Origin of the sequence: Streptacidiphilus sp. EB103A (assembly GCF_041261405.1) — a bacterium.
GTDB lineage: Bacteria > Actinomycetota > Actinomycetes > Streptomycetales > Streptomycetaceae > Streptacidiphilus.
The window spans coordinates 173,014-288,356 of record NZ_JBGCAQ010000002.1; the positions used below are offsets into that span (position 1 = coordinate 173,014).

General features: G+C 71.2%; 52 protein-coding genes (1 of these 52 running past the window's edge). 31 read left to right on the top strand and 21 right to left on the bottom strand.

All coding sequences use genetic code 11. From position 1 onward, the window contains the following. From ABH941_RS03970 to ABH941_RS03985, 4 genes are all read left to right on the top strand, one after another. Nucleotides 1–4,121 carry the end of a type I polyketide synthase gene (locus ABH941_RS03970; protein WP_370127377.1) on the top strand. Its footprint begins 10,522 nt before the window's first position, so 4,121 of the gene's 14,643 nt are visible here — the last part of the coding sequence; its start codon lies beyond the left edge, outside the window; it ends in the stop codon at nt 4,119–4,121. Nucleotides 4,122–4,188: 67 nt separating this feature from the next. After that, on the top strand, nt 4,189–15,114 hold the full coding sequence (locus ABH941_RS03975; protein ID WP_370127140.1) for a type I polyketide synthase: 10,926 nt from the start codon (nt 4,189–4,191) through the stop codon (nt 15,112–15,114). Further along, complete coding sequence (locus ABH941_RS03980) at nt 15,114–16,361, top strand: activator-dependent family glycosyltransferase (RefSeq protein WP_370127141.1); 1,248 nt, start codon at nt 15,114–15,116, stop codon at nt 16,359–16,361. The genes ABH941_RS03975 and ABH941_RS03980 overlap by 1 nt, the downstream gene beginning before the upstream one ends. Nucleotides 16,362–16,453: 92 nt before the next feature. Next, nucleotides 16,454–16,654, top strand: coding sequence for a ferredoxin (locus tag ABH941_RS03985; RefSeq protein WP_370127142.1), 201 nt, complete (start codon nt 16,454–16,456; stop codon nt 16,652–16,654). An 81-nt stretch (nt 16,655–16,735) separates the two neighbouring features. Here the strand turns inward: ABH941_RS03985 and ABH941_RS03990 are convergent, their stop codons facing one another. Continuing rightward, nucleotides 16,736–17,461, bottom strand: a complete 726-nt coding sequence (locus ABH941_RS03990; protein WP_370127143.1) for a VC0807 family protein — start codon at nt 17,459–17,461, stop codon at nt 16,736–16,738. Next, the gene (locus tag ABH941_RS03995; protein ID WP_370127144.1) at nt 17,458–18,078 is read right to left on the bottom strand and encodes a TetR/AcrR family transcriptional regulator; all 621 of its coding nucleotides are present in this window, start codon (nt 18,076–18,078) and stop codon (nt 17,458–17,460) included. The genes ABH941_RS03990 and ABH941_RS03995 overlap by 4 nt, the downstream gene beginning before the upstream one ends. Nucleotides 18,079–18,271: 193 nt before the next feature. Between ABH941_RS03995 and ABH941_RS04000 the strand changes: the two genes are divergently transcribed. Together ABH941_RS04000 and ABH941_RS04005 are read left to right on the top strand one after the other, a co-directional pair. After that, a complete protein-coding gene (locus ABH941_RS04000; RefSeq protein ID WP_370127145.1) occupies nt 18,272–46,291 on the top strand; it encodes an SDR family NAD(P)-dependent oxidoreductase in 28,020 nt (9,339 codons plus the stop codon). Between the two features lie 29 nt (nt 46,292–46,320). Further along, entirely contained in the window at nt 46,321–62,619 is a 16,299-nt protein-coding gene (locus ABH941_RS04005) for a type I polyketide synthase (protein ID WP_370127146.1), read from the top strand. A 101-nt stretch (nt 62,620–62,720) separates the two neighbouring features. On the opposite strand, the gene ABH941_RS04010 is transcribed toward ABH941_RS04005, so the two are convergent. The 3 genes from ABH941_RS04010 to ABH941_RS04020 form a co-directional block, all read right to left on the bottom strand. Beyond that, a complete protein-coding gene (locus ABH941_RS04010; RefSeq protein ID WP_370127147.1) occupies nt 62,721–63,497 on the bottom strand; it encodes an FkbM family methyltransferase in 777 nt (258 codons plus the stop codon). Between the two features lie 55 nt (nt 63,498–63,552). Then, nucleotides 63,553–64,323, bottom strand: coding sequence for a thioesterase II family protein (locus ABH941_RS04015; protein ID WP_370127148.1), 771 nt, complete (start codon nt 64,321–64,323; stop codon nt 63,553–63,555). Between the two features lie 85 nt (nt 64,324–64,408). After that, complete coding sequence (locus tag ABH941_RS04020) at nt 64,409–64,738, bottom strand: hypothetical protein (RefSeq protein WP_370127149.1); 330 nt, start codon at nt 64,736–64,738, stop codon at nt 64,409–64,411. A gap of 281 nt (nt 64,739–65,019) precedes the next feature. Here ABH941_RS04020 and ABH941_RS04025 point away from each other — a divergent pair, with 281 nt between their 5' ends. The 13 genes from ABH941_RS04025 to ABH941_RS04085 all read left to right on the top strand — a co-directional run bounded on the left by ABH941_RS04025 (nt 65,020) and on the right by ABH941_RS04085 (nt 84,831). Beyond that, entirely contained in the window at nt 65,020–66,468 is a 1,449-nt protein-coding gene (locus tag ABH941_RS04025) for an NDP-hexose 2,3-dehydratase family protein (RefSeq protein ID WP_370127150.1), read from the top strand. Continuing rightward, nucleotides 66,452–67,219, top strand: coding sequence for an NAD-dependent epimerase/dehydratase family protein (locus tag ABH941_RS04030; RefSeq protein ID WP_370127151.1), 768 nt, complete (start codon nt 66,452–66,454; stop codon nt 67,217–67,219). Before ABH941_RS04025 ends, ABH941_RS04030 begins: the two co-directional genes overlap by 17 nt. A gap of 226 nt (nt 67,220–67,445) precedes the next feature. Next, nucleotides 67,446–68,207, top strand: coding sequence for a DeoR/GlpR family DNA-binding transcription regulator (locus tag ABH941_RS04035; RefSeq protein ID WP_370127378.1), 762 nt, complete (start codon nt 67,446–67,448; stop codon nt 68,205–68,207). A gap of 134 nt (nt 68,208–68,341) precedes the next feature. Further along, on the top strand, nt 68,342–69,712 hold the full coding sequence (locus ABH941_RS04040; RefSeq protein ID WP_370127152.1) for a sugar ABC transporter substrate-binding protein: 1,371 nt from the start codon (nt 68,342–68,344) through the stop codon (nt 69,710–69,712). A gap of 124 nt (nt 69,713–69,836) precedes the next feature. Then, complete coding sequence (locus ABH941_RS04045; RefSeq protein ID WP_370127153.1) at nt 69,837–70,805, top strand: carbohydrate ABC transporter permease; 969 nt, start codon at nt 69,837–69,839, stop codon at nt 70,803–70,805. 14 nt (nt 70,806–70,819) lie between these two features. Next, nucleotides 70,820–71,695: a carbohydrate ABC transporter permease gene (locus ABH941_RS04050; protein ID WP_370127379.1), complete on the top strand. Its 876-nt coding sequence runs from the start codon at nt 70,820–70,822 to the stop codon at nt 71,693–71,695. Beyond that, nucleotides 71,692–72,681: a zinc-dependent alcohol dehydrogenase family protein gene (locus tag ABH941_RS04055; protein ID WP_370127154.1), complete on the top strand. Its 990-nt coding sequence runs from the start codon at nt 71,692–71,694 to the stop codon at nt 72,679–72,681. Before ABH941_RS04050 ends, ABH941_RS04055 begins: the two co-directional genes overlap by 4 nt. 28 nt (nt 72,682–72,709) lie before the next feature. After that, the gene (locus ABH941_RS04060; RefSeq protein ID WP_370127155.1) at nt 72,710–73,732 is read left to right on the top strand and encodes a carbohydrate kinase; all 1,023 of its coding nucleotides are present in this window, start codon (nt 72,710–72,712) and stop codon (nt 73,730–73,732) included. A 592-nt stretch (nt 73,733–74,324) separates the two neighbouring features. Beyond that, nucleotides 74,325–77,222 (top strand): AAA family ATPase, encoded by a 2,898-nt coding sequence (locus ABH941_RS04065; protein WP_370127156.1) that lies wholly within the window; start codon nt 74,325–74,327, stop codon nt 77,220–77,222. Beyond that, nucleotides 77,209–79,953, top strand: a complete 2,745-nt coding sequence (locus ABH941_RS04070) for an AAA family ATPase (protein ID WP_370127157.1) — start codon at nt 77,209–77,211, stop codon at nt 79,951–79,953. Before ABH941_RS04065 ends, ABH941_RS04070 begins: the two co-directional genes overlap by 14 nt. A 66-nt stretch (nt 79,954–80,019) precedes the next feature. Continuing rightward, complete coding sequence (locus tag ABH941_RS04075) at nt 80,020–82,848, top strand: AAA family ATPase (protein ID WP_370127158.1); 2,829 nt, start codon at nt 80,020–80,022, stop codon at nt 82,846–82,848. Between the two features lie 154 nt (nt 82,849–83,002). Beyond that, nucleotides 83,003–84,604 carry an acyl-CoA carboxylase subunit beta gene (locus tag ABH941_RS04080; protein WP_370127159.1) on the top strand — a complete coding sequence of 534 codons (1,602 nt, stop codon included), beginning with the start codon at nt 83,003–83,005 and terminating at the stop codon, nt 84,602–84,604. A gap of 29 nt (nt 84,605–84,633) precedes the next feature. Next, nucleotides 84,634–84,831 (top strand): acyl-CoA carboxylase subunit epsilon, encoded by a 198-nt coding sequence (locus tag ABH941_RS04085; RefSeq protein ID WP_370127160.1) that lies wholly within the window; start codon nt 84,634–84,636, stop codon nt 84,829–84,831. A gap of 33 nt (nt 84,832–84,864) precedes the next feature. Here ABH941_RS04085 and ABH941_RS04090 read toward each other — a convergent pair whose 3' ends face one another. The 3 genes from ABH941_RS04090 to ABH941_RS04100 form a co-directional block, all read right to left on the bottom strand. Next, nucleotides 84,865–85,320 (bottom strand): group II truncated hemoglobin, encoded by a 456-nt coding sequence (locus tag ABH941_RS04090; RefSeq protein ID WP_370127161.1) that lies wholly within the window; start codon nt 85,318–85,320, stop codon nt 84,865–84,867. A gap of 72 nt (nt 85,321–85,392) precedes the next feature. Beyond that, entirely contained in the window at nt 85,393–85,800 is a 408-nt protein-coding gene (locus tag ABH941_RS04095) for a (2Fe-2S) ferredoxin domain-containing protein (protein WP_370127162.1), read from the bottom strand. Further along, the gene (locus ABH941_RS04100; protein WP_370127163.1) at nt 85,797–87,788 is read right to left on the bottom strand and encodes a heavy metal translocating P-type ATPase; all 1,992 of its coding nucleotides are present in this window, start codon (nt 87,786–87,788) and stop codon (nt 85,797–85,799) included. The genes ABH941_RS04095 and ABH941_RS04100 overlap by 4 nt, the downstream gene beginning before the upstream one ends. Before the next feature lie 100 nt (nt 87,789–87,888). Here ABH941_RS04100 and ABH941_RS04105 point away from each other — a divergent pair, with 100 nt between their 5' ends. Then, on the top strand, nt 87,889–88,269 hold the full coding sequence (locus ABH941_RS04105; RefSeq protein WP_370127164.1) for an ArsR/SmtB family transcription factor: 381 nt from the start codon (nt 87,889–87,891) through the stop codon (nt 88,267–88,269). 45 nt (nt 88,270–88,314) lie between these two features. On the opposite strand, the gene ABH941_RS04110 is transcribed toward ABH941_RS04105, so the two are convergent. Next, the gene (locus ABH941_RS04110; RefSeq protein ID WP_370127165.1) at nt 88,315–89,235 is read right to left on the bottom strand and encodes a hypothetical protein; all 921 of its coding nucleotides are present in this window, start codon (nt 89,233–89,235) and stop codon (nt 88,315–88,317) included. A gap of 99 nt (nt 89,236–89,334) precedes the next feature. After that, the gene (locus tag ABH941_RS04115) at nt 89,335–89,781 is read right to left on the bottom strand and encodes a hypothetical protein (protein WP_370127166.1); all 447 of its coding nucleotides are present in this window, start codon (nt 89,779–89,781) and stop codon (nt 89,335–89,337) included. A 167-nt stretch (nt 89,782–89,948) separates the two neighbouring features. On the opposite strand from ABH941_RS04115, the gene ABH941_RS04120 reads away from it, so the two are divergent. The 3 genes from ABH941_RS04120 to ABH941_RS04130 all read left to right on the top strand — a co-directional run bounded on the left by ABH941_RS04120 (nt 89,949) and on the right by ABH941_RS04130 (nt 92,411). After that, a complete protein-coding gene (locus ABH941_RS04120) occupies nt 89,949–90,824 on the top strand; it encodes a metallophosphoesterase (protein WP_370127167.1) in 876 nt (291 codons plus the stop codon). Beyond that, nucleotides 90,821–91,477 carry a 4'-phosphopantetheinyl transferase gene (locus tag ABH941_RS04125; protein WP_370127168.1) on the top strand — a complete coding sequence of 219 codons (657 nt, stop codon included), beginning with the start codon at nt 90,821–90,823 and terminating at the stop codon, nt 91,475–91,477. Before ABH941_RS04120 ends, ABH941_RS04125 begins: the two co-directional genes overlap by 4 nt. A 115-nt stretch (nt 91,478–91,592) precedes the next feature. Then, nucleotides 91,593–92,411 (top strand): hypothetical protein, encoded by an 819-nt coding sequence (locus tag ABH941_RS04130; RefSeq protein WP_370127169.1) that lies wholly within the window; start codon nt 91,593–91,595, stop codon nt 92,409–92,411. Between the two features lie 49 nt (nt 92,412–92,460). On the opposite strand, the gene ABH941_RS04135 is transcribed toward ABH941_RS04130, so the two are convergent. After that, nucleotides 92,461–93,174, bottom strand: a complete 714-nt coding sequence (locus tag ABH941_RS04135; protein WP_370127170.1) for an MBL fold metallo-hydrolase — start codon at nt 93,172–93,174, stop codon at nt 92,461–92,463. A gap of 95 nt (nt 93,175–93,269) precedes the next feature. Here ABH941_RS04135 and ABH941_RS04140 point away from each other — a divergent pair, with 95 nt between their 5' ends. Further along, nucleotides 93,270–93,815 (top strand): TetR/AcrR family transcriptional regulator, encoded by a 546-nt coding sequence (locus ABH941_RS04140; protein WP_370127171.1) that lies wholly within the window; start codon nt 93,270–93,272, stop codon nt 93,813–93,815. Between the two features lie 43 nt (nt 93,816–93,858). Here ABH941_RS04140 and ABH941_RS04145 read toward each other — a convergent pair whose 3' ends face one another. Next, complete coding sequence (locus ABH941_RS04145) at nt 93,859–94,452, bottom strand: TetR/AcrR family transcriptional regulator (protein WP_370127172.1); 594 nt, start codon at nt 94,450–94,452, stop codon at nt 93,859–93,861. An 84-nt stretch (nt 94,453–94,536) separates the two neighbouring features. Here ABH941_RS04145 and ABH941_RS04150 point away from each other — a divergent pair, with 84 nt between their 5' ends. Continuing rightward, the gene (locus ABH941_RS04150; protein WP_370127173.1) at nt 94,537–95,418 is read left to right on the top strand and encodes an SDR family oxidoreductase; all 882 of its coding nucleotides are present in this window, start codon (nt 94,537–94,539) and stop codon (nt 95,416–95,418) included. A gap of 19 nt (nt 95,419–95,437) precedes the next feature. Here ABH941_RS04150 and ABH941_RS04155 read toward each other — a convergent pair whose 3' ends face one another. Together ABH941_RS04155 and ABH941_RS04160 are read right to left on the bottom strand one after the other, a co-directional pair. After that, nucleotides 95,438–96,775 (bottom strand): RNA polymerase sigma factor, encoded by a 1,338-nt coding sequence (locus ABH941_RS04155; RefSeq protein WP_370127174.1) that lies wholly within the window; start codon nt 96,773–96,775, stop codon nt 95,438–95,440. Next, the gene (locus tag ABH941_RS04160; RefSeq protein WP_370127175.1) at nt 96,748–97,167 is read right to left on the bottom strand and encodes a YciI family protein; all 420 of its coding nucleotides are present in this window, start codon (nt 97,165–97,167) and stop codon (nt 96,748–96,750) included. The genes ABH941_RS04155 and ABH941_RS04160 overlap by 28 nt, the downstream gene beginning before the upstream one ends. Nucleotides 97,168–97,407: 240 nt before the next feature. Here ABH941_RS04160 and ABH941_RS04165 point away from each other — a divergent pair, with 240 nt between their 5' ends. Both ABH941_RS04165 and ABH941_RS04170 read left to right on the top strand, forming a co-directional pair. Further along, nucleotides 97,408–99,438 carry an MFS transporter gene (locus ABH941_RS04165; RefSeq protein ID WP_370127176.1) on the top strand — a complete coding sequence of 677 codons (2,031 nt, stop codon included), beginning with the start codon at nt 97,408–97,410 and terminating at the stop codon, nt 99,436–99,438. Between the two features lie 138 nt (nt 99,439–99,576). Then, entirely contained in the window at nt 99,577–101,898 is a 2,322-nt protein-coding gene (locus tag ABH941_RS04170; RefSeq protein ID WP_370127177.1) for an FUSC family protein, read from the top strand. 174 nt (nt 101,899–102,072) lie between these two features. On the opposite strand, the gene ABH941_RS04175 is transcribed toward ABH941_RS04170, so the two are convergent. After that, nucleotides 102,073–103,308 carry an RNA-guided endonuclease InsQ/TnpB family protein gene (locus tag ABH941_RS04175; RefSeq protein WP_370127178.1) on the bottom strand — a complete coding sequence of 412 codons (1,236 nt, stop codon included), beginning with the start codon at nt 103,306–103,308 and terminating at the stop codon, nt 102,073–102,075. 149 nt (nt 103,309–103,457) lie between these two features. Here ABH941_RS04175 and adhP point away from each other — a divergent pair, with 149 nt between their 5' ends. Next, complete coding sequence (adhP, locus tag ABH941_RS04180; protein ID WP_370127179.1) at nt 103,458–104,471, top strand: alcohol dehydrogenase AdhP; 1,014 nt, start codon at nt 103,458–103,460, stop codon at nt 104,469–104,471. Between the two features lie 77 nt (nt 104,472–104,548). On the opposite strand, the gene ABH941_RS04185 is transcribed toward adhP, so the two are convergent. Beyond that, a complete protein-coding gene (locus ABH941_RS04185; protein WP_370127180.1) occupies nt 104,549–105,424 on the bottom strand; it encodes a universal stress protein in 876 nt (291 codons plus the stop codon). A gap of 306 nt (nt 105,425–105,730) precedes the next feature. Here ABH941_RS04185 and adhE point away from each other — a divergent pair, with 306 nt between their 5' ends. From adhE to pflA, 3 genes are all read left to right on the top strand, one after another. Further along, complete coding sequence (gene adhE, locus ABH941_RS04190) at nt 105,731–108,364, top strand: bifunctional acetaldehyde-CoA/alcohol dehydrogenase (protein ID WP_370127181.1); 2,634 nt, start codon at nt 105,731–105,733, stop codon at nt 108,362–108,364. A 149-nt stretch (nt 108,365–108,513) separates the two neighbouring features. Next, nucleotides 108,514–110,769 carry a formate C-acetyltransferase gene (gene pflB / locus ABH941_RS04195; RefSeq protein WP_370127380.1) on the top strand — a complete coding sequence of 752 codons (2,256 nt, stop codon included), beginning with the start codon at nt 108,514–108,516 and terminating at the stop codon, nt 110,767–110,769. Between the two features lie 14 nt (nt 110,770–110,783). Then, entirely contained in the window at nt 110,784–111,524 is a 741-nt protein-coding gene (pflA, locus tag ABH941_RS04200; RefSeq protein WP_370127182.1) for a pyruvate formate-lyase-activating protein, read from the top strand. An 841-nt stretch (nt 111,525–112,365) separates the two neighbouring features. On the opposite strand, the gene ABH941_RS04205 is transcribed toward pflA, so the two are convergent. From ABH941_RS04205 to ABH941_RS04225, 5 genes are all read right to left on the bottom strand, one after another. Continuing rightward, nucleotides 112,366–112,542: a hypothetical protein gene (locus ABH941_RS04205; protein ID WP_370127183.1), complete on the bottom strand. Its 177-nt coding sequence runs from the start codon at nt 112,540–112,542 to the stop codon at nt 112,366–112,368. A 356-nt stretch (nt 112,543–112,898) separates the two neighbouring features. Next, on the bottom strand, nt 112,899–113,489 hold the full coding sequence (locus ABH941_RS04210; protein WP_370127184.1) for a DUF4240 domain-containing protein: 591 nt from the start codon (nt 113,487–113,489) through the stop codon (nt 112,899–112,901). Between the two features lie 197 nt (nt 113,490–113,686). Then, a complete protein-coding gene (locus ABH941_RS04215; protein ID WP_370127185.1) occupies nt 113,687–114,109 on the bottom strand; it encodes a DUF6193 family natural product biosynthesis protein in 423 nt (140 codons plus the stop codon). A gap of 56 nt (nt 114,110–114,165) precedes the next feature. Next, the gene (locus tag ABH941_RS04220; RefSeq protein ID WP_370127186.1) at nt 114,166–114,333 is read right to left on the bottom strand and encodes a hypothetical protein; all 168 of its coding nucleotides are present in this window, start codon (nt 114,331–114,333) and stop codon (nt 114,166–114,168) included. A 258-nt stretch (nt 114,334–114,591) separates the two neighbouring features. Beyond that, nucleotides 114,592–115,275, bottom strand: a complete 684-nt coding sequence (locus ABH941_RS04225; RefSeq protein WP_370127187.1) for a DUF6193 family natural product biosynthesis protein — start codon at nt 115,273–115,275, stop codon at nt 114,592–114,594. Nucleotides 115,276–115,343 lie beyond the last annotated feature (68 nt).

Consider the following 115,343-nt stretch of genomic DNA (forward strand, 5'->3'; position numbering starts at 1 on the left):
GGTGGGCCGAGGGCGCCGGGATGCTGCTGCTGGAGCGGCTGTCCGACGCCGAGCGGCGCGGACACCCCGTGCTCGCGATCGTGCGTGGCAGCGCGGTCAACTCGGACGGCGCGTCCAACGGCCTGACCGCCCCCAACGGCCCGTCCCAGCAGCGGGTCATCCGCACCGCGCTGGCCAGCGGCCGGCTGTCGGCCGCCGACGTGGACGTCGTCGAGGCACACGGCACCGGAACCAGGCTCGGCGACCCGATCGAGGCGCAGGCGCTGCTTGCCACCTACGGCCAGGACCGTCCCCAGGAGCAGCCGCTGCTGCTCGGCTCGGTGAAGTCGAACATCGGCCACACCCAGTCGGCGGCCGGCGCCGCCGGGGTGATCAAGATGGTGCTGGCGATGCAGCACGGCCTGCTGCCACGCACCCTGCACGTCAGCGAGCCGTCCACGCACGTCGACTGGTCGGCGGGCAACATCCGGCTGCTCACCGAGGCAGTGGACTGGCCGCAGGCCGACCGGCCCCGCCGAGCCGGAATCTCCTCCTTCGGCATCAGCGGGACCAACGCCCACGTCATCATCGAGTCCCCGACCACCATGCCCACCCCGACAAGTGACGAACCATCACACATCGAGGACGCCGCCTGGCCGCTGCACGGCCGCTCCGCCGCCGCGCTCGCCGACCAGGCCAAGCGGCTGCACAGCTACCTGGCCGCCCGCCCCGGGCTGGACCTGCGGGACGTCGGCCACTCGCTGGCCACCACCCGCTCGGTCTTCGAGCACCGCGCCCTGCTGGTGTCCGAGGACCGCGAAGGATTCCTCTCCGCCCTCTACGCGCTGGGACGCGGGGAGGAGTCCCCGTCCCTGGTCACCGGCCGGAGCGGGGCGACCGGCCGGACGGCGTTCCTGTTCAGCGGACAGGGCGCCCAGCGCCCCGGCATGGGGCAGGAACTGCACGCCAGGTTCGACGTCTTCGCCCGCTCCTTCGACCGGACCTGCGCCGAGCTCTCCCGCCACCTGGACCAGCCGCTCCGCGCGGTGGTCTTCGCGGCCGAGGGATCCGACGCCGCCGCCCTCCTCGACCGGACCGCCTACACCCAGGCCGCCCTGTTCGCCTTCGAGGTCGCCCTCTACGACCTGGTCCGTTCCTGGGGGGTCACCCCCGATGTGCTGATCGGCCACTCGATCGGCGAGCTGGTCGCCGCCCACGTCGCCGGGGTGCTGTCGCTGGAGGACGCCTGCGCCCTGGTCGCCGCCCGTGGACGGCTGATGCAGGCCCTGCCGACCGGCGGCGCGATGGTCGCGCTGCAGGCGGCCGAGGACGAGGTCGCCCCGCTGCTGACCGGCCTGGAGCAGCGGATCGGCATCGCCGCCGTCAACGGCCCTTCGGCCGTGGTGGTGTCCGGCGACGACGCCGAGGTGACCCGGATCGCCGAGCACTTCGCCGGACTCGGGCGGAAGACTAGGCGTTTGCGGGTCAGCCATGCGTTTCACTCACCTCATATGGAAGCGATGCTGTCGACGTTCGAAGAGGTCGCGCGAGGCGTGCGGTATGCCGCGCCGACGATCCCGATCGTCTCCGACCTGACCGGGGAGCCGGCCACGGACGAGCAGCTGCGGTCCCCGGAGTACTGGGTCCGCCACGTCCGCGAGGCCGTGCGCTTCTGCGACGGCATACGGCGACTGGAGGCGGACGGGGTGCGCACCTTCGTGGAGCTCGGCCCCGATGCCACCCTGACCGCGATGGCACTCGACAGCCTGCTCGACCCCACGGCCGACGTGGTGGCGGTTCCGGTCCTGCGCCGGGGCCGCCCGGAGGTGCGAACCGCCCTGCTGGCCGCCGGGTCGCTGTATGTGCGGGGGATCGGAGTCGGTCTGTCGACGCTGAACGGCGGCGACGCCCGCACCGTCGACCTGCCCACCTACGCCTTCCAGCGCCGTCCGTTCTGGCTCGAGGCGGCGCAGCCGCTGCCCGCCGCCGACCCGTCCGGCTCGTCGGTCGACGAGCAGTTCTGGGCGGCCGTCGAGCGTGAGGACTTCAGCGAGCTGGCCGCCAGGCTGGACATCGACGGCGACTCGCCGTTGAGCCGGCTGCTGCCCGCGCTGTCCTCCTGGCGCCGCCGAGGGCAGGCGCAGTCCGCGATGGACTCCTGGGAGTACGCCATCAGCTGGCGGCCGGTCGCTGACGACCCGGCGCCCGTACTCTCCGGGACCTGGCTGCTGCCGGTGGCCGCCGAGCGCGTCGGCACCCCGTGGGTGTCCGCGATCGTGGACGGACTGACCGTCCACGGCGCGCAGGTCGGGCTCGTCCCGGTGGACGGCTCGTCCATCGACCGCAAATCCCTTGCCGAGCAGCTGCGTTCGCTGCCCGGCGGGCTGGACCCGGTCGGCGGGGTGCTCTCCCTGCTCGCCCTGGACGAGGAGCCGGCCGCCGCCCGGTCGGCCACCCCCGGCGGCCTGGCCGCCACGCTGGCGCTGACCCAGGCCCTGGGCGACCTGGAGGTCAGCGCACCGCTGTGGTGCGCGACGACCGGCGCGGTCGCGGTGCGCGACGGCGAGGCCGTGGCGTCCCCGGCGCAGGCGGCGGTCTGGGGCCTGGGCCGGGTCGCGGCGCTGGAGCACCCGCAGCGCTGGGGCGGACTGGTGGACCTGCCCACCGAGCTGGACCAGCGGACCGCGACCCGCCTGTGTGCGGTGCTCGCCGGACGCCAGGGCGAGGACCAGCTGGCCGTCCGGGCCTCCGGCGTGCTCGCCCGGCGCATGGTCCGCGCCGAGCAGCCGTCGGCCGAGGCAGGCGCCGGGCTGCCGGACTGGCGACTTGAGGGCACCGTGCTGGTCACCGGCGGCACGGGTGCGCTGGGCGCACGCGTGGCCCGCTGGCTGGCCGACCGGGGCGCGCAGCACCTGGTCCTGGCGAGCCGTCGCGGCGAGACCGCCGCGGGCGCGTCCGAGCTGAAGGCCGAACTCACGGCCCGCGGCGTCGAGGTGACGATCACCGCCTGCGACGTCGCCGACCGCGAGGCGCTGGCGCGGCTGCTCGCCGACCACCCGGTCGACGCCGTGGTGCACACCGCCGGGGTCCTGGACGACGGGCTGCTGGAGACGCTCACCCCCGAGCGGCTGGAGACCGTGCTGCGGCCCAAGCTGGCCGCCGCCGCGCACCTGGACGAGCTCACCCGGGACCGGGAGCTGTCGGCGTTCGTCCTCTTCTCCTCCTTCTCCGGCACGGTCGGCTCCGCAGGCCAGGCCAACTACGCCGCGGCGAACGCGTTCCTGGACGCGCTGGCGCAGCAGCGGCGCGCGCAGGGACGGCCGGCCACCTCGGTGGCCTGGGGCCCCTGGGCCGGCGCCGGCATGGTCGGCGACTCCGAGACCGAGGCGCGGATGCGGCGCGGCGGCGTGGCCCCACTGGAGCCGGGCCTGGCCATCAACGCCCTGGAGCGGGTCATCGCCCGGGGCGAAGCCGCCCTCACCATCGCGGACCTCGACTGGCAGCGCTTCGCACCGGCCTTCACCGGCCTGCGTCCCGGCCCGCTGCTCGCCGACCTCGCGGAGGTACGGGAGCTGCTGGCGGCCCGCGGCGAGGCGGCCGGGGCGGCCACCCGCGGCGGCACCGTGCGCGACGAACTGGCCGCACTCGACCCGCCGGAGCAGGAGCGGGTGCTGGTCCAACTGGTCCGCACCCATGTGGCGGCCGTGCTCGGGCACTCCTCGGCGGAGGCGGTCGAGGCGGACCGGGCGTTCAGCGAGCTCGGCTTCGACTCGCTGATGGCGGTGGAACTGCGCAACCGGCTGGGCGTCGCGGCCGGGCTGCAACTGCCCGCCACGCTGCTCTTCGACCACCCGTCAGCCCGCGTCCTGGCCCGGCACCTGCGCTCGCTGGTGGCCACCGACCAGGACGCCGGCCGGCCGGTGCTGGACGCACTCGACCGGCTGGAGGCCGCACTCGCCGCACTGGGCGAGGACGGCGCGCAGCAGAGCCGGATCGCCTCGCGCTTGCAGGCGCTGACGGCGAAGCTGCACGAGTCCGGGACGGGGTCCGGGGAGGAGGCGCACGGCGTCCGGGACCTGATCGGTTCCGCCAGCGCGGATGATCTCTTCGACTTCATCGACAACGACCTAGGGATTTCCTGACCGGTGAACAGGTGAACAGTCGCGTGACCGATGTCGTCGGCCTGATCTGCAGGGTGGGTGAGCGGGTATGAACGAGCAGGAAAAGCTTCTCAGCTACCTCAAGAAGGTCACCGGCGATCTCCACGAGACCCGGCAGCGACTGCGCGAGGTGGAGGCCGCACGCCAGGAGCCGGTGGCCATCGTCGCGATGGGCTGCCGGTTCGCCGGCGGCGCCGACTCACCCGAGGAGCTGTGGCGGCTGGTCCGATCCGGCGGTGACGCGGTCTTCGACTGGCCGGCCGACCGGGGCTGGGACACTGACGCCCTCTACGACCCGGAGCCCGGAAAGCCCGGCAGGACCTACAGCCGTGCGGGCGGATTCCTGGACCGGGCCGGTGACTTCGACGCCGGGTTCTTCGGCATCTCGCCGCGCGAGGCGCTGGCCACCGACCCGCAGCAGCGGCTGCTGCTGGAGACCTCCTGGGAGGCGTTCGAGCGGGCCGGCATCGACCCGGTGTCGCTGCGCGGCAGCCGCACCGGCGTCTTCGTCGGCACCAACGGCCAGGACTACGTCGGGCTGCTGCTGACCGCCCCCACCGGCATGGAGGGCCATATCGGCGTCGGCAACGCCGCCAGCGTGGTCTCCGGCCGCGTCTCCTACACCCTGGGCCTGGAAGGCCCGGCCGTGACGGTGGACACCGCCTGCTCGTCCTCGCTGGTCGCCCTGCACCTGGCCGTGCAGGCGCTGCGGTCGGGGGAGTGCGACCTCGCCCTCGCCGGCGGCGTGACCGTGATGTCGACTCCGGGGCTGTTCCTGGAGTTCAGCATGCAGCGGGCGCTGTCCTCGGACGGCCGCTGCAAGGCCTTCGCCGACGCCGCCGACGGCACCGGCTGGGGCGAGGGCGCGGGCATGCTGGTCGTGGAGCGGCTCTCCGACGCCCGGCGCAAGGGCCACCCGGTGCTGGCGGTCGTCCGGGGCAGCGCAGTCAACCAGGACGGGGCCTCCAACGGCCTGACCGCGCCCAGCGGGCCCTCGCAGCAGCGGGTGATCTGGCAGGCGCTCGCCGACGCCCGGCTGTCGACCGCCGACGTCGACGCCGTCGAGGCGCACGGCACCGGCACCACCCTGGGCGACCCGATCGAGGCGCAGGCGCTGCTCGCCACCTATGGCCAGGACCGGCCGGAGAACCAGCCGCTGTGGCTGGGGTCGGTCAAGTCCAACATCGGCCACACCCAGGCGGCCGCGGGCGTCGCGGGTGTGATCAAGATGGTGATGGCCATGCAGGAGGGGTTGCTGCCGCAGACCCTGCACGTGGACGCGCCGTCCTCGCACGTCGACTGGACCGCGGGGCAGGTCGAACTGCTCACCGAGGCCCGGCCCTGGCCCGAGAGCGACCGCCCGCGCCGGGCCGGGGTGTCCTCCTTCGGCGTCAGCGGCACCAACGCGCACGTCATCATCGAGCAGCCGACAGCGGTCGAGCCCGCGACCGAGCCCGCGGAGCCCGTCGAGGTCTCGACTCCGCCCGCCACCGCCGTCCTCCCGTTCCTGGTCTCCGGGCGCAGCGCCAACGCCCTGCAGGCCCAGGCCGACCGGCTCCGGACCCGGCTGCGCACCGACCCGGCGCTCCCGCTCGCCGACCTGGCCTGGTCGCTGGCGACGTCCCGCTCCATGTTCGAGCACCGTGGCACCGTCCTCGCCCAGGACCGCGACGGCCTGCTCCGCGGCCTGGAGGCACTGGCCACCGGCGCCCCCGCCGCCGGCGTGGTCCGGGGCACGGCCGACGTCGACGGCCGCAGCGCGTTCGTCTTCCCCGGACAGGGCGCGCAGTGGCTCGGCATGGCCACCGAACTGCTGGACTCCGACCAGGAGTTCCGCGACCGCTTCGCCGAGTGCGCGAGCGCCGTCCAGGAGTTCGTCGACTGGTCGGTGCAGGACGTCCTGCGTGGGGTGGACGGAGCCCCCTCACTGGACCGCCTGGACGTGGTGCAGCCGGCGCTGTTCACGGTCATGGTCTCGCTCGCACGGCTGTGGCAGTCGCGCGGAGTGCAGCCCGCCGCCGTGGTCGGGCACAGCCAGGGCGAGATCGCCGCCGCCTGCGTGGCGGGCGGACTGTCGCTGAGCGACGCGGCCCGGGTGGTGGTGCTCCGCAGCCGCGCGCTGCTCGCGCTCGCCGGGCGCGGCGGGATGGCGTCCGTGCTGCTGCCGCTGGCCGACGTCGAGAGCCGGCTGACGCCCTGGGACGGGCGGCTGTCGGTGGCGGCCGTCAACGGCCCGCAGTCCGTGGTGGTCTCCGGCGAGGCGGACGCCGTACGGGACCTGGTCGCCCAGCTGTCCGCCGAGGGCGTCCAGGCACGGCAGGTCCCGGTCGACTACGCCTCGCACTCGGCCCACGTCGAGGAGATCCGCGAGCAGCTGCTGCTCGACCTCAAGCCCGTCCAACCGCGGTCCGCCGCCGTGCCGTTCTTCTCCACGCTGACCGGCGACTGGCAGGACACCGCGCTGCTGGACGCCGAGTACTGGTACGAGAACCTCCGCCGCACCGTGCGGTTCGAACACGCGATCCGCTCGCTGGCCGCCCAGGACTACCGCGCCTTCGTCGAGGTGAGCCCGCACCCGGTGCTCACCGCCGCGATCCGCGACACCCTGGACGACCTGGACCTGGCCGGCACCGTCGTCGTCGGCTCGCTCCGGCGCGACGACGGCGGCCCGGCGCGCTTCCTGACCTCGCTGGCCGAGCTGTCCGTGCGGGCCGGAGCAGTAGTCGACTGGCCGTCAGTCCTGGGCGGCGGAGCCCGCGTCGACCTGCCGACCTACGCCTTCCAACGGCGGACCTACTGGCCCGAGCCCGCGCCCCCGGCCGCGACCGCCCCCGGTGCGGCGATCGACGCCCGGTTCTGGGAGTCGGTGGAGAACGGCGACCTGGGGAGCCTCACCACCGCCCTGGACCTGGACCAGGAGACGTTGTCCGGCCTGCTGCCCGCGCTCTCCGACTACCGCCGGCGCAGCCGCGAAGGCTCCACCGTGGACGCCTGGCGCTACCGCATCAGCTGGAAACCGCTGGCCGTCCCCGCCGCCTCGACCCTGCGCGGCACCTGGCTGGTCGTCCTGCCCGACACGGGCACCGGCATCGATCCCGGCACCGACACCCGCGCCGAGCCCGAGTGGGCCGACCTGCTGCTCCGCTCGATGGCCGCAGCCGGGGCGCACCCGGTCGCCGTGCCGGTGGACCCGCAGGCCGACCGCGCCCGCATCGCCGAGCTGCTGCGCGCCGCTTCGCCGGATGCCCCGGTCGACGGCGTGCTCTGCCTGCTGGGCACGGACGTTGCGGACCACTCCGACCAGCCCGGCCTCCCCCGTGGCTTCGCCGGAACCGTTGCCCTGGTCCAGGCACTGGACGAGCTCGACCTCCGCGCCCCGCTGTGGCTGGGCACCCGCGGCGCGGTCGCCACCGACCCGTCCCAGGGCGTCGACTCCCCGGCGCAGGCCCTGGTCTGGGGCTTCGGCCGGGTGGTCGCCCTGGAGCAGTACGAGCGCTGGGGCGGTCTGGTCGACCTGCCCGAGACCTTCGACACCGCCGCCGCCGAACGCCTCGTCGCCGTGCTGGCCGGGATCGGCCACGAGGACCAGGTCGCGATCCGATCCACCGGCGTGCTCGCCCGACGCATGGTCCGGGCCGCCACCGGCGAACTGGGCGCGGCCCGCCGCTGGACCCCCACCGGCACCACCCTGGTCACCGGCGGCGCCGGTGGCATCGGCCGCAACGTCGCCCGCTGGCTCGCCCGCAACGGCGCCCCGCGCCTGCTGCTGGTCAGCCGCCGGGGCCCGGACGCGCCCGGCGCCGACGAGCTGGTCGCCGAACTCACCGGACTGGGAACCCAGGTCGAGCTGGCCGCCTGCGACGTCGCCGACCGCGACTCGCTGGCCGCGGTGATCGACGGCATCCCGGCCGAGCAGCCGCTCACCGCGGTCATGCACACCGCCGCCGTCCTCGAGGACGGCGTGATCACCAGCCTGACGCCCGATCAGATCGCCAGAGTCCTGCGGGTCAAGGTCGGCGGCGCCCGCAACCTCGACGCCCTGACCGAGGGGCTGGACCTGTCGGCCTTCGTGCTCTTCTCCTCCACCGCCGGCACCGTCGGCGCGCCTGGCCACGGCAACTACGCGCCGGGCAACGCCGTCCTGGACGCGCTGGCGCAGCAGCGCCGGGCGCGCGGCCTGGCGGCTACGTCCGTTGCCTGGGGCCCGTGGGCCGACGGTGGCATGGCCAAGGGCTGGATCGGCGAACGGCTGGAGCGCCACGGCGTCCGCGTCATGGCACCGGACCTGGCACTGTCCGCGCTGCAACGGGCACTTGATCAGGACGACACCACCGTGGCCGTCACCGACATCGACTGGGAGGTGTTCGCCCACGCCTTCACCTCGGTGCGCGCGCGACCGCTGCTCGACGAGATCCCGGACGCGCAGCGGGCGTTGGCCGTGCGCTCGTCCGAGCACGGCGGCAACGCGTCGCAGTCCGCCGAAGGCCCAAGCCTGATGGAGCAGTTGGCCGCGCTGGGCGAGAGCGAGCAGCGCCGGGGCTTCCTGGAACTGGTCCGGGCCCATGTCGCGATCGTGCTCAACCACGCGAGCCCGGACGACATCGAACCGACGCTCGCGTTCCGGGAGTTGGGCTTCGACTCGCTCACCGCCGTGGAACTGCGCAACGCGCTCAGCGGGGCGGTCGGCAGGCGACTGCCTGCCACCTTGATCTTCGACCACCCGACCCCGGCCGTGCTGGCCGAGCATCTGCGGGCGGGCCTGACCGAGCGTCGTCCGGCCGCCACCGAGGTGGTGCTGCGGTCGACCGACGACGACCCGATCGCGATCGTCGCGATGAGCTGCCGCTTCCCGGGCAATGTGGAGACGCCGGAGGACTTCTGGCAGCTGCTGTCCGGCGGTGTGGACGCGATCGCCGACTGGCCGACCGACCGGGGCTGGGACGTCGAGGCCCTCTACGACCCCGATCCCGGTCAGCCGGGGCGGGTGTCGACGCGCGGCGGCGGCTTCCTGGACCGGGTGTCCTACTTCGACCCGGCGTTCTTCGGTATCTCTCCGCGCGAGGCCCTTGCCATGGACCCGCAGCAGCGGTTGCTGCTGGAGACCTCGTGGGAGGCGTTCGAGCGGGCCGGTATCGACCCGGTGTCCCTGCGCGGCAGCCGGACCGGCGTGTTCGCCGGCACCAACTACCAGGACTACTCCTCCCGTCCGCTGGCAGCCGCCCAGGACGTGGCAGGGCATCTCGGCACCGGCAACTCCGCGAGCGTCATGTCCGGCCGTGTCTCCTACACCTTCGGGTTGGAGGGGCCGGCGGTGACGGTGGACACGGCGTGTTCGTCGGCGCTGGTGGCGTTGCATCTGGCGGTGCAGGCGCTGCGTTCGGGGGAGTGTGATCTGGCGCTGGCGGGTGGTGTGACGGTGATGTCGACGCCGGGTCTGTTCCTGGACTTCAGTCGGCAGCGCGGGTTGGCGGCCGACGGCCGCTGCAAGGCGTTCGCGGATCAGGCGGACGGCGCGGGGTTCTCCGAGGGCGCGGGCATGCTGCTGGTCGAGCGGCTGTCGGACGCACGGCGCAACGGGCACACGGTGCTGGCGGTCGTCGCCGGGTCGGCGGTGAACCAGGACGGCGCGTCGAACGGGTTGACCGCCCCGAACGGTCCTTCGCAGCAGCGGGTGATCCGGCAGGCCCTGGCGGGCGCGGGACTGACCGCGTCCGACGTCGACGTCGTCGAGGCGCACGGTACCGGAACCTCCCTCGGTGACCCGATCGAGGCGCAGGCGCTGCTCGCGACCTACGGTCAGGGACGCCCAGTGGACCGGCCGGTGTGGCTGGGCTCGGTGAAGTCGAACATCGGCCACACCCAGGCGGCTGCCGGTGCGGCCGGTGTGATCAAGATGGTGCTGGCCCTCCAGCACGGCGTGCTGCCGCAGACCCTGCACGTCGACGAGCCGTCCACGCACGTGGACTGGTCGGCGGGCGCGGTCGAGCTGCTGACCGCCCCGCGCGAGTGGCCCGCGGACGAGGGCCGACCCCGCCGAGCGGGCGTGTCCTCGTTCGGCATCAGCGGCACCAACGCGCACACCATCCTGCAGGAGGCCCCGCGCGAGCCGGCCCTGCACGAGGAGGAGCGCACACCGGACGAACCGGTGACACGGCCGAGCGTCGTCCCGTGGGTGCTGAGCGGCAGAACCGCCGAAGCACTGCGCGGCCAGGCAGAGCGGTTGACCGCGTTCGTCGATGACGAGTCGGGATTGCACGACGTCGGTGCCTCGCTGGTGACGACGCGGTCGGTGTTCGAACACCGCGCGGTGGTGCTGGGCGGTGACCGCGCGGAACTGCTGAGCGGGCTCGCCACGGTGGCGGACGGCGGGAGCGCGCTGAACGCGGTGGTGGGATCGGCCCGTTCGGGCGGCCGGACGGCGTTCCTGTTCGCCGGTCAGGGTTCGCAGCGGTTGGGCATGGGCCGGGAGTTGTATGAGGCGTTCCCGGTGTTCGCCGAGGTCTTCGACGCGGTCTGCGCGCTGGTTGACGCTCCGCTGCGTGAGGTGGTGTTCGGCGCGGATGCCGAGGCGCTGAACGACACGGCGTTCGCGCAGCCGGCGCTGTTCGCGGTCGAGGTGGCGTTGTTCCGGCTGGTCGAGTCCTGGGGGATCACCCCGGACTACCTGGTCGGCCACTCGATCGGCGAGCTGGCCGCGGCCCATGTGGCGGGCGTGTTGACGCTGGAGGACGCCTGCCGCCTGGTCGTGGCGCGTGGTCGGTTGATGCAGGCACTGCCGGCCGGCGGCGCGATGGCGGCACTCCAGGCGTCCGAGTCAGAGATTGTGCCGCTCCTGGGTGACGGTGTCGGTATCGCGGCCGTCAACGGCCCGAACGCCGTCGTGGTCTCCGGTGCCGAGGCCGCAGTCGAGGAGCTCGCCGAACACGTCCGGGGCCTGGGCCGCAAGGCGACCCGGCTGCGCGTCAGTCACGCCTTCCACTCCCCGCTGATGGAGCCGATGCTCCAGGAGTTCCGCCAGGTAGCGGACAGCCTCACCTACCAGGATCCCCGCCTCGCCGTGGTCTCCAATGTCACCGGTGAACTGGCCACGGCCGAGCAGCTGATGTCACCCGAGTACTGGGTCGCGCATGTCCGGCAGGCGGTCCGCTTCGCCGACGGGGTGCGCTGGTTGGAGCAGCACAAGGTCACCCGCTTCCTGGAGCTGGGCCCCGACGGCACGCTGACCGCGATGGCCCTGGGCTGCCTGGCCGACGACGACGCCCTGCTGGTCCCGGCCCTGCGCAAGGACCGCCCGGAGGTCACCGCCCTGCTCACCGCCGTCGCCGGGCTGTTCACCCACGGCGTCGACGTCGACTGGGCGGCCCTCTTCCCCGGCGCCGGACGCGTCGAACTGCCCACCTACGCCTTCCAGCGCACCCGCTACTGGCTCGACGGAGCACCCTGGACCGGCGACCTGGGCGCGGCCGGACTCGACGACGCCGGGCATCCCCTGCTCGGCGCCGCCGTCACCCTGGTGGAGTCCGGCAGCGTGGTGTTCACCGGCAGGCTCGCCACCCGGTCCCACCCCTGGCTCGCGGACCACGCGGTGCTGGGCCGGGTGATCCTGCCCGCCACCGCCTACCTGGACCTCGCCATCCACGCCGGCGACCACGTCGGCTGCAGCCGCCTGGCCGAACTGACCCTGGAGACACCGCTCGTGCTGCCCGAGCACGGCGCCGTCCAACTGCAACTGGAGGTGCACGAGGCCGACGACTCCGGGCAGCGACCGTTCACCGTGCACTCGCGGCCGACCGAGGCGGCCCCCGACGAGCCATGGACCCGCCACGCCCAGGGCCTGCTGACCCAGGAGGCCGCGGCGCAGCCCGGGCCGGCCTCGACGGTCTGGCCCCCGACCGGCGCGACCCCGATGCCGACCGAGGACTGGTACCAGCGCTTCGCGCAGTCCGGTTTCTCCTACGGGCCGGCCTTCCAGGGCCTGCAAGCCGTCTGGGAACGCGGCCCGGAGATCTTCGCCGAGGTCGCCATCCCCGAGCAGCACCGCGCCGAGGCCGCCCGCTACGGCCTGCACCCCGCGCTGCTGGACGCGGGGCTGCAGTCGCTCCTCGTGGGCGCCCTGGTCGGCACGGAGGGCGTCTCGTCGGACCCTATGCTGCCGTTCGCCTGGAGCGGGGTGTCGCTGCACGCCGTGGGCGCCACCGCACTGCGCGCCCACCTGGCGCCGACCGGCCGCCACGACGAGTACTCCGTCACCGTGACGGACACCGTCGGCGAACTGGTCGCCACCGCCGAAACCCTGGTGCTGCGCAAGGTCGCAGCGGACCAGTTGCACTCGGGCCCCGGCGCCCGGGACTCGCTGCTGAAGCTGGACTGGCAGGTGTCCACCTCCGAGCTGCTGATCCCGGCGGCCGAGACGCTGCGCTGGGGCCTGCTGGGCCAGGGCGGTCGCGGCGTCGCCGCGGCGCTGGACACCGGAGGCGTCCAGCTGGAGTCCTACGCCGACATCGACTCCCTCGCCGCTGCCTTCGACACCGGCATGACGATGCCCGAGGCCGTCCTGCTGGTCTGCGACAGCGACGTCCATCGCGCCATGGCCGTGCCCGAGGCGGTGCGCGCGCTGCTCACCGACGTCCTCGACGTCTGCCGCCGCTGGGTCACCGACGAACGGTTCGTCACCTCCCGGCTGGTGATCGTCACCGAAGGGGCGATCGCGGCAGAATCCGGCGAGGATGTGACGGACCTGGCGGCGGCATCCGTCTGGGGTCTGGTCCGATCCGCCCAGCTGGAGCACCCCGGCCGACTGCAGCTGATCGACCTGCCCGGCAGCGAGACCTCGCTGCCCGACCTGCTCGCCGCCATCGCCGCCGCGCACCCGCAGGCGGTGCTGCGCGACGACGCCCTGCGGCTGGCCGCGCTGACGCCGGTTCAGAGCGGCGCGGCGGCCGACCGCGCCACCATCGACCCGAACGGCACCGTGCTCGTCACCGGCGCGACCGGCGCCCTGGGCAGCCTGATGGCCCGTCACCTCGTCGCCGCGCACGGAGCCCGCCACCTGCTGCTCACCAGCCGCAGCGGCCCCGACGCGCCGGACGCCGACGCGCTCGTCGCCGAGCTGACCGGCCAGGGCGCGGACGTCCGGCTGGTGTCCTGCGACGCCGCCGACCGAACGGCCGTCATCGAACTGCTGGGAACCGTGCCCGCCGAGCACCCGCTCACCGCCGTCGTGCATGTCGCCGGCGTCGTGGACGACGGGACGCTCACCACCATCAGCGCCGGCCAACTGGACCGGGTGCTCCGGCCCAAGGCCGACGCCGCCTGGCTGCTGCACGAACTCACCGCGGAGCTGGACCTGTCCGCGTTCGTGCTGTTCTCCTCGGCGGCTGGAACCTTCGGCTCGGCGGGCCAGTCCGCCTACGCCGCCGCCAACACCTTCCTGGACGGGCTGAGTCAGCACCGCCGCGCGGTGGGCCTGCCGGCCACCTCGCTGGCCTGGGGGCTGTGGGGCGGCAGCGCCGGGATGACCGCGGGTCTCACCGACACCGACCTGGAGCGGATGGCCCGCAACGGGATGCGCCCGCTGTCCCCGGAGGAGGGCCTGGCGCTGTTCGACGCCGCACTGAGCGTCCCGGACGCCGCGCTCGTCGCGCTGGGGCAGGGCGCGGTGCGGGGCGGCAACGGCGCGGTGCTGCGCCCGGTGGCCAGGCCCGCCGGACGGCGGACCGCCGACGGGACCGCCCCCGTCTCGCTGGCCGCGCAGCTGTCCGGCCGCACCGAGGACGAGCGGCGGCAGATCCTGCTCGACCTGGTGCGCGGTCAGGTGGCCGCCGTCCTCGGCCATGCCTCGGTCGCGGACATCACCCCGGACCGGCACTTCGCCGAGCTGGGCTTCGACTCGCTGACCGCCGTGGAGCTGCGCAACCAGCTCAACGCGGTCACCGGGCTGCGGCTGCCGCCCACGCTGGTGTTCGACTTCGACGCCCCCGACGCGCTGGCCGACCACCTGACCGAGGAGCTCGTCGCTGACGACTCCCCGAGCGCGGGCGGCACCGCGGAGGCCGCGCCCGCCCCGGGCCAGAGCGCCCACAGCGCCCAGTCCGAGGACACTCTGGGCGCCCTGTTCCGCAAGGCCTGCGAGCTCGACCGGATCGACCAGGGCTTCGCCCTGCTGCAGGCGGCCGCCGAGCTGCGCCCGGTCTTCAACGGTCCGGCCGACCTGGACCGCGCCCCCAGGGGCGTCAAACTGGCCGCCGGCGGCGCCGAGGCCGGAGTGAGCCTGATCTGCTTCAGCTCCTACGTCGCCCTGGCCGGGGTCCACCAGTACGCCCGCTTCGCCGCCACCTTCCGCGGCGAACGCGACGTCTGGGCGCTGCCCACCCCCGGCTTCGGCCGCGGTGAGTCGCTCCCGGCCTCGCTCGAAGCCGTCGCCCAGGTGCAGGCGGAGGCAGTGCTGCGGTGCGCGGCCGGCAAGCCCTTCGTGCTGCTCGGATCGTCCTCCGGCGGGATCCTGGCCCTTGCCGCCGCCCACTACCTGGAGCAGGCCGGCACGCCCGCCGCGGCGGTCGTCCTGCTGGACACCTACATGCCCGGCGTGGACTCGCCGTTCATCCGCTTCACCGGCGAGATGATCGGCGGCATGTTCGACCGGGAGTCGATGTTCGCCTATATGGACAGCGACCGCCTGAGCGCCATGAGTTGGTACATCCGCGTCGTGGGCGAGTGGGCCCCCGACGACCTGGCCGCCCCGGTGGTGCTGGTACGCCCCACCGAGGCGCCGGTGACGGTCGAGCAGGCCGGCCCGCTGCGGCCGGAGGAGTGGCAGAGCAGCTGGGACAAGGCGACGAAGGTCGTCGATGTCGCCGGAAACCACTTCACCATGATGGAGTCCCACGCCGGGACCACGGCCGAGGCCGTGCTGACCTGGTTGGGCGACCTGCTGCCGTCCGACCCGGCGACCGGCGACCGATCCGAGGGAGCATGATGCGCGTCCTGTTCGTCACCCTGTCCGAGAAGTCTCACCTGTTCTGCATGACGCCGCTGGCATGGGCGTTGACCACGGCAGGACACGAGGTGCGGGTGGCCAGCTCGCCGCGGCTGACCGCGACGATCACCGGCACCGGGTTGACCGCCGTCCCGGTCGGGGAGGACCACGACATCTACAAGGACATGACCGCCTACCGTGAGTCGCAGGACTTCGCCAGCACGAACTGGAGCCGCTGCGAGCCCGGCCAGGTGGACTGGGCCGAACTGCGCGAGCGCTACGAGCTGAGCGTGCCCTACGCCTTCGCCGTCTACAACGACTCCATGGTCGAGGACCTGGCGGCCTTCGCCGAGAGCTGGAAGCCGGACCTGGTGGTGCGCGACCCGCTCGCCTACGCCGGCGCCATCGCGGCACGGATCAGCGGCGCGGCCCACGCCCGGTTGATGTGGTGCGAGGACGTCTGGGGGCGCACCCGGAACACCTACCTGGAGCTGATGGCAGCCGCCCCGGAGGGAGAGCGGGTGGACCCGCTGGCCGACTGGCTGACCGAGCAGTCCAAGCCCTTCGGCTTCGGCTGCGACGAGGAGATGCTGCACGGCCAGGCCACGATCACCTCGCTGCCGGGAAGCGTGCGGATGTCGACCGCCTCCACCGAACTGTCGATGCGTCATATCCCCTACAACGGCCCGGCCGTGGTGTGGGACTGGCTGCGGGACGCGCCGAAGCGGCCGAGGGTGTGCCTGAGTCTCGGGGCGTCCAACACCGAGGACTACGGCGGCGACTACGTGTCGGTGCCGGACATCCTCGAATCTCTGTCGGGCGAGGACCTCGAAGTCGTGGCAGCGCTGCTGCCGGCTCAGCGCGAGGCCCTCGGCGCGGTGCCCGAGAACGCCCGGGTGGTCGACTCGGTCGCCCTGCACACCCTGCTCCCGAGCTGCTCGGCGGTGATCCACCACGGCGGCTACGGCTCCTACGCGACCGCGCTGGTCTGCGGCGTGCCGCAGTTGATCGTGTCGACGTCCGTCTCCGACCACGTGCTGCGGGCGCAGACCCTGGAGCGGAGCGGGGCCGGCCTCTATCTGCACCACCGCGACGTCACCGCCGACCAGGTACTCGCGAGCATCCGCCGGATGACCACCGAGCCGGGCTTCGCGGACGCCGCCGAGCGGCTGCGCGCGGAGTCCGAGTCCATGCCGAGCCCGCACGACCTGGTGCCCGTCCTGGAGCGGATGGCAGCCTCCCGCTGAGGCCCGAAGCCCCTGAAGCCCCTGAAGTTCTACCCGACCCGGCCCCGGGGCGAGGCCCCGGTTCGCCTGACCATGATGATGAGGAGAGACCGATGAAGATCACGATCGACCGGCAGCGCTGCGTGGGCGCCGGGAACTGTGTGATGGCCGCCGACGCGGTGTTCGAGCAGAACGAGTCGGACGGCCTGGTGGAACTGCTGCTCAGCAACCCGCCCGAGCATCTGCTCGGTCACGTCCGCGAGGCCGAACTGATCTGCCCCTCCGGCGCGATCGGGCTCGACGAGAACGCCTGAACCACGCCTGCCTCGGCCGACAGCCGACAGCCCGACCGCCCTCACGGCGGTCGGGCTGTCGGCTGAGACCGGGCCGAACGGTCAGCGGTTGCTCGACCGGGCGTCCTGGCCGACTGTCGCCTGCTCGGCGGAGTCCGGGGCCGCGTCCGCCCCCGGACCGCCGGCTGCGAGGATCTCCCAGAGGCCGGAGTTGGCGTGGTAGATGTTGGTGATCACCAGCAGGATCAGGGTGAAGACGCCGTACTGGATTCCGTTCCACAGCGGGACCATGTTGACCGGCAGGGCGTAGGCGATGCCCACCCGCAGGCCGGCGTCCAGGATCAGACCCACGCCCCAGAAGACCGTGGAGACCTGCCAGATCCGGCGGAACCGCGGCACCCGGTCCCACAGATCGTCCCAGGTCGCCGACCCGTTGGAGAACCGTCGCTCCAGCAGCGGACGGGAGAAGCTGAAGGCCAGCGGCCGTCGGCCCCACAGCGAGACCAGGAAGCCCACGCCGGCCACGCCGGTCAGCCACCCCTCCTTGAACAGCAGGAACCGGGGGCTGTTGGTGATCAGAGAGGCGATGATGCTCAGCACCATGACGGCCGCGACGAACAGCCCCAGCGAGTCGACCTTCCGCTTCCTGGCGAACTTCACCACCGTGCTCAGCAGCGGCGGTACCGTCCCGGCGGTGAGGGCGAGCACGTTCCCGACGCCGACCGCGTGCAGGCCGTAGTAGAGGGCGATCGGACCGGCCAGGTCGACCACCAGCATGCCGACCACGTGCAGACCGAGGTTGCCCTGGGGCTCTTCGCTGTTGCTCATGTGCACTCCAGTGCATCCTGGCGCGTGGCCAATTCGAACAAGGTCACCAGTTCCCGCGCGTAGTGGCGCAGGTCCAGATCGGGGTCGGACTCCAGCATGAACGGCAGCCCGTCGACGGCTCGCTGAATGGTCGTCGCCATCACGTGTGCGTCGAAGTCGCGGAACTCGCCGTCGGACTGACCCTCGCGCAGGATGCCCTCGACCGTGGAGACGACACTCTGGTCGGTCGCCGCGTCGTAGTGCAGCCCACCGCTGAGGAAGATCGACAGCAGTGCCTTCATCTGCGTGCGATGGCTCGCGACGAACTCGACCTTGGCCTCGATGTAGGCGCGCAGCGCCGCCGCCGCCGTGCCCTGGCCGTCCACCTTGTCGGACATGAAGGCGCCGAGCGCGGACGAGACCTCCCGGACCACCTGCTGGATCAGCTCGTCCTTGCCGGCGAAGTGGTACGAGATCAGCCGCGTGCTGCTCAGCTCCGCCCGTTCCGCGATCCGCGCGAACGAGGCCCGTGGGAAACCGACCTCGGCGATGGTCTCTATCGCGGCTTGCACGATCTGCGCCCGCCGGGCCGTGGTCGTGAACGGTCGCCTGTCCTCGTCCACGCTACTTACATGCATGAGTAAAAAGTACGTCGCCCAGGTAACGCTTGTCGAGGCTGTTCCGCCGGGCTCCCTGGAATTCCCTAGACAACACCGGCGGCACGCGACCGCCCAGGAACGGCGGTGCTAGCGTCCGAGCCCGAGACCGGCCTGCGGACCGTCGCCCGGCCGGACCCGATGGCGCTTCGTTCGGATTCGCAAGGTGGAGGCTGTGCCCGTGTTGCCAGAAGACGGACGTTCCCTGCACGACGCCGTAGCAGTGGTCGGAATCGCCTGCCGCCTTCCGAAGGCCTCCAGTCCGGATGAGTTCTGGCAGCTGCTGCGCGCCGGCGAGAGCGCCGTGGTCCAGGCCCCGGAAGGCCGCTGGGACACGGACGCGCTGTTCGACGCGGACCCCTCCGCGCCCGGCAAGGCGAACAGCCGCTGGGGCGGCTTCCTCGACCAGGTCGACCGGTTCGATCCCGGATTCTTCGGTATCTCGCCGCGCGAGGCCGTGGCGATGGACCCCCAGCAGCGGCTGGTCCTGGAGCTCGGTTGGGAGGCCCTGGAGCAGGGCGGGATCGTCCCGCGCAGGCTGCGCGGCAGCCGCACCGGCGTGTTCGTGGGGGCCACCTGGGACGACTATGCGACGCTCTCGCACCAGCAGGGTCTGGAAGGCATCGGCCCGCACACCTTCACCGGGCTCAACCGCGCCATCATCGCCAACCGGCTCTCCTACATCCTCGGCCTGCGCGGTCCGAGCCTCACCGTGGACACCGGCCAGTCCTCCTCCCTGGTCGCCGTGCACCTGGCGTGCGAGAGCCTGCGGCGGGGCGAGTCCGAGCTCGCCCTCGCGGGTGGCGTCAACCTGACCCTCGCCCCCGACAGCCTGGTCGCCTCGGCCAAGTTCGGCGGTCTGTCCCCGGACGGCCGCTGCCACACCTTCGACGCCCGGGCGAACGGCTACGTCCGGGGCGAGGGCGGCGGGCTCGTCGTGCTCAAGAAGCTGTCGCAGGCCATCGCCGACGGCGACCCGATCCATTGCGTGATCCGCGGCAGCGCGGTCAACAACGACGGCGGCGGCGAGGGCCTGACCGCGCCCGAACGCGCGGCCCAGGAGGACGTGCTGCGGCGCGCGTACCGGGCGGCGGGGGTCGACCCCGCGGACGTTCAGTACGTCGAACTGCACGGCACCGGAACGAAGCTGGGCGATCCGATCGAGGCCGCCGCACTCGGCGCGGTGCTCGGCGGGGCCCGCGCGGACGATGCACCGCTGGTGGTCGGCTCCGCGAAGACGAACGTCGGGCACCTGGAGAGCGCGGCCGGGATCACCGGTCTGCTCAAGGCCGTCCTGTCGATCAGCCGACGCGAGATTCCGGCCAGCCTGAACTTCGAGAGGCCCAACCCGGACATCCCGCTGGACGCCCTGAACCTTCGGGTCTCCACCGAACTGAGCTCCTGGCCGCAGGCGGACCAGCCGCTGCTGGCCGGCGTGAGCGCGTTCGGCATGGGCGGGACCAACTGCCATGTGGTGCTGTCCGAGTGGGCCGGAGCGGGAGACACCGGAAACCCGGGCGACGCGCTCGGCGGCGGCCCCGTGGTGGTGGACGTCCCGACGGTGCCCTGGGTGGTGTCGGGACGCACCGAGGAGTCGCTGCGCGCCCAGGCCGGCCGGCTGCTGGCGCAGGTCGACGCCGACCCGACGTCGTCCATCTCCGACATAGGCTTCTCTCTGGCCGCCACCAGGACCGGTTTCGAACACCGTGCCGTGATCACGGGTCAGGACCCGGAGGAACTCCGGCGCGGCCTGCGGGCGCTGGCCGAGGGCCGCAGCGTGCCGGGACTGGTCGAGGGCCGGTCGACCGCCGGCGCCGCTCAGGGCGCCGGCAGCGCCCCGGTGGTGTTCGTGTTCCCCGGGCAGGGCGCCCAGTGGGTCGGCATGGGCCGTGAGCTGCTGGAGCACTTCCCCGCCTTCGCCGCGCGGATGCAGGAGTGCGCGGACGCGTTGGACCCCTGGGTCGACTGGTCGTTGATGGACGTGCTCCGCGGGGCCGAGGGTTCCCCCGCGGTGGACCACGTGGACGTGGTGCAGCAGGTCTCCTGGGCGGTCATGGTCTCGCTCGCGGAGCTGTGGCGCTCCTTCGGTGTGGTTCCCGCCGCGGTGATGGGCCATTCACAGGGCGAGATCGCCGCCGCGTGCGTGTCGGGCGCCCTGTCGCTGACCGACGGCGCACGGGTCGTGGCCCTGCGTCGGCGGGCGATCTCGGCCATCGCCGGGCTTGGCGGAATGGTCTCCTTGCCGTTGACCCTGGCAGCGGTCGAGGAACTGCTGGTCCGCTGGGCGGGCCGGCTCGTGGTCGCCGCGGTGAACGGACCGGTGTCGGTCGTGGTGGCCGGTGACGCGGACGCCCTGGTGGAGTTGCAGGCCTGGGCCGACAGCGAGGGCATCCGGGCCCGCCGGGTGCCGATCGACTACGCCTCGCACTCGGTGCACGTCGAGGCCCTCAAGGACGAACTGTCGGTCCTGCTGGCAGGCCTGACGCCGGGTCCGGGCGAGGTTCCCTTCTTCTCCACCGTGGACGCCGCCTTCGTGGACCCGACGACCCTGGACGGCACCTACTGGTACCGGAACCTGCGGCAGCCGGTGCGCTTCGAGGAATCCGTCCGGGCCCTGGTCGAGCAGCGGTACGACCTCTTCGTCGAGGTCAGCTCCCACCCCGTGCTGACCGCCGGCATAGCGGAGACCGTGGACGCGGCCGACCTGGAAGCACCCGCGATCGGGACGCTGCGCCGGGCCGACGGCGGCCCGGCACGGATGCTCGCCTCACTGGCCGAGGCCTACGCGCACGGCGCCGAGGTCGACTGGGCAGCACTGTTCGCCGGCACCGGAGCGCGCCGGGTCGAACTGCCGACCTACGCCTTCCAGCGCCGCCGCTACTGGCTCGGTGCCGCTCCCGCGACGCGCGCGGCCACCCCTGCTGCGGCGGCGGCTGCTGTCGCTCCCGCGGCACCGGCGGAGGCACTGGCGGCCCCCGCGGCCCCGGAGGCGACCGACGCGCGGCGTCGCAGCGCGCTCCTCGACCTGGTGCGCACCCATGTCGCGATCATCCTGAGCCACGAGTCCGCGGACCAGGTGGCATCCCGGAACACCTTCAAGGACCTCGGGTTCGACTCGCTGACCTCCGTGGACCTGCGCAACCGGCTGAAGCTGGCGACCGGGCTGAAGTTGCCGTCCTCGCTGCTCTTCGACTACCCGACTCCGGTGGCTCTGGCGGCCCATCTCGCCAACACCCTGCACGGCGGCCCCGAGGCCGCCGCGGACACCCTGCTGCCCCCGGTGGTGGCGGGGGACGACGATCCGGTCGTGATCGTTGGGATGGCGTGCCGTTTTCCCGGCGGGGTGGAGTCGCCGGAGGACCTGTGGCGGTTGGTGATCGAGGGCGGCGACGGGATCGGCGGCTTCCCGACCGATCGCGGCTGGGATCTGGAAGGGCTGTTCGCCGCCGAACCGGGGGTGCCGGGGCGGTCGTATGTGCGGGACGGTGGGTTCCTGTACGGGGCGGGCTCGTTCGATGCGGGGTTGTTCGGGATTTCGCCGCGTGAGGCGGTGGCGATGGATCCGCAGCAGCGGTTGCTGCTGGAGACCTCGTGGGAGGCCCTGGAGCGAGCGGGCATCGATCCGGGTTCGCTGCGCGGCAGCCGCACGGGTGTGTTCGCCGGAGCCATGGGTCAGGACTACGGGTCATACCTGCGGGGAACCTCGGAGGAGTCCGACGGCTACCTGCTGACCGGCACTACCAGCAGTGTGATCTCCGGCCGGGTCTCCTATGCCTTCGGTCTTGAGGGGCCGGCTGTGACGGTGGACACGGCGTGCTCGTCGTCGCTGGTGGCGTTGCACCTGGCGGTGCAGTCGCTGCGGTTGGGCGAGTGCGACCTGGCGTTGGCCGGTGGTGTGACGGTGATGTCGACGCCGGAGATGTTTGTGGAGTTCAGTCGGCAGCGGGGGTTGGCTGTCGACGGCCGGTGCAAGGCGTTCGGTGCGGGCGCCGACGGCACGGCGTGGGCCGAGGGTGTGGGCGTCCTGCTGGTGGAGCGGTTGTCGGACGCGCGCCGCCGAGGCCATGCGGTGCTGGCTGTGGTGGCGGGATCCGCGGTGAACCAGGACGGTGCGTCGAACGGGCTGACGGCGCCCAACGGCCCCTCGCAGCAGCGGGTGATCAGGCAGGCGCTGGCCGGTGCCGGGCTGGCGGCGACGGATGTCGACGCGGTGGAGGCGCACGGCACCGGGACCACGCTGGGTGACCCGATCGAGGCGCAGGCACTGCTGGCGACCTACGGCCAGGGCCGGGAGGCGGACCGGCCGCTATGGCTCGGCTCGTTGAAGTCGAACATCGGACACTCCCAGGCGGCTGCGGGTGTGGGTGGTGTGATCAAGATGGTGCTGGCGATGCGGCACGGGGTGCTGCCCCGCACCCTGCACGCGGAGGTGGCATCGCCGCATGTGGACTGGTCTGCCGGTGACGTCGAGCTTCTGACGGAGCAGCGGGAGTGGCCGGAGCTCGGTCGTCCGCGTCGGGCGGGTGTGTCCTCGTTCGGGATCAGCGGGACCAACGCGCACGTCATCGTGGAACAGGCCCCCGTGGCTGCGGCCGACGAGGAGCCGGCCCGGCCCGAGGAGGCGTCGGCGCCCGCGCTGAACCTGCCCGTCGTCCCGGTGGTGCTCTCGGGCGCGAGCGGTGAGGCGCTGCGCGGACAGGCCGAGCGGTTGCTGTCGTTCGTGGAGGCGGATCCGGGGCTGGCACCGGCCGACCTGGGTCTCTCGTCGGCGGTGACGCGGTCATCACTGGAACAGCGATCGGTGCTGCTCGCGGCGGACCGGTCGGAGATCCTGCGCGGTCTGCGGTCGCTCATCGCCGGGAAGGCCGACCCGAATGTGGTGTCGGGGTCGGCCCGGTCGGAGGGTCGGACGGCGTTCCTGTTCGCGGGGCAGGGTTCGCAGCGGTTGGGGATGGGCCGGGAGTTGTATGCGGCGTTCCCGGTGTTCGCGGCGGCGTTCGACGCGGTGTGTGAGCTGGTGGATGCTCCGCTGCGCGAGGTTGTCTTCGGGGATGACGCGGAGGCGTTGAACGGAACGGCGTTCGCGCAGCCGGCGTTGTTCGCGGTTGAGGTGGGGCTGTTTCGGTTGGCGGAGTCGTGGGGGGTGCGACCGGACTTCCTCATGGGCCATTCCATCGGCGAGCTGGCTGCCGCGCATGTGGCGGGAGTGATGTCGCTGGAGGATGCGTGCCGCCTGGTGGTGGCTCGGGGTCGGTTGATGCAGGCGCTGCCCGCCGGTGGCGCGATGGTGGCATTGCAGGCCTCCGAGGCGGAGGTGCTGCCGCTGCTGGGCGACGGGGTCGGAGTTGCGGCGGTCAACGGCCCGAACGCGGTCGTGATCTCCGGCGCGGAGGCCGCCGTCAAGAAGGTTGCCCAGCAGGTGCGGGCGATGGGACGCAAGGCGACCCGGCTGCGGGTGAGCCACGCGTTCCACTCGCCGCTGATGGAGCCGATGCTCGCCGACTTCCGCCAGGTGGCGGAGAGCGTGGAGTACCAGGAGCCGCAGCTGGCGATCGTCTCCAACGTCAGCGGCGAACTCGCCACCGCAGGGGAGTTGGCCTCACCCGAGTACTGGGTGTCCCACGTCCGGCAGGCCGTCCGCTTCGCTGACGGCATCGCGTGGCTGGAGCGGAACGGCGTCACCCGGTTCCTGGAGCTGGGTCCCGACGGCACGCTCACCGCGATGGCGCAGGCCTGCCTGGCGGTGGACGGGCTGCTGGTCCCCGCGCTGCGCAAGGGACGACCCGAGGCCGCGGCGCTGCTCTCGGCCGTGTCCGGGCTGTTCACGCACGGCGTCGAGGTGGAGTGGTCGGCCCTGTTCGCCGACACCGGCGCGCGCCGGATCGGCCTGCCCACGTATGCCTTCCAACGGCGCCACTTCTGGCCGAAGGCCGTACCCGCCTCGGGCGACGCGGCCGGCCTGGGTCTGACGGCCGCCGACCATCCGCTGCTGGGCGCGGCGGTGGAACTGGCGGGCGGTGGCGGCTACCTGCTCACCGGTCGGTTGTCGTTGCAGTCGCACGGGTGGTTGGCGGACCACCGCGTCGCGGATGTGGTCGTGTTCCCGGGGACAGGATTCCTGGAACTGGCGGTACGGGCCGGTGACGAGGTCGGTTGCGGACGCGTGGAGGAGCTGACGATCGCGGCGCCCCTGCTCGTACCGGAACATGGCGGAGTCCAGTTGCAGGTCGTGGTGGGTGCACCGGAGCAGTCCGGTGAGCGCACACTGGACATCTACTCGCGAGGTGACGGTGCGTCGAATGACGTTCCGTGGGTGCTGAACGCGAGCGGCTCGCTGGCGGACGATGCCCCGGCGCGCGCGGGCGGTGCGCTCGACAGCGATGCGTTCGACTTCGAGGTGTGGCCGCCGGTGGGCGCGGTGGCCGAGTCCGTCGACGGTGTGTACGAGCGGTTCGCCGAGGTCGGTTACGCCTACGGGCCCACCTTCCGGGGCCTGCAAGCGCTGTGGCGGCGCGGCGACGAGGTCTTCGCCGTCGTGGACCTGCCCGAGGACCACGAGGCGCTCGCGGGGGCGTTCGGTCTGCACCCCGCGCTGCTGGACGCGGCTCTGCACGCTGTTCTGCTGAGCGGGCCGGCCTCGGGCGTGGGTGCGCTGCGCCTGCCGTTCTCCTGGGGCGGAGTCTCGCTCGCGGCAGCCGGTGCGCGCACGTTGCGGGTGCGCGTGGCGCAGCTCGGTGCGGACACCGTTTCGCTGGAGCTGGCGGACGGGGTCGGCGGCGCGGTCGCCGAGGTCGAGTCCTTGGTGCTGCGGGAGGCCTCGGGTGAGTCGCTCGGTGCGGCGGCCCGTGGTGGCGCGTTTCGCGACGGGTTGTTCCAGGTGGACTGGGTGGCGTCGGCGGTGGACGCTGCGGGTGGAGGCAGCTGGGTCGAGGCGGCGGATCCGGCTGAGCTGGACGGGGTGGTCACCGGCGATGTGCTGGTGCGGGTCGCGGCGGAGCCGGGTGCTGTGCGAGCGGTGACCGGTCGGGTGCTGGGGGTCGTGCAGGAGTGGTTGGCCGAGGAGCGGTTTGCCGGGGCGCGGTTGGTTCTGGTCACCGAGGGTGCGGTCGGGGTGGGCCGTGAGGTGCCGGATCCCGTGCTGGCGGCTGTGTGGGGTCTGGTGCGTGCGGCGCGGGCGGAGAACCCGGGTCGGTTCGCGCTGCTGGATATTGATGGTGCGTCAGAGTCATGGGCGGCCGTGCCGGGTGCCCTGGCCAGTGGTGAACCGGAGTCGGCGGTGCGCGGGGGCGCGGTCTTCGTGTCGCGGTTGGCGCGGACGACCTCCGAGGGGTTGGCGGTTCCGGGGGAGGGTGGGTGGCGCCTGGGCATTGTGGAGCAGGGGACCCTGGACGGTCTGGGGCTGGTGGAGTACCCCGCTGCGGTACGGGAGTTGGCGGCCGGTGAGGTGCGGGTGTCGGTGCGTGCTGCGGGGGTGAATTTCCGGGATGTGCTGAACGCGTTGGGGATGTATCCGGGGGACGCGGGTCTTCCGGGTCTTGAGGGTGCCGGTGTGGTGACTGAGGTCGGTCCCGGTGTGGTCGGGTTGGCGGTGGGCGACCGGGTACTGGGTATGTTCCCGGCGGCGTTCGGGCCGGTCGCGGTGGCGGATGCCCGTACGGTGGCGCGGATTCCGGCGGGCTGGTCGTTCACGCAAGCGGCGTCGGTGCCGCTGGTCTTCCTGACGGCCTACTACGCACTGGTGGACCTGGGCGGGTTGCAGCCGGGGGAGAGGGTGCTGGTCCACGCGGCGGCCGGTGGTGTGGGTATGGCGGCTGTGCAGCTGGCCCGTCACTTGGGCGCGGAGGTGTTCGGTACGGCCAGTGCGGGCAAGTGGGCGGCGTTGCGGGGGCTGGGTCTGGACGAGGCACACATCGCCTCCTCGCGTGACCTCGCGTTCGAGGGCGCGTTCGCGGAGGTGACCGGCGGTGCCGGGATGGATGTGGTGCTGGACTCGCTGGCGGGTGAGTTCGTTGATGCCTCGTTGCGGTTGCTGCCGCGTGGGGGCCGGTTCGTGGAGATGGGCAAGACCGATGTGCGTGAGCCGGCTGCGGTTGCTGCCGCGCATCCGGGGGTGGTGTATCGGGCGTTCGACCTGATGGACACCGATCCGGAGCGGCTCGGCGAGATGCTGGCCGTGCTGGTGGAGCTGTTCGAGGCGGGGGTGTTGGTGCCGTCGCCGGTGTCGGTGTGGGATGTGCGTCGGGCGCCGGAGGCGTTCCGCTACCTGAGTCAGGCGAAGAACATCGGCAAGGTGGTGCTGACCCTCCCGGCTGTCCTGGATGTCGAGGGTACGGTGCTGGTCACCGGCGGCACGGGTGGTCTGGGTTCGCTGGTGGCTCGTCGTCTGGTGACGGAGCACGGTGTGCGGCACCTGCTGCTGGCCAGCCGACGGGGTTCGTCGGCGCCGGGTGTCGCGGAGCTGGTGCGGGAGTTGGCGGAGCTCGGGGCAGCGGTGACGGTTGCGGCCTGCGACGCGGCCGACCGGCAGGCACTCGAAGCCCTGCTCGACGCGGTTCCGGCGGAGCATCCGCTGACTGCGGTGGTGCACACGGCCGGCGTGCTGGACGACGGAGTGGTGTCCGCGCTGACCCCGGAGCGCATGGACACCGTCTACCGTCCCAAGGCTGACGCGGCGATGAACCTGCACGAGCTGACGCGGGGTCTGGACCTGGCCGCGTTCGTGCTGTTCTCCTCGGTGATGGGGACGTTCGGCGGCGCCGGCCAGGGCAACTACTCGGCGGCGAACGCGTTCCTGGACGGCCTGGCCCAGGTGCGGCGGGCGGAGGGCCTGCCGGCCGTGTCGCTGGCGTGGGGTCCGTGGGCACCGGGTGCCGGAATGACCAGCGAGCTGAGCGCGGCGGATCTGCGGCGGATGGCGCGCAACGGAATGCTGCCGCTGGGCGCCGAGCAGGGCCTGGGACTGCTCACCACGGTCCTGGAGGCCGGCGCGGCCCTGGAGCGGGCATTGCTGCTGCCGGTGAACCTCGACGTCACGTCCCTGCGGGGGCAGGCTGACACCGTCCCAGCACTGCTGCGGGGCCTGGTGCGGACGCCGACCCGTCGTAGCGCCGCTGTCGGGGCAGGAGTCGGTGCGGGCGGGCGGCTCGAACTGGAGCAGCGGCTGGTCGGGCTGCAGGCGGCGGATCGCGAGCGGGCGGTGCTGGAGCTGGTCTGCGCCCAGGCGGCGGCGGTGCTGGGGCATGCCTCGGCCGGGGATATCGCGTCGGATCAGACCTTCAAGGTTCTCGGCTTCGATTCGCTGACGTCGGTGGAGCTGCGCAACCGGGTGAACACGGTGACCGGCATGCGCCTGCCGGCCACGCTGGTGTTCGACTTCCCGACTCCGGTCGCTCTGGCCAAGCATGTCCTGGCGGAGGTCGTGGGCGACCAGCAGACCGCCTCGGGTGGTCTGCTGCCTGCGGTGGCGATGGCTGTTGACGACGATCCGGTGGTCATCGTGGGGATGGCGTGCCGGTATCCGGGTGGGGTGGAGTCGCCGGAGGACTTGTGGCGGTTGGTGGTTGAGGGCGGGGAGGGGATCGGTGGGTTCCCGACCGATCGTGGTTGGGATCTGGAGGGGCTGTTCGATCCGGAGCCGGGTGTTTCGGGGCGGTCGTATGTGCGTGATGGCGGGTTCCTGTATGGGGCGGTGTCGTTTGATGCGGGGTTGTTCGGGATTTCGCCGCGTGAGGCGGTGGCGATGGATCCGCAGCAGCGGTTGCTGCTGGAGACCTCGTGGGAGGCGTTTGAGCGGGCGGGTATTGATCCGGGTTCGTTGCGGGGCAGCCGGACCGGTGTGTTCGCGGGGGCGATGGGTCAGGACTACGTCTCGCGACTGCGGGGCGCCTCGGACGATTCCGACGGGTATGTGCTGACCGGTACGACGGGCAGTGTGATCTCCGGTCGGGTGTCGTATGCCTTCGGTCTTGAGGGTCCGGCGGTGACGGTGGACACGGCGTGCTCGTCGTCGCTGGTGGCGCTGCACCTGGCGGTGCAGTCGCTGCGGTCCGGCGAGTGCGACCTGGCCTTGGCGGGTGGCGTGACGGTGATGTCGACGCCCGACACCTTTGTCGACTTCAGCCAGCAGCGTGGGTTGGCTGTTGATGGTCGGTGCAAGGCGTTCGGTGCGGGTGCGGACGGTACGGCGTGGGCCGAGGGTGTGGGGATGCTGTTGGTGGAGCGGCTCTCGGACGCGCGGCACAATGGGCATGCGGTGCTGGCGGTGGTGGCCGGCTCGGCGGTGAACCAGGACGGCGCGTCGAACGGGCTCACCGCGCCCAACGGTCCCTCGCAGCAGCGGGTGATCCGCCAGGCGCTGGCGGGTGCCGGGCTCAAGCCGCAGGACGTGGATGCGGTGGAGGCGCACGGCACGGGGACGACGCTGGGTGACCCGATCGAGGCTCAGGCGCTGCTCGCCACATATGGCCAGGACCGTGCGCCCGAGCGTCCGTTGTGGCTGGGGTCGTTGAAGTCGAACATCGGGCATGCGCAGGCGGCTGCGGGTGTCGGCGGTGTGATCAAGATGGTGCAGGCAATGCGGCACGGCGTACTTCCCCGCACCTTGCACGCGGCTGAGCCGTCGACGTACGTGGACTGGTCGTCCGGTGCGGTGGAGTTGCTGACGGAGCAGCAGGAGTGGCCGGAGCTGGATCGTCCGCGTCGGGCGGGTGTGTCCTCGTTCGGAATCAGTGGGACCAATGCGCATGTGATCGTGGAGCAGGCGCCGGTGCCGGTGCCGGAGCCCGTGGTCGAGGAGGCCACCGCGGCGTTGCCGGTGGTGCCAGTGGTGGTGTCGGGTGCGAGCGAGGCGGCGCTGCGGGCCCAGGCCGAGCGGTTGGTGTCCTTCGTGGCGGCGGACCCGGAGCTGGCAGCCGCTGATCTGGGGTTCTCGTCGGCGGTGACGCGGTCCGCGTTGGAGCACCGCGCGGTCGTTCTCGGCGCGGACCGTGACGAGTTGGTGCGCGGGTTGGCAGCGGTGGCGGCCGGCGAGTCGGCTGCGAGTGTGGTGTCGGGGTCGGCCCGGTCGGAGGGTCGGACGGCGTTCCTGTTCGCGGGTCAGGGTTCGCAGCGGTTGGGGATGGGCCGGGAGTTGTATGCGGCGTTCCCGGTGTTCGCGGCGGCGTTCGACGCCGTGTGCGGGCTGGTGGACGCTCCGCTGCGCGAGGTTGTCTTCGGGGAGGACACCGAGCTGCTGAACAGGACGGAGTTCGCCCAGCCTGCGCTGTTCGCCGTTGAGGTGGCGTTGTTCCGGTTGGTGGAGTCGTGGGGGGTGCGTCCGGACTTCCTGGTCGGTCATTCGATCGGTGAGTTGGCGGCGGCGCATGTGGCGGGAGTGTTGTCGCTGGAGGACGCCTGCCGGCTGGTGGTGGCGCGGGGCCGGTTGATGCAGGCGCTGCCGAGCGGTGGGGTGATGGTGGCGCTGGACGCCTCGGAGGCGGAGGTGCTGCCGCTGCTGGAGGGCCTTGAGGGTCAGGTCGGTATTGCGGCGGTCAACGGCCCGAACGCGGTCGTGGTCTCGGGCACGGAGGGCGTGACGCTGGAGGTCGCGGCGCGGATCGAGGCGCTGGGCCGTCGCACCAGGCGGCTGCGGGTGAGCCATGCCTTCCACTCGCCGCTGATGGAGCCGATGCTCGCGGAATTCCGCGAGGTGGCGGAAGGCGTGGAGTATCAGGAGCCGCGCCTGGCGGTGGTCTCGAACGTCACCGGCCGGTTGGCCACGGCGAGGGAGCTCACGTCGCCGGAGTACTGGGTTTCGCATGTGCGGCAGGCGGTTCGGTTCGCTGACGGTGTGAAGTGGCTGGAGCAGAACGGGGTTACCCGGTTCCTGGAGTTGGGCCCCGAGGGGACGCTGACCGCGATGGCGCAGGGCTGCCTGTCGGAGGACTCCACGGGTGTGCTGGTCCCGGCGCTGCGCAAGGACCGTCCCGAGGCGGTCGGTGTGCTGACGGCGGTTGGCCAGTTGCACGTGAATGGTGTGCCGGTGCGGTGGGAGTCGGTGTTCGAGGGCTCGGGCGCGGTTCGGGTCGGGTTGCCGACCTATGCGTTCCAGCGTCGTGCGTTCTGGCCGAAGGCATCGCTGCTGCAGTCGGGTGAACTGGGTTCGGTGGGTCTGGGTTCGGCCGACCATCCGTTGCTGGGTGCGGCGGTGGCGCTGGCGGACGACGGCGGCTTCCTGTTCACAGGAAGGCTGTCGCTGCAGACCCACGGGTGGTTGCGCGATCACGCGGTCGCGGGCGCGGTGGTGTTCCCGGGGACGGGTTTCCTGGAGCTCGTGGTGCGGGCCGGCGAGGAGGTCGGCTGTGAAGGGGTTGAGGAGTTGACGTTGGAGGCGCCGTTGGTGGTGCTGGAGCGTGGTGGGGTGCGGTTGCAGGTGGTGGTGGGTGGTGTGGATGAGTCGGGTCGTCGGTCGGTGGGTGTGTTCTCGCGGGTGGACGATGAGGTGTGGGTGCGGCATGCGTCGGGTGTGGTGAGTGCCGGGGTGGGGGTGGTGGCCGGGTTCGATGGTGGGGTGTGGCCGCCGGTGGGTGCGGTGGCGGTGGGGTTGGAGGGGTTTTACGAGCAGCTGGCGTTGGACGGGTATGCGTATGGTCCGGCGTTCCGGGGGTTGCGGGCGGTGTGGCGTGCGGGTGAGGACATCTTCGCGGAGGTGGAACTGCCCGAGGGGGAGCGCGCTGATGCGTCCGCGTACGGTCTGCACCCGGCCCTCCTGGACGCGGCGCTGCACGCGTGGCTGGCGGTTGGCACCGGGGGCACCTCTCGGCGGGTGAGTCTGCCGTTCTCGTGGAGTGATGTGTCGCTGCGGGCGTCGGGTGCTTCCTCGCTGCGGGTGCGGTTGACGCCGCAGGGTGAGGAATCGTTGGGTCTGTGGGTTGCTGATGGTGCGGGTGAGTTGGTGGCTGGTGTGGGGTCGTTGGTGTTGCGTGAGGTGTCGGCGCAGGCGTTGAGTGCCTCGCGGGGTGGGGTTGATGGGTTGTTCCAGGTGGATTGGTCGCCGTTGCCGGTGGTGGCTGGTGGTGGGGGTGCGGTGGTTGTGGTGGGGGGTCTGGCTGAGGTGGATGTGGCGGCGGTTCCTGCCGATGTGCTGGTGCGGGTGGGGTCGGAGGGGGCGTTGGGGCTGGTGCAGGAGTGGTTGGCTGAGGAGCGGTTTGCCGGGGCGCGGTTGGTTCTGGTCACCGAGGGTGCGGTCGGGGTGGGCCGTGAGGTGCCGGATCCCGTGCTGGCGGCGGTGTGGGGTCTGGTGCGGGCGGCGCGGGCGGAGAACCCGGGTCGGTTCGCGCTGCTGGATATTGATGGTGCGTCAGAGTCATGGGCGGCCGTGCCGGGTGCCCTGGCCAGTGGTGAGCCGGAGTTGGCGGTGCGCGGGGGCGCGGTCTTCGTGTCGCGGTTGGCGCGGACGACTTCCGAAGGGTTGGCGGTTCCGGGGGAGGGTGGGTGGCGCCTGGGCATTGTGGAGCAGGGGACCCTGGACGGTCTGGGGCTGGTGGAGTATCCCGTCGCTGCAAGGAAGTTGGGTGCTGGTGAGGTGCGGGTGTCGGTGCGTGCTGCGGGGGTGAATTTCCGGGATGTGCTCAATGCGTTGGGGATGTATCCAGGGGATGCGGGTCTTCCGGGTCTTGAGGGTGCCGGTGTGGTGACCGAGGTCGGTCCCGGTGTGGCTGGGTTGGGTGTGGGTGATCGGGTGATGGGGTTGTTCCCGGCGGCGTTCGGTCCGGTGGCGGTGGCGGATGCGCGTACGGTGGCGCGGATTCCGGCGGGCTGGTCGTTCACGCAGGCGGCCGCGGTTCCGGTGGCGTTCTTGACGGCCTACTACGCCTTGGTGGATTTGGGTGGCTTGCAGCCGGGGGAGAGGGTGCTGGTGCACGCGGCCGCGGGTGGTGTGGGTATGGCGGCGGTGCAGGTGGCCCGTCACTTGGGTGCGGAGGTGTTCGGTACGGCCAGTGCGGGCAAGTGGGCGGCGTTGCGGGGGCTGGGTCTGGACGAGGCACATATCGCTTCCTCGCGTGACCTCGCGTTCGAGGGCGCGTTCGCGGAGGTGACCGGCGGTGCCGGGATGGATGTGGTGCTGGACTCGCTGGCGGGTGAGTTCGTGGATGCCTCGTTGCGGTTGCTGTCGCGTGGGGGCCGGTTCGTGGAGATGGGCAAGACCGATGTGCGTGAGCCGGCTGCGGTTGCTGCCGCGCACCCGGGTGTGTCGTATCGGGCGTTCGACCTGATGGACACCGACCCGGGGCGGCTCGGCGAGATGCTGGCTGTGCTGGTGGAGCTGTTCGAGGCGGGGGTGTTGGTGCCGTCGCCGGTGTCGGTGTGGGATGTGCGTCGGGCGCCGGAGGCGTTCCGCTACCTGAGCCAGGCGAAGAACGTGGGCAAGGTGGTGCTGACTCTCCCGACTGTCCTGGATGTCGAGGGTACGGTGCTGGTCACCGGCGGCACGGGTGGTCTGGGGTCGTTGGTGGCGCGTCGTCTGGTGACGGTGCACGGTGTGCGGCACCTGCTGCTGGCCAGCCGACGCGGCCCGGCCGCCCCCGGCGCAGCCGAACTCGTCTCGGAACTTACTGGTTTGGGCGCACAGGTCTCGGTGCTCGCCTGTGACATAGCTGACCGGCAGGCACTCGCGGAAACACTGGCGACGGTGTCGGCTGAGCATCCGCTTACTGCGGTGGTGCACACGGCCGGGGTGTTGGACGACGGTGTCGTGTCCGCGCTGACGCCTGAGCGCATGGCTGCTGTCTGCCGTCCGAAGGTGGACGCGGCAACGAATCTGCACGAGCTGACGCAGGGTCTGGATCTGGCCGTCTTTGCGGTGTTCTCCTCGGTTGTGGGGACGTTGGGGAACGCCGGTCAGGCCAACTACGGTGCGGCGAACGCGTTCCTGGACGCTCTGGCGCAGGTGCGCCGTGGGCAGGGTCTTCCAGCTGCTTCGCTGGCGTGGGGTCCGTGGGCGCCGGGCGCCGGAATGACCAGTGGCCTGGGTGATGCGGATCTGCGGCGGATGGCGCGTAGCGGGATGCTGCCGCTGGGTGTCGAGCAGGGCCTGGGCCTGCTCGACACCGTCCTGGATGCCGGGGCGGGTCTGGAGCGGGCGGTGGTGCTGCCGGTGAACCTGGACCTGGCCGCGTTGCGTGCGCAGGGCGAGGCATTGCCGGCGTTGCTGCGGGGCCTGGTCGGTTCGCCGCGTCGCCGCGCGGTGGCTGCGAGTTCGCGGGCGGAGGGTGTGCAGAGTCTTGGTCAGCGGTTGCTGGGGTTGGAGCGGTCCGAGCAGGAGCGGCTTCTTGTCGAGCTGGTGTGCGGTCAGGTCGCGGCGGTGCTTGGGTATGACTCGACGGGTGAGATCGCACCGGAGCAGACGTTCAAGGTGTTGGGCTTCGACTCGTTGACGTCGGTGGAACTGCGCAACCGCGTGAACGCTGTGACGGGCCTACGGTTGCCGGCGACGCTCGTGTTCGATCACCCGACGCCGGTGGCGCTGGCCCGGTTCGTCCTAGGCGAGGTGATGGGCGGGGACGCCGTCGTCGGCGCGGTGCTGCCTGTGCTGGTCGCCGTGGACGATGATCCGATCGTGATCGTGGGGATGGCGTGCCGCTTCCCGGGCGGGGTGGAGTCCCCGGAGGACCTGTGGCGGCTGGTGGTTGACGGAGGGGACGGGATCGGTGAGTTCCCGACCGACCGTGGGTGGGATCTGGACGGACTCTACGACCCGGACCCGGGGGTGTCGGGTCGGACCTACGTGCGCGACGGCGGATTCCTGTATGACGCGGCGTCGTTTGATGCGGGGTTGTTCGGGATTTCGCCGCGTGAGGCGGTGGCGATGGATCCGCAGCAGCGGTTGCTGCTGGAGACCTCGTGGGAGGTGTTCGAGCGGGCAGGCATCGAACCCGGCACGATGCGGGGCAGTCGGACTGGTGTGTTCGCGGGGGCGATCGCGCAGGATTACGGGTCGTTCCTGCGCGGGGCTTCGGAGGAGTCGGACGGCTTCCTGCTGACGGGGAATACCGGCAGTGTGGCGTCGGGTCGGGTGTCGTATGCGTTTGGTCTTGAGGGTCCGGCGGTGACGGTGGATACGGCGTGTTCGTCGTCGTTGGTGGCGCTGCATTTGGCGGCCCAGTCGTTGCGGGCCGGTGAGTGCGATCTCGCTCTGGCGGGTGGTGTGACGGTGATGTCGACGCCGGAGATGTTTGTGGAGTTCAGTCGGCAGCGGGGGTTGGCTGTTGATGGTCGGTGCAAGGCGTTCGGTGCGGGTGCGGATGGGACGGCGTGGGCCGAGGGTGTGGGGATGCTGCTGGTGGAGCGGCTCTCGGACGCCCGCCGTAACGGGCATGCAGTGCTGGCGGTGGTGGCGGGGTCGGCGGTGAACCAGGACGGTGCGTCCAACGGGCTCACCGCGCCGAACGGTCCGTCGCAGCAGCGGGTGATCCGGCAGGCGCTGGCGGGTGCGGGGCTCAAGCCGCAGGACGTGGATGCGGTGGAGGCGCACGGCACGGGGACGACGTTGGGTGACCCGATCGAGGCGCAGGCGCTGCTGGCGACCTACGGCCAGGACCGTGCGCCGGAGCGTCCGTTGTGGCTGGGGTCGTTGAAGTCGAACATCGGGCATGCGCAGGCGGCTGCGGGTGTCGGCGGTGTGATCAAGATGGTGCAGGCGATGCGGCACGGCATCCTGCCCCGCACCCTGCACGCGCAGGTGGCATCGCCGCATGTGGACTGGTCGGCCGGTGACGTCGAGTTGCTGACGGAGCAGCGGGACTGGCCGCAGCTGGATCGTCCGCGTCGGGCGGGTGTGTCCTCGTTCGGGATCAGCGGGACCAACGCGCACGTCATCGTCGAGCAGGCCCCAGTGCCGGAGCCTGTGGTCGAGGAGGCAGTCACTGCGGTGGTGCCGGTGGTGCCGGTGGTGGTGTCGGGTGCGAGCGAGGGCGCGTTGCGTGACCAGGCGCAGCGGCTGGTGTCGTTCCTGGAGGCGGCGGACCCGGCGTTGGTGGATCTGGGGTTGTCGGCGGCGGTGACGCGTTCGGCGTTGGAGCACCGCGCGGTGGTGCTGGGCGGCGACCGGGACGAGCTGCTGCGGGGCCTGGCAGCTGTGGCGGCGGGGGAGTTCTCGCCGGGCGTGGTGACCGGTAGTGCCGCGAGCGGTGGCCGCACCGCCTTCCTGTTCGCCGGACAGGGGTCGCAGCGCCTGGGGATGGGCCGGGAGCTGTATGACGCGTTCCCGGTGTTCGCCGAGGCGTTCGACGCCGTGTGCGCCCTGGTGGACGCTCCGCTGCGCGAGGTCGTGTTCGGGGAGGATGCCGGGCTGCTGAACAGCACGGCGTTCGCCCAGCCGGCGTTGTTCGCGGTTGAGGTGGGGCTGTTCCGGTTGGTGGAGTCGTGGGGGATCCGGCCGGACTTCCTGGTCGGCCATTCCATCGGTGAGCTGGCCGCCGCCCACGTCGCCGGGGTGCTCTCGCTCAAGGACGCCTGCCGTCTGGTGGTGGCGCGGGGTCGGTTGATGCAGGCGCTGCCGACTGGTGGGGCGATGGTGGCGTTGCAGGCGTCGGAGGCGGAGGTGCTGCCGCTGCTGGAAGGCCAGGTCGGCATCGCGGCGGTCAACGGCCCGAACGCGGTCGTGGTGTCGGGTGTCGAGGCGGCGGTCGACGGACTCGCCGAGCACTTCCGGGGCCTGGGTCGTAAGGCGACCCGGTTGCGGGTGAGCCATGCGTTCCACTCGCCGCTGATGGAGCCGATGCTCGCGGAGTTCCGCCAGGTGGCGGAGAGCGTGGACTACCACGAGCCGCACCTCGCGATCGTCTCGAACGTCACCGGGCGAATCGCCACGGCGGAGGAACTGACCTCCCCCGAGTACTGGGTGTCCCACGTCCGCCAGGCCGTGCGCTTCGCCGACGGCATCGCGTGGCTGGAGGAGAACGGGGTCACCCGGTTCCTGGAGCTGGGCCCCGACGGCACGCTCACCGCGCTGGCCCAGGAGTGCCTGACAGCGGACGACGCCCTGCTCGTACCTGCCCTGCGCAAAGACCGTCCCGAGGCGCTGAGTGCGGTTGGTGCCTTGGCGCGGCTGCACGTCAATGGTGTGCCGACGCTGTGGGAGGCGGTGTTTGCCGGTACCGGTGCTCGTCGGATCGTTCTGCCGACGTATGCGTTCCAGCGTCGTGTGTTTTGGCCGAAGGGGGCGGGGTCGCGGTCGGGTGATCTGGGTTCGGTGGGTCTGGTTGGGGCGGGGCATCCGTTGTTGGGTGCGGTGGTGGCGATGGCGGATTCGGATGCGGTGGTGTTGACGGGTCGGTTGTCGGTGCGGGAGTTGCCGTGGTTGGCGGATCATGTGGTGGCGGGTGTGGTGTTGTTGCCGGGGACGGCGTTTGTGGAGTTGGTGCTGCATGCGGGTGATCAGGTGGGGTGTGGGTGTGTTGAGGAGTTGACGTTGGAGGCGCCGTTGGTGGTGTCGGAGCGTGGTGGGGTGCGGTTGCAGGTGGTGGTGGGTGGTGTGGATGAGTCGGGTCGTCGGTCGGTGGGTGTGTTCTCGCGGGTGGACGATGAGGTGTGGGTGCGTCATGCGTCGGGTGTGGTGAGTGCCGGGGTGGGGGTGGTGGCCGGGTTCGACACTGCGGTGTGGCCGCCGGCGGGTGCGGTGGCGGTGGGGTTGGACGGCTTCTACGAGCAGCTTGCACTTGATGGATACGCCTATGGTCCGGCGTTCCGGGGGTTGCGGGCGGTGTGGCGTTCGGGTGGGGAGGTGTTCGCGGAGGTGGAGCTGCCGCAGGAGCAGCAGGCGGATGCCTCCGCCTACGGGCTGCACCCGGCGCTGTTGGACGCGGCGCTGCATGCGTGGCTGGCGGCGGGGGCTGGGTCGGGGCGGGTGAGTCTGCCGTTCTCGTGGAGTGGTGTGTCGCTGTCGGCCTCGGGTGCTGCCTCGCTGCGGGTGCGGTTGACCCCGCGCGGTGCCGACGGGTTCGGTGTGACGGTGGTGGACGGCCTGGGCGGTGTGGTGGCCGCGGTCGAGTCGCTGGTGCTGCGTGAGGTGTCCGCGGAGGCCTTGAGTGCCCCGCGGGGTGGGGTTGATGGATTGTTCCAGGTGGATTGGTCGCCGTTGCCGGTGGTGGCTGCAGGTGGTGGTGCGGTGGTTGTGGTGGGGGGTCTGGGGGAGGTGGATGTGGCGGCGGTGCCTGCCGATGTGCTGGTGCGGGTCGGGTCGGAGGGCGCCTTGGATCTGGTGCAGGGGTGGTTGGCGGGGGAGCGGTTTGCGGGTTCGCGGTTGGTGGTGGTGACTGAGGGTGCGGTGGGTGTGGATCGTGAGGTGCCGGATCCGGTGTTGGCGGGGGTGTGGGGTCTGGTGCGGGCGGCGCGGGCGGAGAACCCGGGCCGGTTCGCGCTGCTGGATGTGGATGGTTCGGCGGAGTCGTGGGCGGTTGTCGGGGGTGCGTTGGCTTCGGGTGAGCCGGAGTTGGCGGTGCGCGGGGGCGCGGTATTCGTGCCGCGCCTGGCGCGGGTGGCTTCGCAGTCGTCGGCGTTGGTGGTTCCGGGGGAGGGTGGGTGGCGTCTGGGCATTGTGGAGCAGGGGACCCTGGACGGGCTCGGCCTGGTGGAGTATCCCGTCGCCGCAAGGGAGTTGGGTGCTGGTGAGGTGCGGGTGTCGGTGCGTGCTGCGGGGGTGAATTTCCGGGATGTGCTGAATGCGTTGGGGATGTATCCGGGGGATGCGGGTTTGCCGGGTCTTGAGGGTGCGGGTGTGGTGACCGAGGTGGGTGCGGGTGTGGTGGGTGTGGGGGTGGGTGATCGGGTGATGGGGTTGTTCCCGGCGGCGTTCGGTCCGGTGGCGGTGGCGGATGCGCGTACGGTGGTGCGGGTTCCGGCGGGCTGGTCGTTTGTGCAGGCGGCGGCGGTTCCGGTGGCGTTTTTGACGGCGTTTTACGCGTTGGTGGATCTGGGTGGGTTGCGGTCGGGTGAGCGGGTGCTGGTGCATGCGGCGGCGGGTGGTGTGGGGACGGCGGCGGTGCAGGTGGCCCGTCACTTGGGTGCGGAGGTGTTCGGTACGGCCAGTGCGGGCAAGTGGGCGGCGTTGCGGGGGCTGGGTCTGGACGAGGCACACATCGCCTCCTCGCGTGACCTCGCGTTCGAGGGCGCGTTCGCGGAGGCGACCGGCGGCGAAGGCGTGGACGTCGTCCTGGACTCCCTGGCCGGGGAGTTCGTCGATGCCTCGCTGCGCTTGCTGCCCCGCGGTGGCCGGTTCGTGGAGATGGGCAAGACCGATGTGCGTGAGCCGGCTGCGGTTGCTGCCGCGCACCCGGGTGTGGGGTATCGGGCGTTCGACCTGATGGATACGGATCCGGGGCGGATCGGCGAGATGTTGGCGGTGTTGGTGGAGTGGTTTGAGGCGGGGGTGTTGGTGCCGTCGCGGGTGTCGGTGTGGGATGTGCGTCGGGCGCCGGAGGCGTTCCGGTATCTGAGTCAGGCGAAGAACATCGGCAAGGTGGTGCTGACCCTTCCGAGCGTCTTGGACGGCGAGGGTACGGTGCTGGTCACCGGCGGCACGGGTGGTCTGGGTTCGCTGGTGGCTCGTCGTCTGGTGTCCGGGCACGGGGTGCGGCATCTGGTGCTGGCCAGCCGACGCGGCCCGGCCGCCCCCGGCGCAGCCGAACTCGTCTCGGAACTCACCGAACAGGGTGCGGACGTCAAGGTCGTCGCCTGTGATGCCTCCGACCGGACGGCACTCGTACAGTTGCTGGCCGCTGTGTCGCCGGAGCATCCATTGACCGGCGTGGTCCACACGGCAGGGATCCTGGACGACGGGCTGCTTTCTGCGCTGACGCCGGAGCGTATGGCGGCGGTTTGCCGTCCGAAGGCGGACGCGGCTGCGAACCTGCACGAGCTGACGCAGGGTCTGGACCTGGCCATCTTTGCGGTGTTCTCCTCGGTTGCGGGGACGTTGGGGAATGCGGGTCAGGCCAACTACGGTGCGGCGAACGCCTACCTGGACGCTCTGGCCCAGGTGCGGCGGGCGGAGGGTTTGCCAGCGGTGTCGCTGGCGTGGGGTCCGTGGGCGCCGGGTGCCGGGATGACCAGTGGCCTGGGTGATGCGGATCTGCGGCGGATGGCGCGTAGCGGGATGCTGCCGCTGAGTGTCGAGCAGGGCCTGGGGTTGTTGGACACCGTCCTGGGTGCGGGGGCGGGTCTGGAGCGGGCGGTGGTGCTGCCGGTGAACCTGGACCTGGCCGCGTTGCGTGCGCAGGGCGAGGCGTTGCCGGCACTGCTGCGGGGCCTGGTCGGTTCTCCCCGTCGTCGCACGGTCGCTGCGAGCTCGCGGGCGGACGGCGTGGACGGTCTTGGTCAGCGGTTGCTGGGGTTGGAGCGGTCCGAGCAGGAGCGGCTTCTTGTCGAGCTGGTGTGCGGTCAGGTCGCGGCGGTGCTCGGGTATGACTCGACGGGTGAGATCGCACCGGAGCAGACGTTCAAGGTGCTGGGCTTCGACTCGTTGACGTCGGTGGAACTGCGCAACCGCGTGAACGGGGCGACGGGCCTGCGGTTGCCGGCGACCCTGGTCTTCGACCACCCGACCCCGGTGGCAATGGCTCGGTTCATCCAGGGCGAGGTACTGGGTAGCCAGGACACCGCCACGGGGGCGGTGCTGCCTGTGTTGGTGGCGGTGGACGATGATCCGATCGTGATCGTGGGGATGGCCTGCCGCTTCCCGGGTGGGGTGGAGTCCCCGGAGGACTTGTGGCGGCTGGTGGTTGAGGGCGGGGACGGAATCGGTGGGTTCCCGACTGATCGTGGCTGGGATCTGGACGGTCTCTATGACCCGGACCCGGACAGCCTTGGCCGGACGTACGTGCGCGACGGCGGATTCCTGTATGACGCGGCGTCGTTTGATGCGGGGTTGTTCGGGATTTCGCCGCGTGAGGCGGTGGCGATGGATCCGCAGCAGCGGTTGCTGCTGGAGACCTCGTGGGAGGTGTTTGAGCGGGCGGGTATCGATCCGGGTTCGCTGCGGGGCAGTCGGACCGGTGTGTTCGCGGGCGCGATCGCGCAGGATTACGGATCGTTCCTCCGGGAGTCCTCGGACGAGTCGGACGGGTACCTGCTGACAGGGAATACCGGCAGCGTTGCCTCCGGTCGGGTGTCGTATGCGTTCGGTCTTGAGGGTCCGGCGGTGACGGTGGACACGGCGTGTTCGTCGTCGTTGGTGGCGTTGCATTTGGCGGCGCAGTCGTTGCGGGCGGGTGAGTGCGATCTTGCCCTGGCGGGTGGTGTGACGGTGATGTCGACGCCGGAGATGTTTGTGGAGTTCAGTCGGCAGCGGGGGTTGGCTGTTGATGGTCGGTGCAAGGCGTTCGGTGCGGGTGCGGACGGGACGGCGTGGGCCGAGGGTGTGGGGATGCTGCTGCTGGAGCGGCTCTCGGACGCGCGCCGCCGTGGTCACACGGTGCTGGCGGTGGTGGCCGGCTCGGCGGTGAACCAGGACGGTGCGTCCAACGGGCTCACCGCCCCGAACGGCCCGTCGCAGCAGCGGGTGATCCGGCAGGCGCTGGCCGGGGCCGGGCTCAAGCCGCAGGACGTGGATGCGGTGGAGGCGCACGGCACGGGGACGAGGCTGGGTGACCCGATCGAGGCGCAGGCGCTGCTGGCGACCTACGGCCAGGACCGTGCGCCGGAGCGTCCGTTGTGGTTGGGGTCGTTGAAGTCGAATATCGGGCATGCGCAGGCGGCTGCGGGTGTGGGTGGTGTGATCAAGATGGTGATGGCGATGCGGCACGGGGTGCTGCCGCGCACCCTGCACGCGCAGGTGCCGTCCGAGCACATCGACTGGTCGGCCGGTGCGGTGGAGTTGCTGACGGAGCAGCGGGACTGGCCGCAGCTGGGTCGTCCGCGTCGCGCGGGTGTGTCCTCGTTCGGGATCAGCGGGACCAACGCGCACGTCATCGTCGAGCAGGCGCCGGTGCCGGAGCCTGTGGTCGAGGAGGCAGCCGCGGCGGCGTTGCCGGTGGTGCCGGTGGTGGTGTCGGGTGCGAGCGAAGGCGCGTTGCGTGGGCAGGCGCAGCGGTTGGTGTCGTTCCTGGAGGCGGCCGGTCCGGCGTTGGTGGATCTGGGGTTGTCGGCGGCGGTGACCCGTTCGGCTTTGGAGCACCGTGCGGTGGTGCTGGGCGCGGACCGGGAGGAACTGCTGCGGGGCCTTTCAGCCTTGGCGGCGGGGGAGTTCTCGCCGGGTGTGGTGACCGGCAGTGCCGCGAGCGGTGGCCGCACCGCGTTCCTGTTCGCCGGTCAGGGCTCGCAGCGCCTGGGGATGGGCCGGGAGCTGTATGCGGCGTTCCCGGTGTTCGCGGCGGCGTTCGACGCCGTGTGCGGACTGGTGGATGCTCCGTTGCGCGAGGTCGTCTTCGGGGATGACGCGGAGCTGCTGAACACGACTGAGTATGCCCAGCCGGCCCTTTTCGCGGTTGAGGTGGCGTTGTTCCGGTTGGTGGAGTCGTGGGGGGTCCGGCCGGACTTCCTGGTCGGCCATTCCATCGGCGAGCTGGCCGCCGCGCATGTGGCCGGGGTGCTGTCGCTGGAGGACGCCTGCCGTCTGGTGGTGGCGCGTGGTCGCTTGATGCAGGCGTTGCCGGCCGGTGGGGCGATGGTGGCGTTGCAGGCGTCGGAGGCGGAGGTGCTGCCGCTGCTGGAAGGCCAGGTCGGTATCGCGGCGGTGAACGGCCCGAACGCGGTCGTCGTCTCCGGCGAAGAGGCTGCGGTCGAGGGGATCGCCCAGCAGGTGCGGGACATGGGCCGCAAGGTGACCCGGTTGCGGGTGAGCCATGCGTTCCACTCGCCGCTGATGGAGCCGATGCTCGCGGACTTCCGCCAGGTTGCGACCCGCATCAACTACGAGCACCCGCGCATCCCGGTGGTCTCCAACGTCACCGGCCGGCTCGCCACGGCCGGGGAGTTGGCCTCGCCGGAGTACTGGGTGTCCCACGTCCGGCAGGCCGTGCGCTTCGCCGACGGCATAGCGTGGCTGGAGGAGAACGGGGTCACCCGCTTCCTGGAGCTGGGCCCCGACGGGACGCTCACCGCGCTGGCCCAGGAGTGCCTGGCAGCGGACGACGCCCTGCTCGTACCTGCCCTGCGCAAGGACCGCCCCGAGGCGATGACGCTGCTGGCCGCCATCGCCAAAACCTTCATCCACGGCGGCGAGACGGACTGGGAAGCGCTGTTCGCCGGTACAGGGGCGCGCCGGATCGATCTCCCGACCTATGCGTTCCAACGCCGTCTGTATTGGCCGACACCCGCACGGGCCTCGTCGGGTGACGCGATGGAGTTGGGCATGGCGGCGGTCACGCATCCGCTGCTGGGCGCGGCGGTGGGTCTGGCCGGGGGGGACGGGGCGTTGTTCACCGGGCGACTTTCCATGGGATCGCAGCCGTGGCTCGCCGATCATGTGGTGGCAGGTGCGGTCCTGCTGCCGGGAACGGCGTTCGTCGAGCTCGCGCTCCAGGCCGGCGCCCACCTGGGCTGCGGCGTACTGGAGGAGCTGACGCTGGAGGCGCCACTGGTGGTCCCCGAGCGAGGCGGAGTGCAGTTCCAGGTGGTGGTCGGTGGCCTGGACGACGCGGGTCGTCGGTCGGTCAGCGTGCACTCCCGGCAGGGGGATACCGCCGCCGTCGACGAGATGTGGGTGCGCCATGCCATCGGGGTGCTGGGCTCCGAGGCCCCTGCCGAGGCGACGTTCGACAGTGGAGTGTGGCCGCCGACGGACGCGGTGCCGGTGGCGCTTGACGGCTTCTACGAGCAGCTCGCACTCGACGGATACGCCTACGGCCCGGCGTTCCGGGGCCTGCAGGCGGCCTGGCGTCTCGGCGAGGACGTCTTCGCCGAGGTACGGCTGCCGGAGGACCAGCAGGCGGACGCCTCCGCCTACGGTCTGCACCCCGCCCTCCTGGACGCGGCGCTGCATGCCTGGTTGGCGGCGGGCGCCGAGGACGGTCCCGTGGAGGTGCGCCTGCCGTTCTCGTGGAGCGGTGTGTCGATGGTGGCCTCGGGCGCCTCGGCGCTCCGGGTACGGCTGTCCGGGCGGGGCGAGGACACGCTCTCGCTGAGCGTCGCGGACCCGACGGGACAACTCGTCGCGTCTGCCGATTCGCTGATCACGCGAGTCATCGAGCCGGGGTCGCTGTCCGACTCCCGCAGCGCCGCTGCGCACCGGGATTCGCTCTTCCGCCTGAACTGGACGAGCGTCGCCGATCCCGGTCCGGCCCGAGACGCTGTTCGCTGGGCGTCCGTCGGCTCGGGCGCGGAGCTCCTCGGGGCCCCGGTCGGCAGCTACCCCGATCTCGCCGCTCTCGGCGCCGCCGTGGCCGCGGGCCTGCAGCTACCGGAGACCGTGGTCGTCGGGTGCGGGCTCGAAGCCGTCGCGACCACGCCGGACGGCACGGCGGACGACACAGTGGAAAACGTGCGGACCGCCGTGCACCAGGCACTGGCACTCATTCAGGACTGGCTCGCGGACGACCACTTCGCCGGTTCGCGGCTGGCACTGGTGACCCGTGGTGCGATGTCGGTGAAGGACGACGAGCAGCCGGTCGATCTCGCCTGGGCCCCGGTGTGGGGACTGGTCCGCTCGGCGCAGTCGGAGAACCCCGGGCGCTTCGTGCTCGTCGACCTTGACCAGGACCAAAGCCAGGACCAAAGCCAGGACCAAATCCAGGATCACGACCACGACCACCCGCAGTCCGAACTGCTCGCCTCCGCACTCGCCTCCGGTGAGTCGCAGATCGCGATCCGTGGCGGCTCCGCCTACGTGCCCCGACTCGCGCGGGCCGCATCGGACCGGGGGTTGCTGCCGCCCGTCGGCACCAACGCCTGGCGCCTCGACGTCACCGCCACCGGGACCCTGGACAACCTGGCCCTGGTCCCCTGCCCGGAGGCCACCGCACCGCTCGCGCCCAACGAGGTGCGCGTCGCGATGCACGCCACCGGGGTGAACTTCCGCGATGTCCTGGTCTGCCTCGGGATGCTGGACCGTGAGGTCCCGGGCCGGGAAGGCGCCGGTGTGGTTGTCGAGGTCGGAACGGACGTCACCCGGCTCGCCCCGGGGGACCGGGTTCTGGGCATGTTCTCCGGCGCTTACGGACCGCTGGCCGTCACCGACCACCGCCTGCTGGCCCGGACGCCCGACGACTGGTCCGCGGTCGAAGCCGCCGCGGCACCGATCGTCTTCCTGAGCTCCTACCACGGGCTGGTGGATCTCGCCGACCTGCGTCCGGGTGAGGCGGTGCTCATCCACGCGGGAGCCGGCGGCGTCGGCATGGCCGCCGTGCAGCTCGCCCGCCACCTGGGCGCGGAGGTCTTCGCCACCGCCAGCCCCGGCAAGTGGGACACGCTGCGCTCGATGGGCCTGGACGATGCCCACATCGCCTCCTCCCGGACCACCGACTTCGAGGAGAAGTTCCTAGCCGCCACCGGCGGCAAGGGCGTGGACGTCATCCTGAACTCGCTGGCCCGGGAGTTCATCGACGCCTCGCTGCGGCTGCTGCCCCACGGGGGCCGCTTCATCGAGATGGGCAAGACGGACCTCCGCGACGCCCAGCAGATCGCCACCGACCACCCCGGCGTCCACTACCAGGCCTTCGACCTGCGCGATGTCGACCCCGACCACACCGCCGTGCTGCTCGCCGAGGTGCTCTCGCTCTTCGAGCGGCAGATCCTCCGGCCGCTGCCGGTGAAGACCTGGGACGTGCGCCGGGCGTCGGAGGCGTTCCGCTACCTCAGCCAGGCGCGGAACGTCGGCAAGGTCGTGCTCACCATTCCCACCGCCCTCGACACCAACGGCACCGTGCTCATCACCGGCGGCACCGGCACGCTCGGCGCGCTGTTCTCCCGCCACCTGGTCACCGTGCACGGCGCGCGGCAGCTGCTGCTCACCAGCCGCAGTGGCCCGGAGGCGCCCGGCGCGACCGAGTTGGCGGCAGAGCTCAGGGCGCTCGGGGCAAACGTCACCGTCGCCGCCTGCGACGCGGCCGACCGGGTCGCTCTGCGCGAGCTGCTGGCCGGCGTCCCCGCGGCACACCCGCTCACCGCCGTGATCCACACCGCCGGGATCCTGGACGACGGTGTCATCGAGTCGCTGACACCGGAACGGATCGACGCGGTCCTTCGCCCCAAGGTCGACGCCGCGTGGAACCTGCACGAACTGACCCAGGATCTCGACCTCTCCGCATTTGTGCTGTTCTCGTCCGTGGCGGCCACCTTCGGCTCCCAGGGGCAGGGCAACTACGCCGCAGCCAACGCGTTCCTGGACGCACTGGCCCAGCACCGCCGCACCCGGGGGCAGGTCGGACTGTCGCTGGCCTGGGGCCTGTGGGCCGGGACCGGTGGCGGCATGGGAGGCGAACTGGGCGAGGCGGACATCAAGCGGATCAGCCGGATCGGCCTGGCCCCGCTGCCCGCTGCGGACGGACTCGCTCTCTACGACACCGCGGTGACGGCCGATCAGGCGTTCCTGATGCCGACGTTCCTGGACTCGGCGACGCTGCGTGGGCGGGGCAGCGAGCCGCCCGCGCTGCTGAGGGGACTGGTGCAGGCCCAGGCGCCGCTCCGGCGAGCCGCTGCCGCCGACGCGACTGCCGCCGGTGCCTCGGAGTCGTTCGCGGACCGTCTTCGACTGCTTCCCGCGGACGAGCGCGAGCGGGCCGCCTTCGACCTGGTCCGCAGTCACACGGCCGCGGTCCTCGGCCATTCCGATGCGGACGGCGTCGAGACCGAGCGGCCGTTCAAGTCGCTGGGCTTCGACTCGCTGACGGCGGTCGAACTGCGCAACCGCCTCAACGCGGCGACCGGACTGTCTCTGAAGGCCACGTTGATCTTCAGCTACCCGACACCCGCGGCCCTGGCCCGGCATCTGCTCGACACATGCGCGCCGAAGGAGGCGCCGCGGACCTCCGAAACCCTGTTCGCGGAGATCGACAAGCTAGAGAAAGCGCTAGTCGCAGCCGCGGTATCTTCCGATGGCGCGGCGGGCGCCGATGGGACCGCCGGCTCGAACAGCGATGTCCACAGCCGGGTCACCGCCCGGTTGCGCGAACTCCTGTCGCAGTGGAGCGGCGGGGCCGAAGGAGTGACAGACGATGCCGTGCTCGATGCGGCCACGGACGACGAGATGTTCGACCTGATCAACAAAGAGCTGGGCATTTCCTGAGTCCGCCCGCGGACTCGTTCTCGGACTCGGTGTTCTGGATCCCCAAGGGTCCCTCTAGGGAAGCGGCGTTTCACATGGCGAGCAACGAAGAGAAGCTGCGGGACTACCTCAAGCTGGTCACGGCCGACCTTCGCCAGACACGCAAGCGGCTGCAGGATCTGGAAGCACGCGATCAGGAACCCATCGCGATCGTCGCGATGGGCTGCCGCTTCCCCGGCGGGGTCGAGACCCCCGAGGACCTGTGGAAGCTCGTCTCCTCCGGGACGGACGCCGTCTCCGGGTTCCCGACGGACCGCGGTTGGGACCTGGACGGGCTCTACGACGCCGACCCCGACCGGCCCGGCAAGACCTACGTCCGCGAGGGCGGCTTCCTGCACGGCGCGGCCTCGTTCGACAGCGAATTCTTCGAGATCTCGCCGCGCGAGGCGCTGGCGATGGAACCGCAGCAGCGCCTGCTGCTGGAGGTCACCTGGGAGGCCGTCGAGCGGTCGGGCATCGGCCCGGCGGCGCTGCGCGGCACCCGGGCCGGTGTCTTCGTCGGCGCCATCTCCCAGGACTACACCCCGCGTTCGCTGGAGGCCCAGACCGATCTGGGCGGGCACCTGCTCACCGGCAGCACGACAAGTGTCGCCTCCGGCCGGATCTCCTACGCCTTCGGCCTGGAGGGTCCGGCGGTGACGGTGGACACGGCCTGCTCGTCGTCGCTGGTGGCGCTGCACCTGGCGGTGCAGTCGCTGCGCGCGGGCGAGTGCGACCTCGCCCTCGCGGGCGGCGTGACCGTGATGGCCGGCCCCGAGATGTTCGTGGACTTCGGCAGGCAGCACGCCCTGTCGGCCGACGGCCGATGCAGGGCGTTCTCGGCCGACGCGAGCGGCTTCGGCCCCGCCGAGGGCGTCGGAATGCTACTGGTGGAACGGCTGTCGGACGCCCGACGCCACGGCCACCCGGTGCTGGCGCTGGTGCGCGGCAGCGCGGTGAACCAGGACGGCGCGTCCAACGGTCTCACCGCTCCCAACGGCCCGGCACAGGAGCGGGTGATCCGGGAGGCCCTGGCGGGCGCCGGGCTCTCAGCCTCGGACGTCGACGCGGTCGAGGCGCACGGGACGGGGACGCCGCTGGGCGACCCGATCGAGGCTGAGGCGCTGCTGGCGACGTATGGGCAGGACCGCCCGACGGGCCGGCCGCTGTGGTTGGGGTCGCTGAAGTCGAACATCGGACACACGCAGGCGGCTGCCGGCGTGGGCGGTGTGATCAAGATGGTGATGGCGATGCGGCACGGTGTGCTGCCGCCCACCCTGCACGCGGAGCGGCCGTCCGAGCACATCGACTGGTCGACGGGTGACATCAGGCTTCTGACGCAGCATCAGGAATGGCCGCAGGCCGACGACCGCCCGCGCCGGGCAGCGGTCTCCTCGTTCGGAATCAGCGGCACCAACGCGCACGCGGTCCTGGAGGAAGCCCCCGGCGCGGAGGTCGACGCCGCGGACGAGTCCGCTGCTGCGCCTGCGCCGACGGCCGCCGCTGCTCCGCTGACGACCGTGCCCTGGGTGATCTCCGGCCGCAGTCGGGCCGCCCTGCGGGAGCAGGCGGAGCGGCTGCTGGGGTGGGTGGACGGCGAACTGCTGGACGCCGAGTCCGAGACGGGGGTCGATCTGCACGCGGTGGGTGCGTCGTTGGTGACGACGCGGTCGCTGTTCGAGCATCGGGCGGTGGTGGTCGGCACCGGGCTGGACGAGCTGCGGGCCGGGCTGGCTGAGCTGGCCGAGGATGGCAGCTCCGCAGCGGCCGTCTCCGGTTCGGCGGTGCGGGGCCGGACGGCGTTCCTGTTCGCGGGTCAGGGTTCGCAGCGGTTGGGTATGGGCCGGGAGTTGTATGCGGCGTTCCCGGTGTTCGCGGCGGCGTTCGATGCGGTGTGTGGGCTGGTGGACGCTCCGCTGCGCGAGGTTGTCTTCGGGGAGGACGCCGAGCTGCTGAACAGGACGGAGTTCGCGCAACCGGCGTTGTTCGCGGTTGAGGTGGCGTTGTTCCGGTTGGTGGAGTCGTGGGGGGTGCGTCCGGACTTCCTGGTGGGTCATTCGGTTGGTGAGTTGGCGGCGGCGCATGTGGCGGGGGTGTTGTCGCTGGTGGATGCGTGCCGGTTGGTGGTGGCGCGGGGCCGGTTGATGCAGGCGCTGCCTGCTGGTGGGGCGATGGTCGCTTTGCAGGCGTCGGAGGCGGAGGTGCTGCCGCTGCTGGGCGACGGGGTCGGAGTTGCGGCGGTCAATGGGCCGAACGCGGTCGTGGTGTCGGGTGTCGAGGCGGCGGTCGAGGAGGTCGCCGAGCACTTCCGGGGCCTGGACCGTAAGGCGACGCGGTTGCGGGTGAGCCATGCGTTCCACTCGCCGCTGATGGAGCCGATGCTCGCGGAGTTCCGCCAGGTGGCGGAGGGCATCAGCTACGAGCAGCCGCGCATTGCGGTGGTCTCGAACGTGACGGGCCAGTTGGCCACGGCGGAGGAGCTGACCTCCCCCGAGTACTGGGTGTCGCACGTGCGACAGGCCGTGCGCTTCGCCGACGGCATCCGGGTGTTGGAGTCCCAGGGAGTCACCCGCTTCCTGGAGTTGGGCCCTGACGGGACGCTGACCACGCTGGCCCAGGACTGCCTGAGCACGGACGACGGTGTTCTCCTGGTTCCGGCGCTGCGCAAGGATCGCCCCGAGGCGGCAGCGGTGCTGTCCGCTGTGGCTGGGGTGTTCACCCGTGGTGTCGAGGTGGACTGGTCGGTGCTCTTCGCCGGCGCCGGGCGGGTTGATCTGCCGACGTATGCGTTCCAGCGTCGTGCGTTCTGGCCGAAGGCGTCCTGGTCGGAGTCGGGTGATCTGGGTTCGGTGGGTCTGGTTGGGGCGGGGCATCCGTTGTTGGGTGCGGTGGTGGCGATGGCGGATTCGGATGCGGTGGTGTTGACGGGTCGGTTGTCGGCTCAGACGCTGCCGTGGTTGGCGGATCATGTGGTGGCGGGTGTGGTGTTGTTGCCGGGGACGGCGTTTGTGGAGTTGGTGCTGCATGCGGGTGATCAGGTGGGGTGTGGGTGTGTTGAGGAGTTGACGTTGGAGGCGCCGTTGGTGGTGTCGGAGCGTGGTGGGGTGCGGTTGCAGGTGGTGGTGGGTGGTGTGGATGAGTCGGGTCGTCGGTCGGTGGGTGTGTTCTCGCGGGTGGACGATGAGGTGTGGGTGCGGCATGCGTCGGGTGTGCTGGGTGCCGGGGTGGGGGTGGTGGCCGGGTTCGACACTGCGGTGTGGCCGCCGGCGGGCGCGGTGGCGGTGGCGTTGGACGGCTTCTACGAGCGGTTGGCGTTGGACGGGTATGCGTATGGTCCGGCGTTCCGGGGGTTGCGGGCGGTGTGGCGTGCGGGTGAGGACGTGTTCGCGGAGGTGGAGCTGCCGCAGGAGCAGCAGGCGGACGCCGCCGCCTACGGTCTGCACCCGGCCCTCCTGGACGCGGCGTTGCATGCGTGGCTGGCGGCGGGGGCTGGGTCGGGGCGGGTGAGTCTGCCGTTCTCCTGGAGTGGTGTGTCGCTGTCGGCCTCGGGTGCGTCGGTGGTGCGGGTGCGCTTGGCCGCGGTGGGTGCGGACGGGTTCGGTGTGACGGTGGTGGACGGGTCGGGCGGGCTGGTGGCCTCGGTGGAGGCCCTGGTGGTGCGGGAGGTGTCCGCGGAGGCGCTGGCTGCGGCGCGCGGTGGGGCGTTCCGCGATGCGTTGTTCCAGGTGGATTGGTCGCCGTTGCCGGTGGTGGCTGCTGGTGGGGGTGCGGTGGTTGTGGTGGGGGATCTGGCTGAGGTGGATGTGGCGGCGGTTCCTGCCGATGTGCTGGTGCGGGTCGGGTCGGAAGGCGCCTTGGACCTGGTGCAGGGGTGGTTGGCGGGGGAGCGGTTTGCGGGTTCGCGGTTGGTGGTGGTGACTGAGGGTGCGGTGGGTGTGGATCGTGAGGTGCCGGATCCGGTGCTGGCGTCGGTGTGGGGTCTGGTGCGGGCGGCGCGGGCGGAGAACCCGGGTCGGTTCGCACTGCTGGACGTCGATGGTGCGGCGGAGTCGTGGGCGGTCGTCGCGGGTGCGTTGGCTTCGGGTGAGCCGGAGTTGGCGGTGCGCGCGGGCGCGGTGTTTGTGCCGCGCCTTGCGCGGGTGGCTTCGCAGTCGTCGTTGGTGGTTCCGGGGGAGGGTGGGTGGCGGTTGGGGATTGTGGAGCAGGGGACCCTGGACGGTCTGGGGCTGGTGGAGTATCCGGTCGCCGCAAGGGAGTTGGGTGCTGGTGAGGTGCGGGTGTCGGTGCGTGCTGCGGGGGTGAATTTCCGGGATGTGCTGAACGCGTTGGGGATGTATCCGGGGGATGCGGGTTTGCCGGGTCTTGAGGGTGCGGGTGTGGTGACCGAGGTGGGTGCGGGTGTGGTGGGTGTGGGGGTGGGTGATCGGGTGATGGGGTTGTTCCCGGCGGCGTTCGGTCCGGTGGCGGTGGCGGATGCGCGTACGGTGGTGCGGGTTCCGGCGGGCTGGTCGTTTGTGCAGGCGGCGGCGGTTCCGGTGGCGTTTTTGACGGCGTATTACGCGTTGGTGGATCTGGGTGGGTTGCGGTCGGGTGAGCGGGTGCTGGTGCATGCGGCGGCGGGTGGTGTGGGGACGGCGGCGGTGCAGGTGGCCCGTCACCTGGGCGCGGAGGTGTTCGGTACGGCCAGTGCGGGCAAGTGGGCGGCGCTGCGGGCGATGGGTTTGGACGAGGCACACATCGCTTCCTCGCGTGACCTCGCGTTCGAGGGCGCGTTCGCGGGGGTGACCGGCGGTGCCGGGATGGATGTGGTTTTGGACTCGCTGGCGGGTGAGTTCGTTGATGCCTCGTTGCGGTTGCTGCCGCGTGGGGGCCGGTTTGTGGAGATGGGCAAGACCGATGTCCGTGAGCCGGCTGCGGTGGCCGCCGCGCACCCGGGTGTGGGGTATCGGGCGTTCGACCTGATGGATACGGATCCGGGGCGGATCGGCGAGATGTTGGCGGTGTTGGTGGAGTGGTTTGAGGCGGGGGTGTTGGTGCCGTCGCGGGTGTCGGTGTGGGATGTGCGTCGGGCGCCGGAGGCGTTCCGCTACCTGAGTCAGGCGAAGAACATCGGCAAGGTGGTGCTGACCCTCCCGAGCGTCTTGGACGGCGAGGGTACGGTGCTGGTCACCGGTGGCACGGGTGGTCTGGGGTCGTTGGTGGCGCGTCATCTGGTGTCCGGGCACGGGGTGCGGCATCTGGTGCTGGCCAGCCGGCGCGGCCCGGCCGCCCCCGGCGCAGCCGAGTTGGTCTCCGAGCTTGAGGCGCTGGGCGCTGAGGTATCGGTGGTGGCATGTGATGCGGCCGACCGTGAATCGCTCGCCGCGCTGCTGGCCGGTGTGTCGGCGGAGCGTCCGCTGACGGCGGTGGTGCACGCGGCTGGCGTGTTGGACGACGGTGTCGTGTCCGCGCTGACGCCGGAGCGTATGGCTGCTGTTTGCCGTCCGAAGGTGGATGCGGCTGCGAATCTGCACGAGCTGACGCGGCACCTGGATCTGTCCGCGTTCGTGTTGTTCTCCTCGGTTGTGGGGACGTTGGGGAACGCGGGTCAGGGCAACTACGGTGCGGCGAACGCGTTCCTGGATGCTCTGGTGCAGGTGCGGCGGGCGGAGGGTTTGCCGGCGGTGTCGCTGGCGTGGGGTCCGTGGGCGCCGGGTGCGGGGATGACCAGTGGCCTGGGTGATGCGGATCTGCGGCGGATGGCGCGTAGCGGGATGCTGCCGCTGGGTGTCGAGCAGGGCCTGGGCCTGCTGGATACCGTCCTGGAGGCCGGGGCGGGTATGGAGCGGGCAGTGGTGCTACCGGTGAACCTTGACATCGCAGCCCTGCGCGGGCAGGGCGAGGCGTTGCCCGCACTGCTGCGCGGCCTGGTCCGGACGACCACGCGGCGGACGGCGCAGATGGGTGCGCGAGCCGGGGGACAGGATGAGTTGGCGAAGCGTCTGGTGGCGTTGCCGTCGGCTGACCGGAGTCGGTTCCTGGTCGAGTTGATCTGCGGCCAAGCGGCTGCGGTGTTGGGGTATGCCTCGGGCGGGGAGGTTGCTCCTGAGCAGACGTTCAAGGTGCTGGGTTTTGACTCGCTGACGGCGGTCGAGTTGCGCAACCGCGTGAACGCGGCAACGGGTCTGCGGTTGCCGGCGACTCTGGTGTTCGACCACCCGACGCCGGTGGCGCTGGCCCAGTTCGTCCTCGATGAGGTACTGGGTGGTCAGGACGCCGTCTCCGGTGGTGCGCTGCCTGCGCTGGTGGCGGTGGACGATGATCCGGTCGTGATCGTGGGGATGGCGTGCCGCTTCCCGGGTGGGGTGGAGTCGCCGGAGGACTTGTGGCGGTTGGTGGTTGAGGGCGGGGAGGGGATCGGTGGGTTCCCGACCGATCGTGGTTGGGATCTGGATGGGCTGTTCGATCCGGAGCCGGGGGTGTCGGGGCGGTCGTATGTGCGTGATGGCGGGTTCCTGTATGGGGCGGCGTCGTTTGATGCGGGGTTGTTCGGGATTTCGCCGCGTGAGGCGGTGGCGATGGATCCGCAGCAGCGGTTGCTGCTGGAGACCTCGTGGGAGGCGTTTGAGCGGGCGGGTCTTGATCCGGGTTCGTTGCGGGGCAGTCGGACTGGTGTGTTCGCGGGGGCGATCGCGCAGGATTACGGGTCGTTCCTGCGCGGGGCTTCGGAGGAGTCGGACGGCTTCCTGCTGACCGGGAACACCGGCAGTGTGGCGTCGGGTCGGGTGTCGTATGCGTTCGGTCTTGAGGGTCCGGCGGTGACGGTGGATACGGCGTGTTCGTCGTCGTTGGTGGCGTTGCATTTGGCGGCGCAGTCGTTGCGGGCGGGTGAGTGTGATCTGGCGTTGGCGGGTGGTGTGACGGTGATGTCGACGCCGGAGATGTTTGTGGAGTTCAGTCGGCAGCGGGGGTTGGCTGTTGATGGTCGGTGCAAGGCGTTCGGTGCGGGTGCGGACGGGACGGCGTGGGCCGAGGGTGTGGGGATGCTGCTGGTGGAGCGGCTCTCGGACGCGCGCCGCCGTGGTCACACGGTGCTGGCGGTGGTGGCCGGCTCGGCGGTGAACCAGGACGGTGCGTCCAACGGGCTCACCGCCCCGAACGGTCCCTCGCAGCAGCGGGTGATCCGGCAGGCGCTGGCCGGGGCCGGGCTCAAGCCGCAGGACGTGGATGCGGTGGAGGCGCACGGCACGGGGACGACGTTGGGTGACCCGATCGAGGCGCAGGCGCTGCTGGCGACCTACGGCCAGGACCGTGCGCCGGAGCGTCCGTTGTGGTTGGGGTCGTTGAAGTCGAACATCGGGCATGCGCAGGCGGCTGCGGGTGTGGGTGGTGTGATCAAGATGGTGATGGCGATGCGGCACGGGGTGCTGCCGCGCACCCTGCACGCGCAGGTGCCGTCCGAGCACATCGACTGGTCGGCTGGTGACGTCGAGTTGCTGACGGAGCAGCGGGACTGGCCGGAGCTGGGTCGTCCGCGTCGGGCTGGTGTGTCCTCGTTCGGGATCAGCGGGACCAACGCGCACGTCATCGTTGAGCAGGCGCCGGTGCCGGAGCCTGTGGTCGAGGAGGCAGCCGCGGCGGCGTTGCCGGTGGTGCCGGTGGTGGTGTCGGGTGCGAGCGAAGGCGCGTTGCGTGACCAGGCGCAGCGGCTGGCGTCCTACCTGGACATGGTGGACCCGGCGTTGGTGGATCTGGGGTTGTCGGCGGCGGTGACCCGTTCGGCGTTGGAGCACCGTGCGGTGGTGCTGGGTGCGGACCGGGAGGAGTTGTTGCGGGGTTTGGAGGCTGTGGCGGCGGGGGAGTTCTCGCCGGGTGTGGTGACCGGCAGTGCCGCGAGCGGTGGCCGTACCGCGTTCCTGTTCGCCGGACAGGGGTCGCAGCGCCTCGGAATGGGCCGGGAGCTGTATGACGCGTTCCCGGTGTTCGCCGAGGCGTTCGACGCCGTGTGCGCCCTGGTGGATGCTCCGCTGCGGGAGGTGGTGTTCGGCGAGGATGCCGACCGGCTGAACAGCACGGAGTTCACCCAGCCGGCCCTGTTCGCCATCGAGGTGGCGCTGTTCCGACTGGTCGAGTCGTGGGGAATCCGGCCGGACTTCCTAGTCGGCCACTCCATCGGCGAGCTGGCCGCCGCCCACGTCGCCGGGGTGCTCTCGCTGGAGGACGCCTGCCGCCTGGTGGCCGCCCGGGGTCGGTTGATGCAGGCGCTGCCGACTGGTGGGGCGATGGTCGCTGTGCAGGCGTCCGAGGCGGAGGTGCTGCCGCTGCTGGAAGGCCAGGTCGGCATCGCGGCGGTGAACGGCCCGAACGCGGTCGTTGTCTCCGGCGAAGAGGCCGCCACGCTTGAGGTGGCCGCCCGGATCGAGGCCCTGGGTCGTAAGGCGACGCGGCTGCGGGTGAGCCATGCGTTCCACTCGCCGCTGATGGAGCCGATGCTGGCGAACTTCCGCCAGGTGGCGGAGAGCGTGGACTACCACGAGCCGCACCTCGCGATCGTCTCGAACGTCACCGGGCGAATTGCCACGGCGGAGGAACTGACCTCCCCCGAGTACTGGGTGTCCCACGTCCGCCAGGCCGTGCGCTTCGCCGATGGCATCGCGTGGTTGGAGGAGAACGGGGTCACCCGGTTCCTGGAGTTGGGCCCCGACGGGACCCTGACCGCGCTGGCGCAGGCCTGTCTGGTGGAGGACTCCGCGGGTGTGCTGGTCCCGGCGCTGCGCAGGGACCGTCCCGAGGCGTGGGCGGTGATGGCTGCGATTTCCGCACTGCACGTCCACGGTGCCGTGGTGGACTGGTCGGTGCTCTTCGCCGGTGCTGGGCGGGTTGATCTGCCGACGTATGCGTTCCAGCGTCGTGTGTTTTGGCCGAAGGGGGCGGGGTCGCGGTCGGGTGATCTGGGTTCGGTGGGTCTGGTTGGGGCGGGGCATCCGTTGTTGGGTGCGGTGGTGGCGATGGCGGATTCGGATGCGGTGGTGTTGACGGGTCGGTTGTCGGTGCGGGAGTTGCCGTGGTTGGCGGATCATGTGGTGGCGGGTGTGGTGTTGTTGCCGGGGACGGCGTTTGTGGAGTTGGTGCTGCATGCGGGTGATCAGGTGGGGTGTGGGTGTGTTGAGGAGTTGACGTTGGAGGCGCCGTTGGTGGTGCCGGAGCGTGGTGGGGTGCGGTTGCAGGTGGTGGTGGGTGGTGTGGATGAGTCGGGTCGTCGGTCGGTGGGTGTGTTCTCGCGGGTGGACGATGAGGTGTGGGTGCGGCATGCCGAGGGCGTGCTGGGTGCCGGGGCCGCGTCGGTGGCCGGGTTCGATGGTGGGGTTTGGCCGCCGGTGGGTGCGGTGGCGGTGGGGTTGGACGGCTTCTACGAGCAGCTTGCACTCGATGGATACGCCTATGGTCCGGCGTTCCGGGGGTTGCGGGCGGTGTGGCGTGCGGGTCAGGACATCTTCGCGGAGGTGGAACTGCCCGAGGGGGAGCGCGCTGATGCGCCCGCCTACGGTCTGCACCCCGCCCTCCTGGACGCGGCGCTGCATGCCTGGTTGGCGGCCGGGGCTGGTTCGGGGCGGGTGAGTCTGCCGTTCTCGTGGAGTGGTGTGTCGCTGTCGGCCTCGGGTGCTGCCTCGCTGCGGGTGCGGTTGACCCCGCGCGGTGCCGACGGGTTCGGCGTGACGGTGGTGGACGGCCTGGGCGGTGTGGTGGCCGCGGTCGAGTCGCTGATGCTGCGCGAGGTGTCCGCGGAGGCGTTGGCTGCGGCGCGCGGTGGGACGTTCCGCGACGGGCTGTTCCAGGTCGACTGGGTGTCGCTGCCCGTACCGGCGGCCGTTGGCGACGGTGCGTTGCTCACACTGGTGGATCTGGCTGAGGTGGATCTGGCGTCCGTGCCCGCCGACGTGCTGATGCGGGTCGTACCGGAGGCTGACGGGCTGGTGGACAGCGCGTATGCGGTGGTGGATCGGACGTTGGGGCTGGTGCAAGCGTGGTTGTCCGAGCCCGCCTTCGAGGGTTCGCGGTTGGTGGTGGTGACCGAGGGTGCGGTGGGTGTTGACCTGCAGGTGCCGGATCCGGTGTTGGCGTCGGTGTGGGGTCTGGTGCGGGCGGCGCGGGCGGAGAATCCGGGCCGGTTGGCGCTGCTGGATGTCGATGGTGCGGCGGAGTCGTGGGCGGTCGTCGCGGGTGCGCTGGCTTCGGGCGAGCCGGAGTTGGCGGTACGCGCGGGCGCGGTGTTCGCGCCGCGACTCGGCCGGGTGCCGTCACAGCAGTCAGACCAGTCAGACCAGTCAGATCAGGGCGAAGCGGCCCCCGCCGACGCCCCGGTTCTGGCCACGTCCGGGACCGTCCTCGTCACGGGTGGCACCGGCGGCCTGGGCGCCTTGGTCGCGGCTCATCTGGTGGCGGAGCACGGGGTGCGGCACCTCGTCCTGGCCAGCCGTCGCGGGTGGGATGCGCCCGGTGTGGGCGAGCTCGTCGAGGAGCTGTCCGCGCAGGGTGCCGAGATTGCGGTCGTGGCGTGCGATGCGGCCGATCGTGAGGCGCTCGGGGAGTTGTTGAACGCGATACCGGCCGAACACCCGCTCACCGCGGTCGTGCACACGGCCGGGGTCCTGGACGACGGTGTGGTCTCCGCGCTGACGCCGGAGCGGACGGCCGCCGTCTTCCGCCCGAAGGTGGATGCGGCCGTCAACCTGCACGAGCTGACGCAGGGGCTGGATCTGGCCGCTTTCGTGCTGTTCTCCTCGGTCGTTGGGACGTTCGGGAACGCCGGGCAGGCCAACTATGCTGCGGCGAACGCGTTCCTGGACGGTCTGGCGCAGCTGCGCCAGGGCCAGGGACTGCCGGCGGTGTCGCTGGCCTGGGGTCCGTGGGCGCCGGGTGCGGGCATGACCAGTGCACTGGGCGACGCCGAACTGCGCCGGATGGCGCGCAACGGAATACTGCCCCTCGGCGTCGAGCAGGGATTGGGGCTGCTGGACACGGTCCTGGCGGCCGGTGCGGGAGTGCGACGGCCGGTGCTGTTGCCGGTGAACCTTGACCTCGCCGCCCTGCGCGGGCAGAGCGAGTCGCTGCCGGCGCTGCTGCGCGGCCTGATCCGCACGCCGACGCGCCGGACGGCGCAGCTGGGCGTGCGCGCGGGCGCACAGGACGAGTTGGCGCAGCGGCTGCTGGTGCTGCCCGTGGCCGATCGCGAGCCGTTCCTGATCGAGCTGGTGCGCAGCCAGGTCGCGGTGGTGCTCGGGTACGCCTCATCCGGAGAGATCGCGTCGGAGCAGTCGTTCAAAGGGCTGGGTTTTGACTCCCTGACGGCCGTGGAGTTGCGCAACCGGGTGAACGCGGTGACCGGGATGCGGCTGCCGGCGACGCTCGTGTTCGATCACCCGACGCCGGTGGCGCTGGCCCGCTTCGTCCTGGGCGAGGTGCTGGGCGCGGACGGTACGGGTCGTGCGGACGTGCGCGCCATGCCCGCGATGGTGGCGATGAACGACGATCCGATCGTGATCGTGGGGATGGCCTGCCGCTATCCGGGGGGAGTGGAGACCCCGGAGGACCTGTGGCGATTGGTCGCCGGAGGTGAGGACGGGATCGGCGGATTCCCGACCGACCGTGGCTGGGACCTGGAAGGGCTCTACGACCCGGACCCCGATCACCTGGGGCGGACCTATGTGCGCGAGGGCGGGTTCCTCTACGGGGCGGCGATGTTCGATGCCGGGCTGTTCGGAATCGCGCCGCGTGAGGCGCTGGCGATGGACCCGCAGCAGCGGTTGCTGCTGGAGACCTCGTGGGAGGTGCTGGAGCGGGCGGGCATCGATCCCGCTTCGCTGCGCGGCAGCCGGACCGGCGTCTTCGCCGGAGTGATGGGTCAGGACTACACCTTCTGCCTGCGCGGGGGAGTCCACGAGTCGGACGGATTCCTGCTGACCGGGAACACCGGCAGCGTCCACTCCGGACGTATCGCCTACACCTTCGGGCTGGAGGGGCCGGCCATGACGGTGGACACCGCGTGCTCGTCCTCCCTGGTGACCCTGCACCTGGCCGCGCAGGCGCTTCGGTCGGGCGAGTGCGACCTCGCCCTGGCCGGTGGCGTGACGGTGATGTCGACGCCTGACACCTTCGTCGACTTCAGCCAGCAGCGCGGCCTGGCCCCGGATGGCCGGTGCAAGGCCTTTGGTGCCGGTGCGGACGGCACGGCATGGTCCGAAGGCGCGGGCATGCTGCTGGTGGAGCGGCTCTCGGACGCGCGGCGCAACGGGCACACCGTGCTCGCGGTGGTGGCGGGCTCCGCGGTGAACCAGGACGGTGCGTCCAACGGGCTGACCGCGCCGAACGGTCCCTCGCAGCAGCGGGTGATCCGGCAGGCGCTGGCGGGCGCGGGGCTGACGTCGCGCGACGTGGACGTGGTGGAGGGCCACGGGACGGGGACGACGCTGGGTGACCCGATCGAGGCGCAGGCGCTGCTGGCGACCTACGGTCAGGACCGGGAGCCCGACCGGCCGCTGTGGTTGGGCTCGTTGAAGTCGAACATCGGCCATGCGCAGGCGGCCGCGGGCGTCGGCGGTGTGATCAAGATGGTCCAGGCGATGCGGCACGGGGTGCTGCCGCGCACCCTGCACGCACAGGTGCCCTCACCGCATGTGGACTGGTCGGCCGGCGACATCCAGCTGCTGACGGAGCAACGGGAGTGGCCCGAGGTGGACCGTCCGCGTCGCGCGGGTGTGTCGTCGTTCGGGATCAGCGGGACCAACGCGCATGTGATCATCGAGCAGCCCCCGGTCGTCGTCGGGGCTGCGGTTGTCGGGGCTCCGGTCGAGGAGGATGCTCCGACCCCGGTGGCCCTGCCCGTGGTGCCGGTAGTGGTGTCGGGTGCGAGTGAGAGCGCGTTGCGGAGCCAGGCGGGACGGCTGGCGTCGTTCGTGGACGCCGATCCGGCGCTCGCCTTGGCCGATCTCGGGCTCTCGGCGGCGGTGACGCGTTCGGCGTTGGAGCACCGCGCGGTGGTGCTGGGCGGCGACCAGGACGAGCTGCTGCGTGGTCTGCGCGCTCTGGCGGTTGGTGAACCCGACTCCGGCGTGGTCCTGGGCGACGGTCGGTCCGGTGGCCGGACGGCGTTCCTGTTCGCGGGGCAGGGTTCGCAGCGGCTGGGGATGGGCCGGGAGCTGTATGACGCGTTCCCGGTGTTCGCGGCGGCGTTCGACGCCATGTGTGAGCTGGTGGATGTGCCGCTGCGCGAGGTCGTTTTCGGCGATGACGCGGAGGCGCTGAATGGCACGGCGTTCGCGCAGCCTGCGCTGTTCGCCATCGAGGTGGCGCTGTTCCGGCTGGTCGAGTCATGGGGGATCCGGCCGGACTTCCTCATGGGACATTCCATCGGCGAGCTGGCTGCCGCCCATGTGGCGGGAGTGATGTCGCTGGAGGACGCGTGCCGCCTGGTGGCAGCGCGGGGTCGGTTGATGCAGGCGCTGCCCGACGGTGGCTCGATGGTGGCGCTGCAGGCGTCGGAGGCGGAGGTGCTGCCGCTGCTGGAGACCTTCGCCAGCCAGGTCGGCATCGCGGCGGTAAACGGCCCCAACGCGGTCGTCATCTCCGGCGAAGAGGCCGCGGTCGAGGAGATCGCCCAGCAGGTGCGGGACATGGGCCGAAAGACGACGCGGTTGCGGGTGAGTCATGCGTTCCACTCCCCGTTGATGGAACCGATGCTGGCGGAGTTCCGCAAGGTCGCCGAGGGCATCAGCTACGAGGAGCGGCCTCGCTTCGCGGTGGTCTCGAACGTCACCGGTCAGTTGGCGACTCCGGAGGAGTTGGCCACGCCCGAGTACTGGGTTTCGCATGTGCGGCAGGCGGTTCGGTTCGCCGACGGTGTGAAGCGGCTGGAGGAGAACGGCGTCACCCGGTTCCTGGAGCTGGGCCCCGACGGCACGCTCACCGCGATGGCGCAGGGCTGCCTGTCGGAGGACTCCACGGGTGTGCTGGTCCCGGCGTTGCGCAAGGACCGTCCCGAGGCTCGGGCTGTGATGGCCGCCATCGCCGGACTTCACGTCCAAGGCGCGGTGGTGGATTGGGCGGGCGTGTTCGCCGGTTCAGGTGCCGGTCGGGTGGAGTTGCCGACGTATGCGTTCCAGCACGAGCGGTTCTGGCCGGAGGCCCGGGTGGCTGGTCCGGTGGTGTCCGGGGGTGCGGAGGCCGGGTTCTGGGACGCGGTGGAGCGTGGTGATCTGGAGGAGTTGGCTGGGTCGTTGGCGGTGGACCGTGCGGTGCTGGGTGAGCTGGTACCGGCGTTGTCGTCCTGGCGGCGGGGTCGGGCCGAGGCCTCGAAGGTGGATCAGTTGCTGTATCGGGCGGAGTGGAAGCCGCTGGATGGTGTGTCGGGTGGGGTGTTGACGGGTCGTTGGCTGGTGGCCGTGCCCCAGGGGTGTGCGGGGGACGAGTGGGTCACCTCGATGGTTGCGGGGCTGCGTGTCGACGCGATCGTGGTGGAGTGCGAAGCAGGCGTGGAGCGTGGGGTGTTGGCCGAGCGGATTGCCGGTGTGAGTGACGTGGCTGGGGTGTTGCTGCTGGCGGGTGCGTATGACGGAGGTGTGGACGATGTGTTGTGGCTGTCCACAGTCCTGGTGCAGGCGTTGGGTGATGCGGGTGCGGGCGGTCGCTTGTGGGTGGTGACGTGTGGTGGTGTGTCGGTGGGGCGTTGGGACGGGGTGGTGGATCCGGTGCAGGCGTCGCTGTGGGGGTTGGGCCGGGTGGCGGCGTTGGAGGTGCCGGAACGGTGGGGTGGGTTGGTGGATCTGCCGGAGGGGGTGGACCGGCGGGTGCTGGGTCGCCTGGCGGGTGTGCTGGCCGGTTCGGCTGAGGATCAGGTGGCGGTGCGGCGGTCCGGGGTGTTCGGACGTCGGTTGGTGCGGGTGTCGGGGTCGGGTGGGGGTTCGGGTGTGGTGTGGCGTGTGGGTGGGACGGTGTTGGTGACGGGTGGTACGGGTGCGTTGGGTGTGCGGGTGGCGCGGTGGTTGGCGGGTTCCGGTGTTGGCCGGTTGGTGCTGACCAGTCGCCGGGGTCTGGCGGCGCCGGGGGCTGTGGAGTTGGTGGAGGAGTTGGCGGTCCTGGGGGTCGAGGTGGTCGTCGAGGCGTGTGATGTGGCGGATCGCGGCGCGGTGGAGGCTCTGCTGGGGCGGTATGCGGTGGATGGGGTGGTGCATGCGGCGGGTGTGGTGGATGACGGGGTGATTGATGGGTTGACGGTGGAGCGGTTTGCTTCGATGCGGGCGAAGGTGCTGGGTGCGGTGTATCTGGATGAGTTGACGCGTGGTCGGGAGTTGGATGCGTTTGTGGTGTTCTCGTCGTTTGCGGGGGCGGTGGGTGCTCCGGGTCAGGGGAACTATGCGGCGGCGAATGCGTTCCTGGACGGGTTGGTGGAGCGGCGTCGGGCTGGGGGGTTGGTGGGTACGGCGGTGGCGTGGGGTCCGTGGGCCGAGGGCGGCATGGCAGACGCGGATGGTGTGGGGGACTACTTGAGGCGGCGTGGGCTGGTGGGGCTGGAGCCGGCTGCGGGGTTGGCGGCGCTGGAGCGGGTGTTGGCGGGTGAGGAGCCGGTCGTGGTGGCGGCCGACGTGGACTGGTCGCGATTCGGTCCGGCGTTCACCGGCGTGCGGCACAGTGCGTTGCTGGGTGAGCTGCCCGAGGCGGTGGCGGCGCTGGAGAGCGCCGCGTCGGTCGCCGGGGTGGGTGGGTCGGGCCTTCGCGAGCGGTTGTCGGGGCTGGGGGCCGCTGAGCGTGCGGCGGAGTTGCTGGAGGTGGTGCGGGCGCAGGCGGCGGTCGTCCTGGGGCATGCGGGTGCGCATGCGGTGGAGCCGGGGCGGGCGTTCAGGGAGTCGGGTTTTGGATCGTTGACGGCGGTGGAGTTGCGGAACCGGCTGTCGGCCGTGACCGGGTTGCGCCTGCCCGCCACATTGGTGTTCGACTACCCGAACCCGATCGATCTCGCCGGGTTCCTGCGTACCGAACTGCTTGGCCCCGACGCCCGATCCGACGCCGATGACGGGCCCGGCTCGGCGCTGCTCGCCGAGATCGACAGCCTGGAGGCGGCCATAGCCGCCGTGGTGCCGGGATCGGGTGCTGTCCCGTCGACGGGCGCGGACGTCACCGCCGACGTGCGTGTCAAGGTCACTGCCCGGCTGCGGGAGCTGCTGTCGCTGGTGAGCGGCGTCGAGGCCGCCGCGGACGAGTCGGACGAGGCGGAACTGGACGGGGCCACCGACGACGAGATGTTCGACCTGATCGACAAGGAGCTCGGCATCTCCTGACCGCTCGGGATCGACTCGCAGCACGCACAACTCCGCCCCTGCTCCTTGAGGAACCAAGGAGCAGGGGCGGAGCGCGATCTCCAGCCGGGTCGGACGAAGCGTCAGGCCGCCCGCGTGGCATACACCATGGAGTAGCGGAACTGTTCCGGCAGGTTGGCCGCAGGCTCGTTGACGATCTGGAAGCCCTGCTCCTCCAGGATGCCGGTGACCTTGTCCAGCCGTCCGTCGAGATCCTGGACCTCGATGACCACCTGCTGGACCCGCGCCCAGTCCTCCGCGTCCAGACCGTCCATGACGTCGAGCTCGGCGCCCTCGACGTCGATCTTGAGCAGGTCGATCGGGCCCTCCGGCGCCCACTCGCCCAGCACCGAGGAGAGCCGCTCGACCTCGACCTCGACATCCACTCCCTGCATGATGCGGTCGACCTCCTCCTGACCGATCTGCTGGATGGTCAGGTCCTGGCCGACCTTCTTCTGCTCCGGGTAACGCGTCGAGTTGCCCGGCAGCGACGGGTAGAAGGTGAAGTGCACCCCCGACTCCGGCTTGCCGCCCAGGGCGACCCTCCGGGTCTCGACGCCCTCGATGCCACGTGCATCGAGGTTCTTCCGCAGCGCCTCGTTGATCGGCGGGATCGGCTCCACGGCCAGCACCCGGGCACCGGGGAACTCCTGCTTCACGAAGGCGGAGAAGAGGCCGACATTGGCTCCGGCGTCGACGATCACCGCGGAGTCGGACAGCTCGATGCCGTGCTTGAGGTAGGTGCGCTCCTCGAAGATCTCGTTGTAGATGAAGTGCACCTCGGAGAAGAGCGCGCCCTCCGCCTGCGGCACGAAGAACGAGACGCCGTCGGCGACCTGGACTTCTCTGATCTCGGTCATGTGGGATTCTCTCCAGTGGAGTGTCTGGTGCCGCAGGTTGACTGAATTGCTGGTCTCAGGCGCCGGGCGATACGGAGTCGGCGGTGAAGTGGTCGTTGAGGACGGCCATGACATCCGCGGCCCGCTCGGTGAGGTAGAAGTGGCCGCCGGCGAAGACCTTCAGGTCGAACCCGCCGGTGGTGTGCTTCTCCCAGTCCTGGGCCTCGTCCAGCGTGGTCTTGGAGTCGCTGTCGCCGACGAGCACGGTGATCGGGCAGTACACCGACGCGCCCGGCTCGCTGCGGTAGGTCTCCACCGCCTTGTAGTCGCTGCGCAGGGCGGGGAGCACCATGCGCAGCATCTCCTCGTCATCGAGGACCCGCGCGTCGGTACCGCTCATGGCCTGCAGCTCCGCCACGATCCCGTCGTCGCTGCGCTGGTGCACGTTCTCGTCCCGGTAGCGGGACGGCGCGCGGCGGCCGGAGGCGAAGAGGCGGACCGGCTCGGGGCCGATCTGCTCGAAGCGCCGAGCCACCTCGAACGCGACGATCGCGCCCATGCTGTGACCGAAGAAGGTCAGCGGGGTGTCGGCCCAGTCGCTCAGCGCCTCGAAGACCTGATCCGCGAGCACACCGATGTCCTCGACGGCCTTCTCCGAGCGCCGGTCCTGTCGGCCCGGATACTGCACGCAAAGGACGTCGACCTTCGGGCTCAGCTGCGCCGAGACCGGGAGATAGAAGCTGGCCGAGCCGCCTGCGTGCGGGAAGCACACCAGGCGGTGTGCCGAGACGGGGGACGGATGGAACCGGCGGACCCACAGGCCGCTGTCCACAGAGGTAGAACTCATCAGTCAGGTCAGTCCTTTGCGACGGTCACCCGGCCTCAGAGCCGGGAAGACGGCGGTCGTTCGTCGTTGAGGGTCACTGGTCGGGTCAGCGGTGCTGCCGGCGGTGGCCCCCGATTCCCTCGTCGTCCGCGCCGTGCCAGAGGGTGTGGGCGTAGGGGTCGTCCCGGATCTGGACGATCGGGATCGTGGCACCCCTGGTACCGGACCTGGTACCGGAGTCGGCCGATGCGCCCGGCAGCGGCGCCGGCAACGCCAGTTGGAGCCGGACGTCCTCGGCGTCCAGGTCCAGCCGGTCGACGTCGTTGGTGAGCCGGCGCAGTGCTGGAGAATCGCTCGCGCGGGCCGACAGCACGTCGACACACCGGCGGAGTTCGCCTATCGCGCGGTGAACTTGCAAGAACTCGGGGTTCGTCACAGCTGGTCCTCCCTGTCCAGGGCCGGCGCGCTCGAAGTGCCGTAGGTCACTATCCACGGCATGCCCGGCAGGAGCACAAGACCCATCGGCCGCAGACGCCCGAACTCTGGTCATTTCCCCGGACCTGAGACAGCCGGGAGCGGCCCGCCCGGTGCCACCCGAGCCTCTAGCGTGTCCGCGCGTTTCTGGCAAGCGGCAATCTCTGGCCGCACGCCCGAAGCCCTCGGTGAAGGCTGGGGCGGCAGGAGAGCACCTACGCCAGCTCCATAGAGAGGCCCATGATGCCCGAGTCCAGCGTGACAGGTCTGCTGCACCGTTCCGGCTCCCTGCTGACCGCCAGACTCGCCGCCTCCGCCACGGCGGTCGAGGGCGAGGTGATGAGTGACGACCAGTTCTTCGCGTGGCTGGCCGGACGGCAGCGCGCGCATGTCCAGAACGTGCGGCGGGTCGCCTTCGACGAGCTGTCCGGCTGGGACTTCGACCCGGGAACGGGCAATCTGCAGCACCGCAGTGGGCGCTTCTACTCCGTGCAGGGCCTGCAGGTCCGCACCGGCTTCGGACCGGCCCGCGAGTGGATGCAGCCGATCATCAACCAGCCGGAGATCGGCATCCTGGGCATCGCCGTCCGCGAGATCAACGGGGTGCTGCACTGCCTGATGCAGGCGAAGGCCGAACCGGGCAACGTCAACGGCGTGCAGCTGTCGCCCACCGTGCAGGCCACCAAGAGCAACTACAGCCGGGTGCACGGCGGTTCGGCGGTGCCCTACCTGGACTGCTTCCGCACCGGCGACTCGGGTCGGGCGAAGGTGCTGGCCGACGTACTGCAGTCGGAGCAGGGCTCGTGGTTCTACTGCAAGCGGAACCGCAACATGGTGGTGGAGGTCGGCCCCGAGGTCGAAGCGGCCGAGGACTTCTGCTGGTTGACCATCCGTCAGATCAACTCGCTGTTGCGGCACGAGAACCTGCTCAACATGGACGCCCGCACGGTGCTGTCCTGCATGCCGGACTGGCGGGTCGGGGCCGGCGCCGAGGACGGCGGCCGCGGCAGCCTCCACTCCGATGTCGAGATCCGCAGCTGGATCACCAGCAGGCAGAGCGAGCACGAGCTCACCGCTGTGCTGCTACCGCTGCGCGAGGTCGAGCGCACCGCGGGAAGCGGCTGGAAGCGCACCGAGGAGGCCATTTCGCACGAGCGCGGACTCTTCTTCAGCATCATCGGTGTCGACGTCAGTTCGAGCCACCGTGAGGTCGCGGCCTGGACCCAGCCGCTGCTGGAACCGCTCGGCGGCGGCATCATCGCCCTGCTGGTGAAGCGATTCGGCGGGGTGCTGCACACCTTGATCAGCGCGCACGTCGAACCCGGCTACCTGGACGTGGTCGAGCTCGGCCCCACCGTCCAGTGCACGCCGGAGAACTACGCGCACCTGTCGGCCGAGGACCAGCCGCCGTTCCTGGACGTCGTGCGGGACCGGCGTCCCGAGCAGACCCTCTTCGACACCATGCTCTCGGAGGAGGGCGGCCGCTTCTACCAGGCGGAGAACAGGTACCTGATCATCGAGGCGGACGAGGACTTCCCGGCCCGGACCCCGGAGGACTTCCGCTGGATGACGCTCCGTCAACTCACGGAGCTGCTGAAGTACAGCCACTATCTCAACGTTCAGGCCCGCACCCTGGTCGCGGCGCTGCGCACGCTCCAGGAAGTCGAGGACAGCGATGCAGATCATCGGTAACGGGTTCATCGCCCGCCATCTCTCGGACACCTTCGCGGACGGGTTCCCCGAGACCACCGCCTTCGCGGCGGGCGTCTCGGCCACTTCGGTGACCGACCCCGCGCAGTTCGACCGAGAGGCCGAGCTGCTCTACGGCATGCTGCGCCGCTGCCGGGAGGAGGGCCGCACCGCGCTGTTCTTCTCCACCGCCTCCTACGCGATGTACGGGTCGGCGGCCGTGCCCGGGGTGGAGAACGGGCCGCTGTTTCCGCCGAACGTCTACGGCCGCCACAAGCTCGCCCTGGAGACTGCCGTCCGCTCGGCGGGCGTCGACTTCCTGATCCTCCGGCTGAGCCACCTGGTCGGCAGCCACCAGCGGTCGCACCAGCTGATCCCGGCGCTGGCCCAGCAGATCCAGAGCGGCACGGTCACCGTCCTGGACGGCGCCCACCGCGACCTCCTCGACGTCCGCGACCTGATGGACGTGATCGGCCGCCTCCTTGCCGACGGCGTCCGAGGGGAGGCGATCAACGTCGCCTCCGGGGCGCCTCAGCCGATCGAGTCCGTCGTGGACGGCATCGAGAAGCGCCTGGGCACGACCGCCGAGCGCGTCCACCTCCCCGGCGCCCCCGCCATCACCCAGGCCTCGATCGCCCGCCTGCAGCACCTCGTTCCGGGCTTCCGCGCCGATCTCACCGGCGAGCAGTACCTGGACGCGGTCCTGGACACCTACCTGCCCCACTACGTCAACGCATCGTCCCTGCCCCGGTAGAAATCCCGATTCGGGCATCCTGTGGCGCCATGCGGGCACGGGAGTGCGAGCGTGAGCCGGACCGACGTATCCGACCTGTGTGTATTCCAAGGAGAAACGGGCAAATATCGGGCTTCTTCTTGACCGTCCTGGGGCAGTAGGGAACCACGGGGCGACGGTATAAATCTCTTGCGGGCACATTCGGGCCCGAGATGCCCGAACGGGTACGGAGAGGCGGGTGACGGTGGTGCGGGCCGAAGAGAGGCAGCATCGGATCCTTGGCCTCGCACGGCATGCGGGCCGGGTCGAGGTCACGGTCGCAGCCGCGGATTTCGGGGTCGCGCCGGAGACCATCCGGCGGGATCTGAGCGAGTTGGAGCGCAGGGGGCTGGTCCGCCGCACCCATGGCGGTGCCTATCCCGTGGAGAGTGCGGGCTTCGAGACCGATCTGGCCCAGCGCGTCACGCTCCACGTCGAGAACAAGCGCCGGATAGCAGCCGAAGCGGTCAAGCTGCTCGGCGAGGCGGAGACCGTGTTCGTGGACGAGGGCTACACCCCGCAGATCCTCGCGGCGCTGCTGCCGACCGACCGGCCGCTGACGGTCGTGACGGCGTCGCTGTCCACGGCAGGGGCGATCGCCGACTCCAGCAACACCACCGTGCTGCTCCTCGGCGGTCGGGTGCGCGCCCGCACCATGGCCACCGTGGGCTCCTGGGCCTGCGCGATGCTCTCGGGGTTCGTCATCGATCTGGCGTTCCTGGGATCGAACGGGATCTCCCGGGAGCTCGGCCTGACCACACCCGATCCGGTCGTGGCCGATGTGAAGGCCAAGGCCCTGCAGGTGTCGCGCAGGCGGGTCTTCATGGGCGACCACAGCAAGTTCGGAGCGAGCAGTTTCTGCCGCTTCGCCGAGGTCGGCGACTTCGAGGCGATCGTCACGGACACCGGCCTGTCCAGCGCCGAAGCCCATCGATACGGCCTCATGGGGCCGCAGGTCATCCGGGTCTGACGGCACCCACCGGACAACACCCAGCAGCACGCAGTTCCCGTTGCGGCCGGCCCCCGGGCCCGCGGCCACTCCTCGATCACACCTGTCCTGGGCCAGGTCCCACCCGGCCGGATTCCTCAAGTGAAGGAAGAACCATGGCAATCAGACACTCCCTCCTGCGCAGAACCGCTCCGATCGGGGCCGTGGCCCTCTGCGGCGCTCTGCTCGCGGCCTGCAGCGGGGCCGGCGGCGCCGGTGGGTCCACCGGCGCGCAGAGCCACTCCATCAACGTGCTGATGGTGAACAACCCGCAGATGGCGGACCTGCAGAAGCTGACCGCGGCCAACTTCACCAAGGCCACCGGAATCACGGTCAACTTCACCGTGCTGCCGGAGAACGACGTCCGCGACAAGATCACGCAGGACTTCTCCAGCCAGGCCGGCCAGTACGACGTGGCCACCATCAGCAACTACGAGGTACCGATCTACTCCAAGAACGGCTGGCTGGCCCCGCTCACCTCGCACGCCCAGGCCGACACCGCCTTCGACCAGAGCGACATCCTGCCCAGCATCCAGCAGTCGCTGACCGCCAACGGGCAGATCTACGCCGAGCCGTTCTACGGCGAATCGTCGTTCCTGATGTACCGCAAGGACGTCTTCGCGGCCAAGAAGCTGACCATGCCCGCCAACCCGACCTGGGACCAGGTGGCGACGCTGGCTGCGGCGGCCGACGGCGCCCAGCCCGGCATGAAGGGCATCTGCCTGCGCGGACAGCCGGGCTGGGGCGAGGTGATAGCCCCGCTGACCACCGTGGTGAACACCATGGGCGGCACCTGGTTCGACAAGAACTGGACGGCCGAGGTCAACAGCCCGGCCTTCACCAAGGCGACCGACTTCTACGTCAACCTGGTGCGCGCGCACGGCGAGGCAGGCGCTCCGCAGGCCGGCTTCACCGAGTGCCTCAACGACATGGAGCAGGGCAAGGTCGCCATGTGGTACGACGCGACCTCGGCGGCCGGAGCGCTGGACGGCGCCGGCTCACCGGTGGCCGGAAAGATGGGCTACGTGCCCGCCCCGGTGGACCGGACCAAGAGCTCGGGCTGGCTCTACACCTGGGCCTGGGGTCTGCAGAAGGCGAGCAAGCACCAGGACGACGCCTGGAAGTTCATCTCCTGGGCCTCCAGCAAGCAGTACGAGACGCTGGTCGGCAACACCCTCGGCTGGTCCAAGGTCCCGGCCGGCAAGCGGACGTCGACCTACTCCAACGCCCAGTACCTCGCCGCCGCCTCGGCCTTCGCCCAGCCCACGCTGACCGCGCTGACCACGGCCGACCCGCAGAACCCCGGCGTGCAGCCGCGCCCCGCCCCCGGCATCCAGTTCGTCGGCATCCCGGAGTTCGAGGATCTGGGCACCCAGGTCTCCCAGCAGATCAGCTCCGCCATCGCCGGTCAGACCAGCGTCGCGAGCGCGTTGAAGAGCGGTCAGACCCTCGCCGCCAAGGTCGGCGCCCAGCATGCCGGCCAGTGACCTCACCGTCCCCTCGTCCCCACCCGGCGCCACACCTGACGCCGTCCCCGACGCCACCGCTGACGCCCTCCCGACCCGCCGACCGGGTCGGGAGGCCCCCGGCGCGGAGGAGAGGAAAGGAACCATGAGCATCGTCTCGCCGGCCGGACGCCTGCGACCCCCGCTGCGTGGAGCGGAGCAGGCGGCGCTCCCGAAGAGCCGCAGACCCCGTGGCGCGTGGGCCCGCAGGGCCCCGCTGCTGCCGGCCCTGATCTTCATGATCGTGGTCACCCAGCTGCCCTTCGTCGGCACCCTGGTCATCTCGTTCATGCGCTGGAACGCCCTGGACCCGAGCAACCGCGGCTTCGGCGGCCTGTCCAACTACAGCGCCGCGATCACCGATCCGACCCTGCGCTCGGCCATCGTCACCACGGTCGTCCTGACCGCCTCGGTGGTGCTGGTCAGCCTGGGGCTGGGGCTGGGGCTGGCGCTGCTGCTGGACCGGAAGTTCCTCGGCCGGGGCATCGTCCGGACGATGCTGATCACGCCCTTCCTGGTGGTGCCGGTCGCCTCCGCGCTGCTCTGGAAGCACGCGCTCTACAACGCCTCGTACGGACTGATCAACGGCACGCTGTCCTGGGTCTGGAGCCTGTTCGGCAGCTCGCACGCACCCCAGCCGGACTGGCTCTCCGTCGTCCCGCTCACCTCGGTCGAGGCGTCGCTGGTGTGGCAGTGGACCCCGTTCATGATGCTGATCCTGCTCGCCGGACTGCAGAGCCGCCCGATGGACGTGGTCGAGGCGGCGCGGGTGGACGGGGCGAGCACCTGGCAGGTGTTCCGCTACCTCACCTTCCCGCATCTGCGCCGCTACCTGGAACTGGCCGCCCTGCTCGGCAGCATCTACGTGGTCCAGAACTTCGACGCGGTGTTCACCCTCACCTCCGGCGGACTGGGCACCGCCAACCTCCCCTACACCGTCTACGAGACCTTCTACCAGGCGCACGACTACGGCCAGGCCTCCGCCGAGGGCGTCATCGTGGTCCTCTGCTCGCTCGGCATCGCCACCTTCGCGCTGAGAACCGTCTCGTCGCTGTTCCGAGAGGAGTCGCTGTGATGAGTACGGCGGCCATGGCAACAACGGCGGTCGGCACCGCCAGGTCCTCGTCCGGCTCCCCGTCCGTCAAGCGGCTTCGCGGCGGCATCTGGGGTCTGCTCGCCTGGCTCTGCGGCCTGGTGTTCTTCCTGCCGTTCGGCTGGATGGTGCTCACCTCCCTGCACAGCGAGTCGGACGCGGCCACCAACCCGCCCAGTCTCGGCGCGGGTCTGACGCTGCAGGGCTACCGCGAGTTCTTCGGCGCCACCACCGGCGTCAGCCCCTGGCCGCCGCTGATCAACTCGATGACGGCCAGCGTGCTGTCCACCCTGTTCGTGCTGGCGCTGGCGATCCCGGCCGCGTACGCGCTGTCGATCAAGCCGGTGCGCAAGTGGACCGATGTGATGTTCTTCTTCCTGTCCACCAAGATGCTGCCGGCCGTGGCCGGTCTGCTGCCGATCTACCTGATCGCCCAGAACACCGGTCTGCTGGACAACATCTGGCTGCTGGTCATCCTCTACACCTCGATGAACCTGCCGATCGCGGTGTGGATGATGCGGTCCTTCCTGGCCGAGGTCCCCAAGGAGATCCTGGAGGCGGCCTCCATCGACGGGGCGGGACTGCTGACCACCCTGGCGCGGATCGTGGCGCCGGTGGCCGCGCCCGGCATCGCCGCCACCGCGCTGATCTCCTTCATCTTCAGCTGGAACGAGCTGCTGTTCGCCCGCGTACTGACCGGCGTCGTCGCCGGTACCGCGCCCGTCTTCCTCACCGGCTTCGTGACCAGCCAGGGGCTGTTCCTGGCCAAGGTGTGCGCAGCGGCAGTCTGCATCTCCGTGCCGGTTCTCGTCGCCGGGTTCGCCGCCCAGGACAAACTCGTCCAGGGCCTCTCTCTTGGAGCCGTCAAGTGAAGGCAGCCGTCATCAGCTCTCCCGGTGTGGTGGGCATCGAGACCGTCGACGACCCGACGCCCGGCCCCCGGGACGTCGTGATCCAGGTCTCCGCCTGCGGCCTCTGCGGCACCGACCTGCACATCCTGCAGGGCGAGTTCGCTCCCAGGCTGCCGATCGTGCCGGGCCACGAGTTCGCCGGCGACGTGGTCGCGCTCGGCGCCGAGGTCCGAGGACTGGCCGTCGGCGACCGGGTGGCGGTCGATCCGTCCCTCTACTGCCACGAATGCCACTACTGCCGCCTCGGCCGCGACAACCTCTGCGAGAACTACGCCGCGATCGGGGTCACCGCTCCGGGCGGAGCCGCGGAGTTCGCCGTGGCGCCAGCGGCGAACTGCGTCAAGCTGCCCGACCACGTCCGCACCCAGGACGCGGCGCTGATCGAGCCGCTGTCCTGCGCCGTGCGCGGATACGACGTCCTGCGCAGCCAGTTGGCCACCAGCGTGCTGATCTACGGTTCCGGAACCATGGGCCTGATGATGATGGAGCTCGCCAAGCGCACCGGGGCGTCCTCCGTCGACATGGTCGACATCAACAGCGACCGGCTGACCACGGCCCGGCTGCTGGGCTGCTCGAACGCCGTCACCTCCGCCGACGAGATCGAGCGGCCGCGCGGCTGGGATGTCGTCATCGACGCCACCGGCAACCAGCAGGCGATCCAGGACGCGATCGGGCGGGTCGGCAAGGGCGGCACCTTCCTGCAGTTCGGCGTGGCCGACTACGCGGCCCGCACCACGATCGAGCCCTACAAGATCTACAACCAGGAGATCACCATCACCGGCTCCATGGCCGTCCTGCACAGCTTCGAGCGCGCCGCCGACCTCTTCGCCACCGGCGTTCTGGACCCTGAGGTCTTCATCAGCGACCGGCTTCCGCTGACCGACTACGCGGCGGCGCTCCAGCAGTTCAAGGCCGGCAAGGGCCGAAAGATCCAGGTCATCCCTTAACGTCCTGACGTCCACCGGAGGAGATCACATGTCGGCACCCGAATCACCCGTTCTCGTCATCGGTGAGGCGCTCACCGACATCCTGGTCGGCCCGGACGGGCGGCAGCGCGCATGTCCGGGCGGCAGCCCGGCCAACGTCGCCCTGGGGCTGGCCCGGCTGGGCCACCCGGTGCGGCTGGCCACCCGGGTGGGCCGGGACGAGCACGGCCGAGAGCTGCAGCGCCATCTGGGCGACAGCGGCGTGGTGCTCACCGGCGGCTCCGTGGTCGAGGCCTCGACCTCGACGGCCACCGCGACCCTCGACGGCCGCGGGGCGGCGAGCTACGCGTTCGACATCGTCTGGGAGCTCCCGGAGGCAGCCACCGAATCGGCCCGCACCGGCCTGATCGCCCATCTGCACATCGGATCGATCGCCGCCACCCTGGCCCCCGGCTCGGCCCGGGTGCTCGCGGCCGTGGCTGCCGCGCGCAGCCGGTGCACCGTCTCCTACGACCCCAATCTCCGGCCCGCCCTGCTGGCTGCCCCTGCCGAGGAGCGGCCGCGGGTCGAGCGTCTGGTCGCCGCGAGCGACGTGGTCAAGGCCAGTGAGGAGGATCTCGGCTGGCTCTACCGGGGGCAGGACCTGCACGAGGTCGCCGACCGCTGGATCCGCAGCGGACCCTCGCTCGTCGTCGTCACCCGCGGCGGGGACGGCGCGGAGGCTTTCTGGCCGGGCGGGAGCCGGCACCAGCCGCCGACGCCCGTCGAGGTCGTCGACACCGTCGGGGCGGGCGACGCGTTCATGTCCGGCCTCATCAGCGGACTGCTGGAGGCCGGCCTGCTGGGTGGCGGTTCGGTGGGGCCCGACGGTCCTCGTGCGCGCGCCCTGCTGCGGGACGCCACGGGCCCGCAGGACGCGGCGGGCACGGCCGGTACCGATCCGGGCCTCGTCGAGGCCCTGTCCCGGGCCGCCCGGGCGGCCGCCCTCACCTGTGCGCGGCCCGGCGCCGACCCGCCGACCCGGGTCGAATTCGACGGGGCCCTCTCCCGTTCTGCAGTTGTCGGGAGTTGAACCTCCGAGTAACCAGTCGTAATTTGAGGAAAACTTGAGGGTTCTTCATTAACTCGTGTTACAGACAGTTCATACGGAATGCGCCCGCCAAATGACGTGCACACGGTATGGTGATGCACACGGCAGCATCACCACGCACCGGGGAGCGGTCCCGCCTGCCGGTGCGTGGTGACGGTGCCGCGTCGCGCCGGGCCGGCATCCCGCGATTGCCCCCCGGCGACCCATCACGCAGTCCGGCCACCGGTCGGACTCGATGACAGACTGGGGGTGCCGCAATGGCCGTCGAGCGCTTCGGTGGAGCCTTGCCGCAGGTCTGCCCCGCTACGGCGTGGACGTTCCCCGACGGGTGCCGAGCCCCGTCCCATCCGCCGGGCCGACTCTTCTCACCCGTGCCCCGGGGGCCCGACCTCCCGTTCCTGAATCCCCCGTGGAATTGGCGCAATGGATACGCTCTTTTCTGACTTTCCCGGTCGGCGACGAGCACCTGTTTCTGGGACATGAATCCGTTTGTTCCATCTTCATTTACCGCAGGGCTGTGGAGTCCGCTGGTCGGGCTCCCCCCTCCGGGTAAATCCGGGGAGGTCGAATTCTGGTGGAGACTCGCGGGAAACAGTCGGCCGCGGCAGTGGCCGGAAGGCAGAGCGAGCTTTCCGTGCTGACCGCGCTCGCGGCCGGAGCCCGGGCCGGCCGGCCGGCCGCCGCGTTGCTCAGGGGGCCGGCCGGCATCGGCCGCAGCGCGCTGCTGGACGCCTTTCTGCTGGAGTCGGGTCGGCAGGCGACCGTGCTGCGGGCCCGCTGCTCCGAGGACTCGCGCGCGAGTGGACAGCTCACCCTCCGCTCCCTGCTCGCCGGACTCGGGACGGAGGGATCGGGAACCGCCGACGCGGTCGCCGAGCTGGAGTCGGGCTCGACCGCCTACGGCCCGCTGGCGCACTGGCACCGGGTGGTGACCGGACTGCTGGAGAAGCGGCCGGTGATCATCGCGATCGACGATGTGCACCGGTGCGACCGCCAGTCGCTGCGCTCGGTGGCCTTCACCCTGCGCCGCGCGGCCGGTCTGCCACTGCTGGTGGTGCTCTCCGCCCCGACCGGGACGATCCTGGACGCCGATCCGGCGCTCGCCGAACTGCTCACGCAGGACCACTGGCACACCGTCAACCTCGCCGCCCTGACCCCCGACGCCGTGGCCGCGGTGGTGCGCCGACGGCTCGGCGGGCGGGCGACGGAGGCGCTCAACCGCACCTGTTTCGAGGTCAGCCAGGGCAACCCCGGCCTGCTGAACGCGCTGCTGGACGAGGTGTGCGCGAAGAGCGAGCCGGCCCGGCTGCTGGTCCCGGTGGGTCGGCAGCTCGCCGAGGACGCCCTCCTGGCCGACCTGCGGCAGCTGCCGCAGGTGCTCCCCGTGGCGGTGGCGTCGGCGGTGCTCGGGACGACCTCGGCCCGGCTGGTGGGCGGACTCAGCGGCCTGCCGATCCCTTCGGTCCTCCGGGCCCTGGAGCAGCTTCGGGTACGCCGGGCCCTGTCGCCGGACGGGTCACGGCTCGCCTCGGAGACGCTGCGGCTGGCGCTGCTGAGCCTGGTCGGCCCGGACGAACTCGCCCGGCGGCGGATTCGCGCGGCCCAGCTCCTGGAGGATGCGGGCCGACCGCTGGGCGAAGTCGCCGAGGTGCTGCTGAAGATCAGCGAGCCGAGCGAACCGTGGATGGTCAGCGCCCTGCACGGGGCCGCGCGGATGGCGCGGTTGCGCGGAGAGTCGGCCACCGCCGTCCGCTATCTCACCCATGCCCTGCGCCCCTCGTCCTCGGAGCCGACCTCGGTGTCCCGGACGATCCACAGCCAGGCTGCCGGACTGCTGGCGACCACCGATCCGAGTTCCGCGCTGCGCCATCTCCGTCGCCTGATCGCCATGGACCCGCGGGACGCGAGCGGTCCGGCGCCCGCCCCGCGGGGCGCGGGCCAGTCGGCCGGCATGCGCCGCGTCCGCCAGTCCGTGCGGCTGCTGACCCAGGTCCTGGACGAGCCGGGCGGCGCCGGCGACAGCCCCCGAGGCCACGAAGGCGAGCGCCGGACGCTGCTGGACGCGGCGCTGCTGCTGTCCGGCGGCCTGGACCGCTCGACCATCTCCTGGGTGCACGACCGGTCCGTGGTCACGCCGACCCGTCATCAGCACTATGTGGGTGACGAAGCGTTGACGGACGCTCATGCCCTGCTGTCCACGCTCGGCGGGGCGATGGCCGCGGCCGTCGCCGAACAGGCCCAGGGGACCCCCGGACCGTCGGCGGCGCCGGGTCCGCGGAGCGGCATGAAGCGGTACTCGGTGATCGCCTCCGCACTGATGCTGCACCTCGCCGACCAGAGCGAGCCGGCCATCGTCGCCCTCGACCAGCTGCTGGCCCCGGGCCAGGACGAGGAGCGCGGCTCCGGGTATGCCACCGCGCTGACCGCGCGGGCCGCCGTCCGCTACGGGATCGGGGACCTCGACGAGGCCCGCGACGACGCCCAGCGCGCGGTGCGCATCAGGCAGCAACCGGGCTGGCGGCGCCGGACCAGTTCGGCGCTGACGGCGCTCGGCGCGATCCTCACCCAGCAGGGCGACACCACCGGCGCGGAGCAGGTGCTGCGGCTGATCGACCGGCCGGGATACCGGGACTCCCTGTGGGAGTACCCCACCTACCTCTGGACCCGGGCCGCGCTGGAGCGGCAACGCGGCGATCTGGAGGCCGCGTTGAGCTCGCTGTACGCCTGCGGCGGGCTGCTGCGCGAGGCCGGGGTGCACAACCCGGTCTTCCTGCCGTGGTGGACCGAGGCGGCCGGGGTGCTGGCCGCGCTCGGCCGGCCGTCCGAGGCCAGGGAGGCGGCCGCGTACGGGGAGGAGATCGCCGAGCGCTGGGGAACTCCACGGAGTATCGGCCTCGCCCTGCTGGCCCGGGGGTTGGCGGCGGGCGACCGCACCGGGACCGATCTGCTGGCGGAGGCATGTGAGGTGCTGGCCTGCTCCCCGGCCCGGCTCGCCTGCGCCCAGGCCGAACACGCGCTGGGGACCGCACTGCTGCGGGACGACCACGTGCACAAGGCCCGGCTGCACCTGCGACGCGCCTTCGACCTGTCGGTCCAGTGCGGGGCGGCGGGGCTCGGATCCACCGTACGCGATCTCCTGGTGGCCACAGGCGGCCGAGTACGTCCGATGACCGGGTCCCGCGCCGACACCCTGACCGAGAGCGAGCGCAGGGTGGCCGCGTTGGCGGCCGAAGGGCGTTCGAACCGCGAGATAGCCGAGATCCTCTTCGTCGCGCTCCGCACGGTCGAACTCCATCTGACCAATGCCTACCGCAAGTTGGGCATTTCCCGGCGCAGTGAGCTCGCTGCTGTCTTCGACGGGGGAATCGCCGAACGCATGGGGTCCCGAATGTCCGGGCCTGGAATGTCCAGACCCGGAACGCCGCAGTCCGGAGCGTCGCAGGAAGGACTGTCCCGCCATGTCCGGTACTGAACCGCGCCACCTGCGTCTCGCCCGGCCGTCGGCCGTGTCGCCGCAGGACGGTGGCACGCTGCTGATCGGCCGCGACACGGAGCAGGCCCTGCTGCGTCGGCTGGCGCTGGAGGTCGCCGAGGGGCAACCGTCGTCGGTGGCCGTCTGCGGCCTGCCCGGCACCGGCCGGTCCGTCCTGCTGCGTCAGGCCGCGGACTACGCCCGGTCCCTGGGCGTCATCGTGCTGGCGGCGCAGGGCTCACCCGGCCAGTCGGCCGGTTGCGGCATCGCCGCTCAACTGGCGCAAGCGCTCGCGGTCCAGAGCGTCCCCGGCCCGGCCCCGTGGTTGGAGCCCGTCCTGGCCCAGCACGGCGCCGCCGAGGTCGAGGATTTCTGCCGGACGCTGCTGGACACCGCGCTCCGACAGCCCGTCACCATCATGGTGGACGACGTCCAGTGCGCCGACCGCTACTCCAGAGAGGTCCTCTGCGCGGTGCTCAGGCGCCACCACGACGCGCCGCTGTCGGTGATCCTCGCCATGTCCGGTACGCCGCACAACGTGTCCGACGACTGCGCGGAGCTGCTGGCCCTGGCCGGGTCCCCCAGGGGCAGGGGCCATGTGCTCAGTCTCGGCCCGCTGGGCCCGGACGCCGTACGGAGGTTGAGCGCCGGAACCGGGACCGACGCACCGGACGCCGAGTTCTGCGCCCGCGCCGCCGAGGTGTCGGGGGGCAATCCGGCGGTCCTCCGTTCGACGCTGCGGCTGCTCGCCCGGTCCGGCGGCGCGGCCGGGTCCGGGGGAGGGAGAGAGGCGGGGGCGGCCGAGGCGGACCGCAGGGATCTGGGCGTGCACGCCTCCCGCGCGAAGGGCGACCGTGCGGCCGAGTTGGCCGAGGGGCTGTCGCAGGAGCCGCTGGCGCTGCTGCGCGCGCTGGCGGTCTGCGGCCCGCTGCTGCCGACCCGGCTGCTGTCCGGGCTCGTCGAGGAGCGGACCATGACGACCGCGGCGGCGTTGCGGGTGCTGCGCGCCGGCGGTCTGGTGGCGGCGGACGACCCCCCGCGGCTCGCCGACCCGTCGACCGCGGAGCGGCTGCTGGCCGGGATGGACGACGCGGACCGCCGGCGGCTCTATCAGCAGGCGGCCCGGCTCGGCCACCAGGCCGCCGTCGGCGACGAGGCGCTGGCCGAACTGCTCACCAGGGCCCGCCCGCTGGGCGAGCCCTGGGCCGGCGGAGTGCTGCGCCGTGCCGCGGCGATGGCGGTGTCCCGCAATGAGCACGCACTGGCTGTGCGCTGCCTGGAACGTGCCCTGCAGGAGCCGGTCGGCGCCGCGGAGCGGCTCCGCATCCGGGTGGAACTCGGGGCGGTCCACTGCCGGGTCACGCCCGAGGCGGGTGACCGACAGCTGACCCAGGTGATCGTGGCCCCGGTCGGGGGTGATGCCGAGGGCGGCCCGGACGCAGGGCGGCACCGCGCGATCGCCACGGATCTGCTGCTCGCCCGCGGCGACGCGAACTCGGCCCGCCGCGCAGTGGCCCTCGCCTACGCGGCCGACACCCCGCCCATGACCCCCGCTCCGGTGACGGTCCCCGCTTGGGTCTCCGCCCTGGGTACGGCTCCCGGGTCGGCCTTCGCCCAGGGTGCGGCGTTGGCTGCCGCGCCGTATCCGGCGCCGGCAGCGGCTGACAGCGACGGTCAGCGAGGCCTGGATCGGGGCCCGGACCGGAGCCAGGGTGTGGAGCATGGCCGGGACCGGGCCGCGCTGCTCGGTCTGTACTGGCTGGCCGACAGCGCCGTCCAGGGCGAGCATGGCCTGGGCGGTAGCGAACCGGACCTGCCCGCGCTGCCGCAGCGGCCACAGGATCCCACCGCTCTGGCCGCAGCCGCCTGGCGCGGGGCGCTCCAGGGTCGCAACGCGGAGAACGTCCGGGAACTCGCCTCGGCCGCCTTGCGTGCCCCGTCGCGTGGGCTGCCGCTCCACCCAAGGGTGCTGGCCTGCCGCGCCCTGGGTCTCGCCGGCGCAACCGGGCTTGCGCGGCAGGGCCTTGACGCGGTGTTGGCCGAGGCCCGGTCACGACGTGCTCCGGCCCTCATCGGCTACGCCCTGCTCGTCAGGAGCGAGCTCAGCCTGAGGTGCGGTCAGACCGACTCCGCCGCCCGGGATCTGGTGCTCGCCCGGACCGCGATGCCGGAGGGCAGCTGGCATTCGACGATGGTCCCGGCCACCCGCGCCGCAGGGGCCCTGGTGGCCGTCGCTTGCAGCCGGTGGAAGGAGGCGGAGCTGATCGCCTACGCGGAACTGCCACCCGGCTCGGAACACGGCTTCGCCTGGAACCAACTCCTCTTCGTCCGGGGCCTGTTACTGCTGGCGCAGGAGAGACCCCAGGACGCGGTCGCGGAGCTGCGGGAGTGCGGGCGGCGGCTGCTGGCCCGGGGATGGGAGAGCCCCGGCCTGCTGCCCTGGCGCTCCCTGGCCGCGCTTGCTCACGAATGCTGCGGAGAGCACGCGGAAGCCCTCCGACTCGCTGAGGAGGAGCGGCGTCTCACGGCCGACTGGGGTACCGCACAGGCGTTGGAATGGGCCGACCTCACCGCCGACATCGTCCGAGGTGGGGAGATCCCGGTCCACTGGCTGGAACGCGTGGTGACCCCGCTCGCCCGCCCGGACCTCGCCCGCCCGGAAAGCCGGCTCCGATCACTCCAGCTCCAACCCCCGGATACAGATCAGGAGTTGTTCTCGTCGCAGCTGTGACGTACCCGCCGGCGAGCACGAGCCACGGGCTCGCCCCAACTCAGCACACTAGGAGATCGCCGACCCATGCTCCTCAAGCGCCAGCCCGAACTTGATCTGGCAACCGCGGCGATGCGTGCCGCCCAGGCCGGGCACGGCAGCCTGCTGGTGATCACCGGCCCGCTCGGGATCGGCAGGTCCACGCTGCTCGACGCCGTGGCCGGAATCGGGGCGGCGCACGACGTGCTGGTCCTGCGCGCGAGCGCCGCGCTGACGGAGCGAGGCTTCGCGCTCGGGGTGGTCCGGCAGTTGCTGGAGTCGGCGCTGCGCCGCGTCACGCCCGAAACGGCGAAGTCGTGGACGTCAGGAAGCGCCCACGATGCCCTGTCCGCTCTGGAGGACGAGCTCCCGAGCGGGAACGGCGAGGCCCACGGCGACCTCGACCCCACGGTCCTGCTCGGCCTGCAGTCCCTCCTTGCGAACATCTGCAGCGACCAGGCCGTGCTGCTGCTGATCGACGACCTGCACTGGGCGGACCCGGCATCGCTGCGCCTGCTGGGCCAACTCTCACGACAGCTGCGGCAGCTGCGGGTCCTGCTGGTGTGCACGGTACGCGAGGGCGACGAGCTCTCCGAGGACCGGCCGGTACGCGAGGTGACGGCGAACGCAGCCCTGACCCTGTTCCCCGGCGCGCTCGATCCCGACGACGTCGGAACTCTGCTGCGCCGTCACTTCGGGACCGCCCCCGACGAGGAGTTCGTCCTCGCCTGTCATCGGACCACCCGAGGGAATCCGATGTTCCTCGCCGCCCTCCTGGCCGAGACGGATCGGCACGACGTCAGACCGACCGCGGCGAATGCCGCGCTCGCCGCCGCTCTACGGCCCACCCTGCTGCGCCAGCGCCTGCGGCTGTGCCTCGAATGGCAGTCCGAGCGGGTCCGCCGGGTCGCGCACGCCCTGACTATCCTGGTCGGAAATGCAGACCTTCATCTGGTCGGACAGCTGGCCGGACTGGACCAGGTGGAACGCGACGAGGCGTTGCGCCTGCTGCAACGGCTCGGTCTGCTGACGGAGGATCGACCACCGCGCTTCGTCCATCCGATCGTGCAGGAGGCGCTGGAGGAGGCGCTGCTGACGACCGAGCGCGACCGACTGCACACGGCAGCCGCGGCGCTGCTCCACTCCGGCGGCCACCCGGCCGAGCAGGTGGCCAGGCAACTCCTGGCGATCACCACCAAGCAGGACGCCTGGGCGACCGACATCCTGCGGGCCGCCGCGGACACGGCGCTGCGCCGCGGGGCCCCGGTCACCGCCGCGAGCTACCTGCGCCGTGCCCTGCTCGACTGCTCCTCGCACGACAGCAGGCGGGCGGGGTTGCTGGTGGACCTGGCGACGGCGGAACGCGGATTCTCGTCGTCGGTGTCCATCCGGCACGTCTCGCAGGCCCTGCCGCTGCTCAACTCGGTCCGGGAGCGGGCCGCAGCCGTGACCCGGCTGGGCCCGATCGCGCTCGGGCTGTCGCTGCTGCCCGTGGAGGAACTGCTGCGGGACGTGGCGGACGGGCTCGGGCCGGTCGAGAAACTACAGGAAGCGGACCGGGAGCTGGCACTGAGCCTGGAAGCCCGGATCCGTTACGTCTCGGCGCGGGACCCTGCCGCACTCGCCTCCGCGGTCAGGCGGTTCCGCGCGCTGGGGCCCGAGCCGGGGATGGAATCCGTCGCCGAACGGGAACTGCTGATGACGCTGCTCTTCGCCGCCACCATCACGATCGACCTCCCGGCCGCCGAGGTCGCACCGCTGGCCCACGCGATCCTGGCCCGCGAGCCGGCCCTGCCCGGCCATGTGCACACGCCCATACCGCTGGTGCTGACGGCGCTGATCGCCGCCGACTCGGTGCAGGGCCTGACCGGCTGGCTCGGCATCGCCCACCGCCACTCCGCGCACCATGAACCCGGCCCCGAGCAGACCCTGGTGATGGTCGAACAGGCGAGGGTGCACCTTGCCTGCGGGCAGCTGTCGGAGGCCCGGAGCCGGGCGCTGACGGCCTTCGAACTGGCCGCGGGCGACGAGGGCGAGGTGGCCGTCCTGTCGGCCCGGGCCCTGGCCACGGTGGCCCTGCAGACTCGGGACGCGACCCTCTGCGACCGCCTGCTCGGGGCGCCCTGGGCGGCGCCCGAGGACTCCTGCCTCTCGGTGTCACTGGCGATGCTGCGCGCGGCCACGGCGGCGCACCGAGGCGACCTGCACGCTGCCCTGGAGCACTCCCTGGGCATCGGACACCGCCTGGAGCAGCGCGGCTGGCGCAACCCCGCCCTGGTCCCCTGGGCGTCCGGGGCCGCGCTCGTGTGCCTGCGCCTGGGCGACCGCGACCGGGCGGACGAGCTGAGCCTGCTCGAACTGGAGCGGACCCGCGAGTGGGGCGCCCCGGCCGCGCTGGGACGTTCGCTGAGCGCGCGCGGCAAGGTGGTGGACGGATCGGCCGGGGTCGACCTGCTGCACGAGGCGGTGGAGGTGCTCGAAACGTCCGCGGACCGCTTCGAGCTGAGCCGGGCACTCCTCGCCCTGGGCGAGCGGTCGCTGCCGACGATGCCCGAGGACGCCCAGGACGCGTTGTGGCGGGCGCACCGGATCGCCACCGAATGCGGGGCGGAGTGGGTGGCCGCCCGGGCCCGGGCACGCCTCGGCAAGCAGGCATCGCCGCCTCCCGTGCGGGCGGATCTGACCTCCGCCGAGCGCAAGGTGGCGGAGTTCGCGGCCTCCGGGCTCACCAACCAGGCGATCGCCGATGAGCTGGGCGTGTCCCGTCGGGCGGTGGAGAAGCACCTGACGCACTGCTACCGCAAGCTGGCCGTGGACGGCCGCGCCGCGCTGACGGCCGCGCTGCACGCCGCGAGCAGTGTTCCGGCCGCCCGATAGGCGGCCTCGCGGGGCGGGTCCGGACCTGCCCGCGAAGCACGGGGGAAACGACCAGACTTCCCGCCGCATCCGACGGTTGGGCTTGTATCGCAGGTCGGTGGGCGGCCACGTTTGTCCCAGTGGCCTTCACCTGACGGACTGGGAGTTGATGGGGATGACTGTCCTGGACGAGGCGTCCGTCGGGTCCGAAGCACGGCCGCGCAACCCTGCACTGCGCGAGAGCGTCGCCGAGTTGCGGGCCATCCGGGAGCAGGTGCTGGCGGGTCCGAGTGAGCGGGCGACCGAGGCGCAGCATGCCAAGGGCAAGCTGACCGCCCGGGAGCGGATCGCGCTGCTGCTGGACGATGGTTCGTTCAATGAGGTGGAGCCGTTGCGTCGGCACCGGGCCACCGGGTTCGGGCTGGAGGGCAAGAAGCCGTACTCGGACGGTGTGATCACCGGCTGGGGTTCGGTGCACGGGCGTCCGGTGTTCGTGTACGCGCATGACTTCCGGATCTTCGGTGGGGCGCTGGGGGAGGCGCATGCGCAGAAGATCCACAAGATCATGGACATGGCCATCGCCGCCGGTGCGCCGCTGGTCTCCTTGAACGACGGGGCGGGGGCGCGGATCCAGGAGGGGGTGACCGCGCTGGCCGGCTACGGCGGGATCTTCCAGCGCAACACCCGGGCGTCGGGGGTGATCCCGCAGATCAGCGTGATGCTCGGTCCCTGCGCCGGTGGTGCGGCCTACAGCCCGGCGCTGACCGACTTCGTGTTCATGGTCCGCGAGACCTCGCAGATGTTCATCACCGGTCCGGACGTGGTCCAGGCGGTGACCGGGGAGAAGATCTCGCAGAACGGGCTGGGCGGGGCGGATGTGCACTCGGAGATCTCGGGTGTCTCGCATTTCGCCTACGACGACGAGCGCAGCTGTCTGGAGGAGGTCCGGTTCCTGCTGTCGATGCTGCCGCAGAACAACCGGGAGACCCCGCCGGCGGAGATGACCGAGGATCCGGTGGACCGGCGCTGTGAGGCGTTGCTGGACCTGGTGCCGGCCGACGGCAACCGTCCGTACGACATGCGCAGGGTGATCGAGGAGATCGCCGACGAGGGTCAGTACATGGAGGTCCACGAGCGCTGGGCGACCAATGTGATCGTGGCGCTGACCCGGCTGGACGGTCAGGTGGTGGGGATCGTGGCGAACCAGCCGCAGTCCCTGGCCGGGGTGCTGGACATCCACGCCAGCGAGAAGGCGGCGCGTTTCGTGCAGATGTGCGACGCGTTCAACATTCCGCTGGTGACGCTGCTGGACGTGCCCGGGTTCCTGCCCGGGGTGGACCAGGAGCACGGCGGGATCATCCGGCACGGGGCGAAGCTGCTGTACGCGTACTGCAATGCGACGGTGCCGCGGATCCAGTTGATCCTGCGCAAGGCGTACGGCGGGGCGTACATCGTGATGGACTCCCGCTCGGTGGGGGCGGACCTGTCGTATGCCTGGCCGACCAACGAGATCGCGGTGATGGGCGCCGAGGGCGCGGCGAACGTGATCTTCCGCCGCCAGATCGCCGAGGCCGACGACCCCGAGGCGATGCGGGCGCAGATGGTCAAGCAGTACAAGGACGAGCTGATGCACCCGTACTACGCCGCCGAGCGCGGCCTGGTGGACGACGTCATCGACCCGGCCACCACCCGCCAGGTCCTGATCCGCTCCCTGCACATGCTCCGCAGCAAGCACGCCGCGCTCCCCGCGCGCAAGCACGGCAACCCGCCGCAGTAGCCATCCGACCAGCAAGGAGGACTTCAACCGTGAACGAGGACTCAGCCGTACGGGTCGTCAAAGGCAGTCTCACCGCCGAGGAACTGGCCGCCCTCACCGCCGTCCTGGTCGCCCGCGCAGCCGTCGCTCCGCGCGCCCCCGCCCGCTCCGTCCCGGCCGTCCGCTGGCAGCGGCTGGAGCGCTACCCCTCCTACTCCCCACCCCACAGCTGGCACTCCGCGGCCTGACCCGCGAGCGCGCAGCAGGCCGCTGAACCAGCGTCAGACCAGCCCGTTCCAGCTCCAGCGGGGGGTGGGGCCCGGGTCGCCGAGGTCCTGGCCCACCGGGTCGGCGGACACGTCGCGGGCGATCCTGGTTCCCCAGTCGAAGTACTCGACGACGCGCCGGCGCAGCAGTTCGTCGCCGGGGAGCTCCTTCTCGACGGCGGCCGTCATCAGCTCCATCCAGCGCAGGCGCTGCTCCTCGGTGATCGACAGCCCCAGATGGGAGCGCAGCAGGGCCTGGTGGCCGCCGAGCTCGTCGGTGAAGCCGGTGGGTCCGCCGAAGACCTCGGCGAGCCAGACGACCACGTGCTCGACATGGGTGCGGGTGAAGTCGGCGAAGACCGGCGCCAGTAGGGGGTCGGCCAGAACGGCGTCGTAGAACGTACTGCTCAGTCGGCGCAGTGCGTCGATCCCGCCGACTGCCTCGAACAGGGTTTCGGAACGCTCGGTCACAGGGCTCCTCCCGTAGTGCGGTTCACGATCGCCCGTCCATTGTCCCCGGCGCGGAGGCGAATCGCGGCCGGGTCAGTGCTCGAAGTCCTTCTGGACCCGGCGGGACGGCGTGAAGGCGTACAGGTCGAGGATGTCGGGCGGATCCGCGAGGCCGGGGCCGCCGGCCTCGACCCAGGCGGTGATGTCCGCCCCGGCGTCGGGGTCGTTGACGAGCCCGAGCCACACCGGCCGGCCTCCGGCGCGGCGGCCCTCGGCGGACGGCTGGACGACGATGACGTTGGCATGCTCGCAGGCGTCCAGGCAGTCGACGCGGCGGACGGTCGCGACCTCCGCCAGGCCCGTGCGCAGGTCGGCGAGCTGGGCCTCATGGTCCAGACGGGGGACCTTGGCGGTGCCGCAGCAGCAGCCGCGGCAGACGGTGACGGTGGGGCGCGGCGCCGCCGGGGGCGAGGTGGCGGCGCGTCTGCTGCGGTGGCTCACCGGCTCGCTCCAGCCAGCGAGGCGCGCTGCCAGGCGGCGTCGCGCAGCAGTCGTAGTCCGTTGAGGCCCACGATGACGGTGGAGCCCTCGTGGCCCAGGACACCGAGCGGCAGCGGCAGGTGGCCGACCAGGTCCCAGACGACCAGGCCGGAGATGAACACCGAGGCGATGACCAGGTTCTGCACCACCAGCGCGCGGGCCCGCCGGGACAGGGCGATCACGGTGGGGACGGTGGCCAGTTCGTCGCGGACGATGACGGCGTCGGCGGTCTCCAGGGCGAGGTCGGAGCCGGCCCGGCCCATGGCGATGCCGGTGTGCGCGGCGGCCAGTGCGGGGGCGTCGTTGACGCCGTCGCCGATCACCAGCACCTTGCGTCCGGCCGACTCCAGTTCCCGGACGGCGGCGACCTTGTCCTGCGGCAGGAGCCCGGCGCGGACGTCGGTGACACCGACCTCCGCGGCGAGCCGCGCGGCGGCGCGCGGGTTGTCGCCGGTGACCAGCATGGGGGTGGTACCCGTCAGTGCCTTCAACGCCGCGACGGTGGCGGCGGCGTCCGGGCGCAGGCGGTCGGCGATGCCCAGGATGCCGACCGGGATGCCCTCGCGCTCGACCAGGACGGCGGTTCGGCCTCCGCTCTCCAGTTCCTCGGCGAGGGCGGTGGCCCTGGCGGACAGCGCGTCGGTAGCACTGTTGACGAGCCGGGCCGGGGCGCCGACGGCGACCGCACTGCCCCGGACGGTGGCGGTCACCCCGATGCCGGGGGCGGAGCTGAAGTCCTCGGCGACCGGGATCTCCAGTCCGCGTTCGCGGGCCGCGTCGACCACCGCGCGGGCCAGGGGGTGCTCGCTGGGGTGCTCGGCGGACGCTGCCAGGGCCAGCAGGGTGTCCTGGCTCAGGCCGGAGCCGGTCAGCGGGCGGATGTCGGTGACGCGGGGGGTGCCCTCGGTCAGGGTGCCGGTCTTGTCCAGGGCCACCGCGTCGATCTGGCCCAACTGCTCCATCACCACGGCAGACTTGACCAGCACGCCGTGGCGTCCCGCGTTGGCGATCGCGGACAGCAGCGGCGGCATGGTCGCCAGGACCACCGCGCAGGGCGAAGCGACGATCATGAAGGTCATCGCGCGCAGCAGCGAGCCGGTCACGGCCGCACCGAAGGCCAGGGGGATCAGGAAGACGGCGAGGGTGGCGAAGACCATGCCCAGGGAGTAGCGCTGTTCGACCTTCTCGATGAACAGTTGGGTGGCGGCCTTGGTCCCGCTCGCCTCCTCGACCATCCGGACGATCCGGGCGATCACCGAGTCGGAGGCGTCCCGTTCGACCCTGACCCGCAGCGCGCCGGTGCCGTTCAGGGTGCCGGCGAAGACCTCGTCGCCCGCCTCCTTGGCCACGGGCATGGGTTCGCCGGTGATGGTGGCCTGGTCGACCTCGCTCGCCCCGTCCAGGACCCGGCCGTCGGCGCCCACCCGCTCACCGGGCCGCACCAGGACCGTGTCGCCCACGGTCAGGGCCCCGGTGGCCACCGTCTCCTCGCCGCCGTCGTCCAGCAGTCGGGTGGCGGTGGTGGGGGCCAGGTCCAGCAGACCGCGCACCGAGTCCTGGGTGCGGGCGGTGGCCAGCGCCTCCAGCGCGCCGGAGGTGGCGAAGATGACGATCAGCAGTGCCCCGTCCATGACCTGGCCGATCGAGGCCGCGCCGATGGCGGCGACGATCATCAGCAGGTCCACGTCCAGGGTCTTCTCGCGCAGCGCCCGCAGTCCGGCCCAGCCGGGCTCCCAGCCGCCGGTGACGTACGCGATCGCGTACAGCGGCCCCCAGGCCCAGGCGCTCACCCCGGTCAGCTGCAGCGGCAGGGCGATCAGGAACGCCACCGTGGCGACGGCGGCCCAGCGGGCCTCGGCCAGTGCGAACACCCGCGTGCGCCGCTTGGGCACCAGCGGACTGCGGGAGGCCGCAGCCATGGCCGGGCGCTCGGTGAGGGTCGTAGACATGGCGGGTTCGGATTCCTTTGGATGGAGCTGCACGGGGTGACTCGTCCACCATACCGGATTGCTTGAACAATCATTCACGCGTCTCTTGTAGGATGGACTCATGGGCCATGGAGTCGTCGAAAAGCAGCGCGCCACCTCACGCGAACGCCTGGACCACGTCGGCAGCGCCAGCGTGGCCACCATGCTCCAGGCCCTGGCCACCCCGTCCCGACTGCTGATCCTGGCCCGTCTGGTCGAAGGCCCCTGCGCTGCGAGCGACCTCGCCGCCGCCGCCGGAATGGAACGCTCGGCCTGCTCGCACCAGCTGCGGCTGCTGAAGAACCTGGGCCTGGTCACCGTCGAACGGCACGGGCGCTCCATGGTCTACGCCCTGTACGACCACCACGTCGCCGAACTCCTGGACCAGGCCATATTCCACGTGGAGCATCTGAAGCTCGGTCTCGTCGACGCCCCGGAGGACATGGGCCCCGCGGGCGGGTGAGAGCCGGGACGCCGCCCTGGGGCTGCGCCCCGGCCCGTTCCGCGGTCAGCTCACATGGACGGTGACAGCAGCGGTGTGCAGCGTCCCCGCGGTCTGGAACTGCAGGAACAGCCGCCAGTTGCCGGCTTTGGCCAGCTCGGCGTGGAAGGACAGGGCCGGGCCGCCGTGGTCACCGGTGACGGCGGTGGTGGGGTGGAGGTGGGCGAAAGCGCTGTCGCCCTGGTGGAAGGCGGTGAGGTGGGCGTAGGTGCCCAGGTAGGGCTGCAGGTCGGTGGCAGGCTTGCCGCCCTTGGTGATGGTGACGGTCAGGGAGTGGGCCATGCCGGCCATCAGCTCGCCGCTCAGGGTGACGGTGTAGCCGTCGACCGTGGTGCTGGTGGCCGCCTGGGGGAGGGCGGTGTCCGTGGATGTGCCCGCGACGGTGACGGTACGGCTGAGGACGAAGTCGGTGCCCTTGCCGGAGCCGGAGGCGGGGGTGAAGGTGGCGAACAGCCGCCAGGTCCCGCCGGTGAGGGCGGCCATGGGTGCGGTCCAGGTGCCGTCGGCGGCCATGGTCGGGTGGACGTGCTGGAACCCGGTCAGGTCCGAGCGGATCGCGTAGAAGTGGAGCTTCTTGGTCTGGTCGACGGCGAAGTCGGTGACCGGTTTGCCGTCCGGACCGGTGATGGTGAACCGGTAGCCGGACGCCCTGTCGGCGGTGGGCGCAGCCGCGTTCGCGGTGAAGGTGTATCCGCCGCTGGTCGCGGACAGGCCGTCGCCCGACGGCATGGCGTCCATGCCGCTCATGGTGGGCATCGCGGACGCTGACGGCGCTGCGCTGCCGGTCATGCCCGACATGCCGGGCATGGCCGATCCGGTGCCGGAGCTGGAGCCGCAGGCGGCCAGCGTCAGTGCGAGGGCGGAGGCCGCCAGGGTCACGGCGGTGGTTCGCCGACGGGAGGCGTGCCGGGGGAGGGAAGCAGACATGGGTGTGCTCTTTCAGGTGGGCGCCGTTCGCGGCGCACGGACTTCGGGCAGGACCAGCTCCGGCGCCCCTCGCGTGGCGAGGAGGGACCGGTGGTCCTGTCAGGTCCGGGCGATGCACACCTGGAGGAGTATCTGCCGACCGCCGGTGGGTGGCGGACCTCGGCGCCGCGCGGACCGCGCGCCCCCGAGCCGACCGGCGCCGATCAGCACGGCCAGTGCGACCAGAACCGCGAACAGCAGCACTGGCGCGGGGAGCGTGAGGTGGCCACGGACCGGGGTGGTCACGCAACTGGTGCCCTGCGAACCGCTCGCAGTCTCGCTCTGTCGCTGGGTCTGCACGGATGCGGTGGACGCAGTGTGCACAGCAGCAGCCATGGGATGGGTACCGGGCAGCGTCAGGGCCATCGACGTCAGGGCCATCGATTCGTGGCAGTCGCCCATCGCCGCGGTGGGAGCGCCGTGCATGAGGAACAGGCCTACCAGGAGGACGGGCACCGCGAACAGCCGGGCGAGGCCCGGACGCCTGCTCGCGCTCTCCACCGCCACCGGTTCCCTTCCCGCTCTGGCCGCTTCCGCCCTGTGCCCGTCGACCGTAGCAGGCACGCTGTCCCGCGCGTGAACTCTGGTTGTTTGCCCGGAGTTGCCGGCCGAGGCCGGTGACCGGCGCTTCAGCACGGGACAATGCTTCGGAGCGCGTCAGATGGAGGCGGTAGATGGTTTCGTTGGCTCCGCCGTCCGGCGGCAGGCTGTACGCGGTGAGCGATCTGCACGTCGCCTACGAGCAGAACCGGCTCATCGTGGAGAGCCTGTACCCGAAGGACGAGGCCGACTGGCTGATCGTGGCCGGCGACATCGCGGAGAAGGCCGCCGATGTCGAGTGGGCGCTCGGGCTGCTGGCCGAGCGCTTCGCGACCGTCGTCTGGGTCCCGGGCAACCACGAACTGTGGACGCACCCCGACGACCCGCTCACCCTGCGCGGGGAGGAGCGCTACCGCCATCTCGTGACCATGTGCCGTTCCCTCGGCGTGCTGACCCCCGAGGATCCGTACCCGGTGTGGTCGGGCCCCGGCGGTCCGGTGGTCGTCGCCCCGCTGTTCGTGCTCTACGACTACAGCTTCCTTCCCCGGGGAACGCGCAATAGCCGCGAGGGGCTGGCGAAGGCCCACGAGGCGGGCGTGGTCTGCACCGACGAGTTCTTCCTCCATCCGGACCCGCATCCCAGTCGGGAGGCATGGTGCCGCTCCCGGCTCGCCTACACCCGCGGCAGGCTCGACGCCTGCGACCCGGAGCTGCCGACCGTCCTGGTCAACCACTTCCCGCTGATCCGCGAACCGACCGCGGTGCTGCGCTACCCGGAGTTCGCCCTGTGGTGCGGCACCGAGGCCACCGCGGACTGGCACGTGCGCTACCGGGCGGCCGCGGTCGTCTACGGGCACCTGCACATTCCGCGGGTCACCTGGCACGACGGCGTGCCCCACCGGGAGGTGTCGCTGGGCTATCCGCGCGAGTGGCAGCGCTGGGGGAAACCCGACCCGCTGCTGCGCGAGGTCCTCGCACCGACACCGCCGACGCGGGGAACGGCCCGATGATCGAGGAACTGCTGCCCGCCGTGGTCCAGGTGGCCTCGGTCTTCGGAGACCCGCCCGGGCCCCCGCTGTTCCCCGAGGAGGCGGCACTGGTCTCGAACTCCGTGGAGCAGCGGCGGCGGGAGTTCGCCACCGGCCGCCGCTGCGCCCGCCGGGCGCTGGCCGAACTGGGGCTCCCCGCCGCGCCGCTGGCGGCGGGCGCCAGGGGGGAACCCCTGTGGCCGCCCGGGGTGGCGGGCGCCATCACCCACTCCGGGGACTACCGGGCAGCGGCGGTGGCGCTCCGGTCCGACGTGCTGTCCGTGGGGATCGACGCCGAGCGGATACGGCCGCTTCCCGAGGGGGTGTTCGAGGCGGTCTCGCTTCCGGAAGAGCGGGGCGCGCTGGCCGGGCTGCTCCGGGCCGCCCCTCAAGTTCCTTGGGAGATGCTGCTGTTCAGCGCCAAGGAGTCGGTGTACAAGGCCTGGTTCCCGCTGACCGGGAAGTTCCTGGAGTTCGAGGAGGCGGTCATCTCCTTCGATCCGGTATCGGGGACGTTCAGCGCCCGGCTGCTGGTCCCCGGTCCGGAGCGGGGCGACTCCAGAATCGGTGTCTTCCACGGGAGATGGGCGGTACGCGACGGATTCGCCCTGACCGCGATCGCTGTGCCCGCCTGACTCGAACGCCGGTGCGGACTGGGCCGAACAGGGGACCGCCGGGTCGGGTCGTCCGCTCCAGGGGAAGGATCGATCCGGTCCCTTTTCGACCCTCCTCACCGAACCCGGGAGCGATATGCGCGCTGCGCCACGTGCATCCGTCCTGCACGTACTGACCGCAGCCGTGCTGCTGCTGGCCCTGTTCCTGCCCGCTCCGTCGGCCCGGGCAGGTGTGGCGCAGCATCAGGCCCTGGTGTTCGACGAGCAGTTCGGGTCGCAGAGCTGGGGGCACCGCGGCGCGGTGTGGGCGGATTCCACCATCGCCTACGCCGACGGGACGAGCGACCGCAGGGACTTCAAGCTGGATCGGCTCGACCCGTCCGCGATGAGGATCAGCCGGGGCGCGCTGCAGGTCACCGCCACGGCGAAGAGCGCCCACGGCTCGTGGCAGACCGGTCTGCTGAGCACGGAGCCCTGGCACTCCGGTGCCAACGGCGGCAACGGTTTCCAGCTGCGGACCGGCGACTACGCGCTGGTCCGGATGAAGCTCCCGGGCCGACTGGACGGTGGAGGCCACGGCGCCTGGCCGGGCGTGTGGACCTGGCGCGGCGGCAACGAGGTGGACCTCATGGAATGGCACAGTGAGACGCCCGACATCGTCGAGTTCGCCAACCACTCCGAGGGCGCGGACACCTTCGCCTTTGTCCACTCGCCGCTCGCGGGCTTCGGCACGTGGATCACCGTCGCCGTGCGCTTCGGCGCGACCGACGTCCGCTGGTACCTCGGCGACGACACCCACAGCCTGCGGCTCGCCCAGAGCGACCACACCGGCGTCGGCGCCCACTGGCACGCCTACCTGATCGCCAATCTCAGCGTCTCGGCCCAGCCCGGACGATTCCCGACCTCGACCCACCCGATCACCATGTCGATCGACCGGATCCAGGTCTACCGGTGAGCTTTTCCGGTCCTGGATGAGCCCTGCGCCGGCCTCGACGGTGCGTCGCTCACTTGCCGGCCTGCCTGACCGCCTCGGCCACCTCGGCCGGGGACGCGTGCCAGGGGGCGCCGTGGCCGGGGAGGACCCAGGAGGCCTGGAGCCCGGCGATCCGGTCGAGTGATGTGAGCGCCTCGGTCGGATCATCGGTGAACGGTGCGGGCTGTGGGCCGGTGCGCCCGGTCAGCACGTGCCGGGTCGTCAGGGCGTCCCCGACGAAGACGGCGTCGGCGATCGGCACATGCACCGCGACGCTGCCCGGCGAGTGTCCCGGCATCTGCACGATCACCGGGCTTCCGGGAAGGTCCAGGGTGTCGCCGCCGGCGATCTCGGTGACTTCCTGGATGTACTGGGTGCGCAGGCCGTTCTTGCGGATGGAGTACCCGAAGAAGCCGAGCGTGGGGCCGATCCGCATGGGGCCGAAGGCGGTCTTGGGCTTCTCGCCGGTGCGGGCGCGGACGGCGTCGGCGGCATGCACGAATACCGGTACTCCGTGCTCGCGCCGCAGTCGTTCGGCGAAGCCGATGTGATCGGAGTCCCCGTGGGTCAGCACGAGTCCGCGGATGTCGTCGGCGGTCTTGCCCAGGGACTGCAGCTCGCGCTGCAGATCGCGATAGTGGCCGGGGAGGCCCGCGTCGACGAGGGTGATTCCTTCTGGGGTGTCGATCAGGTAGCACGCCACCACGTCGTTGCCGAGGCGGTGCAGGTGCGGAGCCAGTTTCATGGTTTCCCCCTTCGTGGGGTTCGGGCGTTATGATGGCTACGATAGATAGCCATGATGGCTACGGTCAATAGCTTTGAGGGCGGAAAGGGTGGACGGTGCCGACTCCTGAGAAGACTTCGCTGAGCGCGATCGTGGCGGCGGGACGCGACGTCCTGGAGGCGGGTGGCCAACAGGGACTGACGATGCGGAGCGTCGCCGACCGCGTCGGAGTCCGCGCGCCGTCCCTGTACAAGCACGTCCGCGACCGCGCGGCGCTGCAGGCCGCGGTGGCCGAGGCCACCATCGACGATCTGACCGCGCGGCTTGAGGCGACCGACGGCTCGCTCGAGGAGTTGGTGCACGGATATCGCAGGTTCGCCCGGGACCGCCCCGAGGGGTTCCGGCTGATGATGTCGACGCTCGCACCGCCCGAGGCTCTGGCCCGCGCCGCCGGTCCGGTACTACGCGTGTCCCGGCAACTCGCGGGCGAGCAGGACGCACTCGAAGCCGCGCGCCTGATCACCGCATGGGCCACCGGCTTCATCGGGATGGAACTCTCCGGCGCCTTCCGGCTCGGCGGAGACGTCGACCGCGCCTTCGCCTACGGCCTGGCCCACCTGCGCCGCGCGATCGACGTCAGCGCTGGGCAACCGCTCGGCTGACGGAAGTAATTCCCGGCGTGGGCAACCTTTTCCGGAGTCCGGACTACTGCGGTCGGCCGGCCGGTCGGCCGAGCTCGGTGAGCGCGCTGTGCAGCCGGTCCAAGGCTGATCGGGCCAGCTCGCCCAACTCCTGCTGATTGTCCGTGGTGACCCAGGCGGCGTACGCCTCTTTGAAGGCGAGCATGCCCAGCTCTGCCGACAGGGTGGCCACCACGTCCTTCACTCCGCGGGCGCGGAGTGCGTCCGCCATGGCTGCGGCCATGCCGACCTGCTTGAGCTGATCGCGCTCCTGGAGCTCGGTGCTGGCCGCGATGACGGCACGGAGCCGAGGCCCGAGCTCGCGGTTGAACGGCGTCATCGCCCCAGCGGCGCGCTCGAGTCCGGCGGCGACCGCGGTCAACGGGGTGGCGTTCTCGGGTGCCTCGGCGATGCCTTCGGTCAGGAGCCGCGACAGCGTTTCCTGACCGGCGGCGAGCACGTCCTTCTTGTCGGGGAAGTGTCGGAAGAAGGTGCTCTTGGTGAGCCCGGCCCGCTCGGCGATCTCGGTGACGGTCGTGTCGTCGTAGCCCTGTTCGGAGAAGAGGTGCAGTGCGGCGGTGACAAGGCGCTCGCGCGCGTCGGGTTCCCATCGGGCCATGGCGCAATCCTATCAATGGGACCGTTGTCCCATCACTCTGCTACGGTGATGAGACCTTAGTCCCATCACTTTGGGGAGTCTCCCATGCGTGTTTTCATCACCGGCGCCAGCGGCGGGATCGGTTCTGCGGTCGTCCCCGAGCTCATCGCCGCCGGCCACGAGGTTCTCGCCCTGGCCCGCTCCGACGCCTCGGCGCAGGCCGCCACCACTGCGGGCGCCACCGCGCTCCGCGGCGACCTCACCGACCCCGAAGGCCTGCGGGCCGGCGCCGCCGAGACGGACGGAGTGATCCACCTCGCCTTCGGCAACGACTTCGCCGACTTCGCGAGGTGCGTCGCGGAGGAGACCCTCGCGGTCGAGACCTTCGGCGCCGCCCTCAAGGGGACCGGGAAGCCACTCGTCATCGCCTCCGGCACCCCCGCCGTTCCCGGTCGTCCCTCGACCGAGGCAGACCCGGCGCCGACCGAGGGTCCCGCGGAAGGTCGCGGACGCAACGCCCAGGCCGTGCTCGATCTGGCCGGCCAGGACGTCCGCTCCGGGGTCGTCCGCCTCCCGCGATCGGTCCATGACCAGGGCGGTCCTTACGGGTTCGCCTCGGTTCTCATCGGCGCCGCCCGCCGCACCGGGGTCTCCGGCTATGTCGGTGACGGCACCCAGCGCTGGCCGGCGGTGCACCGTCTGGACGCGGCCCGGCTCTTCCGCCTGATCCTGGAGGAGGGCGCGCCCGGAACGGTGGTGCACGCGGTCGCCGACGAGGGCGACACCATGCGCGCCATCGCCGAGGTCATCGGCCGTCAACTCGGCCTGCCCACCGAGGCCGTGCCGACGGAGTCCTTCGGATTCCTCGGCAACGTCTTCGCCCTCGACCAGCGGGCCTCCAGCGCGATCACCCGCGAGAAGTTCGACTGGCGGCCCACCCACCCGAGCCTGCTCGAGGACCTCGAAGCCGGAGGCTATCCCGGCTGAGGCGAACAGGCCGGGAGTGTCAGTCGAGGCGGTCCAAGGCTGCTGCCTTGCGCAGCAGTACGGACCGCTCTGGGAGGTTGCGGCACAGGCCGGCGGCGCGCTCGAGTTCGGCGCGGGCCTCGACGGTGCGGCCCAGGCGGGCGAGCAGTTCGCCGCGCACGCCGGGCAGCAGGTGCGAGCCGGACAGGCGCCCGGCGGCCGCCAGGCCGTCCACGATCGACAGCGCCTGCTGCGGTCCGTGGGCCATCGCGACGGCCACCGCCCGGTTGAGCTCGACGACGGGGGAGGGGGCCACCCGGCCCAGCGCCTCGTACAGCAGCACGATGCGCTCCCAGTCGGTCTCCTGGACCGACGGCGCCGACGCGTGGCAGGCCGCGATCGCCGCCTGCAGCCCGTAGGGTCCGAGGCCGCGCCCCGTCGTCGCGGCCCGGCCGAGCGCGGCCAGGCCGCGACGGATCGCCGAGCGGTCCCACAGCCGCCGGTCCTGGTCCTCCAGCAGCACCGGGTCGCCGTCGGGCCCGGTGCGCGCGGGAAAGCGGGCACAGGTGAGCTCGCACAGCGCGAGCAGCCCGAGCACCTCCGGTTCGTCGGGGACCAGCGCTGCCAGCGTCCGGACCAGCCGAATCGCCTCGTAGGCCAGGTCGGTACGCAGCAGGCGGTCGCCGCTGGTCGCGGTCGAGCCCTCGGTGAAGATCACGTACAGCACGCTCAGCACCCCGCCCAGGCGTTCGCGGCGTTCCTCGGCCGGTGGCAGTTCGAAGCGGACGTGTGCTGCGGCGATCGTCTTCTTGGCGCGGGTGATCCGGGCCTGGAGCGTGGTCACGGGCACCAGGAACGCCCGGGCGATCTCCTCACTCGACAGGCCGGCGACCGCGCGCAGGGTCAGCGCCACCCGGGCCTCGGGGGCGAGGACCGGATGGCAGGCCACGAACATCAGCGCCAGGACGTCGTCGTCGACGCGGTCGGGATCCCACGGCAGGTCGGATCCGCTGTCCGGCACTGCCGCCCCCGTGTAGGCCTGGCCCTCGGCGAGCCGACCGGCCAGCAGGGCGTACCGCTCGTCCAGCGCCGAGCGGCGGCGGAAGGCGTCGATGGCGCGCCGCCGCGCGGTCGCCAGCAGCCAGCCCACCGGGTTCTCCGGAGCGCCGTCGCGCGACCAGGCGACCAGCGCCTCGGCCACCGCCTCCTGGGCGACGTCCTCGGCGAGTTCGAGATCCCCGGTGTAGCGGGCCAGCGCGCCCACGATCCGGGCGGACTCGATCCGCCACAGGGCCTCCACCGCCCGCCGCGCCGACTCGCGGTGCGGCGGGCAGTGGGCGTCGGCGGGGGTCAGAGCTGGCCGGTCTGCTCGCGCCACGCCCGCTCCCTGACGATCCACTCGTTGTCCTGCGGGAACTCCTCGATGCTCGGCACCCGGCGCACCTCGCACTTGGAGCCCGCCACCGCCGGGAGCCGCCTGGCCCACTCGACGGCCTCCTCCTTCGAGGCCACATCGATCAGGTAGAAGCCGCCGAACAGCTCCTTCGTCTCCCCGTACGGGCCGTCGGTCACCACCGGCGTCTCGCCGCTGAAGTCGACCACCACGCCCTGGGTCGGGTCGTCCAGGCCCTCGGCGGCCACCAGCACCCCGGCCCGGATCAGCTCCTCGTTGAAGCGCCCCACGGTTTCGAGCATCTCCTCGAACGGCGTCTCCATCATCTTCGCCATGGACTCGTCGGTGCCCCGCATGATCAGCATGTACTTCGACATGGTCGTCTCCTCGCCTTCAGGGTTGTCGGTCGCCTCGGTGGTCCCTCGGCCATCCATAGGTCGAACGGGCCGGCCGGGGATCGACACGGCTGCCGGATTCGAGCCGAAGTTCTTCTCCACAGGCACCCCGGGCAGTCTGCCAGGACCGTCGCTCGGAGGCAGGGTGCCATTGGGATGAACGTTTCGACTGCGGGACTGCGCCTGGTGTCGCGCACGGTGCTGAGGCCCGATAGTGGTGCGATGAGCACTACTGTCGCTGCGCCGTCCGTGGCCGAGAGGGCGCCGTTGAGCCGCCGTCAGATGAACGTCATCTTTGTGACGATCATGCTGGGGATGCTGCTCGCGGCGCTGGACCAGACGATCGTGTCCACCGCGCTGCCGACCATCGTCGACGACCTCGGCGGCAGCGGGCACATGTCCTGGGTGGTGACCGCGTACCTGCTGGCCGAGACCGTCTCCACGGTGCTGGTCGGCAAGTTCGGCGACCTGTTCGGCCGCCGGGTGGTCTTCCAGATCAGCGCCGTGGTGTTCGTCGCGGGTTCGGTGGTCGCTGGCGTCTCCAACGGGATGCTGATGCTGATCGCCGCCCGCGCCGTGCAGGGCATCGGCGGCGGCGGGCTGATGGTCACCGCGCAGGCGCTGATCGCGGACGTTATCCCGCTGCGCGAGCGCGGCAAGTACCAGGGGGCGCTGGGCGCGGTCTTCGGCGTCACCACCGTGCTCGGCCCGACGCTGGGCGGGCTGTTCACCGACCATCTGTCCTGGCGCTGGTGCTTCTACGTCAACATCCCGGTCGCCGTGGTGATGCTGGCGATGACCGCCCGCTACATCCCCTCGGTCCGGTCCGCGTCCAAGCCGCTGATCGACTACGCCGGGATCGTGCTGGTCGCCCTGGGCGCCTCCGCGCTGATCCTGGGGCTGTCCTGGGGCGGCAACGAGTACGCCTGGGGCTCGGTCACCATCATCGGCCTGTTCGTGGTCTCGGTGCTGCTGCTGACCGCCTTCGTGTTCGTCGAACTGCGCGCGGCGGAGCCGATGCTGCCGATGCACCTGTTCCGCAACCCGGTGTTCACGGTCTGCTCGGTGCTCAGCTTCATCGTCGGCTTCGCCATGCTGGGCTCGATGACCTACCTGCCGACCTATCTGCAGTTCGTCGACGGTGTCTCGGCCACCGTGTCGGGGGTGCGGACGCTGCCGCTGGTGGGCGGGCTGCTGGCCACCTCGATCGTCTCCGGGATCGTGGTGGGCCGCACCGGGCGGTACAAGGTCTTCCCCATCGTCGGGACCGCGCTGATGGCCGTGGGCCTGTTCCTGATGTCCACGATGGGGCGCGGCACCGGGGTCTGGCTGGAGTCGCTCTACATGCTCGTCCTGGGCCTCGGCATCGGCTCCGCCATGCAGGTGCTGACCATCGCGGTCCAGAACACCGTCGCCTACCAGGAGATGGGCACCGCCACCTCGGGCGTCACCTTCTTCCGCACGCTGGGCAGCTCGGTCGGCACCGCCGTCTTCGGCACGCTCTACACCGGCCAGTTCACTCCCAACCTGGCCAAGGCCCTGGCCAAGGTGCCGAGCGTGCCGCCCGCCTCGGCGCTCAGCCCCAAACTGCTGCACGCGCTCCCGCCGGCCCAGTCCGCGCCGATCATCGACGCCTACGCCCACACCATCAACTTCGTCTTCCGGTGGGTGGTCCTGGTCGCCCTGGCCGGGTTCGCCATCGCCTTCCTGCTCAAGGAGGTCCCGCTGCGGGACAGCTCCCGGGCCGGCGCCGGCGACATGGGCGACGGCTTCTCGGCCCCGGACGGCGCGGACCCGGACCGGCAGCTGGAGCGGGCGGTCTCCCGGGCCCTGCGCAAGGCGGGTCCGCAGGCGGCCCGTCAGATCCTGGCCGATTCCGGCACCCGGCTGACGCCCGGTCAGGCCTGGGCGCTGGGCCAGATCCACTGGCGATCCCGGGCCCGGGGCGGGACCACGGTCACCGAGGTCGCCCACGCCCACCACATGCCGGCCGAGGTGCTGGAGCCGGCCTTCGTCGGGGTCTCCCGGGCCGGCTACGCCCGGCTGGACGACGACCGGCTCTCGCTGACGCCCGACGGCGACGTCGAGGTGGAACGGCTCACCACCGCCTGGCGCGCCTGGCTGGGCACCCAGCTCGACGGCTGGGACGGCGACGACCCGGCGGACCGCGCGCAGCTCGACGGCGCGGTGCGGCGGATCGCCGACCGGCTGCTCGACGAGGAGCAGACCTGGCGCGAACCGGTCGACGCCTGAGGCTCCCGCCGGCACCGCCCGCGTTCGAACCTCCACGTTCGAACCTCCGGATACGCGAGGCGCAGCGGTGCGGTCACCGGGATACTTGGTCCCGACGGGGTACCAGCGCATCCCGTCGACGGGAGGTGGGCAGGTCGTATGCAGGCACCGAGCCGGATCGGACCCGCGCGGGCGGTCCAGTGGCTGCGCGCCCACGACCCCGGCCTGGCGGCGTTCCGCCGGGCCGGACGCACCGCGATCGTCATGCCCGCCCTGTTCGCCCTGTGCACCCAGGTGCTGCACTCGACCGCGATGGCGAGCTTCGCCGCGTTCGGATCCTTCTCGATGCTGCTGCTGGTCGAGTTCACCGGCCCGATGGTGCAGCGGCTGCGGGCCCAGGCGGGACTTGCGGTGGCCTGGGCGGTGCTGATCTGCCTCGGCACGCTGACGGCCAGGGTGACTTGGCTCGCCGTCGTGGTCACCGTCGTCGTCGGATTCCTGGTGCTGTTCTCCGGTGTGGTCAGCTCCGTCCTGGCCGGCACCGCGACCGCCCTGCTGCTCGCCTTCGTGCTGCCGGTGACCACGCCGGCGCCGCTGTCGCAGCTCCCGGACCGGCTGGCCGGCGCGGGCCTGGCCGGCGGCGCCGCGCTGCTCGCGATCTCCGTGCTGTGGCCCAGGCCCAGCGCGGATCCCCTCAGCGGCCCGGCGGCGCGGGTCTGCCGCACCGTCGCGGCCCGGCTGCGCACCGAAGCCGCCCAGTTGGCCCGGGGAGCGGACGCCCCCAGCGCGGGGCAGTGCCGCGCCAAGGCGCGGCAGGCCGCAGCCGCGGCGGCGGACCTGCGGCGTGCCTTCAATGCCACCCCCTACCGGCCCACCGGACTGTCCACCACCTCGCGGGCTTTGGTCCGGCTGGTCGACGAGCTCACCTGGCTCAGCACCATCCTGGACGACCGGGCCGACTACACCGACGACCCTCCGGCCTGCGACCCGGCCGCCCGCGACGTCCGCCGCGCGGCGGCCGACGTCCTGGACCGTGCGGCCGACCTGCTCGGGGACCTGCACGGCGATCCCGCGGCGCTCGGGACGGCGGCGGACCGGCTGCGCACGGCCATGGACGGCATGGAGCAGAGCTCCACCACGCGCCTGCCGGCCGACCCGCCGACGGGGAGCGGCCCTGCGGAGGCGTACACCTTCGTCGCCGCCCTCGACCCGTCGTTCCGGGCCCAGGAGACCGGATTCGCGGTGCTCCAGATCGCGGGCAACGTCTCGCTCGCCGCGGCCGCCGAACGGCGCAGCTGGCCCGACCGGCTGCTCGGCCGCGAACCCGGCGCCCTCAGCAACCCGCTGACCTCGGCCCGGGAACGGGCACGGGCCCACCTGGAGAAGGGCTCGGTGTGGCTGCACAACAGCCTGCGCGGCGCGGTCGGCCTCGGGATCGCGGTCACCCTGGCCCAGGTCATGACCGTGCAGCACTCCTTCTGGGTCGGCCTGGGAACCCTGTCCGTGCTGCGCTCCAACGCCCTGAACACCGGACAGAACGCGGTACGGGCCGTGGCCGGAACCGTGATCGGCTCGGTCATCGGCGCCGCGCTGCTCCAGCTGATCGGCCATCACGGGAACGTCCTGTGGTTCCTGCTGCCGGTGGCGATCCTGATCGCCGGAGTCGCCCCGGCGGCGGTCTCGTTCACGGCCGGCCAGGCGGCCTTCACGGTCACTCTGGTCGTGCTGTTCAACATCGGCCAGAATCCCGACTGGCACATCGTGCTGCTCCGGATCCAGGACATCGCCCTGGGCTGCGCGGTCAGCGTGGTCGTCGCCCTGTTCTTCTGGCCGCGCGGCGCCGAGGCCGCCGTCGACCGGGCCCTCGCTGACGCGTACACCGCCGGGGCCGGCTACCTGGCCGGCGCCGTGGAGTACGCGCTCGGCGCTCCCGCACCGGCACCGGGCCCGGGTCCGGGTCCGGTGGAGCTGCCGCTGCCGGAGGGCCGGGAGGCGGCGGCCGCGGCCCGCAGGCTCGACGACGCCTTCCGCAGCTACCTCGCCGAGCGCGGCACCAAGCCGGTGCCGCTGGCGGACATGACCACCCTGGTGACCGGGGTCGTCGGGCTGCGCCTGGCGGCGGACGGGGTGGTCTCGCTGTGGCACAACGCCGGGGGCGAGCGCGCCGATGTGGAGCGGACCGACGCCGGCCTGCAGATCCTGGGCACGGCGGCCCGGGTCACCGACTGGTACCGCGACCTGGCCACCGGCCTCGGCCGGCACACACCCGTGCCGGGCCCGGTCCCGCTCAACGCGGCAGCCGCCGCGCGCCTGGTCGAATCGGTCCGGCAGGACCTGAGCGACGACTGCGGACAGCCCACCCCCACCGCCGTACGCCTCATCTGGACCGGCGACCACGTCGACGTCGCCCGCCGCCTCCAGCCCAGCCTCGCCGCCGCCACGAAGCCCAACCCCGGGGCGATGAGCGCAGGGGGACGCTGAGTTCGCTTCCCGCCCCGCGGGGGGAGGGTCGGGTGGCCGCGGGCCGGGGGCCGTTCGGCCCTCACTGCCGTCGGTGGCGGCTGGTGGGATGGTGGTAGGGAGTCCGGGGCTCGCTCCACCCGGTGCGGGCCCGGTCCTGTGTCGCTGGGAGTCGTCTTGACATCCTCCGTCGCCCTAAAGGGCGGGGAGTCCTGCGGTTGCCCGCGGGGTTTCCTGCTTCGTCGCCGACTGCCCGCCCGGCTTGCGCCGTTGGGGTCCTACGTCGGCTCCACAGGCGTTTCGTGTGTCCGCCCGTCCGGCGGCCACGATCCGTCTGCCTTCTTGCCTGATGTTGATCGCGGCGTTCACGTCGCGGTCGTGGGTGCTCCCGCAGGTGCCGCAGGTCCACTCGCGGATGTTCAGCGGCAGCTTCGCGGTCCGGTGTCCGCAGTGCGAGCACAGCTTGCTGCTCGGGTACCAGCGGTCGACGACCACCAGTTCACGGCCGTACCAGTGGGCCTTGTACTCCAGCATTGCGCGCAGCTGGGTCCACGACGCATCGCTGATCGCCCGGGCCAGGGTGTGGTTCTGGACCATGTTGCGCACGGTCAGGTCCTCGATCACGATCGCTTGGTTCTCACGAACGAGTCGAGTGGTGAGCTTGTGCAGGTAGTCGCGGCGGCGGTCCGCGATCCGCGCATGAATCTTCGCGACCTTGAGCCGGGCCTTGGCCCGGTTCTGCGAGCCCTTCTGCTTCTTCGCCAGTTGCCGCTGCGCTTTGGCCAGGCGTTCGCGGTCGCGGCGCTCGAACTTCGGGTTTGCGATCTTCTCGCCCGTGGAGAGGGTCAGCAGGGAGGTGATCCCCGCGTCGATGCCCACGACACTGTCCGACTGCGGGAACGCCTCGACGGTGTCCACGCACAGCAGGGAGACGTGCCAGCGGCCTGCCGCGTCCTTCGACACTGTGACCGTGGTCGGCTCGACGCCCGGGGGCAGGGGCCGCGACCACACGATCGCGAGCGGCTCATCCATCTTCGCCAGCGTCAACTGCCCCTGGCGGAAGCGGAACGCGGAGGCGGTGTACTCCGCCGACGCGTGGGACTTCCGCTTCGACTTGAACGTCGGGTACTTCGCCCGCTTGGAGAAGAAGTTCCCGAACGCCTTCTGCAGATGCCGCAGGCCCTGCTGCAGCGGCACCGAGGACACCTCGGCCAGAAAGCCCAGCTCCTTGGTGCGCTTCCACTGCGTGAGCATCACGGAGGACTCGACGTAGCCGATGTTCCGCTGCTCGGTGCGCCACGCCTCACCGCGCGCCTCCAGGGCCATGTTGTAGACCAGGCGCACACAGCCGAACGTGCGCGACAGCTCCGCCGCCTGCTCGTCGGTGGGATGGAAGCGGTACCGGTACGCCCGCTTCACCTGCTGCGCCATACCTCACATTCTACCAGGATTCCTGTGAGCACCGGTTCCTGTCTGATCGTCAGAACATCCGAGGAACCTGCGGCGCTTCGCGCCTTCGCTCCAAGGATGCGTTTCCTCTCCGGCCTGAAGGCCGGAGTATCCACGCAAGAGGAGTCGTCATGAAAGCCGCTGTCGTCAGGGACTTCGCCGCCGGGCTGACCATCGAGGATCGCCCGCTGCCCGAGCCCGCCGCGCACCAGGTGCGGGTCCGGATCGAGACGTGCGGCCTGTGCCACACCGACATCCACGCCGCCCGCGGTGACTGGCCGGTCCGGCCCGCGCTGCCGTTCGTCCCCGGCCACGAGGGAGTCGGCATCGTCGAGGCGATCGGCGAGCGGGTCGGCTTCGTCGAGGTCGGCGACCGCGTCGCCATCCCCTGGCTCGCGGATGCCTGCGGACACTGCGACCAGTGCGTGTCGGGCTGGGAGACCCTCTGCCTGGCGCAGCACAACAGCGGCTACTCCGTCGACGGCGGCTATGCGCAGTACGCGCTCGCCCATGGTGACTACGTGGTCAAGGTGCCGGAGGGGCTGGACCCGCTCGACGCCGCGCCTCTGAGCTGCGCCGGCGTCACCGCCTACAAGGCCGTGAAGATCTCCGGAGCGCGTCCGGGCACCCGGGTGCTGATCTCCGGCATCGGCGGCCTGGGCCACCTCGCGCTGCAGTACGCGCGCATCGCCGGAGCGGAGACCGTCGCGGTCGACGTCACCGACGAGAAGCTGGCCCTGGCCCGTGAGCTGGGCGCCGACCATGTGATCGACGCCCGGGTCCAGGACGTGGCCGCCGAGACGGCCAGCCTCGGGGGAGCCCACGCCGCAGTCTCCCTGGCCGTCAGCAACGACTCCTTCCAGGCCGCCTACGCCTCGCTGCGCCGCGGCGGAACCCTGGTCCTGGTCGCGCTGCCGGCCGGCGGGAAGCTGGAGCTGCCCGTCTTCGACACCGTCCTCAACGGCACCTCGGTGGTCGGCTCCATCGTCGGCACCCGGCAGGACCTGGCCGAGGTCTTCCGGCTGCACGCTCTCGGCCGCACCCGGGTGATCCGGGAGAGCCGCCGCCTGCAGGACGTGAACGCCTGCTTCGAGGAGGTGCTCGCGGGCAAGGTGTCCGCGCGCCTGGTCTTCGACCTGCGGTAACAGGAAGACAAGAAGGGAAAGGGTTCCGGGCACCGACCTCAGGTCGGCGCCCGGAACCCTTTCTCAGGCGTGTGCGGTCAGGCGTGCGGGACGACGGCGACCGGAGCCTTGGCGTGGTGCAGCAGCGCGTGGGCGACCGCGCCGAGGCGCAGGCCCGCGCCGTGCGGGCGGATCCGGCGGCCGACCACGACGAGGTCGGCCTGGGCGGAGGCTTCGACCAGCGCCGCCGCTCCACCGCCGAGGCGTACGGCCTCGGCGACCTCGGTGTCCGGGAACTTGTCACGCCAGCTGAGCATCGCCTTGGCGAGTTCGGCGGCCTCGGCGCTCTCCAGGTCCGGGGTCTGCATCAGCGGCGGCGTCCAGCCTGGGGACGGCCAGCTCGTCGGGAGGTTCCAGCCGTGGACGACCCGGATCCGGGCGCCGCGCAAGGCCGCTTCGGCGAAGGCGAACTCCAGGACCGCATCGGAGGGGTCGTAGGCGTCCAGGCCCACCACGATCCGGGACGCTGCGACGCGCTCCGGCTCGGTGCCCTGCCGGATATCGGGACGGACCACGACGACGGGCACCTGGGCGCGGGCGGCGGTGGCCAGGCTGACGGAGCCGAGCAGCAGCTCGGCGAAGCCGCCGAGTCCGCGTGACCCGAGCACGGTGATCTCGCTGTCGCCGGCCGTCTTCACCAGCGCGTCCACGACCTGACCCTGCACCAGGGCCAGGTCGACGGAGAGCGCCGGCCGGCGTTCCTGGACCTCGGCCTGTACATGGGCGAGCATGCGCAGGGCGGCACCCTGCTCGTCGCCGTTCTGGCGGTCGATGTTCTGAAGCGCCCGAAGCCAGGGGTCGGCGTAGACCAGGCGCAGCGGCGAGCCTCGCAACGCTGCTTCATCGGCTGCCCAGTGCGCGGCTGCGATGCTCTGCGCGGAGCCGTCGACGGCGACGATCACGGGTCGCTTCATGGTGTTCTCCTCTTGGGGGCGAGGCGTGTCTGCCGCGGTGGGTGGCACCCGGGATCCTCGCCCCTCCAGCCTTCTCCGCCCCGAAGCCGACCGGCCAGGGCCGGTCGGCCCCGGGCGCAGGCCGGTGGTCCCGCCCCGTGAGCGGGCCCCGGCCGCGCAGGGGGCGCGGAGGTGCCGTTCAGGCCCAGGGGCAGGGACCTTCGGCCGTCGCCGGGGACGATCACGCCGGGAGACGCTGGAAGTGTTCGAAGGGACTGGGCGGCTTGCTCTGGTTCATCCGTGCTCGACGCCCCCTGGAGACGTCTCATGCCCCGCTCGCCGCAGGTTCCCGCCAGTACGCCGGTCGATGCCGTGGACGAGGTGGACTCCCTGGTGCGCAACGCGCTGGCGGCGCTCGACGAGTACGCCGACTTCAGCCAGGAGCTGGTGGACCGCATCGTGAAGAAGGCATCCCTGGCGGCGCTCGCCGCGCACACCCGGTTGGCGGCCATGGCGGTGGAGGAGACCGGTCGGGGGGTGTTCGAGGACAAGGCCGTGAAGAACGTCTTCGCCTGCGAGAACATCACCCACTCCATGGCCGGCCTGAAGACGGTCGGGGTGGTCCGCCGTGACGAGATCGACGGGATCGTGGACATCGCCGAGCCGGTGGGCGTCGTCGCGGGGGTGACGCCGGTGACCAATCCGACCTCCACCACCATCTTCAAGGCGCTGATCGCCTTGAAGACCCGCAATCCCATCGTGTTCGGCTTCCACCCCGCCGCGCAGCGCTGTTCGGCGGAGGCAGCCAGGATCGTGCGCGACGCGGCTGTCACCGCAGGCGCCCCGGAGCACTGCGTGCAGTGGATCGAGCGGCCGTCGATGCAGGCGACGTCGGCGCTGATGAACCACCCGGGAGTCGCCACCATCCTGGCCACCGGCGGCAACGCCATGGTGCGAGCCGCCTACTCCTGCGGCAAGCCCGCCCTGGGCGTGGGCGCGGGAAACGTTCCCGCCTACGTGGAGCAGAGCGCCGACCTCAAGCGCGCGGTCAACGACATCGTGCTGTCCAAGTCCTTCGACAACGGCATGATCTGTGCCTCCGAGCAGGCGGTGATCCTGGACGCGGAGATCTACGACGCGGCACTGGCCGAGTTCCGCACCCTCAAGGCCCATCTGGCGACGGCGGACGAGAAGGCGGCCCTCGAGCGCCACCTCTTCGGCACGGGACCGGACCGGAACTGCGCCGGAGCCTCGCTGAACGCCGCCGTGGTCGGGCGCTCGGCGGTCGAGATCGCGCAGGCCGCCGGCTTCACCGTGCCGCCGGAGACCTCGATCATCCTGACCGAGGTCTCCGGGGTGGGCCAGGACGAACCGCTGACCCGGGAGAAGCTCTGCCCGGTCCTGGCCGTGCTGCGCGCCACTGATCGCGGCGAGGGCCTGCGGCTCGCTGCGCGGATGGTCGAGTTCCACGGCCTGGGCCACAGCGCCGCCATCCACACCGCGGACGCCGCGCTGGTCGAGGAGTTCGGCCATGTCGTCAAGGCGTGCCGGATCATCTGGAACGCGCCCAGCTCGCAGGGTGGTATCGGCGACGTCTACAACGCCTTCCCGCCCTCGCTCACCTTGGGCTGCGGCAGCTACGGGCACAACGCGGTGGCCGGTAATGTCACCGCGTCACATCTGCTGACCATCAAGCGGATCGGGCGACGCAACACCAACCTGCAGTGGTTCAAGGTCCCGCCGAAGATCTTCTTCGAGCGCAACTCCAGCACCTACCTGGCGGACATGCGCGAGGTCCACAAGGTGGTCGTCGTCACCGACCGCACCATGGTCGAGATCGGCCACCTGGAGCGGATCCGCACCATCCTGGACCGGCGCAGCGAACCGTGCGAGGTCCGGGTCATCGACTACGTCGAGCCCAACCCCAGCATCGACACCGTCGCCAAGGGCGCCGAGCTGATGCACGGCTTCCAGCCCGACACCATCATCGCGCTGGGCGGCGGTTCGCCCATGGACGCGGCCAAGGTCATGTGGCTGATGTACGAGCACCCCGAGGTCGACTTCGCGGATCTCAAGGAGAAGTTCTTCGACATCCGCAAGCGCGCCTTCACCTTCCCCGACCTGGGCGTCAAGGCCAAGCTGGTGTGCATCCCGACCACCTCGGGCACCGGGTCCGAGGTCACCCCCTTCGCCGTCATCACCGACACCGCGACGGGACAGAAGTACCCGCTGGCCGACTACGCGCTCACCCCGAGCATCGCGATCTGCGACCCGGCACTGACCACGCACCTGCCCCGGGCCGTCACCGCCGACACCGGCTTCGACGCGCTGACGCACTGCATCGAGACCTATGTGTCGGTGTACGCCAACGACTTCACCGACGGACTGGCCCTGCACGGCATCCGACTGATCTTCGAGAACCTGGAGCGGGCCGTCACCGACGGCACGGGCGACCTCGCCGCCAGGGAGAAGATGCACAACGCCGGCACCATCGCCGGCATGGCCTTCGGCTCGGCCTTCCTCGGCGTCGTCCACGCCATGGCGCACACCCTGGGCGGGACCTTCGGCGTCGCCCACGGCCGCACCAACGCGCTGCTGCTGCCGCACGTCATCCGCTACAACGGCGCCGCGCCGGCCAAGGTCACCAGTTGGCCCAAGTACCGGCACTACATCGCACCCGAGCGCTACCAGGACATCGCCCGGATGCTCGGCCTGGCCGCCGCCACGCCCGAGCAGGGTGTCGAGTCCCTGGCCGCAGCCGTCGAGGAACTGCGCGAAAAGGTCGGCATCCCGGCCTCCTTCAAGGAGGTGGGCGTGGAGGAGACGGCCTTCATCGCGGCGCTGCCGCAGCAGGCGATGAACGCGTACGAGGACCAGTGCGCTCCGGCCAATCCGCGGATGCCCATGCTCGCGGACATGCAGCAGCTGATGCGTCAGGCGTACTACGGCAACCGCACCTGAACCCTGTCCCACCAGTAGGGACCAACGGGCCCCCGGAGGGCCCGCTGGCCCCTGCTGCGGGGAAGCCCTCGCGACGGACGATGAGAAGAGCAGAAGGGAAGGCCCCTCGCGGGCCACCCGGCCTACCTTACGGAGCAGTCATGACGACCATGGACACCCGCCTGACCACTGGATTCTCGAACGACGCCTGGCGCGGCTTCACCGGCGCCGACTGGCGTGAGCGGATCGACGTGCGCGACTTCATCCAGGCCAACTACACCCCCTACGAGGGCGATGCCTGCTTCCTGACCGGGCCGACCGAGCGCACCACCACGGTGTGGAAGAAGATCACCGCGCTGTTCCCGGAGGAGCGCCGCAAGGGCGTCCTGGACATCGACAGCACCACCCCCTCCACCATCACCGCTCATGCCCCCGGCTACATCGATCGCGACCGCGAACTGATCGTCGGTCTGCAGACCGACGCCCCGCTGAAGCGCGCGATCATGCCCTACGGCGGCTGGCGCATGGTGGCGGGGGCACTGGCGACCTACGGGTACCCGGTGCCGCCGGAGCTGGAGCGGGTGTTCACCCAGTACCGCAAGACCCACAACGACGGCGTCTTCGACGCCTACACCCCGGAGATGATCCGGGCCCGCAAGGCCGGCATCGTCACCGGTCTGCCCGACGCCTACGGCCGAGGCCGGATCATCGGCGACTACCGCCGGGTCGCCCTGTACGGCACCACCGCCCTGATCGTGGCCAAGCGGGCCGAACGGGCCCGGCTGGACCACCACGCCTCCACCGCCGAGGTCATCCGCGACCGCGAGGAACTCGCCGAGCAGATCAAGGCCTTGGGCGAACTGGAGCAGATGGCCGCAGGCTACGACTGCGACGTCTCCCGCCCGGCCGCCGACGCCCACGAGGCGATCCAGTGGCTCTACCTGGGCTACCTGGCAGCGGTGAAGGAGCAGAACGGCGCGGCGATGTCGCTGGGCCGTACCTCCACCTTCCTGGACGTCTTCCTCCAGCGCGACCTGGAAGCGGGCTTGCTGACCGAGCGCCAGGCCCAGGAACTGGTCGACGACTTCGTGGTCAAGCTGCGGATCGTGCGGTTCCTGCGCACCCCGGAGTACGACGCCCTGTTCTCCGGCGACCCCACCTGGGTCACCGAGTCCATCGGCGGCATCGGCGACGACGGCCGCCCGCTGGTCACCCGCACCTCCTTCCGGTTCCTGCAGACCCTCTACAACCTGGGACCGGCCCCGGAGCCGAACCTGACCGTGCTGTGGTCCCCGCGCCTGCCCGCAGGCTTCAAGCGGTTCTGCGCGCAGGTGTCCATCGACACCTCCTCGATCCAGTACGAGTCCGACGAGCTGATGCGCCCGGTCACCGGCGACGACACCGCCATCGCCTGCTGCGTGTCCGCGATGACGGTGGGCAGGCAGATGCAGTTCTTCGGCGCCCGGGTCAACCTGGCCAAGGCCCTGCTGTACGCGATCAACGGCGGGCGCGACGAGGTCAGCGGCGTCCAGGTCGCCCCGCCCTCGGCCCCGCTCGCGGGGGAGTACCTGGAGTACGCGACGCTGTACGCCGCCTACGACCGCACCCTGGACTGGCTCGCCGAGCTCTACGTCAACGCCCTGAACGTGATCCACTACATGCACGACAAGTACGCCTACGAGCGCCTGGAGATGGCACTCCACGACTACCCGGTGCATCGCTGGATGGCCTGCGGCGTCGCCGGCCTCTCGGTGGCCGCCGACAGCCTGTCCGCCGTGAAGTACGCGCGGGTCAAGGTGATCCGCGACGCCGGCGGCATGGCCGTCGACTACGCCGTCGAGGGCGACTACCCCGCCTACGGCAACAATGACGACCGGGCCGACGAGATCGCGGTGGAGCTGGTGCGCTCCTTCATGGGCAAGGTACGCCGCCACCCCACCTACCGCGGCGCGGTGCACACCCAGTCGGTGCTCACCATCACCTCCAACGTGGTCTACGGCAAGCACACCGGCAACACCCCCGACGGCCGCCGCGCCGGAGCCCCCTTCGCGCCCGGCGCCAACCCGATGAACGGCCGGGACCGCCACGGCATGGCCGCCTCCGCGCTGTCGGTGGCGAAGATCCCGTACGACCAGGCCCGCGACGGCATCTCGCTGACCTCCACGGTCACCCCCGAGGGCCTGGGCCACGACCCGGCCGAGCGGGCCGGCAACCTGGTCGGCATCCTCGACGCCTACACCGCGTCCGGCGGCTTCCACCTCAACGTCAACGTGCTGGACCGGGCCACCCTGCAGGACGCCATGGAGCACCCCGAGAACTACCCCGATCTGACCATCCGGGTCTCCGGATACGCCGTCAACTTCGTCCGGCTGACCCGCGAGCAGCAGCTCGACGTGATCAGCCGCACCTTCCACGGCGCCCTGTGATGGAAGGCGTCGTGATGAAGGGCGCCGTGACAACCGGCCGGATCCACTCCTGGGACCTGTCCACCGGCGTGGACGGGCCCGGGACCCGGTTCGTGCTCTTCCTGTCCGGCTGCCCGCTGCGCTGCCTGTACTGCGCCAACCCGGACACCTGGCACATGCGGGACGGGACGCCCATGAGCGTCGACGAGGTCATGGAGCTGATCGGCAGGCACGCCGCGTTCGTCCGGGCCGCGGGCGGCGGGGTGACCCTGACCGGGGGCGAGCCGCTGCTCCAGCACGCCTTCACCGCCGAAGTCCTCCGCCGCTGCAAGGAACTGGGACTGCACACCGCCCTGGACACCTCGGGCTTCCTCGGCGCCGCGGCCGACGACCGGCTGCTCGCCGACACCGACCTGGTCCTGCTCGACATCAAGTCCTTCGACCTGGCCACCTACCGGAGGCTGACCACCCGTCAACTGAGCCCGACGCTCAACTTCGCCACCCGCCTGAACCGTCTGGGCATCCCGGCCCGGATCCGCTACGTGCTGGTCCCGGGCTGGACCGACGACGCGGAGGCGATCGAGGGCCTGGCCGGCTTCGTGGCCGGCCTGGGCAACGTCGAACAGGTCGACGTGCTGCCCTTCCACAAGCTGGGCGCCCCCAAGTACGAGGCCCTCGGCATCCCCTTCCCGCTGGCCGACCCCCCGGTGCCGGACGCCGGCCTGGTCGAGCGCGTGCGCGGGCAGTTCCGCGGCCACGGCCTGAAGGCGTACTGACTCACTGTCAGAGGTCCTTCCAGAGGGCGGTAAGTGAGTTGACGCCCGTTTTGCCATTTCGGTTGGGTCACCGTGGTCGGAGGTAGCGGCGACCGGGCGGTCGACCGGATCGACGCGACGAATCCGGCACATCCGCGCGGTTCCTGCCCGCCGACCTCGGCTCGCTCGACCAGGTGTGTGCTTGCCGACCGGATAACCGCCGAGCACGCCGCCTCTGGCGAGCCGCTGACCGTGCTGGTCAACACCGCCGGGGCAGGCCCGACACCGCCGCATTGAGGAGAAGCTCGTGGAGGCCTTGAATCGGGAACCGGTTCGCCCAGGCGGGCGTCAGAGCGGTATGCGACGTACGGTGCGCTGGTTGGCAATGACTATGCTCGTCTGTCCCGTGTCGTCCGGTTGCTCCGGCAGCACGCCGCCGGTCCACCTGCCGCCGCCGGCAGACGTGACGGTGACGAGCGCTGACGACAAGCGGACCGTGGACATTCACGTGGGGGAGATCGTGGCGGTGACACTCCCCGCGGTTGATTGGGTGTTCCCGTTTGATGGTCTGTCCGATGTCCCGTCCGCAGACCCGTCTGCGGTCCTCCGTCCGGAGGGGTCGCTGCAGACCCGCTACGACGGATCTTGCCGCATCACCTCATGCCCCGGGACGGTCACCATGCGCTATAGCGCGATCGGTGTCGGGCAGACCACCGTGAAGGCACGGAAGCTTCAGTGTGGTGAGGCTCGTCCCTGCCCTGGAACGACAGGACTCTTCAGCGTGACGGTCCTCGTGTTGAATGCCCCATAGTGCGACGCTTCTACGCAATGGCCCTTCACCGGTCGCGGGCTCGCGTGGCGGCTATGGCCGGGGCCGGGTGAACAACCCCTGGTCGGTCTCGACCAGGATCCCGCGCTCGACCAGCCGCTTGAGCTTCAGGCGGGCGTTGTTGACGTTGTTGGGCGCGGTCTCCACATCCATCGCCTCGCACACCGCCCGCGCCCGCAGCGGTGCGTCGGCTACGGCGAACACCGCCATGATCTGCTGGTAGGCACGGATGGACCGGCAGCTTCGCGGTCGGCGGCGCGGGTGGCCGCGGATCGGGCAGCTCTAGCAGTGTCTTGCGGGTGATCCGGATCTCCTCGGCGGCGGTGTCGAGCCCGTCCAGCAGTACTGTCAGCTCCTGTGATTGGGCGAGATAGTTGTCACTTGGGCGCGACATCTGTCACTGACTGATCCTTCCCGGCCCCCGGCTGATGAGCCGGGTGTCCTGTCGCATTGCAGTTGGCAGACTCGCAGTCTTTCGCGTTCGTGGTGTCAGATTCGCATTCCAACGCCTCTGCGACCCGCAGGCCGACCGCCGCGGAAGCCAACACACTGGGCATGACACGCCCTCATGAGTCGTCACTGAGCGGAAACATGGCACTCAATCGCGGCAATCTGCGAGCCGCTTCGACTTCATCCCGGACATTCCAATGTTCCCCGGCCAGCCCCCGACTGGCCACCTGCTCGCCCCGCTGAGCCTGCACAGCGGCATAGAAGTCCTCGCCGCACTCGTCTGCATCCCCGGCCACCAGCCCAAAGGCTTCCGACGCCACATAGTCCAGCAATTCCCACCCAGGCCAGTCCTCGCCCCAGGCCCTCCAATGCCTCCCCGTCAACGCCAGGACCTCAGGAGCATCGGCAAGTGCATCCGGGTCAAGCACCGCTCGCCCGAAGACCTCTCCTCCCAGCCCGACCATCCACAGGCCGAAGTAGTCGAAATCGTCATCCGAGCACCGACCACCGAAGATCCGCTCCGCCGCGGCCACCAACTCCCAGGTGAACGCCTGACGGGTCAGCTGGTCGAGGCACAGCTGGAACTCAACGATCTCCTCCTGCGTCCTTCGCGACAAATCGGTCCGCAACCAGGCAAGCCGAGCGTTCCTGCCCTTCGCCTGCCGACGGCACAGCTCGATCAGTTCCCAGAAGGTTTCAACGTTCACGAGCACACCCTGTCAGGCACCACCGACAAGCACCGTCAACGCTTCCGCGAAAGCCAGATCACTTGAGAACGCCACCAGCTTCAAGCCCTAGGCTATCTGGCTACCACGCAGGTCAGCGTCACGTCAGCGCCATCTACTCTGCGACACGACACCGGGACACGAGAGTTGGAACCGGGCCACGATGGTTGGAACCAAGATCAGCTCGTGGAGCGGTTGGGGCTTGGGGTCTCGGGGTTCGTGGGCCGGATCGCGGCGTCCTGGGCGGCGAGTTCTTCTCGGGTGCCAACGAGGGCAGGTCCGCAGTGGAGCGGGAGTCGGTCGACGACCATCGCGATGGCCTGTTGTGCCGTCGCGGCCGGCCCCACAGACTCGCTGCGCAGGGGGCCGGAGACCCAGTACTCGCCTTCGGTTGCGGGCTGGATGTAGGGAATGTCCCACGCCCATGGCCATTCTGTGCAGCGGCTGAAGTGCAGCTCTCCCATTCCCGTCCAGGGGAACAGTTGGCGCAGGCGGGGTTCGGCGTAGGCCGCTTCGAGTAGTTCCGGACGGACGCGCCCGTCGGCGCGAACCTTCTGCCAACCTGCTTCGACGAGGGCATGGCCCGGTGCTGTCGTGTCCATAGCGACTATCATCCCCGCCGTCGCTCCATTCGATCGAGAAGTCGCAAGCACCTCGGTTAACGACCCATGTCTTTGGCGACCTCCTCCTGGGCGGCGGCGATCTCCTCGGAGGTTGAGCCGGTGATGTCGGCGTCGGCGGCCCACTCCAGCCGGGACAGGAGATCGGCCAACGCCTGCTTCTGCGCCGGGTGCGTGATCGGAACTGCGTCGAGATCGGTGCTCATCAACCAGTCGAACAGCACGACGGCGTCAGCGGCCAGAGTGTCACGGTCACGGTCGGCAGCTCGGTTTCCATGGCGTTCATGATGCCCCCTCAGCCAGGAGCGACCCGGGACGCTGCGGGCTCCGGATGCTCGAAACAGGTTCCAACATGAGTGGCAATTCACCACTGGTTCCAGGAAGCGTGACCGAATGGTTCCAACAAGCGTGTCTCGGCTCAGCTGAGCCGAAGCATGCTGGTTGTCACAGAGGCAGGCTTGTTGTCACTGCGTGGATTCGGTCGCCCCGGGCCATATCCCTTCGTAGGCGGGGCCGCAGTTCTCGGGTAGGTGCGCGACGACGAGCGCGGCGGCCTCCGGTGGCGTCTCCGTCTTACCGATCAGCTTGTAGCCGGGGGCGTAGACGGTGTAGCCAGGGTCACTGGTGGCGATGAAGGGGAGGTCGTTGGGCGGCCAGGGGAAGCGGGTCGCCCTGAGGAACGTCAGTGTGCCGTGGCTGGGGAAGGGGAACAGTGCGCGCAAGCGCGGCTGGGCGGAGGCGGCGACGGTGACGTCCGGGTCGCCGAGGCGAATGTGCGGAGCACGTTGGAGCATGGCCTGCCAGGTTGCTTCGACTGCGTGCCCTTCCTCATGTCCGATGGCGTCCGGCGTCAGCGGGAGGTCTGGCCAGATGGCCTGCAGTTCCCGGAGCGGAGTTCCGTCCTGCCAGCCCTTCAGGGTTGTGGCCAGCGCGGATAGGTCGGTGACCTCGCCATAGCCGATCTGGACGCCGGGGAGCCAGAGGTCGACGTAGAACGAGCGGTGCGCATGAGTCGAGACACGGAAGCTCCCGCGGTCGCTCTCCAGAAAGGCGTTCGTGGCAGCGTTGCTCCCTTCCGGGGACTGGAGGGTCAGCGAGAATCCCTGACGTCGCCCCTCCTGCTCCAGACGCGCGGCCAAGTCGGTCATGTCGCTGTCTCCAGGATCGTTCACCTGGCCGATTCTGGGCTGCCCGCGTCTGCACTGGCAAACGCTCC

Coding starts and splice junctions, on each gene's coding strand:
- ABH941_RS04050 (WP_370127379.1), top strand. CDS start 70,820: ATGGCAACAACGGCGGTCGGCACCGCCAGGTCCTCGTCCGGCTCCCCG.
- ABH941_RS04135 (WP_370127170.1), bottom strand. CDS start 93,174: ATGAAACTGGCTCCGCACCTGCACCGCCTCGGCAACGACGTGGTGGCG.
- ABH941_RS04145 (WP_370127172.1), bottom strand. CDS start 94,452: ATGGCCCGATGGGAACCCGACGCGCGCGAGCGCCTTGTCACCGCCGCA.
- ABH941_RS04125 (WP_370127168.1), top strand. CDS start 90,821: ATGATCGAGGAACTGCTGCCCGCCGTGGTCCAGGTGGCCTCGGTCTTC.
- ABH941_RS04030 (WP_370127151.1), top strand. CDS start 66,452: ATGCAGATCATCGGTAACGGGTTCATCGCCCGCCATCTCTCGGACACC.
- pflB (WP_370127380.1), top strand. CDS start 108,514: ATGGACACCCGCCTGACCACTGGATTCTCGAACGACGCCTGGCGCGGC.
- ABH941_RS04060 (WP_370127155.1), top strand. CDS start 72,710: ATGTCGGCACCCGAATCACCCGTTCTCGTCATCGGTGAGGCGCTCACC.
- ABH941_RS04070 (WP_370127157.1), top strand. CDS start 77,209: ATGTCCGGTACTGAACCGCGCCACCTGCGTCTCGCCCGGCCGTCGGCC.
- ABH941_RS04105 (WP_370127164.1), top strand. CDS start 87,889: ATGGGCCATGGAGTCGTCGAAAAGCAGCGCGCCACCTCACGCGAACGC.
- ABH941_RS04175 (WP_370127178.1), bottom strand. CDS start 103,308: ATGGCGCAGCAGGTGAAGCGGGCGTACCGGTACCGCTTCCATCCCACC.
- ABH941_RS04170 (WP_370127177.1), top strand. CDS start 99,577: ATGCAGGCACCGAGCCGGATCGGACCCGCGCGGGCGGTCCAGTGGCTG.
- ABH941_RS04075 (WP_370127158.1), top strand. CDS start 80,020: ATGCTCCTCAAGCGCCAGCCCGAACTTGATCTGGCAACCGCGGCGATG.
- ABH941_RS04185 (WP_370127180.1), bottom strand. CDS start 105,424: ATGAAGCGACCCGTGATCGTCGCCGTCGACGGCTCCGCGCAGAGCATC.
- ABH941_RS04110 (WP_370127165.1), bottom strand. CDS start 89,235: ATGTCTGCTTCCCTCCCCCGGCACGCCTCCCGTCGGCGAACCACCGCC.
- ABH941_RS04150 (WP_370127173.1), top strand. CDS start 94,537: ATGCGTGTTTTCATCACCGGCGCCAGCGGCGGGATCGGTTCTGCGGTC.
- ABH941_RS04010 (WP_370127147.1), bottom strand. CDS start 63,497: ATGACCGAGATCAGAGAAGTCCAGGTCGCCGACGGCGTCTCGTTCTTC.
- ABH941_RS03975 (WP_370127140.1), top strand. CDS start 4,189: ATGAACGAGCAGGAAAAGCTTCTCAGCTACCTCAAGAAGGTCACCGGC.
- ABH941_RS04205 (WP_370127183.1), bottom strand. CDS start 112,542: ATGGCGGTGTTCGCCGTAGCCGACGCACCGCTGCGGGCGCGGGCGGTG.
- ABH941_RS04045 (WP_370127153.1), top strand. CDS start 69,837: ATGAGCATCGTCTCGCCGGCCGGACGCCTGCGACCCCCGCTGCGTGGA.
- ABH941_RS03990 (WP_370127143.1), bottom strand. CDS start 17,461: ATGAGCAACAGCGAAGAGCCCCAGGGCAACCTCGGTCTGCACGTGGTC.
- ABH941_RS04120 (WP_370127167.1), top strand. CDS start 89,949: ATGGTTTCGTTGGCTCCGCCGTCCGGCGGCAGGCTGTACGCGGTGAGC.
- adhE (WP_370127181.1), top strand. CDS start 105,731: ATGCCCCGCTCGCCGCAGGTTCCCGCCAGTACGCCGGTCGATGCCGTG.
- ABH941_RS04160 (WP_370127175.1), bottom strand. CDS start 97,167: ATGTCGAAGTACATGCTGATCATGCGGGGCACCGACGAGTCCATGGCG.
- ABH941_RS04220 (WP_370127186.1), bottom strand. CDS start 114,333: ATGAGCACCGATCTCGACGCAGTTCCGATCACGCACCCGGCGCAGAAG.
- ABH941_RS04025 (WP_370127150.1), top strand. CDS start 65,020: ATGCCCGAGTCCAGCGTGACAGGTCTGCTGCACCGTTCCGGCTCCCTG.
- ABH941_RS03980 (WP_370127141.1), top strand. CDS start 15,114: ATGCGCGTCCTGTTCGTCACCCTGTCCGAGAAGTCTCACCTGTTCTGC.
- ABH941_RS03985 (WP_370127142.1), top strand. CDS start 16,454: ATGAAGATCACGATCGACCGGCAGCGCTGCGTGGGCGCCGGGAACTGT.
- adhP (WP_370127179.1), top strand. CDS start 103,458: ATGAAAGCCGCTGTCGTCAGGGACTTCGCCGCCGGGCTGACCATCGAG.
- ABH941_RS03995 (WP_370127144.1), bottom strand. CDS start 18,078: ATGCATGTAAGTAGCGTGGACGAGGACAGGCGACCGTTCACGACCACG.
- ABH941_RS04165 (WP_370127176.1), top strand. CDS start 97,408: ATGAGCACTACTGTCGCTGCGCCGTCCGTGGCCGAGAGGGCGCCGTTG.
- ABH941_RS04080 (WP_370127159.1), top strand. CDS start 83,003: ATGACTGTCCTGGACGAGGCGTCCGTCGGGTCCGAAGCACGGCCGCGC.
- ABH941_RS04040 (WP_370127152.1), top strand. CDS start 68,342: ATGGCAATCAGACACTCCCTCCTGCGCAGAACCGCTCCGATCGGGGCC.
- ABH941_RS04215 (WP_370127185.1), bottom strand. CDS start 114,109: ATGGACACGACAGCACCGGGCCATGCCCTCGTCGAAGCAGGTTGGCAG.
- ABH941_RS04015 (WP_370127148.1), bottom strand. CDS start 64,323: ATGAGTTCTACCTCTGTGGACAGCGGCCTGTGGGTCCGCCGGTTCCAT.
- ABH941_RS04130 (WP_370127169.1), top strand. CDS start 91,593: ATGCGCGCTGCGCCACGTGCATCCGTCCTGCACGTACTGACCGCAGCC.
- ABH941_RS04100 (WP_370127163.1), bottom strand. CDS start 87,788: ATGTCTACGACCCTCACCGAGCGCCCGGCCATGGCTGCGGCCTCCCGC.
- ABH941_RS04225 (WP_370127187.1), bottom strand. CDS start 115,275: ATGACCGACTTGGCCGCGCGTCTGGAGCAGGAGGGGCGACGTCAGGGA.
- pflA (WP_370127182.1), top strand. CDS start 110,784: ATGAAGGGCGCCGTGACAACCGGCCGGATCCACTCCTGGGACCTGTCC.